The 98,971-nt window shown below is 69.8% G+C and carries 97 protein-coding genes and 2 pseudogenes (1 of these 99 only partly in view); 52 read left to right on the top strand and 47 right to left on the bottom strand.

All coding sequences use genetic code 11. The annotated features are described in order from the left end of the window. The coding region (locus ENE75_RS25295; RefSeq protein ID WP_233259010.1) for a hypothetical protein at nucleotides 1–184 on the top strand (184 nt) is incomplete at its 5' end. 252 nt (nucleotides 185–436) lie between these two features. Here ENE75_RS25295 and ENE75_RS10530 read toward each other — a convergent pair. Both ENE75_RS10530 and ENE75_RS10525 read right to left on the bottom strand, forming a co-directional pair. Then, nucleotides 437–1,249 (bottom strand): annotated as a pseudogene (locus tag ENE75_RS10530) (GTP-binding protein); the annotation flags it as partial. A 143-nt stretch (nucleotides 1,250–1,392) separates the two neighbouring features. Next, entirely contained in the window at nucleotides 1,393–1,911 is a 519-nt protein-coding gene (locus ENE75_RS10525; RefSeq protein ID WP_128198202.1) for a hypothetical protein, read from the bottom strand. 477 nt (nucleotides 1,912–2,388) lie between these two features. On the opposite strand from ENE75_RS10525, the gene ENE75_RS10520 reads away from it, so the two are divergent. Continuing rightward, complete coding sequence (locus ENE75_RS10520; protein ID WP_128198201.1) at nucleotides 2,389–3,621, top strand: molybdopterin molybdotransferase MoeA; 1,233 nt, start codon at nucleotides 2,389–2,391, stop codon at nucleotides 3,619–3,621. A 126-nt stretch (nucleotides 3,622–3,747) separates the two neighbouring features. Here ENE75_RS10520 and modD read toward each other — a convergent pair whose 3' ends face one another. Continuing rightward, complete coding sequence (gene modD / locus ENE75_RS10515) at nucleotides 3,748–4,638, bottom strand: ModD protein (protein ID WP_233259009.1); 891 nt, start codon at nucleotides 4,636–4,638, stop codon at nucleotides 3,748–3,750. Nucleotides 4,639–4,720: 82 nt separating this feature from the next. Here modD and ENE75_RS10510 point away from each other — a divergent pair, with 82 nt between their 5' ends. Beyond that, nucleotides 4,721–5,227, top strand: a complete 507-nt coding sequence (locus tag ENE75_RS10510; protein WP_128198200.1) for a hypothetical protein — start codon at nucleotides 4,721–4,723, stop codon at nucleotides 5,225–5,227. A gap of 9 nt (nucleotides 5,228–5,236) precedes the next feature. On the opposite strand, the pseudogene ENE75_RS25800 reads toward ENE75_RS10510, so the two are convergent. Beyond that, a pseudogene (locus tag ENE75_RS25800) lies at nucleotides 5,237–5,632 on the bottom strand (TOBE domain-containing protein); the annotation flags it as partial. A 12-nt stretch (nucleotides 5,633–5,644) separates the two neighbouring features. Next, a complete protein-coding gene (locus tag ENE75_RS25690) occupies nucleotides 5,645–5,998 on the bottom strand; it encodes a winged helix-turn-helix domain-containing protein (protein ID WP_233259007.1) in 354 nt (117 codons plus the stop codon). A gap of 67 nt (nucleotides 5,999–6,065) precedes the next feature. Here ENE75_RS25690 and ENE75_RS10500 point away from each other — a divergent pair, with 67 nt between their 5' ends. The 8 genes from ENE75_RS10500 to ENE75_RS10465 all read left to right on the top strand — a co-directional run bounded on the left by ENE75_RS10500 (nucleotide 6,066) and on the right by ENE75_RS10465 (nucleotide 12,804). After that, nucleotides 6,066–6,317, top strand: coding sequence for a type II toxin-antitoxin system ParD family antitoxin (locus ENE75_RS10500; protein ID WP_011804706.1), 252 nt, complete (start codon nucleotides 6,066–6,068; stop codon nucleotides 6,315–6,317). After that, nucleotides 6,314–6,640, top strand: coding sequence for a type II toxin-antitoxin system RelE/ParE family toxin (locus ENE75_RS10495; RefSeq protein ID WP_128198199.1), 327 nt, complete (start codon nucleotides 6,314–6,316; stop codon nucleotides 6,638–6,640). Before ENE75_RS10500 ends, ENE75_RS10495 begins: the two co-directional genes overlap by 4 nt. A gap of 272 nt (nucleotides 6,641–6,912) precedes the next feature. Continuing rightward, nucleotides 6,913–8,412 carry a transposase gene (locus ENE75_RS10490; protein ID WP_199232261.1) on the top strand — a complete coding sequence of 500 codons (1,500 nt, stop codon included), beginning with the start codon at nucleotides 6,913–6,915 and terminating at the stop codon, nucleotides 8,410–8,412. Nucleotides 8,413–8,695: 283 nt separating this feature from the next. Beyond that, nucleotides 8,696–9,895: an IS256 family transposase gene (locus ENE75_RS10485; RefSeq protein WP_128198198.1), complete on the top strand. Its 1,200-nt coding sequence runs from the start codon at nucleotides 8,696–8,698 to the stop codon at nucleotides 9,893–9,895. Nucleotides 9,896–10,061: 166 nt separating this feature from the next. Continuing rightward, the gene (locus ENE75_RS10480; RefSeq protein WP_128198197.1) at nucleotides 10,062–10,250 is read left to right on the top strand and encodes a hypothetical protein; all 189 of its coding nucleotides are present in this window, start codon (nucleotides 10,062–10,064) and stop codon (nucleotides 10,248–10,250) included. Beyond that, nucleotides 10,247–10,594 (top strand): IS66 family insertion sequence element accessory protein TnpB, encoded by a 348-nt coding sequence (gene tnpB, locus ENE75_RS10475; RefSeq protein WP_128198196.1) that lies wholly within the window; start codon nucleotides 10,247–10,249, stop codon nucleotides 10,592–10,594. Before ENE75_RS10480 ends, tnpB begins: the two co-directional genes overlap by 4 nt. A gap of 87 nt (nucleotides 10,595–10,681) precedes the next feature. Then, the gene (gene tnpC / locus ENE75_RS10470; protein WP_128198276.1) at nucleotides 10,682–12,292 is read left to right on the top strand and encodes an IS66 family transposase; all 1,611 of its coding nucleotides are present in this window, start codon (nucleotides 10,682–10,684) and stop codon (nucleotides 12,290–12,292) included. Next, nucleotides 12,289–12,804 carry a hypothetical protein gene (locus ENE75_RS10465; protein ID WP_128198195.1) on the top strand — a complete coding sequence of 172 codons (516 nt, stop codon included), beginning with the start codon at nucleotides 12,289–12,291 and terminating at the stop codon, nucleotides 12,802–12,804. The genes tnpC and ENE75_RS10465 overlap by 4 nt, the downstream gene beginning before the upstream one ends. A gap of 511 nt (nucleotides 12,805–13,315) precedes the next feature. Here ENE75_RS10465 and ENE75_RS10460 read toward each other — a convergent pair. Beyond that, a complete protein-coding gene (locus ENE75_RS10460) occupies nucleotides 13,316–13,930 on the bottom strand; it encodes a TetR/AcrR family transcriptional regulator (RefSeq protein WP_128198194.1) in 615 nt (204 codons plus the stop codon). Between the two features lie 43 nt (nucleotides 13,931–13,973). On the opposite strand from ENE75_RS10460, the gene ENE75_RS25795 reads away from it, so the two are divergent. The 3 genes from ENE75_RS25795 to ENE75_RS10445 all read left to right on the top strand — a co-directional run bounded on the left by ENE75_RS25795 (nucleotide 13,974) and on the right by ENE75_RS10445 (nucleotide 16,015). Further along, the gene (locus ENE75_RS25795; protein WP_375138476.1) at nucleotides 13,974–14,333 is read left to right on the top strand and encodes a 4Fe-4S dicluster domain-containing protein; all 360 of its coding nucleotides are present in this window, start codon (nucleotides 13,974–13,976) and stop codon (nucleotides 14,331–14,333) included. Further along, nucleotides 14,330–14,659 (top strand): DUF962 domain-containing protein, encoded by a 330-nt coding sequence (locus ENE75_RS10450; RefSeq protein ID WP_158288910.1) that lies wholly within the window; start codon nucleotides 14,330–14,332, stop codon nucleotides 14,657–14,659. The genes ENE75_RS25795 and ENE75_RS10450 overlap by 4 nt, the downstream gene beginning before the upstream one ends. A 156-nt stretch (nucleotides 14,660–14,815) precedes the next feature. Further along, nucleotides 14,816–16,015 carry an IS256 family transposase gene (locus ENE75_RS10445; RefSeq protein WP_128198191.1) on the top strand — a complete coding sequence of 400 codons (1,200 nt, stop codon included), beginning with the start codon at nucleotides 14,816–14,818 and terminating at the stop codon, nucleotides 16,013–16,015. 129 nt (nucleotides 16,016–16,144) lie between these two features. Here the strand turns inward: ENE75_RS10445 and ENE75_RS10440 are convergent, their stop codons facing one another. Together ENE75_RS10440 and ENE75_RS10435 are read right to left on the bottom strand one after the other, a co-directional pair. Continuing rightward, the gene (locus ENE75_RS10440) at nucleotides 16,145–17,899 is read right to left on the bottom strand and encodes a methyl-accepting chemotaxis protein (RefSeq protein ID WP_128198190.1); all 1,755 of its coding nucleotides are present in this window, start codon (nucleotides 17,897–17,899) and stop codon (nucleotides 16,145–16,147) included. A 61-nt stretch (nucleotides 17,900–17,960) separates the two neighbouring features. Next, nucleotides 17,961–19,862 carry a methyl-accepting chemotaxis protein gene (locus ENE75_RS10435; protein WP_128198189.1) on the bottom strand — a complete coding sequence of 634 codons (1,902 nt, stop codon included), beginning with the start codon at nucleotides 19,860–19,862 and terminating at the stop codon, nucleotides 17,961–17,963. Between the two features lie 707 nt (nucleotides 19,863–20,569). Between ENE75_RS10435 and ENE75_RS10430 the strand changes: the two genes are divergently transcribed. From ENE75_RS10430 to ENE75_RS10405, 6 genes are all read left to right on the top strand, one after another. Beyond that, entirely contained in the window at nucleotides 20,570–22,147 is a 1,578-nt protein-coding gene (locus ENE75_RS10430; RefSeq protein ID WP_128198188.1) for an ABC transporter substrate-binding protein, read from the top strand. Between the two features lie 98 nt (nucleotides 22,148–22,245). Next, complete coding sequence (locus ENE75_RS10425; protein WP_128198187.1) at nucleotides 22,246–23,223, top strand: ABC transporter permease; 978 nt, start codon at nucleotides 22,246–22,248, stop codon at nucleotides 23,221–23,223. A 15-nt stretch (nucleotides 23,224–23,238) separates the two neighbouring features. Next, the gene (locus tag ENE75_RS10420) at nucleotides 23,239–24,165 is read left to right on the top strand and encodes an ABC transporter permease (protein ID WP_128198186.1); all 927 of its coding nucleotides are present in this window, start codon (nucleotides 23,239–23,241) and stop codon (nucleotides 24,163–24,165) included. Beyond that, a complete protein-coding gene (locus ENE75_RS10415; RefSeq protein ID WP_128198185.1) occupies nucleotides 24,162–25,157 on the top strand; it encodes an ABC transporter ATP-binding protein in 996 nt (331 codons plus the stop codon). The genes ENE75_RS10420 and ENE75_RS10415 overlap by 4 nt, the downstream gene beginning before the upstream one ends. Continuing rightward, nucleotides 25,154–26,164: an ABC transporter ATP-binding protein gene (locus ENE75_RS10410; RefSeq protein WP_128198184.1), complete on the top strand. Its 1,011-nt coding sequence runs from the start codon at nucleotides 25,154–25,156 to the stop codon at nucleotides 26,162–26,164. The genes ENE75_RS10415 and ENE75_RS10410 overlap by 4 nt, the downstream gene beginning before the upstream one ends. A 62-nt stretch (nucleotides 26,165–26,226) precedes the next feature. After that, nucleotides 26,227–27,180, top strand: a complete 954-nt coding sequence (locus ENE75_RS10405) for a M14 family metallopeptidase (protein WP_128198183.1) — start codon at nucleotides 26,227–26,229, stop codon at nucleotides 27,178–27,180. Between the two features lie 48 nt (nucleotides 27,181–27,228). Here the strand turns inward: ENE75_RS10405 and ENE75_RS10400 are convergent, their stop codons facing one another. Next, nucleotides 27,229–28,623, bottom strand: a complete 1,395-nt coding sequence (locus tag ENE75_RS10400; RefSeq protein WP_199232260.1) for a TonB C-terminal domain-containing protein — start codon at nucleotides 28,621–28,623, stop codon at nucleotides 27,229–27,231. Nucleotides 28,624–29,546: 923 nt separating this feature from the next. On the opposite strand from ENE75_RS10400, the gene ENE75_RS10395 reads away from it, so the two are divergent. Continuing rightward, a complete protein-coding gene (locus tag ENE75_RS10395; protein WP_128198181.1) occupies nucleotides 29,547–31,511 on the top strand; it encodes a DUF7800 domain-containing protein in 1,965 nt (654 codons plus the stop codon). A 71-nt stretch (nucleotides 31,512–31,582) separates the two neighbouring features. Then, the gene (locus tag ENE75_RS10390; RefSeq protein WP_128198180.1) at nucleotides 31,583–31,861 is read left to right on the top strand and encodes a hypothetical protein; all 279 of its coding nucleotides are present in this window, start codon (nucleotides 31,583–31,585) and stop codon (nucleotides 31,859–31,861) included. 30 nt (nucleotides 31,862–31,891) lie between these two features. Here ENE75_RS10390 and ENE75_RS10385 read toward each other — a convergent pair whose 3' ends face one another. After that, the gene (locus ENE75_RS10385; RefSeq protein WP_128198275.1) at nucleotides 31,892–32,782 is read right to left on the bottom strand and encodes a LysR family transcriptional regulator; all 891 of its coding nucleotides are present in this window, start codon (nucleotides 32,780–32,782) and stop codon (nucleotides 31,892–31,894) included. A 97-nt stretch (nucleotides 32,783–32,879) separates the two neighbouring features. Between ENE75_RS10385 and ENE75_RS10380 the strand changes: the two genes are divergently transcribed. The 8 genes from ENE75_RS10380 to ENE75_RS10345 all read left to right on the top strand — a co-directional run bounded on the left by ENE75_RS10380 (nucleotide 32,880) and on the right by ENE75_RS10345 (nucleotide 42,517). Beyond that, the gene (locus tag ENE75_RS10380) at nucleotides 32,880–33,218 is read left to right on the top strand and encodes an HPF/RaiA family ribosome-associated protein (protein WP_128198179.1); all 339 of its coding nucleotides are present in this window, start codon (nucleotides 32,880–32,882) and stop codon (nucleotides 33,216–33,218) included. A gap of 10 nt (nucleotides 33,219–33,228) precedes the next feature. After that, nucleotides 33,229–33,654, top strand: coding sequence for a TerB family tellurite resistance protein (locus ENE75_RS10375; RefSeq protein ID WP_128198178.1), 426 nt, complete (start codon nucleotides 33,229–33,231; stop codon nucleotides 33,652–33,654). 114 nt (nucleotides 33,655–33,768) lie between these two features. Continuing rightward, nucleotides 33,769–35,382: an AmpG family muropeptide MFS transporter gene (locus ENE75_RS10370; protein ID WP_199232259.1), complete on the top strand. Its 1,614-nt coding sequence runs from the start codon at nucleotides 33,769–33,771 to the stop codon at nucleotides 35,380–35,382. Between the two features lie 48 nt (nucleotides 35,383–35,430). After that, complete coding sequence (locus tag ENE75_RS10365) at nucleotides 35,431–36,354, top strand: M48 family metallopeptidase (RefSeq protein WP_128198177.1); 924 nt, start codon at nucleotides 35,431–35,433, stop codon at nucleotides 36,352–36,354. Nucleotides 36,355–36,621: 267 nt separating this feature from the next. Then, the gene (locus ENE75_RS10360) at nucleotides 36,622–38,802 is read left to right on the top strand and encodes a carboxypeptidase-like regulatory domain-containing protein (RefSeq protein ID WP_128198176.1); all 2,181 of its coding nucleotides are present in this window, start codon (nucleotides 36,622–36,624) and stop codon (nucleotides 38,800–38,802) included. A gap of 206 nt (nucleotides 38,803–39,008) precedes the next feature. Beyond that, nucleotides 39,009–40,700, top strand: coding sequence for an adenylate/guanylate cyclase domain-containing protein (locus ENE75_RS10355; RefSeq protein WP_158288909.1), 1,692 nt, complete (start codon nucleotides 39,009–39,011; stop codon nucleotides 40,698–40,700). Nucleotides 40,701–40,727: 27 nt separating this feature from the next. Continuing rightward, the gene (locus ENE75_RS10350; protein ID WP_158288908.1) at nucleotides 40,728–41,660 is read left to right on the top strand and encodes a phosphatase PAP2 family protein; all 933 of its coding nucleotides are present in this window, start codon (nucleotides 40,728–40,730) and stop codon (nucleotides 41,658–41,660) included. A 38-nt stretch (nucleotides 41,661–41,698) separates the two neighbouring features. Continuing rightward, the gene (locus ENE75_RS10345; protein WP_128198173.1) at nucleotides 41,699–42,517 is read left to right on the top strand and encodes a hypothetical protein; all 819 of its coding nucleotides are present in this window, start codon (nucleotides 41,699–41,701) and stop codon (nucleotides 42,515–42,517) included. Nucleotides 42,518–42,535: 18 nt separating this feature from the next. On the opposite strand, the gene ENE75_RS10340 is transcribed toward ENE75_RS10345, so the two are convergent. Further along, on the bottom strand, nucleotides 42,536–43,168 hold the full coding sequence (locus ENE75_RS10340; protein ID WP_128198172.1) for a Crp/Fnr family transcriptional regulator: 633 nt from the start codon (nucleotides 43,166–43,168) through the stop codon (nucleotides 42,536–42,538). Nucleotides 43,169–43,291: 123 nt separating this feature from the next. Here ENE75_RS10340 and ENE75_RS10335 point away from each other — a divergent pair, with 123 nt between their 5' ends. Beyond that, complete coding sequence (locus tag ENE75_RS10335) at nucleotides 43,292–43,579, top strand: hypothetical protein (RefSeq protein WP_128198171.1); 288 nt, start codon at nucleotides 43,292–43,294, stop codon at nucleotides 43,577–43,579. Nucleotides 43,580–43,657: 78 nt separating this feature from the next. Here ENE75_RS10335 and ENE75_RS10330 read toward each other — a convergent pair whose 3' ends face one another. Together ENE75_RS10330 and ENE75_RS10325 are read right to left on the bottom strand one after the other, a co-directional pair. Further along, nucleotides 43,658–44,020 carry a hypothetical protein gene (locus ENE75_RS10330; protein ID WP_128198170.1) on the bottom strand — a complete coding sequence of 121 codons (363 nt, stop codon included), beginning with the start codon at nucleotides 44,018–44,020 and terminating at the stop codon, nucleotides 43,658–43,660. Nucleotides 44,021–44,171: 151 nt separating this feature from the next. Beyond that, the gene (locus ENE75_RS10325) at nucleotides 44,172–44,843 is read right to left on the bottom strand and encodes a helix-turn-helix transcriptional regulator (protein WP_128198169.1); all 672 of its coding nucleotides are present in this window, start codon (nucleotides 44,841–44,843) and stop codon (nucleotides 44,172–44,174) included. A 171-nt stretch (nucleotides 44,844–45,014) separates the two neighbouring features. Here ENE75_RS10325 and ENE75_RS10320 point away from each other — a divergent pair, with 171 nt between their 5' ends. Beyond that, entirely contained in the window at nucleotides 45,015–45,635 is a 621-nt protein-coding gene (locus ENE75_RS10320) for a histidine phosphatase family protein (protein WP_128198168.1), read from the top strand. 36 nt (nucleotides 45,636–45,671) lie between these two features. Here ENE75_RS10320 and ENE75_RS10315 read toward each other — a convergent pair whose 3' ends face one another. The 3 genes from ENE75_RS10315 to ENE75_RS10305 form a co-directional block, all read right to left on the bottom strand. Then, the gene (locus ENE75_RS10315; protein WP_128198167.1) at nucleotides 45,672–45,869 is read right to left on the bottom strand and encodes a YgaP family membrane protein; all 198 of its coding nucleotides are present in this window, start codon (nucleotides 45,867–45,869) and stop codon (nucleotides 45,672–45,674) included. 146 nt (nucleotides 45,870–46,015) lie between these two features. Then, complete coding sequence (locus ENE75_RS10310; protein ID WP_128198166.1) at nucleotides 46,016–46,696, bottom strand: Crp/Fnr family transcriptional regulator; 681 nt, start codon at nucleotides 46,694–46,696, stop codon at nucleotides 46,016–46,018. Continuing rightward, the gene (locus tag ENE75_RS10305; protein WP_128198165.1) at nucleotides 46,693–46,929 is read right to left on the bottom strand and encodes a YkgJ family cysteine cluster protein; all 237 of its coding nucleotides are present in this window, start codon (nucleotides 46,927–46,929) and stop codon (nucleotides 46,693–46,695) included. The genes ENE75_RS10310 and ENE75_RS10305 overlap by 4 nt, the downstream gene beginning before the upstream one ends. 111 nt (nucleotides 46,930–47,040) lie before the next feature. Here ENE75_RS10305 and ENE75_RS10300 point away from each other — a divergent pair, with 111 nt between their 5' ends. The 6 genes from ENE75_RS10300 to ENE75_RS10275 are packed head-to-tail and all read left to right on the top strand — an operon-like array spanning nucleotide 47,041 to nucleotide 52,101. Then, nucleotides 47,041–47,274, top strand: coding sequence for a DUF2061 domain-containing protein (locus tag ENE75_RS10300; RefSeq protein WP_128198164.1), 234 nt, complete (start codon nucleotides 47,041–47,043; stop codon nucleotides 47,272–47,274). Nucleotides 47,275–47,319: 45 nt separating this feature from the next. Beyond that, complete coding sequence (gene mnmG / locus ENE75_RS10295) at nucleotides 47,320–49,290, top strand: tRNA uridine-5-carboxymethylaminomethyl(34) synthesis enzyme MnmG (protein ID WP_128198163.1); 1,971 nt, start codon at nucleotides 47,320–47,322, stop codon at nucleotides 49,288–49,290. Beyond that, a complete protein-coding gene (gene rsmG / locus ENE75_RS10290) occupies nucleotides 49,271–49,918 on the top strand; it encodes a 16S rRNA (guanine(527)-N(7))-methyltransferase RsmG (RefSeq protein WP_128198162.1) in 648 nt (215 codons plus the stop codon). Before mnmG ends, rsmG begins: the two co-directional genes overlap by 20 nt. A 16-nt stretch (nucleotides 49,919–49,934) precedes the next feature. Beyond that, the gene (locus ENE75_RS10285) at nucleotides 49,935–50,546 is read left to right on the top strand and encodes a LysE family transporter (RefSeq protein WP_128198161.1); all 612 of its coding nucleotides are present in this window, start codon (nucleotides 49,935–49,937) and stop codon (nucleotides 50,544–50,546) included. Then, complete coding sequence (locus ENE75_RS10280; RefSeq protein WP_128198160.1) at nucleotides 50,546–51,340, top strand: ParA family protein; 795 nt, start codon at nucleotides 50,546–50,548, stop codon at nucleotides 51,338–51,340. The genes ENE75_RS10285 and ENE75_RS10280 overlap by 1 nt, the downstream gene beginning before the upstream one ends. Then, nucleotides 51,337–52,101 (top strand): GNAT family N-acetyltransferase, encoded by a 765-nt coding sequence (locus ENE75_RS10275; RefSeq protein WP_128198159.1) that lies wholly within the window; start codon nucleotides 51,337–51,339, stop codon nucleotides 52,099–52,101. The genes ENE75_RS10280 and ENE75_RS10275 overlap by 4 nt, the downstream gene beginning before the upstream one ends. A 55-nt stretch (nucleotides 52,102–52,156) precedes the next feature. Here the strand turns inward: ENE75_RS10275 and argC are convergent, their stop codons facing one another. After that, nucleotides 52,157–53,098, bottom strand: coding sequence for an N-acetyl-gamma-glutamyl-phosphate reductase (gene argC, locus ENE75_RS10270; protein WP_128198158.1), 942 nt, complete (start codon nucleotides 53,096–53,098; stop codon nucleotides 52,157–52,159). 40 nt (nucleotides 53,099–53,138) lie between these two features. Here argC and ENE75_RS10265 point away from each other — a divergent pair, with 40 nt between their 5' ends. Both ENE75_RS10265 and ENE75_RS10260 read left to right on the top strand, forming a co-directional pair. Continuing rightward, nucleotides 53,139–53,705, top strand: coding sequence for an RBBP9/YdeN family alpha/beta hydrolase (locus ENE75_RS10265; protein WP_128198157.1), 567 nt, complete (start codon nucleotides 53,139–53,141; stop codon nucleotides 53,703–53,705). A gap of 14 nt (nucleotides 53,706–53,719) precedes the next feature. After that, on the top strand, nucleotides 53,720–54,610 hold the full coding sequence (locus ENE75_RS10260) for a ParB/RepB/Spo0J family partition protein (protein WP_128198156.1): 891 nt from the start codon (nucleotides 53,720–53,722) through the stop codon (nucleotides 54,608–54,610). Nucleotides 54,611–54,643: 33 nt separating this feature from the next. Here ENE75_RS10260 and ENE75_RS10255 read toward each other — a convergent pair whose 3' ends face one another. The 4 genes from ENE75_RS10255 to otsB all read right to left on the bottom strand — a co-directional run bounded on the left by ENE75_RS10255 (nucleotide 54,644) and on the right by otsB (nucleotide 59,804). After that, the gene (locus tag ENE75_RS10255; RefSeq protein ID WP_128198155.1) at nucleotides 54,644–55,819 is read right to left on the bottom strand and encodes an MFS transporter; all 1,176 of its coding nucleotides are present in this window, start codon (nucleotides 55,817–55,819) and stop codon (nucleotides 54,644–54,646) included. Between the two features lie 64 nt (nucleotides 55,820–55,883). Continuing rightward, the gene (gene otsA, locus ENE75_RS10250; RefSeq protein WP_128198154.1) at nucleotides 55,884–57,248 is read right to left on the bottom strand and encodes an alpha,alpha-trehalose-phosphate synthase (UDP-forming); all 1,365 of its coding nucleotides are present in this window, start codon (nucleotides 57,246–57,248) and stop codon (nucleotides 55,884–55,886) included. Nucleotides 57,249–57,261: 13 nt separating this feature from the next. Further along, nucleotides 57,262–59,073, bottom strand: a complete 1,812-nt coding sequence (locus ENE75_RS10245) for a glycoside hydrolase family 15 protein (RefSeq protein WP_128198153.1) — start codon at nucleotides 59,071–59,073, stop codon at nucleotides 57,262–57,264. Beyond that, complete coding sequence (gene otsB, locus ENE75_RS10240; RefSeq protein WP_128198152.1) at nucleotides 59,070–59,804, bottom strand: trehalose-phosphatase; 735 nt, start codon at nucleotides 59,802–59,804, stop codon at nucleotides 59,070–59,072. Before otsB ends, ENE75_RS10245 begins: the two co-directional genes overlap by 4 nt. A 339-nt stretch (nucleotides 59,805–60,143) precedes the next feature. On the opposite strand from otsB, the gene ENE75_RS10235 reads away from it, so the two are divergent. The 3 genes from ENE75_RS10235 to ENE75_RS10225 are packed head-to-tail and all read left to right on the top strand — an operon-like array spanning nucleotide 60,144 to nucleotide 64,862. Beyond that, nucleotides 60,144–62,066 carry a PrkA family serine protein kinase gene (locus ENE75_RS10235; protein WP_128198151.1) on the top strand — a complete coding sequence of 641 codons (1,923 nt, stop codon included), beginning with the start codon at nucleotides 60,144–60,146 and terminating at the stop codon, nucleotides 62,064–62,066. A gap of 13 nt (nucleotides 62,067–62,079) precedes the next feature. Beyond that, the gene (locus ENE75_RS10230) at nucleotides 62,080–63,348 is read left to right on the top strand and encodes a YeaH/YhbH family protein (RefSeq protein ID WP_199232258.1); all 1,269 of its coding nucleotides are present in this window, start codon (nucleotides 62,080–62,082) and stop codon (nucleotides 63,346–63,348) included. Beyond that, nucleotides 63,345–64,862, top strand: coding sequence for a SpoVR family protein (locus ENE75_RS10225; protein ID WP_128198150.1), 1,518 nt, complete (start codon nucleotides 63,345–63,347; stop codon nucleotides 64,860–64,862). Before ENE75_RS10230 ends, ENE75_RS10225 begins: the two co-directional genes overlap by 4 nt. Before the next feature lie 21 nt (nucleotides 64,863–64,883). Here ENE75_RS10225 and ENE75_RS10220 read toward each other — a convergent pair whose 3' ends face one another. After that, nucleotides 64,884–65,915: a hypothetical protein gene (locus ENE75_RS10220; protein ID WP_128198149.1), complete on the bottom strand. Its 1,032-nt coding sequence runs from the start codon at nucleotides 65,913–65,915 to the stop codon at nucleotides 64,884–64,886. Nucleotides 65,916–66,049: 134 nt separating this feature from the next. On the opposite strand from ENE75_RS10220, the gene ENE75_RS10215 reads away from it, so the two are divergent. Next, nucleotides 66,050–67,057 carry an NAD-dependent epimerase gene (locus ENE75_RS10215; protein ID WP_128198148.1) on the top strand — a complete coding sequence of 336 codons (1,008 nt, stop codon included), beginning with the start codon at nucleotides 66,050–66,052 and terminating at the stop codon, nucleotides 67,055–67,057. 102 nt (nucleotides 67,058–67,159) lie between these two features. Here the strand turns inward: ENE75_RS10215 and ENE75_RS10210 are convergent, their stop codons facing one another. The 3 genes from ENE75_RS10210 to ENE75_RS10200 all read right to left on the bottom strand — a co-directional run bounded on the left by ENE75_RS10210 (nucleotide 67,160) and on the right by ENE75_RS10200 (nucleotide 70,254). Further along, entirely contained in the window at nucleotides 67,160–67,870 is a 711-nt protein-coding gene (locus ENE75_RS10210; protein WP_128198147.1) for a PEP-CTERM sorting domain-containing protein, read from the bottom strand. Between the two features lie 194 nt (nucleotides 67,871–68,064). Then, nucleotides 68,065–68,820 carry a S1 family peptidase gene (locus ENE75_RS10205; RefSeq protein WP_128198146.1) on the bottom strand — a complete coding sequence of 252 codons (756 nt, stop codon included), beginning with the start codon at nucleotides 68,818–68,820 and terminating at the stop codon, nucleotides 68,065–68,067. Between the two features lie 12 nt (nucleotides 68,821–68,832). Further along, nucleotides 68,833–70,254 carry an FAD-binding oxidoreductase gene (locus ENE75_RS10200; protein WP_128198145.1) on the bottom strand — a complete coding sequence of 474 codons (1,422 nt, stop codon included), beginning with the start codon at nucleotides 70,252–70,254 and terminating at the stop codon, nucleotides 68,833–68,835. A gap of 63 nt (nucleotides 70,255–70,317) precedes the next feature. Here ENE75_RS10200 and ENE75_RS10195 point away from each other — a divergent pair, with 63 nt between their 5' ends. Further along, nucleotides 70,318–70,884, top strand: coding sequence for a cob(I)yrinic acid a,c-diamide adenosyltransferase (locus tag ENE75_RS10195; protein WP_128198144.1), 567 nt, complete (start codon nucleotides 70,318–70,320; stop codon nucleotides 70,882–70,884). Between the two features lie 13 nt (nucleotides 70,885–70,897). On the opposite strand, the gene ENE75_RS10190 is transcribed toward ENE75_RS10195, so the two are convergent. The 6 genes from ENE75_RS10190 to ENE75_RS10165 form a co-directional block, all read right to left on the bottom strand. Beyond that, complete coding sequence (locus tag ENE75_RS10190; RefSeq protein WP_128198143.1) at nucleotides 70,898–71,542, bottom strand: glutathione S-transferase family protein; 645 nt, start codon at nucleotides 71,540–71,542, stop codon at nucleotides 70,898–70,900. Continuing rightward, a complete protein-coding gene (locus ENE75_RS10185; protein ID WP_128198142.1) occupies nucleotides 71,535–73,223 on the bottom strand; it encodes an AMP-binding protein in 1,689 nt (562 codons plus the stop codon). The genes ENE75_RS10190 and ENE75_RS10185 overlap by 8 nt, the downstream gene beginning before the upstream one ends. Before the next feature lie 98 nt (nucleotides 73,224–73,321). Continuing rightward, nucleotides 73,322–74,146, bottom strand: coding sequence for an HDOD domain-containing protein (locus ENE75_RS10180; RefSeq protein WP_128198141.1), 825 nt, complete (start codon nucleotides 74,144–74,146; stop codon nucleotides 73,322–73,324). A 293-nt stretch (nucleotides 74,147–74,439) separates the two neighbouring features. Continuing rightward, nucleotides 74,440–76,059, bottom strand: coding sequence for a GMC family oxidoreductase (locus ENE75_RS10175; RefSeq protein WP_128198140.1), 1,620 nt, complete (start codon nucleotides 76,057–76,059; stop codon nucleotides 74,440–74,442). Nucleotides 76,060–76,062: 3 nt separating this feature from the next. Beyond that, nucleotides 76,063–77,100, bottom strand: coding sequence for an NAD(P)H-dependent flavin oxidoreductase (locus ENE75_RS10170; RefSeq protein WP_128198139.1), 1,038 nt, complete (start codon nucleotides 77,098–77,100; stop codon nucleotides 76,063–76,065). After that, entirely contained in the window at nucleotides 77,097–77,738 is a 642-nt protein-coding gene (locus ENE75_RS10165) for a MarC family protein (RefSeq protein WP_128198138.1), read from the bottom strand. The genes ENE75_RS10170 and ENE75_RS10165 overlap by 4 nt, the downstream gene beginning before the upstream one ends. 281 nt (nucleotides 77,739–78,019) lie before the next feature. Between ENE75_RS10165 and rbp the strand changes: the two genes are divergently transcribed. Then, entirely contained in the window at nucleotides 78,020–78,550 is a 531-nt protein-coding gene (gene rbp / locus ENE75_RS10160; protein WP_128198137.1) for an RNA-binding regulator, read from the top strand. A 75-nt stretch (nucleotides 78,551–78,625) separates the two neighbouring features. Here rbp and ENE75_RS10155 read toward each other — a convergent pair whose 3' ends face one another. The 4 genes from ENE75_RS10155 to ENE75_RS10140 are packed head-to-tail and all read right to left on the bottom strand — an operon-like array spanning nucleotide 78,626 to nucleotide 81,668. Further along, on the bottom strand, nucleotides 78,626–79,417 hold the full coding sequence (locus ENE75_RS10155) for an SDR family oxidoreductase (RefSeq protein ID WP_128198136.1): 792 nt from the start codon (nucleotides 79,415–79,417) through the stop codon (nucleotides 78,626–78,628). Between the two features lie 4 nt (nucleotides 79,418–79,421). Then, the gene (lptC, locus tag ENE75_RS10150; protein WP_128198135.1) at nucleotides 79,422–80,090 is read right to left on the bottom strand and encodes an LPS export ABC transporter periplasmic protein LptC; all 669 of its coding nucleotides are present in this window, start codon (nucleotides 80,088–80,090) and stop codon (nucleotides 79,422–79,424) included. Nucleotides 80,091–80,103: 13 nt separating this feature from the next. After that, nucleotides 80,104–80,682, bottom strand: coding sequence for a KdsC family phosphatase (locus ENE75_RS10145; protein WP_128198134.1), 579 nt, complete (start codon nucleotides 80,680–80,682; stop codon nucleotides 80,104–80,106). Further along, on the bottom strand, nucleotides 80,682–81,668 hold the full coding sequence (locus ENE75_RS10140) for a KpsF/GutQ family sugar-phosphate isomerase (protein WP_128198133.1): 987 nt from the start codon (nucleotides 81,666–81,668) through the stop codon (nucleotides 80,682–80,684). The genes ENE75_RS10145 and ENE75_RS10140 overlap by 1 nt, the downstream gene beginning before the upstream one ends. A 19-nt stretch (nucleotides 81,669–81,687) precedes the next feature. Between ENE75_RS10140 and ENE75_RS10135 the strand changes: the two genes are divergently transcribed. The 3 genes from ENE75_RS10135 (at nucleotide 81,688) to ENE75_RS10125 (ending at nucleotide 84,946) form a co-directional block, all read left to right on the top strand. Further along, nucleotides 81,688–83,688, top strand: a complete 2,001-nt coding sequence (locus ENE75_RS10135) for a monovalent cation:proton antiporter family protein (RefSeq protein ID WP_128198132.1) — start codon at nucleotides 81,688–81,690, stop codon at nucleotides 83,686–83,688. Nucleotides 83,689–83,794: 106 nt separating this feature from the next. After that, complete coding sequence (locus ENE75_RS10130; RefSeq protein WP_128198131.1) at nucleotides 83,795–84,352, top strand: histidine phosphatase family protein; 558 nt, start codon at nucleotides 83,795–83,797, stop codon at nucleotides 84,350–84,352. Nucleotides 84,353–84,376: 24 nt separating this feature from the next. Then, nucleotides 84,377–84,946 (top strand): adenine phosphoribosyltransferase, encoded by a 570-nt coding sequence (locus tag ENE75_RS10125; protein ID WP_128198130.1) that lies wholly within the window; start codon nucleotides 84,377–84,379, stop codon nucleotides 84,944–84,946. On the opposite strand, the gene ENE75_RS10120 is transcribed toward ENE75_RS10125, so the two are convergent. Continuing rightward, nucleotides 84,927–85,382, bottom strand: a complete 456-nt coding sequence (locus tag ENE75_RS10120; RefSeq protein WP_128198129.1) for a VOC family protein — start codon at nucleotides 85,380–85,382, stop codon at nucleotides 84,927–84,929. The two genes, ENE75_RS10125 and ENE75_RS10120, sit on opposite strands and share 20 nt — an antisense overlap. A gap of 88 nt (nucleotides 85,383–85,470) precedes the next feature. Here ENE75_RS10120 and soxR point away from each other — a divergent pair, with 88 nt between their 5' ends. Further along, nucleotides 85,471–85,935, top strand: coding sequence for a redox-sensitive transcriptional activator SoxR (gene soxR, locus ENE75_RS10115; protein WP_128198128.1), 465 nt, complete (start codon nucleotides 85,471–85,473; stop codon nucleotides 85,933–85,935). 54 nt (nucleotides 85,936–85,989) lie between these two features. Then, nucleotides 85,990–86,145 carry a hypothetical protein gene (locus tag ENE75_RS25085; protein WP_199232257.1) on the top strand — a complete coding sequence of 52 codons (156 nt, stop codon included), beginning with the start codon at nucleotides 85,990–85,992 and terminating at the stop codon, nucleotides 86,143–86,145. A gap of 138 nt (nucleotides 86,146–86,283) precedes the next feature. Here ENE75_RS25085 and ENE75_RS10110 read toward each other — a convergent pair whose 3' ends face one another. From ENE75_RS10110 to ENE75_RS10065, 10 genes are all read right to left on the bottom strand, one after another. After that, nucleotides 86,284–86,853 (bottom strand): hypothetical protein, encoded by a 570-nt coding sequence (locus ENE75_RS10110; protein ID WP_233259006.1) that lies wholly within the window; start codon nucleotides 86,851–86,853, stop codon nucleotides 86,284–86,286. 102 nt (nucleotides 86,854–86,955) lie between these two features. After that, nucleotides 86,956–87,399 (bottom strand): hypothetical protein, encoded by a 444-nt coding sequence (locus ENE75_RS10105; RefSeq protein WP_128198126.1) that lies wholly within the window; start codon nucleotides 87,397–87,399, stop codon nucleotides 86,956–86,958. Nucleotides 87,400–87,422: 23 nt separating this feature from the next. Continuing rightward, a complete protein-coding gene (locus tag ENE75_RS10100) occupies nucleotides 87,423–87,914 on the bottom strand; it encodes a hypothetical protein (protein ID WP_128198125.1) in 492 nt (163 codons plus the stop codon). 41 nt (nucleotides 87,915–87,955) lie between these two features. After that, nucleotides 87,956–89,860: an AICE element replication initiation protein gene (locus ENE75_RS10095; RefSeq protein WP_128198124.1), complete on the bottom strand. Its 1,905-nt coding sequence runs from the start codon at nucleotides 89,858–89,860 to the stop codon at nucleotides 87,956–87,958. Beyond that, complete coding sequence (locus ENE75_RS10090; protein ID WP_128198123.1) at nucleotides 89,857–90,822, bottom strand: toprim domain-containing protein; 966 nt, start codon at nucleotides 90,820–90,822, stop codon at nucleotides 89,857–89,859. The genes ENE75_RS10095 and ENE75_RS10090 overlap by 4 nt, the downstream gene beginning before the upstream one ends. Beyond that, nucleotides 90,815–91,090, bottom strand: a complete 276-nt coding sequence (locus ENE75_RS10085; protein ID WP_128198122.1) for a hypothetical protein — start codon at nucleotides 91,088–91,090, stop codon at nucleotides 90,815–90,817. The genes ENE75_RS10090 and ENE75_RS10085 overlap by 8 nt, the downstream gene beginning before the upstream one ends. After that, nucleotides 91,087–91,326 (bottom strand): helix-turn-helix transcriptional regulator, encoded by a 240-nt coding sequence (locus ENE75_RS10080; protein ID WP_233259005.1) that lies wholly within the window; start codon nucleotides 91,324–91,326, stop codon nucleotides 91,087–91,089. Before ENE75_RS10080 ends, ENE75_RS10085 begins: the two co-directional genes overlap by 4 nt. Nucleotides 91,327–91,449: 123 nt before the next feature. Further along, on the bottom strand, nucleotides 91,450–92,748 hold the full coding sequence (locus tag ENE75_RS10075) for a hypothetical protein (RefSeq protein ID WP_128198120.1): 1,299 nt from the start codon (nucleotides 92,746–92,748) through the stop codon (nucleotides 91,450–91,452). A gap of 53 nt (nucleotides 92,749–92,801) precedes the next feature. Continuing rightward, nucleotides 92,802–95,600, bottom strand: coding sequence for a phospholipase D-like domain-containing anti-phage protein (locus tag ENE75_RS10070; protein ID WP_128198272.1), 2,799 nt, complete (start codon nucleotides 95,598–95,600; stop codon nucleotides 92,802–92,804). A gap of 13 nt (nucleotides 95,601–95,613) precedes the next feature. Next, complete coding sequence (locus ENE75_RS10065) at nucleotides 95,614–97,092, bottom strand: hypothetical protein (protein ID WP_128198119.1); 1,479 nt, start codon at nucleotides 97,090–97,092, stop codon at nucleotides 95,614–95,616. Between the two features lie 2 nt (nucleotides 97,093–97,094). Between ENE75_RS10065 and ENE75_RS10060 the strand changes: the two genes are divergently transcribed. Next, nucleotides 97,095–98,366: an IS256 family transposase gene (locus ENE75_RS10060; protein ID WP_128198118.1), complete on the top strand. Its 1,272-nt coding sequence runs from the start codon at nucleotides 97,095–97,097 to the stop codon at nucleotides 98,364–98,366. Nucleotides 98,367–98,442: 76 nt separating this feature from the next. Here ENE75_RS10060 and ENE75_RS10055 read toward each other — a convergent pair whose 3' ends face one another. Further along, on the bottom strand, nucleotides 98,443–98,971 hold the final stretch of the coding sequence (locus ENE75_RS10055; protein WP_128198117.1) for a DUF1156 domain-containing protein. Its footprint extends 932 nt past the window's final position; the window shows 529 of its 1,461 coding nt (coding positions 933–1,461); the start codon falls outside the window, past its right edge — the gene reads right to left on this strand; the stop codon is at nucleotides 98,443–98,445.

The raw sequence follows: 98,971 nt of genomic DNA, 5'->3' as shown, positions 1-98,971 counted from the left end.
CGCGCTGCTCGGCCGCTTCGGGCTACGCCCTGCGCGTCCGAGCAGCGCGATCCATCGTGCCTGGGTGGGTCAGATTTACTTCGGCGACAACCCGGCAAAGTGGGTCAGATTTACTTCGGCGTTGACAGCCAGTCAGTTGCCTGTGGGCCAACACGCCATGGTCGTGCCCCAGCGCGTGGTGTAAGACCGTGAGCCCCTGGGCTGCAACGCCAAACCGCAGCCGGGGCGGCGTCGCGCGACCCGTCAGCGCGGCACTATCGGAAGTGGGGCCAACCCTGAGAACGAGATCGCCCGCGAGCGACATGAGCGCTCGTGTGCGCTGACGGGCCTACCAAAGCAGCCTTGCGCGACGTCATGGTCGCCAAATCCGAGCACCTCAGACCAGCGCAGGACCGCCTAAGGCCGACCTCGAAGGCGTTTGAAAGCACTATGCGCCCACCAGCGCGTCCAGCACCTCTTGCACGCCAAAGTTGTTGACGGCCGAGCCAAAGAACATGGGCGTCTGCTTGCCGGCCAAAAAGTCGTCCAGGTTGAACTCGGGCGCGGCCTCGCGCCTCAGTTCGATCTCGCCTTGGGTTTGCTCAAACTGCATGCCAAAGCGCTGGGCGTATTCGGGGTGGTCCAGGCCGTCCAGCACTTCTTCGTCACCGGCCACGCGGTCCTCGCCGGGGCTGAAGACGCGCATTTGCTGCTTGCGCAGGTCCATCACGCCGTGGAAGTGCTTGCCCATGCCCACGGGCCAGGTGAAGGGCACCACCGTCATGCCCAGCTCGCGCTCGATCTCGTCCATCAGGGCCAGCGGGTCTTGCACCTCGCGGTCCATCTTGTTCACAAAGGTCAGGATGGGCGTGTTGCGGGCCCGGCAGACCTGCAGCAGACGGCGGGTTTGCGGCTCCACGCCATTGGCCGCGTCAATCACCATCAGCGCGGCGTCCACCGCGGTCAGCACGCGATAGGTGTCTTCCGAGAAGTCTTGGTGGCCCGGAGTGTCCAGCAGGTTGATGGTGCAGTCGCGGTACTCCATCTGCATCACCGAGGAGGCCACCGAGATGCCCCGCTGCTTTTCAATCTCCATCCAGTCCGACGTGGCATGGCGGCTGGCCTTGCGCGCCTTGACGGACCCGGCGATCTGGATCGCGCCCGAGAACAGCAGCAGCTTTTCCGTCAGCGTGGTTTTACCAGCGTCAGGGTGGGAAATGATGGCAAAGGTGCGGCGGCGGCGCACCTGATCGGCGAGTTCGGCGGACATGGGCAAGAAGCGGCCCGGGCGGGCGGCTTGGGCAAAAGTAGCGCACCCGGCCGCAAGCCAAAGTGGCCGCTGGCGCGGGTGCTGGAGCCGCCATTATCGGTGCCCCGGCCGGGCGCGGCCCCACAGGCTGCGCCTACGGCCGATTACTGCGCTTTCTGGCGCTTGAAGACCGAGTGATAGGTGAAGATGGGGCACTGGTCGTCAGAGTTGCACACCTGGTTGAAGCTGTAGCGATAGCCCTGGCGTGCGGCCACCACCACGCGGGTGAAGGGGTCGGCTTGCTGAATGACGGAGCCTGGGTAGAGGGCCTGCACCTGCTCTGGCGTCATGCCGTCCACCACACCGGCCGTGGTGGGCCAAGAGATCGCTCCGCCCTGGATGATGTTGATGTCGGTGACCTTGTTCTTCTTATTGAAGAAGAGGGTGATCACCGGTGCCTCCACGTTGTCTTGCCCACGGAAGCTGCATTGGGTGACCTTGCCTCTGCAGTTGCCATTGGTGGTGCGGGTGTTGGCCTCTTTGCGGCTCATGCCGAGGTAAACATAGTTGTCGGTCAGGCCTTTGCCTTCAATGATCTGCCATTGCTCAATGGGGGTGGACTGGGCTTGGGCCAGGCCGCTGACTGACAGCAATGCCATACCCATCAGGGAGATAAATTTCATGGTGTCCTCGCTCGGTGTATAGGGGGTGAATGGCCCAACATAGCCGTTGGGGTACGCAGAGCCTAGCGGAGGCCCTGCGTGGAAGGTTCACATTTTTATAACGTCTATATCAAGTGAAACCTAGCTGTGTTGAGCTGAGATAACTCACCCCGTACGTGAGAAGAATCTTGCATCAGCGCCTGAACTTCCTGGGCGGTCATGGTGTCTCCTGATGAATAGGGGTGAACGGCAGCCCCTTGTGAGGCAGCCGCCCTTCTGAGTACCGCACAGGGTGTGCCAAGTTGCAAAAGCGGTGGCCTGGTCCACAGGGCCGTTCGACGATGCGGCGCGCGCGCGGCTGCGGGCTTGGTACGACGCGGATTCAGCGCGCGCGGCGGACGGGCGGTCGCCGATCCGCTGGGCCTTCGTCAGCTCGGACGTGGCGCCACCGTGACGCCGGCTGCCACACCTCGCCAGGCAGTCGCAAGCGATGTCTCCGTGGCCGAAGCGCTCGTGATCATCTCGGCGACGCTGCGCGACCTCTGCGCCCAGGACCCTGGCCATGAACGCGTGCCGCTGTCCGCGGCGCAGGGCCGGGTGCTGGCGGCCGAGCTTCGCGCGCCCCTGGCGCTGCCGCCCCACGACAACGCGGCGATGGATGGCTATGCGCTGCGATCGACGGACCTGGCGCCCGGGGATTCCACGGCGTGGCCCGTCATGGCGGGCACCGTCCTGGCCGGGGTCTCGCCGTCGCGTGCCGTGCCGCCAGGCCATTGCGTGCGGATCATGACCGGCGCCGCCATGCCCGACGGCTTGGACACGGTGGTGCCGCTGGAGAGCTGCGACCTGATCGACGGCTACCTCCACGTCACCCGCGGCCCGGTAATGCCTGGTGCGAACTGCCGCCGCCGCGGCGAGGACGTGGCGCAGGGCGCGGTGGCACTGCCTGCGGGCCGTCGCCTGCGTGCGGCGGATCTGGGTGTTCTGGCGTCGCTGTCCTGCGCCCATGTGGAGGTGCTGCCACGGCCTCGCGTGGCCTTGTTGTCCACCGGTGACGAACTGCGCCAGCCCGGGCAGCCGCTGGACGCCGGCTGCATCTACGACAGCAACCGTTTCGCGCTGCGGGCCGTGCTGGAGGGCTGCGGGGCCGATGTCGTCGACCTCGGCTGCGTCGGGGATGACGCCCAGGCGCTGTGGCAGGGGCTCGCCGACGGCGTGATGGGTGCCGATGCGATCGTCGCCAGCGCCTCGGCCAGCCATGGAGATGCAGATCACCTTGCGGCTGCCGTGTCCGGCATGGGCGGGCTTCTCCTGCAAGGGGTGCGCATGCGACCCGGCAAGCCCTTCTGCTTTGGCACCGTGCACGGCAATGGACCGGTCGTACCGATCTTCGGGCTGCCCGGCAATCCGGTGGCCGCGCTGGTCTGTCTGCAGGTGCTGGCGGGGCCGGCTCTTGCGGCACTGGCCAGCGATCGATTCTGGTCGCGCCGCAGCCTGCGCGTCCGCCTGGCGGAACCGGTCAGCAAGCGATCCGGACGTACCGAGTTCCCGCGTGCGCGCCTGCTGCAGGCCGCCGACGGCACCTACGTCGCCAAGCTCCTTGCCGAGCAGGGGTCAGCGTCGCTGCGCAGCCTGGCCGAGGCTGATGCGCTGGTGTGCCTGCCCGAATCGACTTCGCTCATCGACACCCGACAATGGGTGGACGCGTACCCGATCCTGGGCGCTGGCTGAGGGCGCCGCCGCACCCACTGGCAAGGGGCTTCCCACTGCTCAGTGGCCAAGGCCGCCGGGCCTGGTCATCAGGGCGAGCGCACCTCGAAGCCGCCGATGCCAGCCGAGCGCCGGCGCAGGCCGCCCTCAGCCCGCAGCCGGGCCCAATGACACACGGATGTCGGCGGGCGGCGCGAAGTAGGGTGCGGAGGTGACCAGGAAATCGGCGCCTGCGCTGGCAAAGGCCGCTGCGTTGGCCACCGTGACGCCCCCCGCGGGAGCGAGCTGGGCCTGCAGGCCCTGCGTGCGCAGCGTCTGCCGCAGCGCCGCCAGCCGGTCCGGGGTGAAGCGTTCGAGCTGCAGCACGTCGGCCCCGGCTAGCGCCATCGCGAGCGCGTCGTCTTCGCTGCCGACCTCGACCACGAGCCGCTTCTCTGGCTGGCTGCGCCTGAGCGCCGCGAGCGTCGCGGCACGATCGTCGTGCCCGACGAAGGCCAGGTGCTCCGGAAACACGAGCAGGGTCTCTGACAGGCCCAGCCGGTGCATCACGCCACCGCCGGCGCGCACTGCCAGCGCGCTCCAGCGCCGCGTGCCAGGGAAGTTCTTGCGGGTGCAGGCCACGGGGATGGCGAAGCCCGCTTCACGCACGGTCTGCACGATGGCGTCCGTCGCCGTCGCGATGCCCGACAGGGCCTCGGCCAGTGTCTGGGCCATCTTCCAGGCGGTGTGGAGGGCTCCTGCGGGGCCTTGCGCACGCAGCAGCAACTGCCCAGGTGCGGCCCTGTCGCCGCTGGCGCAACACAGCTCTGCGGTCGCGCCGGCGAGCTTGAACATCCGTGCGGCAGCTTCGGTGCCGCACACCACCATCGTGCCGCGCGCGTGGAAGCTGGCTTCGGCCGGCCGGTCCGCGATGCCCAGCCTGTCGTCAAGTCGCCAAACGGAACATCCTCGCGGAGCAATTCCGACAGAGCATGGTCGTCGATTCCAGTGCCGGTCATGGTTGTGCCTCGTGGAAGGAGTCAGTTCGCTGGGTGGCATCGCCTTTGCATTGCCACCTTCACATGATGTACCTGACTACATCATCCATCAGCCACCGCCTCGTGCCCCCAGGAGAACCCCCATGAGCGACCTCGTGATCGAACAGGAATCGTCCCGCGTCACGCGCCTGCGCGCCGCGTGCACCCCGGTGCCTCGATTGGAGCTCGGCGGCTGGGTGCGCCGCCCATTGCGACTGGAGCCGAGCCAGCTCGACGCCATGGAGTGGCTCCAGGTGGACGACTTCGATGTGGTCTGCACCCTCGACGGATCGCACGGCGTCCTGCCGCCGCTCCGGGCGGTGCGCCTGTGCGACCTGATCGACCTCGCGCAACCGGCCTTCGAGCGGCGGACCGATTTCAAGCGCGTGGCCATCGTCGCCGAAGGCCACGAAGGCTACCGTGCGCTGTTCTCGTGGGCCGAGGTGTTCAACTCGCCGCTTGGCCGCGGGATCGTCGTGGCCTTCGCCGGTCCCTGCAGCGCGCTGCCGGGGAATGCAGGGTCCTTCGCGCTGCTCGCCCGCCACGATCTCGCAACGGGGCCGCGCTACGTGCGAGGCCTTCGCAGCGTCGAGCTTCACAAGCTGTGGTGAACGCAATCCTCAGCCCGTGGCCACCGCGAGCATCACGGCATAGGCCTTGAAGACGGCGGTGGCCGGCTGGCCCACGGCGAGGCCCAAGGCATCGACTGCGTCGTTCGTGACACTGGCGGTGAGGATCGTGCCGCCTGGCAGCGTCAGGCCGATCAGCGAAGAGACGGCCCCTTTGTCGACACGCGAGATCGTGCCTGCCAGCTGGTTGCGGGCTGACAAGGTGAAGCCGGCGAAGTCGGTCACGAGCACGACGGCCGAAGCCTTGATCAAGGCGATCGCATCGACGCCCTGCTTCAGCTTCAGCTTCTTCGCGGCCGCAGCCGTCATCGTTGCGGTGATCTCGAACCCCGCGGGCGTCGTCAGCGTGGCCTGCGCCGTCACCGGGCCGATCTCGACTTCGGTGACCTTGCCGGGGAACTAATTGCGTGCCGTGGTCTTCATGGCGTACCTCCTGAGCAGTTGAGCAATGTCGGGTTGTTCGAGCAGCCACGCCTCCTGTTCGTCCAGGAAGCCTCCGAGCCGCTCCTTCAGCGCATCGTAGGCATTGAGCAAGACGCGGGCCTCCTCGGTGAGGCGCGTGCCGGAAGAGCGGGAGCCACCCGCCGAGGACTCGATCAGGGGTCCCCTGGCCCAGTCGCTGCCAGCGTCAAGTACTGTCCATGCGCCCTTGTAGCTGTAGCCGGCGGTCTGCGCGCCCTTGCGCAGCGAGCCAGTGGCCTCGATCGCGCGAAGCAGCAGGAAGAAACGGGAGTCCGAGGCATGCGGCAGCACTTGTCGAACGAAAAGAGTACCGGCCGGCAAAATTGACAACCGTTGTCAAACCGGCCAAGATGCCTGGATGAGCCGCCAAACCATGAGCTTTGCGTTGCCCGAGTCGATGCGCGAGTACATCGACAACCGCGTCGCTGCCGGCAACTACGGCAACACCAGCGAGTACATCCGCGACCTGGTCCGCCGGGATCAGGAAGAGCAGGCCAAGAAGCGGCTTCGAGACCTCATCGAAGAAGGGCTGGCATCCGGGCCCGGCCGTCGTCGCACCAAGGCGGACGAGAAGGAACTGTTGGCGATCGCTCGCGGCGAGATCGATTGAAGCCGGCGGTTCTGCGCCCGCAGGCGCTACGCGATCAGCAAGGCGAGGTCCGGTACTACCGCAAGGAGGGCGGCACCCGCCTGGCGGTGAAGGTGGCCAAGGCTACCAACGAGGCGCTCGACCAAGTCGAAATCGAACCGGGCATCGGCTCGCCGAGGCTCGGGAAGTTGCTGGGCATCCCAGGGTTGCGGACCTGGCGGGTGGGGAAGTTTCCGCTGTTGTGGTGCTACTTTGAGCGAGGGGACCATCTGGACGTGGTCCGACTGCTCGGTGAGCGTCAGGACGTCCTTGCGATTCTGGGCGAGGAGTTCGGTTCGAACTGAGACCGCCGCCCGCACCGTGCCAGTGCCCGGCCAACGGTCAGTCAGCGACCGGTCTACGGCAGTGCGATCGCCGAGACGGTCGGCAGGAGTCGACCCTGAAGAGACATGGGCCGTCCCGATCTCGCCGCCCTGAAGCTGCAGGTCGGGCAACCTCGCTGTCACCCGAAGTAGGCCCCGCGACGGAGGGCACACGTCGGCGGGCAGCCATCAAGGCGATTGAGGCACGGAGCACGGCTTGAGACCGTGCGGGCTCACACCACCGGGAGCCCAACGTGCGAGCCACGGCGCAGCAACCCCAGCGGGCGCCGGATGGCGCGCCGCTGCACTACGAGCGCCACCGCCCCGAGCAGACCACGCTGTACCGCCTGGTGCAGCAGCACGCGGCCAGCTTCATCGCGCACACCGAGGCCAGCACAGGCGCCGAGTTGCCGAGGTTCATCAAGGACGAGTTCGACGCGTTCCTCGAGTGCGGCATCCTGGCCCACGGCTTCTTGCGCCTGCGCTGCTGCGAGTGCGGCCACGACAAGCTGCTGGCGTTCAGCTGCAAGCGGCGGGGGTTCTGCCCGTCATGCGGTGCGCGGCGGATGTCGCAGACCGCGGCGCACCTGGTCGACCACGTCATCCCCCATGTGCCGGTGCGGCAGTGGGTGCTGTCGCTGCCGATCCCGCTGCGCGTGCTGATGGCCGCACAGCCCGAACTGGTCACGCCGGTGCTGCAGGTGGTGCAGCGCGTGCTCACGCGACATCTGCTGGACGCTGCCGGGCTCCAGGCCGACGAAGGCTATGGCGGCGCGGTCACGCTGATACAACGCTTTGGGTCGGCCGCCAACCTGAACATCCACCTCCACTGCCTGGTCCTGGACGGGGTGTACCGCTGCGACGCCGATGGCGTGCCCGGTTTCATCGAGGCGGGTGCGCCGACCGACGACGAGCTCAGTGCACTGCTGCACACCATCATTGCCCGGCTCATGAAGATGCTCACGCGCCGGGGCGTGCTGGTCGTGGACATGGGCCAGACCTACCTGGCCGAGCCGGATGCCGACGGGGAGGAGGCGCGCACGCTGCGGCCGTTGCAGGCCGCGGCTGTAACCTACAGGATCGCCTTCGGCCCGCGCGCCGGGCAGAAGGTGCTGACCTTGCGTGGAGCGTTGCCACGCGAGGACTGGGCGCGTCAGCCGCTGTGCGCCGACATCGACGGCTTCAGCCTGCATGCCGCGGTGCGTGTGGAAGCGCACGACCGCAAGCGGCTGGAGCAGTTGTGCCGCTACATCACCCGCCCCGCGCTATCGGACCAGCGCGTGCAGCTCAACGCCGCGGGGCAGGTCGAGCTCAAGCTGAAGACACCCTGGCGCGATGGAACGACGCACCTGGTCATGAGCCCGCTGGAGTTCATGCAGCGGCTGGCCGCGCTGGTGCCGCGGCCAAGGTTGCACCTCATACGCTTTCACGGCGTGTTGGCCCCGAACGCCAAGCTGCGCGCGCGGGTGGTGCCGCAGGGGCCGCAGGTGCAAGAGCCGGCCAGCGAAGGCGCGGCGCCCGCCGAGTGCGAGGTCCAGACGGTCCCGACCGGGCCTCACCGCATCGGCTGGGCGCGGCTTCTCAAGCGCATCTTCGACATCGACATGCATCACTGCCCAAACTGCGGCGTCGGGGAACTGAAGATCATCGCGGCCATTCTCGAGCGGCATGTCATCGAGAAGATCCTCACCCACCTGGGGCTGGATCCGCAGCCGCCGCCCAGGGGCCGAGCGCGCGAGGCGGGGCAAGACTGAAGCCACCTGAGCCGCGCCGGCCGTCACAAACACCTCCCCTGGGCTGCAACGCCAAACCGCAGCCGGGGCGGCGTCGCGCGACCCGTCAGCGCGGCACTAGCTCGTGTCCCAAGAAGTGGTGTAAGTCCTTCGCGCGCGGCAAGCCGCGGAGGGTGAGGCCCGTAGGGCCGAACCCGTAGCGGCTTGCCGCGCGCGGCGCCGGCCGTCCCGCCATCGGGGTGGCCATCGTGGCCCCGGATAAGGTTGAGGTGCGACCCACCAACCTGTCCAAAGGAAACCCACGATGACCGCACCCATGATGACACTGGCCGAACTGGCCGAGAAGGGACCCGATGTCGACGTGCTGCGCCAGATGGTGCAGTTCATGGCCCAGCGCCTGATGGAGATCGACGTCGAGGGGCGCTGCGGCGCCCCCTACGACGAGAAGGCCCCTGGTGCCCGGCTGAACAGCCGCAACGGCTACCGCGACCGCACCTGGGAGACCCGCGCCGGCAGCGTCGAGTTGCAGATCCCCAAGCTGCGTCGCGGCAGCTACTTCCCGGAGTTCCTGGAGCCCCGGCGCACCGCCGAGAAGGCCCTGGCGGCCGTCATCCAGGAGGCCTATGTGCACGGTGTGTCCACGCGCTCGGTGGACGACCTGGTCAAGGCCCTGGGCATGAGCGGCGTGTCCAAGAGCGAGGTCAGCCGGCTGTGCGGCGAACTCGACGAGCGCGTGAGTGCCTTCCTGGAGCGCCCCATCGAAGGCGACTGGCCCTACCTGTGGATCGACGCGACCTACGTCAAGACGCGCGAGGCCGGTCGCATCGTGAGCGTGGCGGTGATAGTGGCGGTGGCGGTCAACACCGACGGCCAGCGCCAGGTGCTGGGGATGAAGGTCGGCGCCAGCGAGGCCGAGCCGTTCTGGACCGAGTTCCTGCGCAGCCTCACGCGGCGCGGCCTGCGCGGCGTCAAGCTCGTGATCAGCGACAGCCACGAGGGCATCAAGGCCGCCGTGGCCAAGGTGCTCAAGGCCACCTGGCAGCGTTGCCGCGTGCACTTCATGCGCAACGCCCTGGCCCACGCCGGCAAGACGCAGCGGCGCATGGTCAGCGCTGCGATCGCAACCGTCTTCGCCCAGGACACCGCCAAGGGTGCGCACGAGCAGTGGCGGGTGGTCGCCGACCAGTTGCGCGGCAAGTTCGAGAAGATCGGCAAGCTCATGGACGGCGCCGAGCACGAGGTGCTGGCTTACATGGACTTCCCCAAGGCGCACTGGCTGCAGATCCACAGCACCAACCCGCTGGAACGGCTGAACGCCGAGATCAAGCGGCGCACAAACGTGGTGGGCATCTTCCCCAACGACCGCGCCATCACGCGACTGGTCGGTGCGATGCTGCTGGAGCAGAGCGACGAGTGGGCACTGCAGCGCCGCTACATGCAGCTTGAAGGCCTGCAAACCCTCAGCGATACTGCTCCGGCTCGCCTGCCAGCAGTGCAGCGTTGAGCACCGCGTGCATCTCAGCCTGTCCGGGCTGTGGAGTTACACCACGCGATGGGACACGACCCGGCACTATCGGAAGTGGGGCCAACCCTGAGAACGAGATCGCCCGCGAGCGACATGAGCGCTCGTGTGCGCTGACGGGCCTACCAAAGCAGCCTTGCGCGACGTCATGGTCGCCAAATCCGAGCACCTCAGACCAGCCAGCATCGTGGCCCAGGCTTGTGTCCCGGCGGCCACCCGTGAGTCGATCGCAGCCGTCGAGATCGAACTTGGCGGCGCCATCGTGCGCGTGCGCGACGGCACCGCTGCTGCGACGCTGCGCATGGTGCTGGCCTGCGTGCGCGAGACGGCGCCATGATCGGCCTGCCCGCAAACACGCGGGTGTGGATCGTCGCCGGCCACACCGACATGAGGAAGGGCTTCGACGGCCTGGCCGCAGTTGCGCAAAGCGCACTGGCGGCCAACCCCTTCTGCGGCCACGTCTTCGTCTTCCGTGGCCGGCGCGGCGACATCCTCAAGGTGCTGTGGTTCGACGGCCAGGGCCTGATGCTGCTGGCCAAGCGCCTGGAGCGCGGCCGCTTCGTGTGGCCACAAGCGACATCGGGCGGCGTGGCGCTGACGCCGGCGCAGTTGTCGATGCTGCTGGAGGGCATCGACTGGCGCATGCCGCTGCGCACGCACGTCCCCAACCTGGCGGCCTGAGTAAGCACTCGAGTACGCGGCCGGTACTGGATGAACTCGCCTCGGGGAACCCCCGGGTGCCCAGCGTGCATGCCGCTGGGCACAGTGATGCCAGTGCAGCACGACGCCACCCCACCCACCGAAGCCGCCGACAGCGTCGATGCGCTGCGCCTGGTGGTGCAGGCGCGCGATGCCGAGATCCACATGCTCAAGCTGCTGGTGCAGAAGTTGAAGCTGCAGGTAGCCCGGCGCAACCGCATGCTGTTCGGCAGCGCCAGCGAACGCTTCGCAGACGGCGAGTGGGGCCCGCAAGGCACCTTGCTGGAAGCTGCAGTACTGGATGGAAATGCGCCGCAGAAGCCGGCTGCAGCGCCCGTGTCGCCTGCGGCCAACAACCTCCCCGCGGACCGCAGCCTGCCCGTGCATCTGCCGCGCGAGCCCCACACGCACCGCCCCGAGGCGACCGCCGAGCATCACGACGCGGCAGGCCAGCCCTGTGGCTGCGCCGAGTGCGGCGGGCGGCTGCGCGAGATCGGCCGGGACGTGTCCGAGCAACTGGAGTACGTGCCCGGCCACTTCAAGGTCCTGCGGCACATCCGACCGAAGCTGGCCTGCGTGAGCTGCCAGCGCGTGTTCCAGGCCGCAGCCCCCAGCCGGCCGATCGCCCGGGGGCTGCCGGGGCCGGCGTTGATGGCGCACGTGATGGTCGCCAAGTACTGCGACCATCAACCCCTGTACCGGCAAAGCGGCATCTACGCCCGCGAGCGCGTCGAGCTCGACCGCTCCACGCTGGCCGGCTGGGTGGACAAGGGCGACGAGCTGATCGACCCGCTGGTGGAAGCTGTGCGACGCTACGTGCTGTCCAACGACAAGATCCACGGCGACGACACGCCGGTGAAGGTGCTGGCGCCGGGCACCGGCAAGACGCGCACCGGCCGGCTGTGGGTGTACGTGCGCGACGATCGCCCGGCCGGCGACACCGCCCCGCGGGCCGCCTGGTTCGCCTACTCGCCCGACCGCGGCGGCGAGCATCCGCAAGCGCACCTGCGCGGCTTCAAGGGCGCGCTGCAAGCCGACGCCTACAGCGGCTGGCCGCGCTTGTATGCGACCGGCGACGTTCAGGAGGTGGCGTGCTGGGCGCATGCCCGCCGGCCGTGGTGGGAGCTGTTCCTGAGCACGGGCCGGGATCCGCTCAGCCTGGCGGGGCAGGCACTGCAGCGCATCCGCGAGCTCTACGAGATCGAGGACGACATCAGAGGCCAGGCACCGGAGTTACGCAAGGCGCAGCGCCAGGCGCGCGCCGGACCGTTGCTGCAACAGATGCGCCAGTGGCTCGAAGAGCTGCTCACGCGCGTGTCGGCCAAGTCGGACATCGCCCAGGCCATCGGCTACAGCCTTGGGCGCTGGAAGGCGCTGACGCGCTACGTCGATGACGGGCGGCTGGAGATCGACAACAACGCGGCCGAACGCGCGCTGCGCGGCGTGAGCCTGGGACGCAAGAACTACCTGTTCATGGGCTCGGACGCCGGCGGTGAACGCGCGGCAGCCTTCTACAGCCTGGTGGAGACGGCCAAGCTCAACGGCCTGGATCCCGAGGACTACCTGCGCCAGGTGTTCGAGCGCATCGCAGAGCATCCGATCAACCGCATCGACGAACTGCTGCCGTGGAACATCGGCCGGCCGCTGCATCGACAAGAGCGCGGCAAGATGGCGGCATGAACGATCCGGGCGTCGACCCGCGGCTGCTGGAGGTGCTGCAGCACGCCAGCAACCTGCAACTGTTCCAGCTGAACTCGGTGATCGAGCGCATGCTGGCCGATCCCAGGCGCATCGTGCAGGTGCGTAAGGATCTGCACATGGGCCAGACCGTGCGCTTCATGGACTGGCGCGATGGCCGCATGCGGGTGGGCAAGATCATCGCGATGAAGGACACGCAGCTGAGCGTGCACGAGGATGGCACGCGCAGTTCGTGGACGGTGCCCTACACCGCGGTGGAGCCGCCAGCGCAGGGAACCGCGAAGCCAGCTACCGCGCCCGAGCCGCCGCCGGCTCCCCGTGCCGGCCGCAACGACTTCCGCTGCGGCGAGAAAGTGGCCTTCGAGGACAAGCACCTGAACACCGTCGTCGGCACCATCGTGCGCATCAACCAGCGCACGGCCACGATCGACCCCGGCGATGGCATGACCTGGCGCGTGGGGTTCGCGCTGCTGCGGCACGTGGTGGACATCTGACCTGACCTCGGTCGCGTCAAGAGGGCCTTGGGGTCACGCTTACGGCACTGCAGCGCCGCTACATGCAGCTTGAAGGCCTGCAAACCCTCAGCGATACTGCTCCGGCTCGCCTGCCAGCAGTGCAGCGTTGAGCACCGCGTGCATCTCAGCCTGTCCGGGCTGTGGACCTACACCACGCGCTGGACACGACCCGGCACTATCGGAAGTGGGGCCAACCCTGAGAACGAGATCGCCCGCGAGCGACATGAGCGCTCGTGTGCGCTGACGGGCCTACCAAAGCAGCCTTGCGCGACGTCATGGTCGCCAAATCCGAGCACCTCAGACCAGCGCAGGACCGCCTAAGGCCGACCTCGAAGGCGTTTGAAAGCACTATGCGCGGTGACGGGCCGCTCCTGGGGAGGTCGCTCCTCCAGTTTGTAGCTCTTGCCGCAGAGTCGGCGCTCGGCGTCAACGATCCGGGTCAAGCGGAGATCTGCCGGTAGGCCCGTAAAGCCTATGCGAGAAGGTCGGGCTAGGGAGTCATCAAGTAGCCCATCAACGCCCGCACCAATCGAACCTCCAGGTCTGCCGGCGGCTTCGTCGCGACCTGCGCATCGGCTTCAACGAGCGCACGGGTGATGAGCAGCAAGTCCTTCGCTGAGTCGCCGGCCACACGTTCAGGAGGCAGCACCGAGCGGTGCATCACAAGGAAGGCCATGACGGCTGCCCCCAGGCGCTGATCGTGACTGCGCATGCGGGCGCCGATGGGTAGGCGGCGCTCCTCGTGGTCCAGCGCGGCAGCGAAGATCGGGTCGCTGTACTGCTGCTCGATCGCCAGACGTGCCAGCGCCAGCAGCCCATCACGCAGGCTTTGGCCTGCACACGACTGAACCGCCGCTTCGAGTGACGAGGCCAACTTCTCTTGCTCACGCGTGATGAGCGCGACGACGAGCGCGTCCTTGTTGGGAAAGTACTGGTACAGCGATCCGACGCTGACCCCCGCGACCTCGGCCACCCGGTTGGTATTGAAGCCAGCCAACGACCGCTCGGCCAAAACGCGAGCCGCCGCGGCGAGGATCGCTTCGACGGTCGCTTGCGAGCGTGCCTGACTGGGCAGCTTGCGGGCGCGAAGTTGAACGCGGGGCATTGAAGACTCGAAACGCGAGTAGCTAAAGCGAGCAATTGCTCGCATGATGCCACACATGACGAACGCAGCACTACACCCCTCGCACTGCCGCCAAGCGCCAGGGCTGTTCATCCCGCGGATCAACCGCAACCGATGTGAAGGCAAGGGCCCCTGTGTCGAAGCCTGTCCACTCGACGTCCTGGCCATGGGCCTGCTCGGCCCGGCGGAGCGCTCGGGCCTCAGTTGGGTCGGGCGGATCAAGGCGCTGGCACATGGCCATCGCCAGGCTTTCGTCGTGCGCCCAGAGGCCTGCGCCGCTTGTGGCGACTGCATCCGCGCGTGCCCCAAACACGCGATCACGTTGACCCGCAGCTCAACCGCTGCGCCGTCTGAATCTGCCCAAGACTGGAGTGATCCCCAATGAGCTCAACCCGCGTCCCCTTCGAAACCTTTTACAGAGAGGTCTTTCTGCCGGAACACCGTCACCCCGTGAACGTCGCACTGCACATCGGCGGGACCTTGGCCGGGCTTGCCTGGATTCCGCTGGCGTTGTCGGCGCCAGGGATGTGGAAGCTGGCCGTGCTGCTGTTTCCGGTCGTGCACGGTGCCCCGGGCATCCTGGGCCACCGACTGCTGGAACGAAGTGCTGATGTGGGCGATGCTCGCTGGCGGCGTAAGGACCACTCGCCATGGCTATTCATCGCGGCGAACCACCGACTGACGTTCGAGCGCCTTCTTGGAGTCAAGTGACTCACTTTGTTGATGTCCCAGGAAGTGGTGTAAGTCCAACCACTGCGTAGCGGCTTGCCGCGAAGCTGTGGCGGCCATCCCGTCAGGGGTGGCCATCGTGATTCCGGATAGGGTTGAGGTGCGAAATCCAACCTTGTCCATGCAAAGGAAACCACGATGACCACCGCCACTATGGCATTGACCGAGCTCGCCGAGAAGGGAGCCGACATCGACGTGCTGCGCCAGATGGTGCAGTTCATGGCCCAGCGCCTGATGGAGATCGACGTCGAGGGGCGCTGCGGCGCCCCCTACGACGAGAAGGCCCCTGGTGCCCGGCTGAACAGCCGCAACGGCTACCGCGACCGCACCTGGGAGACCCGCGCCGGCAGCGTCGAGTTGCAGATCCCCAAGCTGCGTCGCGGCAGCTACTTCCCGGAGTTCCTGGAGCCCCGGCGCACGGCCGAGAAGGCGCTGACAGCCGTCATCCAGGAGGCCTACGTGCACGGGATCTCGACCCGCTCGGTGGACGACCTGGTCAAGGCCCTGGGCATGAGCGGCGTCTCCAAGAGCCAGGTCAGCCGGCTGTGCGGCGAACTCGACGAGCAGGTCGGCGCGTTCCTCAACCGGCAGATCGAGGGCGACTGGCCCTACCTGTGGATCGACGCGACCTACGTGAAGACGCGTGAGGCCGGGCGCATCGTGAGTGTGGCGGTGATAGTCGCTGTGGGCGTCAACACCGATGGCCAGCGCGAGGTGCTGGGCCTGAAGGTCGGCGCCAGCGAGGCCGAGCCGTTCTGGACCGAGTTCCTGCGCAGCCTGAACCGCCGCGGCCTGCGGGGCGTCAAGCTCGTGATCAGCGACAGCCACGAGGGCATCAAGGCCGCCGCGGCCAAGGTGCTCAAGGCCACCTGGCAGCGCTGCCGCGTGCACTTCATGCGCAACGCCCTGGCCCACGCCGGCAAGACCCAGCGGCGCATGGTCAGCGCGGCCATCGGCACGGTGTTCGTGCAGGACTCGGCCGAGGCGGCACGAGCGCAGTGGCGAACCGTCGCCGACCAGCTGCGCGGCAAGTTCCCCAAGCTCGGTGCGCTGATGGACGAGGCCGAGAACGATGTGCTGGCCTTCATGACCTTCCCACGCGCGCACTGGACGCAGATCTACTCCACGAACCCGCTGGAGCGGCTCAACGCCGAGATCAAGCGACGAACGAACGTCGTGGGCATCTTCCCCAACGACGCAGCCCTCGTGCGCCTGGTCGGCGCCATGATGCTCGAGCAGAACGACGAGTGGAGCCTGAATCGTCGCTACATGCAGCTTGAGGGCCTGCAGACCGTCAGCGATACTGTGCCGACTCGGCTGTCCGCTGTGGCTCGCTGAGTAGCGCGCATCCAGCACGTCCGGGCTGTGGACCTACACCACGCGCTGGGACACGAGCATCGGGTGCCATGCGGGTGTGCGGTGTGCGGGGTTGGTGCCGCCGCGGCACGACCGGCCCAGGCGGGCTACTCAGAAGGCCGTCCACTCCGTTTCATCGGCCGACGCCGGGGCCGGGGCGGGCGCGGCGGCAGGTTTGCCCGCCGATCGCGGCCCAGGCGCCGTTGCGGCCTTCGGGCCGGCCTTGGCGTTCACGGGCAACGCTGCGTCAGCCGCACTGGCCTTGGCACTGCGACGCAGGTCCACCGCGTCGCTGTCGCAGATCGTGCTGTCGGTCTTGCTCAGCCGGAACAGGCGCATCGCCTGCGTCAGGGTGACCACCTGCTGCTGCAGCGAACCCGTGGCGGCCGCGAGTTGCTCGACCATCGCCGCGTTCTGCTGGGTGACACCGTCCAGGTGCGTCACGGCCTCGGTGACCTGCCCCACACCCGCGAGCTGCTCCGATGTCGCCGCATTGATCGACTCCAGCGTCGCGGAGACTTCGCCGACCGTGCCCAGGGCCTCGCTCATTGCGCGCTGGGCAGTCTCGGTGTGCTGCACCCCGGCATCGACGCGCTCCGACGAGGTCGCGATCAGGCTGCGCACCTCCTTGGCCGACTGACTCGTCCGCTGTGCCAGCGCGCGCACCTCGGACGCCACCACCGCGAAACCGCGGCCGGCTTCACCCGCGCGGGCCGCCTCCACCGCCGCGTTCAGCGCGAGGATGTTGGTCTGGAACGCAATGCCTTCGATGACCTGGATGATGTCGCTGATGCGCTGGGACGACTCGCGGATCGCGCCCATGGACGTCACGACCTCCTGCACCGCGCGTTCGCTGCGCTGCGCGACCTCGCCCATGCTGCCGGCCAGCAAGGCGCCGGTTGACGCATGCTGTGCCGTGCCGCGGACGGTGCCGTTGATCTGCTCCATCGAGGCCGCCGTCTGCTCCAGGCTGCTGGCTTGTGCCTCGGTGCGCGCCGACAGGTCCTGCCCGCCGGCCGCGATCTCCTCGGCGGCATGGCGCACGTTGTCGATCTCGGCGCGCACGTCGCCGATCGTCGTCCGCAGGTTCACGCCCACCTGGGACAACGCGAGTTGGGCCAGGCCCAACTGCCCCGGCGCGCCCGTCCTCACACCATGGGCCAGGTCGCCGGCAGCCAGCTGCAGTGCGTCCTGCACCAGCGACCCGAGCTCGCGCTGGCTGCGCCCATAGCTCAGCACCCACGCCGCTGCCGCCATGGCCAGCGCGCCCGGCACCCACAGGGCCGCCGGCAGCGCCTGTGCGGCTAGCGCCGAGAGGAACACGGCGCCCAGCGTGGCAGCGCCGCCGACGCCCCAGCGGCGCACCTGGGCGCTGACCGCATGCAGCGTCCGCCCGATCAGGCCGAGGGGCACGACCTGACCGCGCCGGATCCCGGTCTTCAGGCGGCCACTGTCTGCCTCCTGCTGCATGCGGGCATACAGCGCCTCCGCGGCCTGAACGGCGGCGCGGTCGGGCACCGTGCGAACGGAGAGGTAACCCGTGATCTGCTCACCGGCCTTGATGGGCGTGGCATTGGCCAGCACCCAGTAGAAGTCGCCATTCTTGCGGCGATTCTTGACCAGGCCCTGCCAGGGCAGACCGCCGGCGATGGTGTCCCACATGTCCCGGAAGGCCTCCTCGGGCATGTCCGGATGGCGCACCAGGTTGTGCGGCTGGCCGAGCAGTTCCGCCGCGCTGAAGCCGCTGGCTTCGGCGAAAGCCTGGTTGCAGTGGATGATCCGTCCCTTGAGGTCGGTCACGGACACCAGCGTCTGGCCGTTCCGGAGTGGGTATTCCTGCTGGGTGACGGGCAGGTTCTTGCGCATGGGGGCTTCCTCGATTGGTCCGCCGCGGTGGGCGTGGGCGTACCGGTGGGTGGCGGGTGGATCAAGCGGTCTTGAAGAACGCCATCGCCTGGTTCATGCGTTCGGCGCTGTCCTTTAACGACGCTGCGGCGGCGGCGGTCTCCTCGACGAGGGCCGCGTTCTGCTGGGTCATGGCATCGAGCTGCTCGACCGACTGGCTGACGTCGGCGATCCCGCTGGTCTGTTCCCTGGCGCCGATGCTGATCTCGGCGATCAGCTGCTTGACGCCGTTGGCGTTGTCGACAATCTGGCGCATCGTCTGCCCGGCCTGGCCGATCACCGAGGCACCGGACTCCACCTGGTCCACGCTGACACCGATCAGCGACTTGATCTCCCGCGCCGCGCCGGCGGAGCGCTGGGCCAGCGCCCGCACCTCGCTGGCGACGACGGCGAAGCCGCGGCCCTGCTCGCCGGCGCGTGCTGCCTCGACCGCGGCATTGAGCGCCAGGATGTTGGTCTGGAATGCGATGCCGTCGATGGTGCCGATGATCTCCCCGATCCTGGCCGACGACTCGCGGATCCTGTCCATCGTGGCCACGGCCCGTTCCACCTCGTCACCGCCCTTGGAGGCCACATCGGCATTGTTGGCCACCAGGCTGGACGCGCCCTGCGCGGTGTGCGCTGTCTGCTGCACGGTGGTCCCGATCTGCGTCATCGCCGCCGACGTGCGCTGCAGGTGGCTGGCGGTCTCCTCGGTCCGGCGAGACAGGTCCAGCGAGGCCGATGCGACTTCCTGGCTCGCGGTCTGGATCTCGCCGGCACCGGCGCGCACCTGGCCGACGATCTGCCGCAGGGCCTCCAGGGTGCTTGCCAGCGTGTTCATCAGCCGGGCGACTTCGTCCGACCCCCACGGGCGCGGCTGCAGCGTGAGGTTGCCCTTGGCGATCTCATCGAGCTGGCGCGCCACTTCGCTGATGCCCCCCTGGGTCACGCGATAGAAGGCCACCAGCATGTAGACGGCCACGGCCACGCCGAACAGCGAGATCCCGAGCTGCAGGTACAGGGTGCGGTTCAGGCCGAACAGGCGTGCCGCCAGACGCTTATCCAGTGCGTCAAAGACACGGCCGACGCTTGCGTAGTGCTCTCCGATCGCCAGGTTGCCTGCGGCCACGAAGGCCTTTGCATCGCCGGTTGGTACGTCACCCATCACGTTGGCCTGGACCAGGGCCAGGAAGTCCCGGCTCGCCGCCACCGCCTTGGCGGTGCGGATCTCGTCGCTGATCGACGCATCGGCAGCGACGGCCCGCGCCAGCGAGGCCTCGATCCCGGCCTGATGGGCCAGGGCAAAGGCCTGCGCACGGGTCACCAGGTCGTGCTGGGCCTGCGTCTTGGTACCGGCACGGATCAGCGCGTTGCCCATGCCGCGCATCTGGCCGAGCTGCTCGATGAGCTGCGGCTGCTTGAACAGCGCCGCGTCCATCAGGTAGTAGGTGTCGACGTCCGGGTCCAGCGTCAGGTTGGAGTTGTAGGCCACGTCGTCGAGGAGCGCGAAGACGGCATCGATGAAGGCCGTGTGGGCGGCGAAGGTGGCCGAGGCGTCGCTGCGCACCGGCTGGCCCACCACGTCGGCTTGCAGTCGTTGGACCAGAGCCCAGGCCTCGTCGGTCGCCAGTTCTTTGCCATGCCGTGCCTGCACCCCGGCCACAGCCTCCAGGGCCTTGGCCACGCGTTGCTGCGCTTCCGGCAGGTCGGCCGCGTTGGCGGCCGACGCCCGGCGGCGGTTCTGCGCCGCGTCCAACAGCGGCATCAGCTCACGCGCATAGGTGACGCCGACGCGCTCCTTGGAAGAGAAGGCGATGTTCTGCGACGCGGTCAGCCACAGCGACACCGTCAGCATCACGATCGGCAGCAGGAAAGCCAGCGACACCCAGGCCGATTTGGCCGGAAAGCCGATGCGGCGGAACGCGCGGATGCCCGGCGCCATGAACCCATGGTGACGGAAGAAGGCGGGGGTATCGGCAGCGGATGGACCCGGTCGCGTTCCGGGGGCGGGGGTCGACAGCGTGACCATGTCTGGGCTCCAGCAAGGCAGGTGCGCGGTTTATCGACGCACCCATGGTGGATCTGAGGGGCGCCGGAACGATCAGCGCACGGGGAGAAGGCGGCGGCCTGCACCGAAACCGAGCGTCCAACGTCTCAGTGCGCGAAGTTCTGAGCCGCAAGCTGCGAATTGATGGATGGGGTTCGACATGACGCTGCGCTCGAGGCTCCCGCTGTCCGCGGCGCGCACCACTTTGGTGCATTCAGGCAGGCTGAGTGGCTGCGCATGAACTGGGTGTGACCGTGGACTACCGCACGAACTCGCCCGGGCAGGGGCAGGCATGACGGCGTTCCGCCGGCGGCTGCCAGTGGCCGTTCGGCCCCCGGTCAGCCGGCCGCAACGGGCCCAGGGACCTCCTGGCGCCGCCCAGTCTGGTGGGTGTCGGCGGCTCCGACACCCTCGCTGCGGACCTCGGGGCCACGATCCCGCCGTCCAAGCCGGCAGACCAGGCGGCGCCAGCCCAGCGGGTTTCCACCGGGACGTGCCGTCCGGGCCATCGCATAGCCTGCGCGCCTCGGCGATCCAGGGTTGGCCGCTGTGCTAGGCACGCGGCAGTGACTGGTCCCGCCACTTCACCAGGAGCGAGTTTCATGTCCGGATCGAACGTCGTGCGCAGGGCCGCGGTGCCGCTGCTGTTGTCGCTGCCCCTGCTGGCCATGGCCCAGGACCTGCGCGTGGGCCTGGCGGCCGAGCCCAGTTCGCTCGACCCGCACTATCACAACCTCAGCCCCAACAACATGACGTCGCGCCACGTCTACGACACCCTGGTGTCGCAGGACGCGAAGCAGACCCTCGGCCCGGGCCTGGCCGAGAGCTGGAAGGCGGTGGACCCGACGACGTGGGAATTCAAGCTCCGCCGCAACGTGAAGTTCTTCGACGGCAGCCCCTTCACGGTGGACGACGTGCTGGCCACCGTCAAGCGCCTGCCCAACGTGCCGCGCTCGCCGTCGAGCTTCGCGCCCTTCGTGGCCGGCATGACGTTCGAGAAGGTCGACAGCCACACGCTGCGCGTGAAGACCGCCGCGCCGGCGCCGCTGGTGCCCACCAACCTGTCGACCTTCGGCATCGTCTCCAAGGCCTGCGCCGAGGGTGTGAGCACCGAGGACTTCAACGCCCTGAAGTGCCAGGGCGGCACCGGCCCGTTCAAGTTCACCGAGTACAAGCCGGGCGACCGCATCGGCCTGGCGCGCAACGACGCCTACTGGGGCAACAAGCCGGCGTGGGCCACGGTGAGCTTCCGCTTCCTGACCGCCGCGCCCACGCGCGTGGCCGCGCTGCTGGCCGGCGACGTCGATGTCATCGAGGGCGTGCCACCCACCGACATCCCGCGCCTGAAGGCCGACGCCAACATCGACATCGCCGAGACGCTGTCCAACCGCGTCATCTACTTCCACATGGACCAGTTCCGCGAGAACTCGCCCTTCATCACCGCGAAGGACGGCTCGCCGATCAAGAACCCGCTGCTGGACCGCCGCGTGCGCCAGGCGCTGTCGATGGCCATCAACCGCCCGGCCATCGTCGAGCGCCTGATGGACGGCGCCGCCGTGCCGGCCGAGCAGGTGCTGGCCAAGAGCTTCTTCGGCACCTCGCCCAAGCTGCAGCCCACCGCCTTCGACCTGGCCGGCGCGAAGAAGCTGCTGGCCGAGGCCGGCTTCCCCAACGGCTTCAAGATGAAAATGCACGGCCCGGCCGGCCGCTACACCAACGACACCAAGATCATCGAGGCGGTGGCGCAGATGTTCACCCGGCTGGGCATCGACACCGAGATCGAGACCATCCCGCCGGCCAACTTCTTCAGCCGCGCGTCCACCGGCGCGGGCGGGCTGCCGGAGTTCTCGTTCATCCTGGTGGGCTGGGGCGCCAGCACCGGCGAGACCTCGGGCTCGCTGAAGTCGCTGATGGGCACCTTCGACAAGGCCAAGGGCTCGGGCGCGGCCAACCGCGGCCGCTACAGCAACCCGGCCCTGGACGCCAAGCTGCAGGAGGCCCTGGCCACGGTGGACGACGCCCAGCGCGCCGCGTTGCTGGCCGAGGCCTCGGAGATCGCCTTCAACGACGTGGGCATCATCCCGTCGCACTACCAGACCAACGTCTGGGCCTCGCGCAAGGGCTTCAAGGTGCAGGCGCGTTCCGACGAGTACACGCTGGCCACCGGCATCTCACGCTGAACCCTGCGCTGAAACCCGAAGCGACCACTCTGAACGACATGCCCGTGCCGCCGGCCCGCCCCTGCGCCGGCATGGGCAGCGTCGTGAGCGCCTGAACCATGCTCTCCTTCTTCCTGCGCAGGCTGGGCCAGGCGGCGCTGGTGATCTTCGTCATGGTGGTGGTCGTCTTCTTTGGCGTGAACGTCATCGGCGACCCGATCTGGATGCTGGTCTCGCCGGAGATGGACCAGCAGGCCATCGCCGCCACCGCCGCGTCGCTGGGCCTGGACAAGCCGATCTGGGAGCAGTTCCTCTACTTCCTGCGCGGCGCCGTCACGGGCGACCTGGGGCGCTCCTTCGTGCACGGCGAGCCGGCCATCCAGCTCATCCTCAGCCGCATGCCGGCAACGATGGAACTGGCGCTTGTGGCACTGCTGATGGCCGTGGTGCTGGGCATCCCGCTGGGCCTGTACGCCGGGCTGCGGCCCGACGGCTTCCTCTCGCGCGGCATCATGGCCGGCTCCATCCTCGGCTTCTCGCTGCCCACCTTCTGGGTCGGCCTGATGCTGATCATGGCCTTCTCGGTGATGCTGGGCTGGCTGCCGGCCACCGGCCGCGGCGACACGACGGACATCCTCGGCGTGCAGACCAGCCTGCTGAGCCTGGAGGGCTGGAAGTACATCGCGCTGCCGGCGCTGAACCTGGCGCTGCTGAAGATCAGCCTGGTGATCCGCCTCACGCGCGCCGGCACGCGGGAGGTGGTGCTGATGGACTACGTGAGGTTCGCGCGCGCCAAGGGGCTGAGCCCGACGCGCATCGTCGGCGTGCACGTGCTGAAGAACATCCTCATCCCCATCGTCACCGTGCTGGGGCTGGAGTTCGGCTCGCTGGTGGCGTTCTCGGTGGTCACCGAGACCATCTTCGCCTGGCCCGGCATGGGCAAGCTGCTGCTGGAGGCCATCCAGCGCCTGGACCGCCCGGTGATCGTGGCCTACATCATGGTGGTGGTGGTGGTGTTCGTGGTCATCAACCTGGTGGTGGACCTGCTGTACTCGGTGCTCGACCCGCGCGTGCGGCTGGTCGAGGCCAAGGCCTGAGGAAGAGGAACCCACGTGTCCGCCACGCCGCACCCCGAAACGCCCGTGAACCCGGCCACCGCACCTGCGGCCGACACCCCCTGGCGCAGCTTCTGGCGCGATTTCTTCAAGGACCGCGTGGCCACGGTCGGCCTGGGCCTGTTCGTGCTCATCGTGGCGCTGGCACTGGCCGCGCCGCTGATCACGCCGCAGAACCCGTACGACCTGTCCACCGTCGACCTGATGGACTCGCGCCTGCCGCCGGGCGAGGCCACCGGCGAAGGCTTCACCGCCTGGCTGGGCACCGACGGCGTGGGGCGCGACCTCTACTCCGGCATCCTCTACGGGCTGCGCATCTCGCTGATGGTGGGCGCGCTGTCGGGGCTGATCGCGGCCACCGTGGGCATGGCCGTGGGGCTCCTGGCGGCCTACGCCGGCGGCCGCACCGACGCCGTCATCATGCGCATCGTCGATCTGCAGCTGTCGATGCCGGCGGTGCTGGTGGCGCTGATCCTGGTGGCGGCGCTGGGCAAGGGGGTGGACAAGATCATCATCGCGCTCGTCGTCGTGCAGTGGGCCTACTACGCGCGCACGGTGCGCGGCAGTGCGCTGGTGGAGCGGCGGCGCGAGTACGTGGAGGCGGCGCAGTCGCTGGGCCTGTCGCCGCTGCGCGTGATGTTCCGCCACATCATGCCCAACTGCCTGGCGCCGGTGATCGTCATCGTCACCGTGCAGTCGGCGCATGCCATCTCGCTGGAGGCCACGCTGTCGTTCCTCGGCGTGGGCCTGCCACAGACCGAGCCGTCGCTGGGCGTGCTCATTGCCAACGGCTTCCAGTACATGCTCAGCGGCAAGTACTGGATCAGCTTCTTCCCCGGCGTGGCGCTGCTGCTGACCATCGTCTCCATCAACCTGATGGGCGACCGCATCCGCGACGTGCTCAACCCGCGGCTGGAGAAATGACGGTGGCCTCGGCACAACCGCTGCTGCAGGTGCGCGACCTGGCCACCCACTTCCCCACCGGCGCGGGCCTGGTGAAGGCGGTGGACGGCGTGTCCTTCGACGTGCACCGCGGCGAGGTGCTGGGGCTGGTGGGTGAATCCGGTTCCGGCAAGTCGGTCACCGGCTTCTCGATCATGGGCCTGATCGACCCGCCCGGGCGCGTGGTGGCCGGCTCGATCCGGCTGGAGGGCGAGGAACTGGTCGGCCTGGAAGACGAGGCGATGCGGCGCGTGCGCGGCAAGCGCATCGCGATGATCTTCCAGGACCCGATGATGACGCTCAACCCGGTGCTGCGCATCGACACGCAGATGATCGAGGCCATCACCGCGCACGAGAAGGTCTCCACACAGGCCGCGCGTGCCCGGGCCCGCGACGCGCTGGCGCAGGTGGGCATCCCGTCGCCCGACGAGCGGCTGAGCGCCTACCCGCACCAGTTCTCCGGCGGCATGCGCCAGCGTGTGGCGATTGCCACCGCGCTGCTGAACCGGCCCGCATTGATCATCGCCGACGAGCCGACGACGGCGCTGGACGTCACCATCCAGAGCCAGATCCTGGCCGAGATGCAGCAGCTGTGCGCCGACACCGGCACCGCACTGGTCTGGATCACGCACGACCTGACGGTGGTGGCCGGGCTGGCCCAGCGCATCGCCGTGATGTACGCCGGCCGGGTCGTGGAGACCGGCCCGGTGGACGACGTGCTGGACCACCCCATCCACCCCTACACGCAGGGCCTGCTGGGCTCGCTGCCGTCGGCCGGCACGCCGGGGCAGCCGCTGGCTCAGATCCCGGGCTCGACGCCTTCGCTGGGCCGCCTGCCGCCAGGCTGCGCCTTTGCGCCGCGCTGCGGCCACGCCAGCGATCGCTGCACCCGCGAGGCGCCGGCCGTCCAACCGTTCGGCGGCGGGCGCGAGGCGCGCTGCCACCATCCTTTGCAGCCGGTGAGTGCATCGTGAACGACGCCCCGCTGCTCGAGCTGACCCAGGTCTCCAAGCGCTTCAGCAAGCCGCTGGGCACGGCCGAACGCGTGGCCAACTGGCTGGGCGCGCGCCACCGCGAGCAGGTGGTGCACGCGGTGGACGAGGTCAGCCTCACGGTGCAGGCCGGCGAGGTGGTGGGGCTGGTGGGCGAGTCGGGCTGCGGCAAGAGCACGCTGGGCCGCATGGTGGCCGGCATCCACGCGCCCAGCGGCGGCACCATGCGCTGGCAGGGCCGCACCGCGGCCGAGATGACACCGGCGCAGCGCCGCGAGGCCACGCTGGCGGTGCAGATGATCTTCCAGGACCCGATGTCGTCGCTGAACCCGCGTCTGCGCGTGGCCGACATCGTGGGCGAAGCGCCGGTGGTGCACGGCCTGGTGCCCAAGGCGGGCATGGCCGACTACGTGGCGCAGGTGCTCGAGCGCGTGGGGCTGGACCCGGTGTACATGCGCCGCTATCCGCACCAGTTCTCCGGCGGCCAGCGCGCGCGCATCGGCATCGCGCGGGCGCTGGCGGTGCGGCCCACCTTCCTGGTTTGCGACGAGAGCGTGGCGGCGCTGGACGTGTCCATCCAGGCCCAGGTGCTGAACCTGTTCATGGCCCTGCGCGCCGACCTGAACCTGACCTACCTGTTCATCAGCCACGACCTGGGCGTGGTGCGCCACCTGTCGGACCGCGTGGTCATCATGTACCTGGGCCGCATGGTGGAGGCCGCACCGGCAGCCGAGCTCTTCCGGCAGCCGCGCCACCCCTACACGCAGGCGCTGCTGGCCAACGTGCCCTCGCTGGCCAGCCGCCACAAGCGCTTTGCGCCGCTGAAGGGCGAGATCCCCTCGCCGCTGGACCCGCCGCCCGGCTGCCACTTCCACCCGCGCTGCCCGCACGCCGGCCCGGGTTGCCGCCAGGAACGCCCGGTGCTGGTCGAAACCGCGCCCGGGCACCTGAGCGCCTGCCACCTGGACAGCGGTGGCACGGGTGCCTGAGCACCGCGGGTTCCGGCCCGCACCGTTGCATCGCCTCTCCCATCCCTGACGCCCGCCCGACCATGACCGATACCCTGCCCATCGAGATCCAGGCCCCCGACATCCGCCGCTGGCGCCAGGGCAACACCGGCGTCGACTTCGTGCACGAGTTCGACAGCGGCATGCCCGGGCCGACGGTGCACGTGCAGGCGCTCACGCACGGCAACGAGATCTGCGGCGCCGTTGCGCTGGACGCGCTGCTGGCCGAAGGCTTCCAGCCGACACGCGGCCGACTCAGCCTGGCCTTCGGCAACGTGGCCGCCTTCGAGCGCTGGGACCCGGCCAAGCCCTTCGAGTCGCGCTACGTCGACGAGGACTTCAACCGCGTGTGGGCCGACGACGCCATGCACAACGGCGACACCGTGGAGCGGCGCCGCGCACGCGAGCTGCAGCCCTTCGTGGACGCCGCCGACCTGATGCTCGACATCCACTCGATGAACGAGCCCTGCGCGCCGCTGATGGTGTGCGGCACGCTCGACAAGCACGCGCGCCTGGCCCAGGAACTCGGTACGCCGGCCGACCTGCTGCTGGACACCGGCCACCCGGCCGGGCTGCGCATGGTCGAGCGCGGCGGCTTCGGCGACCCGGCCAACCCCCGGCGCGCGCTGCTCGTCGAGTGCGGCCAGCACTGGGAGGCCGGCGCCGCCGCCGTCGCGCACGACACGCTGGCGCGCTTCCTGGGCCTGGCCGGCATGGCGCCGGCCGACTGGGTGCAGGCCCACGTGCGCGCACCGCTGCCGGCGGCGCAGCGGCTGGTGCGCGTCACCGAACCGGTGGTGGCGCGCAGCTCGGCCTTCCGGTTCCGGGTGCCGGTGGTGGCCATGAGCGTGATCCCCAAGGCCGGGACGCCCATCGCCGAGGACGGCGAGCATGTCTGGACGACGCCCTACGACGACTGCGTGCTGGTCATGCCCAGCCAGCGCCGCTTCAAGCCCGGGCAGACGATGGTGCGGCTGGGGCGCTACGTCACGCTCTGAGCGCCGCGGGATCGGCCACGCCCGCGGCTGCGGCCGCTGCGTCGGCGGCTACTGCAGCCGCACCGCGGTGTCGAACACCCAGGTGCGGCGGATCTCCACCACGTCGAACTCGGCCGCCAGCGCCGGCGGGAACGGCGGATGCGGCGCCAGTTCGCGCAGGATGCGGCGCACCATCTCGTCCACCACCGGCGAGCCGCTGCCCAGCACGAAGCGCACCGACTCCACGCTGCCGTCGGCGCGCAGCGCCACCGTGACGAGCGGCGGCGTGTGCCGCTGGCTCGCGGCCTCGGCCACCATGGCCGGTGTGGGGTGCAGCTGGATGCGGCGCGCCCAGGCCTCGGCGTAGGCCACCAGTTCGGCATTGGTGTCGATGCGGCCGAACAGCCGCGCCCGGCGCAGGCTGCTGGCCGCCGGCGGCAGGGGCGGGCGGCCGTCGGCGTCGGCGGGCGTGGCCAGGGCGCGCTGGCGGGCCGCCTCGCGCTGCGCGTCGCGGGCATCGGCTTCGGCGTCGAGCTGACGGCCCATGGCACGCCGGATGCGCTCGCGGCGGGCTTCAGCCTCGTCGCGAGCGGCGGCTTCGCGGGCGGCGGCTTCGCGGGCGGCGGCTTCGCGGGCGGCGGCTTCACGAGCTGCGGCTTCACGAGCGGCAGCTTCACGAGCGGCAGCTTCACGAGCGGCAGCTTCACGAGCTGCGGCTTCGCGGGCGGCAGTGGCAGCTGCCGCTGCAGCGGCGGCCTCGGCTTCACGCCGGGCCAGCGCCTGGCGATCTGCCTCTGCGCGCTCGGCGGCCACCTGTTCAGCGGCCAGGCGTTCGGCCTCGGCCCGCTCGGCAGCCTCCCTTGCGGCCCTTTCACGCTCGCGTTCGGCAGCGGCCTGCTGTTCGGCCTCCCGCTGCTGCGCGGCGCGTTGCTCGGCCAGTCGTTGCTCGGCCAGTCGCTGTTCTGCCTGCAGAGCTTCGGCGCGTTGCTGCTCCGCCGCTTGCAGGGCTGCTGCTTCCTGGCGCTGTCGCGCCGCGGCCTCCTGCGCCTGCAGCGCGGCGGCGCGCTCCGCGGCTTCGCGCTCGACCTGGGCGGCTCTGGCGGCCTCGGCGGCCTCGGCAGCCTGTCGACGGGCAGCCTCCAGGCGCGCGGCCTCTTCACGTGCGGCCTGCTCTCGCGCCGTCTGCAGGGCCTGCGCAGCACGGGCGGCGGCCGCGCGCTCTTCGGCCAGGCGCGCTTCGGCCAGCCGCGCCGACTCCTGCTCCGCCAGGCGTGCACGTTCGATCCGTTCGCGGTCCTCCGCCGCGTCTCGGTCCAGCGCCTCGGCATCGGCGCGTGCCGAGGCGACGCCGCCATCGGCCATGCGCGGCGCCGATGCCGCCGCCTCGACGACCGGCGCGGACGCCGGCAGCTGGACACGATCCGCCGCTTCGGGCGTGACCACGTCGGGCGGCACGGCGGCCACGACGCGTGGCTCGGCCGGCGGCGGGTCTGCAACCGGGCGGGGCGGAGGCGACGGAACTGGCGGTGGCGGCTCGGCCACAGGCAGCGGTGCGGGCGGTAGCTCGGGCGCGACCGGCGGCGGCGCAGGGGCCGCTTCCATCGACGGCGTCGGGTTCGGCGCCACGGCCTCTGCGATCACGGGATCCGGGCGCGGCGGCGCCGGTGCCTCGGTCGCCGCGGCGACGGGTTCCGGCGCAGGCAAGGGCGTCACCTCCGGCACAGGGGCTGGGGCTGGGGCTGGGGCTGGGGCTGGGGCTGGGGCTGGGGCTGGGGCCGGGGCCGGGGCCGGGGCTGGGGCCGGGGCCGGGGCCGGGGCCGGGGCCGGGGCTGGCACTGGCACTGGCACTGGCACTGGCACTGGCACTGGTGCCGGTAAGGGTGCAGGGGCGGGCTCGGAGATGAGCTCAGGGGCAGGCAAGCGCGCAGGCGCAGGCCGCGGCGCCACGACGACCACGGTCGGCGTGGCGACCTCGGCGCGACGGGGCTGCCACGGAAAGCCCAGGCCGGGCGCGCCCGCGACGGCGCCGCTGAGGACCCAGGTCAGCACCCCGGCGTGCAGCAACACAGACGCCAGCAGGGCACCCAGCAGGCGGCGGTCGTGCCGGCTGCGGCGTGGTCGACGCCGCCGACGCGGCGACGTCTCTACGCGCGCGCGTGTCACGCTGAGCGCCCCCACGCCTGCGTCCAGACCCTCCCCGGCCACGGCACGCCATGACGGCGCGCGCGGCCCGCATCGCGCCACTGCATGGGCACGATTGTGGTGCCGGCGCGCGGCTTCGCCGGTGGCGGCGGCGGTTCAAGCCTAGACTCTTGCCGCATGCGGGCACCGAACCGGCCTTCCTCCTCGTCCCCGGCGGCTGGCTCGTTGGCCGGCGCGCGGTCCGGGTGAACACGGCGCTGCTGGCCGGCCCGCTGCTGCGCCGGGTGCAGGCCCGGCAGGTGGCGCTGTGGCTGGCCACCGACGGGCCGGCGCGGGTGCGCATCATGCTGCACGACGATCACGGCGCCGAGCGGCCCTCCCGCACCACGGTGCGCACGCTGCGCGCCGGCACCGGGCTGGCGCTGCACCTGGTCACCGTGGCGCCGGACGCCGACCTGCCCGCGGACACCTGGACGGCCTACCGCGTCTGGCTGGCCCCTGCCGACGACACCGCCACGGCGGACGGCCCCTGGGCCGACGCCACCGACGCGGCCCTGTGCTACCCCGGCCACGACACCCCGGGCTTCGTCTTCGCACCCCGCGTGCGTGCGCTGCTGCACGGGTCCTGCCGCAAGCCGCACCACGGCGGGGACGGGGACGGGCTGGTGCGCGCCGATGGCCATCTCGCGCACCTGCTCGCGTCACCCGAAGCGGCCGATGCCGACCCCTGGCCGTCGGCCCTGGTGCTCACCGGCGACCAGCTCTACTGCGACGACGTGGCCGCGCCGATGCTGCGCGCCATCCACGCGCTGGGCCAGCGCCTGGGCCTGCCCGACGAGGACCTCGCCTGCGCCGAGAGCACCGACCTGCCCGACGCCCTCGCGCTGCGCGCCCACCCGGCCACCTACTGCGAGCGCATGCGGCTGCTGCCGAAGACCGTGGGCAGCCGCCGCCTGGCCGACCTGGTCTTCGGCGGCGTGCGCAAGCCGGTGTTCACCAGCGACAACGCGCACAACCACCTGATCACGCTGGCCGAGGTGCTGGCCATGGTGATGCTGGTGTGGTCGCCGCTGCCCTGGGCCGGCCTGGACACCGCCCCGCCGGCCACGCTGCCCGAGCGCCACCGCGCCCGCTGGGCGCGCGAGCAGGCGGCGCTGGACGAGTTCGTGCGCGGCCTGCCCGCCGTGCGCCGCGTGCTGGCCCACCTGCCCACGGCCATGGTCTTCGACGACCACGACGTGTCCGACGACTGGAACCTCAGCCACGAATGGGAACAGGCGGCCTACGGCCACCCGTTCTCGCGCCGCGTGATCGGCAATGCGCTGATCGGCTACCTGCTGGGCCAGGGCTGGGGCAACGCGCCCGAAGCCTTCGACGACGCGCTGCTGGACCGCGTGCAGGCGGTGCTGGACGCCCCGGGCGCGCCGGGCCACGACGACCTGATCGACGAGCTGCTCCACCACCGCCACTGGCACTACCGCTGGGACACCACGCCGCCGCTGATCGTGCTGGACAGCCGCACGCAGCGCTGGCGTTCCGAGGTCTCGCCGCGCCAGCCCTCGGGCCTGCTGGACTGGGAGGGCCTGACCGACCTGCAGCAGACGCTGCGCGGCCTGCCGGCCGTGCTGCTGGTGGCCTCGGCGCCGGTGTTCGGCGTCAAGCTGATCGAGGCGGTGCAGCGGTTGTTCACCTTCTTCGGCCGGCCGCTGATGGTGGACGCCGAGAACTGGATGGCCCACCCGGGCGCGGCCAGTGCGGTGCTCAACGTGTTCCGCCACCCGCAGACGCCACGCACCTTCGTCATCCTGTCGGGCGACGTGCACTACAGCTTCGTCTACGACGTGGAGCTGCGCCCGCGCGCGCGGCTGGGCCAGGCCGACCCCACGCAGCCCGGGCCACACATCTGGCAGGTCTGCAGCAGCGGGCTGCGCAACCGCTTCCCGCGCCGGCTGCTGGCGGTGCTGGACCACGGCAACCGCTGGCTGTATTCGCCGCGCTCGCCGCTGAACCGGTTCACGCGCAGGCGGCTGATGCGCGTGACGCCACGCAAGCCCGAGGGCACGCCGCACGGCCGCCGGCTGCTGGACGGCTGCGGCATCGGGCTGCTGGTGCTCGACGACGAGGGCCGGCCCACCCAGCTGCGCCAGCTGATGGCCGACGGGCGCGACGTGGCCTTCGTGCCGAGGGAAGGCGAGGCACACGACGCCTGAAGGCCGGGGCACACCGGCCGGGTCGAAGGGGCCAGAACCCGGCCCGCATCGCCTGCCCCGACAATCGGGCGATGAGTTCTCCACTGAATGCCGCCGTCTACGAATGTCCCGAGCGCCGGGCCCAGGGCCCGCTGCTGCTGCAGGCCAGCGGGCCGAAGGGCCATTTCGTCGCGCAGCGCGCCGCCAATGGCACCTGGTCGCGCCTGGGCGAGATGCCCAGCACGCTGGCGCCTGCCTGGGCCGAGGTGAAGGACGACCTTGCACGCGAGGTGCTCTACATCGGCGCGGTGGCCGCGCTCTGGCCGGGCCTGGACCCCTGGCCCTTCGCCGCAACGCCCCCGGCCCGCTGACGCCGCCGGCCCGACCCGACCCGGTTCGGCTCACCCGCCTGGCGCGGCGTCCAACAGGCGCCGCACCAGCGGGTGCTGCACCTTGCGCTCGGTGCCGATGGCCCAGAACTGCTCCTCCACGCCGTCGCAGTCGCCCACGCGCTGCACCGCGTAGCGGGCCAGCATCGCCGGCTCCACCACCACCGGGCCTGGGAACAACCCCAGGCCGGTGGCGCCGAAGGCCTTCATCAGCGCGCCGTCGTCGAACTCGCCGGCCACCTGCGGATGCAGGCCGTGGCGCTCGAACCACTGCTCCAGCGCCGGCCGCAGCGCGGAGTGCGCACTGGGCAGCAGCACCGGCAGCGTGCCCAGCGACTGCGGGAAGCCCGAGCGTGCCGCTTCGGCCAGCGCAGGCGGTCCGTACCAGGCCACGGCGCTGCGGCCCAGGGCGTGGCCGTAGAGGCGCAGGTTGGGGTTGGGCGGGGCGGGGCGGTCGGCGAGCACCAGGTCCAGCCGGTGCTGCGCCAGTTCGGCCAGCAGCCGGTCCTGCGGGCCTTCGCTGCACAGCAGGCGCAGGCCCGGTTCGGCGAGCACCGGCGCCAGCAGGCGCTGCACCACCAGCTTGGCCAGCCCGTCGGAGACACCCACCGCCAGCCGAACGGCGCGCGAGCCCGCGGCCACGCGCACCTGCTCTGGCAGCGCGGCGCCGAGCGCGAAGATGCGATCGGCCAGCGTGCGCGCCGCCTCGCCGGCCTCGGTGAGCACCAGGCCGCGGCCCGCCGGGCGCAGCAGCGCCACGCCCAGGTCGCGCTCGAGGGCCTGCAGCTGCGCACTGACGGTCTGCACCGCCACGCCCAGCCGTGCCGCGGCGCGCGAGACGCCGCCTTCCTGCGCCACGACCCAGAAGTAGTGCAGGTGGCGGTAGTTGAAGCCGGGCTCGATCATCAGGTTTCCTCGCAGTGACGTTTCGGTCGCGGCTGCTTTTTCCGCAGGGTCCGTACCGCCAGCATTGGGGTTCTTCGTCATCCGGAGGTTCCCCATGCAGCTGATCTTCGAGACCCGCGACCCGCAGGCCGCGCGCTGGCGCGACATGGCCGAACGCCGCCTGCGCTTCGTCATCCGCCGCCTGCAGTGGCTGGTGCCGCAGGCGCGCATCCGGCTGAGCGACCTGAACGGCCCCCGCGGCGGCGTGGACAAGCGCTGCCAGGTGGAACTGCACACCGCCGGCGCCGGCACCGTGGTGGTGACGGCCGTGGCTGCCCACTGGCCGGCCGCGCTGGACCGCGCCCTGGCCCGTGCCGGCCGCGCCCTGCTGCGCGCCTGGCGCCGCACCCGCCAGCAACGGGCGGCCGCCACGGCCCTGCCCCTGCCCACGTGAGGAGACCATGATGCGCTGCTACCCCACCGACAGCCCGCAGGCCGCCGCCCGCATCGTGGCCCTGGCGGCCCTGGCCGACGGCCAACTGAGCCGCGACGAACTGGACCACCTGGAGCGGCTGGGCGTGCACGACCAGCTCGGCCTGACCCGCGCCGACTGGCACGACGTGCTGCATGCCCTGTGCGAGGACCTGCTGGCCTGCACGCGCCTGACCTGGGGCGACGCCTGCAGCGTGGACCCGCTGACGCTGCAGCACCTGCTGGCCGAGGTGCACGACCCGGCCCTGCGCGAGCGCGTGCTGGCGCTGAGCCTGGCCGCAGCGGAGGCCGACGAACAGGTCACCGACGGCGAGGCCCTGGTGCTGGCCGCCGCGGTGGAGCGCTGGGGCCTGCAGCACCGCATGTTCGAGCGCACGCCGCTGCCGGCCGCGGCTTGAGCGCATGAACCCCGGTGCCGCCCTGCCGACCACAGGGCGGTCCGGGGCGTTGGCGGGAGACTGGGCAGAATCGGGCCTGCTCACCCGCCATCCGGCGCTCGCCCGGAACCCCCCTTGCCGCCCGACACCGACGCCGCCCGTCCCCCGCCCACGCTGACCCAGCGCGCCGCCGCGCTGCACCGCCTGCTCGTCGTCACCGTGCTCGGCTTCGCGTCGGGCCTGCCGCTGGCGCTCACCGGCCAGGCGCTGCAGGCCTGGCTGACGCTGGAGGGCATCGACATCGCCACCATCGGCTTCCTGAGCCTGGTGGGGCTGCCCTACACCTTCAAGTTCCTGTGGGCGCCGCTGATGGACCGCTTCGACCTGCCCTGGCTGGGCCGGCGGCGCGGCTGGCTGGTGCTCACGCAGCTGACGCTGGCCGGTGCGCTGGCGGCGCTGGCGGCCACGTCGCCGGCGGACTCGATCCGCGTCTTCGCGCTGCTGGCGGTGGCGGTGGCCTTCATGTCGGCCAGCCAGGACGTCGTCATCGACGCCTACCGCACCGACCTGCTGCCGCCGGCCGAACGCGGCCTGGGCGCGTCGCTGAACGTGATGGGCTATCGCCTGGCGATGATCGTCTCCGGCGGCGTGGCGCTGATCTGGACCGACCCCGCGCAACTGGCGGCGGGCGGGGGTGGCTGGACCTGGCCCGAGGTCTACCGCTTCATGGCCGGGCTGATGGTGGCCGCGGCGGTGCTGTCGGCCACCGTGCTGCCGCGCGTGGCAGCACCGGCCGGCCCGCGGCCGGCCGCGCGGCAGGACCTGCTGGGCTTTGCCGCCGTGCTCGCCGCAGTGGCCCTGGGCTATGTGCTGGCCGACCGCTTCGCCCAGCCGGTGGCCCAGGCCCTGGTGGGCCCGCTGGTGGAAGGCAGCACGCTGCCGGCGCGCCTGCAGCAACGCTGGGTGGAGCTGGCGGCGCTGCTGCTGGGCATCGGCATCACGCTGCCGCTGGCGGCCTGGGCGGCACGGCGCGCGCGCTTCGAGACCCTGCTGGGCGGCCTGCGCAGCTACTTCACGCAACCGGGTGCAGCCGCCTTCCTGGGCCTCATCGTGCTCTACAAGCTGGGCGACGCCTTCGCCGGCAGCCTGATGACGCCCTTCCTGCTCAAGAGCATGGCCTTCAGCGCCGCCGAGGTGGGCGTGGTCAACAAGATCATCGGCCTGTGGCTGACCATTGGCGGCGCGCTGCTGGGCGGGCTGCTGATGCTGAAGCTGGGGCTGTGGCGCGCGCTGCTGATCTTCGGCGTGCTGCAGGCCGCCAGCAACCTGGGCTTCTGGTGGCTGGCCGTGCACGGCGCCGGCGCCATGCCCGGGCTCACGCTGCCGGCCTTCGACTGGGGTTTCGTCAAGCTGGCCACCGCCACGCCGGTGGACGGCGGTCTTCTGATGGTGGTGGCGGCGGAGAACCTCTCCGGCGGCATGGGCACGGCCGCCTTCGTGGCCTTCCTGATGAGCCTGTGCAACCAGCGTTTCACGGCCACGCAGTTCGCGCTGCTGAGCGCCTTCGCGTCGGTGGGCCGGGTGTGGGTGGGGCCGCTGGCTGGCGTGCTGGCCGAGAGCATCGGCTGGCCCACGTTCTTCATCCTCAGCACCGTGCTGGCGCTGCCGGCGCTGGCGATGCTGTGGTGGCTGCGGCGGCCGATCCGGGCGCTCGAGGCCGACCCGCAGGCGCGCGACGAGGCTGCCTAGAATGGGCCGTCACGGAACCCGCACCGGCGCCGGCCGGTCCGAGACGCCATGACCGATTTCCGCACCGACGCCCGCGTGGCCACCCCTGCACTGGCCCACACGCCCGGCTGCAGCTGCCCGCTGCACCAGCGGCGGCTGTTCACCGGCCTGATCGCCGCTGGCAGCCTGGCCCCCGGCGCCGTGCTGGCGCAGGACGGCGAGGGCGTGCGCGGCGACGTCGGCAAGACCTCGCGCTTCGCCAAGCTGGTGCCGGCCGAGCAGGTGGAGCAGGCCGCAGCGGCGCAGTACAGCCAGATGCAGCGCGAGGCGGCGCAGCAGCGCGCGCTGGCCCCGGCCGACCACCCGCAGGTGGTGCGCCTGCGCGCCATCGCACAGCGGCTGATCCCGTACACCCTGCCGTGGAACCCGCGTGCGCGCGGCTGGAAGTGGGAGGTCAACCTCATCGGCAGCAAGCAGCTCAACGCCTTCTGCATGCCGGGCGGCAAGATCGCCTTCTATTACGGCATCCTGCAGCAGCTTCAGCTCACGGACGCCGAGGTGGCCACCATCATGGGCCACGAGATGGCGCATGCGCTGCGCGAGCACGCGCGCGAGCGCATGGGCAAGACCGCGGCCACGCGCATCGGCGCCAACCTGCTGAGTTCGCTGTTCGGCCTGGGCAGCGCCGGCGACGCGCTGCTGGGCATGGGCGCGCAGCTGCTGACGCTGCGCTTCAGCCGCGAGGACGAGTCCGAGGCCGACATCGTCGGCATGGAGCTGGCCGCCCGCGCCGGCTACGACCCGGCTGCTGGCGTCACGCTGTGGCAGAAGATGCTGGAGGCCAGCAAGGGCGCGCCGCCGGAGTTCATGTCCACCCACCCGCCGGGCGAGAAGCGCATCCGCGAGATCGAGGGCAAGCTGCCCAAGGTGGAAGGCCTGTACGCGAGGGCCGACAAGCCGCCCCGCAACTACGGGCCGCCGAAGAAGGGCTGAGGCTGGACTGAAAACAGTCCCTGCGGACTGTTTTCAGCCTGCCGAAGCGGCTGAGCTCTGCGAAGCCGTGGGAGGATCTGGACTGAACACGGTCCCTGCGGACTGTTTCAGCCTGCCGAAGCGGCCGAGCTCTGCGAAGCCGCGGGCGGGTCTCTCCCCCCGGTTGACGACGCCGCGGCCGCCCGTCGTCCCGACGGTGGATGGCAGGTGGAGCACCGGCGCGCATGGTGTCGCTCCGCGGCAAACGTGCCGCGTCAGGAGAACACCATGCCGATTTCGCGCCATCACCGCACGCCCCTTGCCCTGTCGCTGATCGCCGCCGCCACGTTGGCGGCCTGCGGCGGCAGCGGCAAGGACACCCCGCCGCCGCCGGCGGCCACCCTGCTGCAGGGCACGGCCGCGATCGGCGCGCCGATGGCCGGCGCCAGCATCACCGTCGTCGACAGCGACCCCGCCACCGCGGACCCCGCCGCCGTGACGGCCGATGCCGACGGCCGCTTCAGCATTGACGTCTCCGGCCTGGTCGCCCCGCTGCTGCTGCGCGCCAGTGGCACGGTGGACGGTGAACCGGTGCAGCACAGCGCCGTCGTGCCCAGCGTCACGGCGAACCAGACCGGCACCGCCAACGTCACGCCGCTGACCACGGCCATCGCCGCGCTGGCGGCGCCGGGCGCCGACCCGGCGGCGCTGGCCGACCCGGCCACGCTGGCCGGCGCCGCCGAAGCCGCCACGGCCGCCACCACGATGCTGCTGGCCACGCTGGCCACCGACAGCGGCACCGCCGCGCTGCTGCCGGCCGGCTTCGACCCGCTGAGCACCGCCTTCGCCGCCGACGGCACGGGCGCCGACGCACTGCTGCACCGCATTGCCGTGGCCGTGGGCGACGGCGGCGTGACGCTGCGCAACCTGGCCGCGGCGGCCGGTGATGGCGGCGCAGCGCCGCCCGTGGTGCTGACCGCCGACACCACCGAGGCGCCCACGCTGCCGGCCTCCGTGCCCGCCGACAACCTGCCCAGCGCCGCCGACCTGGCCACCCTGGGCGCACGCTGGGAAACCTGCCTGGCGCTGCCGGTGGCCGAACGCGTGACGCTGGACGCCGAGGGCCAGGTGACGGCCGTGGCCGAGACCTGCCGCATCACGGTGGCCGACTGGCGATCCCAGGGCCGCAGCTACGCGGCCGACGTGGGCCAGAACGTCCTGGCCGAGGGCCTGCTGACCGGTGCCCGCGTGGGGGCCGGCAGCGTGGTGCTGGCGCTGCCGCCGCTGGCCATCACCGACCCGAAGGTGTTCAAGCACCCCTACTGCAACGACAGCCCCTGCGTGATCGCGCGCTGGCCGATGGTGACTGCCAGTGGCCAGCCCACGAGCAGCGAGTGGGTACTGGGCAAGGTGGACGGCCAGTGGGCCTTCGTCGGCAACCAGCGGCCATACAACGCCTACGTGCAGACGCGGCTGAAGCGCAAGCTCAACGTCAACCGTGCCGGGGCCGAAGCGCCGGACGCGTCGTACTTCCTGCAGGACCGCTACGAGACCGTGCTGCGCCTGATCTTCGACCTGAGCACGGGCGACACCAGCGACGTGCGCGCCGTGCGCTGGACCGGCCCGGGCCTGCCGGCCGCTGGCGTGACGATGTTCCGTTCGCAGCGCTGCGGCACCGACGACCGCATGGCCATGGGCTACCAGAACGGCAGCACGCGCGTGATCGGCGGGCCGGACGACGGCCTGCGGCAGTGGTGGACGACCGGCTCGGCGTCGGAATTCGTGCTCGGCGCCGCGCGGCTGGACGGCACGGCGCTGGCGCTGCCGGTGCCGCAGGCCGACGCCACCGCGGTGCGCAACCAGGACTTCTCGCCGACCGCCTTCGGCGACCTGACCACCACAGTGCCGGACTGGGCGCAGTACCAACTCGAGATCTTCCGCTACAGCAGCGCCAGCGACGAGCCCGACGAGGTGCTGCTGCTGCGCACCGGCCCCGGCGCGGAGAACCCGTCGGCCGGCGTGCAGGCAGTCTGGCCGGACCTCGACCCCACGATCGCCGAAGCGATGCTGAAGCCGGGTGCGCCCGAGGTGATGGACACCGACAGCGTGCTGCGCTGGACGATCCCCGCGGGTCACTACGTGAGCAGCGGCTACCTCTTCGGCCAGGACTTCGCGACGCTGAGCAATGGCCAGGACGCCGCCGCGTCGTACAGCCTGCGCGGCCGCGTGGACTACGAACCGGCGGCCTATGGCGACACCAGCGCCCCGGCCTGGCGCCTGGCCAGCCCGGTGGCGGGCACGGCGCTGTCGCCCAACACCGAAAACAGCGGCAGCAACCCCAACCCGCGCTGCGACGTGGCCAAGGTGCCGGCGCTGACGGAGCGCACCAGCGACTACCGGGAGATCGGGCTGATGGTGCGGGCGGGGGATCGAAAGGTGCGGCAGGGGGTTTGGTTCTGGGACAACTGAGCGTGGCCGAACGACCAAATGCCACAAGCACCCCCGCCGCCGGCTCGACTTGTTGGACGGAGCACAAGCCATGAGAATCGATCCAGTTCATGGGTCGAACTTCATCGGTGGCCATGCCAACGTTGCCCACAACAGTGCGAGAGGCTCCGGGGGTACGCACCCGCCGGGCCATCGTCGTCGTGGATCTCGTGGAGTCGGTACGACTGATGCACGAGGACGAGGACGGCGTGGTTTCGCGCTGGATCGCCTTCACGTCGGAACTGCGCGCGGGGGCGATGACCCGCCATGGGGGGCGCATCGTGAAGAGCTTGGGCGATGGGGTGCTGATCACCTTCCCGGGCGCTGCCGAAGCCACGCGGGCCGCCGGGCAACTGCATCGCATGATCGGCCGCTTCAACCGCGGTGCCGACTCCGACAGCAGGCTCGAACTGCGGATTGGCATCCATATCGCGGAAATCTTGGAGACCGAGTTCGACATCTATGGCGCCGGCGTCAACCTGGCCGCCCGAGTCGCCACTCTGGCACGGCCGCGGCAGACGGTGGTGACCGCCGACATTCACGACGAACTCTTGCCTGGACTCGACCTGCCGACGGAAGACATGGGCGAGTGCTTCCTCAAGCATCTGTCCGAGCCGGTCCGGGCCTATCGGTTGTTGCACCGCCACCCCAGTGCCCGGCCGGGCCGGCCCGGGCCCTCGGAGGGCATCCGGCCCTGCGTCGCCGTCTGTCCGTTCGACGGAGACGCCGGACATGCCGAGGCGAGCTTGCTGGGCGGAGTGCTGGCCCACGAACTGGTGATGGACCTGGCCAACGAACCGGCGGTGCGGGTGATTGCGCCACTGTCGACGATGCGCGCAGCTGGCCGGGCCCGCGATCTGGCCAGCACTCGGATCGCCACCCACCTGGTGCGGGGAAAGGTGATGAGGCATGGGGGCCAGGGCTACGTGGTCACGGTCGAGGTCGTGGATGCACGGTCCGCTGAGGTGGTCTGGCAGCGAACGCAGGCGACCACCGCGACCGCAGCGCTGCATGGTCCCACACGCCCCAGTGGCGAGTGGGCACGCGAAATCGCTGCCTCGATCTGCTTCGTTCAACCCAGCGCACTCCGGGCGGCGCCGGTCCTGCCTCAGATGCCGTCCTACGCCCTGCTGCTGGTCGCCATCGTCCAGATGCACCGCCTTTCGCGGCCGATGTTCGATCAGGCGTGTTCGGCACTCGATCACCTCATCGACCGCCACCCTTCCGCAGCCGAATTGCGCGCATGGCGCGCCAAATGCTTCATGCTGCAGATCCTGCAGAACTGGACCGATTCGCCAGAGCGCAGTGCTGAACGTGCGTACGACCAGATTCGCCGGGCCGTCGACATCGAGCCGACACATGCAATGGCCAGCGCTCTGAAATCACACCTGCAGCTGCTAATGGGGGAGGACCCGGGCGTCGTCGCCAGTGATCTGCGAGCAGTGACCAGCCGACAGCCCAACGAGCCCTTGGGCTGGTTGTTCCTGGGCAACGCGTTGAGTGGCTTGGAGGGACACGAAGCCGAATCCGCCACGGCGTGTGAACAGGCGCTCGCCCTGTCACCACTTGACCCACTGCGCTACTTCTTCGACACATTCGCCGCCGCGGCGTTCGGCGCCCTGGGCCGTCACGAGCTCGCGTTTCGGCACGCCCAGCGGTCGGTGCGGGACAACGCGTCCCACTTAGCAGGTTTGCTGCAATTGATCATCGCAGCCGGCCGGGCTGGCAGGCCGGGCACCGCGCGGCGCGCGGCGCGGCGCTACCTTCATTTTCGCCCCCGCGCCACGGTGTCGCGCTACCGCGAATTGAATGCACAGCTGCCGGACGCATGCCTCGACGCTGAAGCGGCAGCGCTGCTGGCCGCCGGGATCCCCGCCTGATGACCATCAACCGAGGAGGAAGTGACCGTGGACCAAGTTTTCTTGGATTGTGGAGGCGTGGAAATCAAGACGCCGCGCCGGCCACCCTACCGGCCCCCGCTGCGCCGCTTGCTGCTGGAGATCGAAACCCGTTCGGAGTGCCGGTCACGGTACACCGAACCCTCTCCCGGATCCATCGGCCAAACGCAACGCGCTGCCTGCTTGGTCCTCCCTGCCGCCGTCCAGGCGGACCTGGAACGGTTCAACGCGCATCACCCGGAGATCAACGTCCTGCTGGCAAGTCAGGATCTCATCCGAAACATGGACGTCGGCCCGCAAGGCGAAGTGTCGATGCCGGCCCCTGCTGGCGGGCGCGTCGTGGTCACGCCCCCCGATCTGAGCGACCCCAACAAGATCGACGAGGCCATCGCCCACATGTGGGACAACGTCTACGTGCCAAACCCGTCCGATCAGTTGCGCGACGAGATTCAGCTCCAGGCGGTCGACCTTGAGCTCTGGATGGTGGCAGCCCTGACGGAGATGTCGACCCAGGACCATTCGCATACCCTGGACCTGCTGGATGCACTGTCGATGGCGCTAGGTTGGCCCATCTTCTTGACCAAGTACCAGCTCAACGTGCGTCGCCCCGACACACGACTGCCCGCCGGGGTCGAGCCTTGGCTCACCACTCCACCGCATGCCAGCTTTCCCAGCGGCCATGCCTGCATTGCTCAGGCCGTCGCGGTCGTGCTGGCAGACCTGACTGGATACCGAGGCTCGCTCCTGCAGGAACAGGCGACACGCATCGCTCGGAACCGCGAGGTCGCCGGGGTGCATACAGCCTTGGACAGCGACTTTGGCGGCCGTCTGGGCACACTGCTGGGGCAGTACGCGATCGACGCCGCAGTGCGCGACGCCGAGCGGAACCCCAGATGGGCCATGCTGTATGCGAGGGCTGCCGCAGAGTGGGTCGAGCCATGAATAATGACGCAAGGCGATACACATGGCGCAAGCGGGTCATGGGTTCGCTGGTGTCGGGCGCCTTCCTGCTCGGGATCGCACTGCCCGCCCTGGCCCTGGACTTGTCCCGATCCGGTGGCGACGGGTTGCGCTTGCAAGCGCTCAATCTCACCCCCCGCGCGTCCGTCCCAGGCGCGGAGGTGGAAAAGGCGGCGGCGGGCACGACGCCTTTCACGCTTTCCGGTGAAGTCGGATTGACCGCGTCGCGTATGCGCGTCGGCACGACGGTGCGGACGACACCTGTCGTCCTCGATGTGGCTATCCCCGATGGTGACGACTCGATGTGGCGGTTCGGGGCCGGAACGGATGGGTGGACTCGGGTCTCCGACGGGGAAGGCGCTTCGGGCTTGGGTGACCTTCAACTGTCGGTCACGCGGACCGTTACATTCGGCCGGGAGATCGAGTCCTATGCATCGGTCTTTGCCGTGGTTCCTGGATCCAGCACGGTGGGAAGCCCCGGCTCCGGGTGGGGAGTCGCCGCCGGGGTGGCCTCGCCACTTTCGAGCGGGCGCCACTGGCTGCTGGCAGACGTCTCGTGGAGTCAGCTCCGGCTTGACCCGTCAGTGGCAGCACGCACGGGCGTCGGTCTCGCCGAAGTCGGGCTGAAGTTGAACCTCTGGTCGGATCACATCACGGCCTTCACCTTGGGGGCGGAGCGCGGAGGCGGCGTCTCCACCCGCCTGGTCCGCGCCACCCATGTTGTGCCAGTGCCGCTTTCTCCTGCCGTGCGGCCAGACCTGGGGTTCACTTGGGCCGGCAGCCACCAAAACGGCCATCTTGACAGCGCCTTCGCGGTGGACTTTCGCCTCGCCTTTTGAGCCCGCCCGGGCATCGGTCTACCAGCGTACGGGCAACGCCCCCAACAGGCGGAGGCCCGTACCGCTGCGAGTTATATAGCCCGCGCGTTCAAGGTCGTTCAGCAAGCGCGTGATCATGGCGCGGGTGCAACCGATCTGCTGCGACAGCTTCAAGTGAGTCGCCGGCCTGCGAATCATGCGCCAACCTTCCGCTGTTGGTTCAGCCTGACTCTCGAGGAGCGCCCGCAGTCGTCCATAACAATCATTCAGCGCCATCTGCCGCGCCGAAACCGTCGCCGCCCGCGCCCGCGCGATCACCTTGCCTAGCAGCTCGAGGGCAAACGTCGGCTGCTCTGCAATGAAGTCCAGCAGTGTCACTCGCGACACGAGCGCGCACTCACTGCGCTGCTCGGCCTCGACGCTTGCCGAACGCACGCCGCCATCCAGGCTCATCTCGCCCACGTACTCCCCTGGGCCGTAGGTGCCGTACGTGATCTCGCGGTCCTTGACCGCGTCTACCGAGAACGCGCGCAAGCGGCCACTCAGGATGATGTAGATCGCATCGCCGGGCTCGCCTTCGGCGATCAGCAGCCGGCCCTTGCGATAGGTGTAGCGCACGCCGCGTGCAGCCAGTTCGCAGAGCAGCGGGCTGGCACCAGGTAGCTCGATCATCGCCGTCCTCCCTGCTGATGATTCGCCGCTTCATCGTAGCGGCAAGTCGGTCGACCTGTGGATGTGGTGTGCGGCCTGCAGCGCGAAGCTCCTTGTCGTCTTCACCGCTACAGGAGCACCCCCATGTCCACGCGCTTCACGTCCTCATCCGCCATGCCTGGACGTTCGCCAGCCGCACGCGCCATCGGCGCCGCCAGTGCGCTGGCGGCCAGCGGCCTCACGCTGGGCCTGATGCTGGTGATGTTCCACCAGGCCGGTCCGTTCCGCTGGTTTCCGGCGGATGCCGAGGTCCTGGCCGCCGAGGCCCAGTGCCGCGCCACCAGCGGGCGCGCCGCCGACTATCGCTGCATCGATGCCGTGCTGGCCCAACGCGCCTCGGCGGTGCGGCTGGCACAGTCCGATGGTCGCTGAGCGCGACCAGGTCGCGCACGGAAAGGCAAGGGGCCCGCAGTGATGCGGGCCCTCTCGTTTTGGCGCGGGGTCGGCGGCCTACGCGCTCTCGGCGGGCAGGGTCAGCTGGACACGTCCGATCCTGCCCTGCCCGTTGAGCTCGAAGCCCAGGCGGATCCGGCCGTCTCTCGACACGAACCGCCCGGGACCCTCGGCCTTGAGCTGCTGGCGCAGGTGACGGCCATAGCGGATCTGCACCGTGTCCGGCCCGGCGAACGACACGATCATCGTCCGGCCATTGGACATCTCGAACCGGTTGTCGGCGTCCAGCTGATCCAGCATCAAGGCATGGGCACCGGCGCGTGGTGCGGTCACATACACCTGCGGCACGGACTGTGCCACGCTCGGCGTCAGCGTGGCACAGAGAAGGGCGGCAACGAGGAGAGGGCGGATGGGCGTCATGAATGGCTCCTGCGGTGGGTGAGGCACGCCGCTCCGCGCGGCGTGCCTTCATTGGGCCGGGGGCAATCGCAGGCCGCGTCCTCCCACCGGTGGAACGCAACAGCAGCGCTCCATCAGCGAGATGACAGCGGGCATGCGTGACAGCGCCGCATCAGTGCCGCAGTGCGCCGACGATCGGCGGCAGCGCCGCCACCATGCGCAGCAGCTCGCGGATGCTGGCCGCGCCTGTCTTGCCACGAATGGCGCCGATCTGCGTCCGCACGGTAGACAGCGCCACACCGTGCGTGCGCGCGATCTGCGCCGGGGCCTCGCCGCGCCCCAGCGCGGCGAGGACGCGCGCCTCGGCGTCCGAGAGGGCATGCGCCCGCGCAAAGCCTTGCAGGGAGAGGTCTTCGCACAGGTGCGAACGGCCCAGCATCAGTGCGGCCACACCAAGCTGCACGGGCACGACCGCAGCGCTGCGGCGCGCATCGGCGCGGCCGATGTGGATCAGGCGTCGCAGGCCGCGCTCGGCCGCGTCGCGCAGTGCCCTGGCGACGGCCAGGGCGTCCTCGCCATGCGGCGCGGCGATGCGCCCGTCCCGCAGCGTCAGCACCGTGCCATCGGCCAGGCACTCTTGTGCACGGTGGTTCAGGTGCAGGGCCCGCGCATCGGGGTCGACCAGCGCGAGGCCCACATCGACCTCGTCCAGTGCGGCCGCCAGCAGCGGTCCGATCGCCAGGGGCGCGAATCGGGTCGGGCCGTACGGCGTGGGTACGGGAACGTCCTTGGGAGTCGCGACTGGCAGGGTGGCAGCGGACCGGGTGAGCGTTGTCGTGTTCATTCATCCTCCTGGGCTCGCCTTGCGGCGCCGGCAACCGGCTTGAAACCGGTCTTCACCGTGGTTCCCAGCGTAGGCAGCAGGGGGGATGGCAGGGCGTGCGCCACTGACCACAGAACATGTGCGCGATTTACATCGTGTCGCGCGAATGCAGCCCGATACTCGGCATCTGCCATGCCCACCGCCCCCACCGAACTCCTGCTCATCCGCCACGGCGAGACCGACCACAACCGCCAGGGTCGATTCCAGGGTCAGGTGGACGTGCCGCTGAACGCCACCGGCCTGGCGCAGGCCGAGCGTCTGGCGCAGCGGCTGCGACACGAGCCGCTGGACGTGCTGGTCAGCAGCGATCTCTCACGCGCGCGCGGCACGGCCGAGCCGCTGCGGGCGCTGCGGGGCGGGTTCGACCTGGCCACGGACGCGGCATGGCGCGAGCAGGCCTTCGGCGTGCTGGAAGGGCTGGTGGTGGCCGAGGCGCGGCTGTCGCACCCCGAGGCCTTCGCGGCATGGTGGGCGCACACGCCCGACAGCGCGCCACCGGGCGGAGAAAGCCCGGCGGCCTTTCACGCACGCGTGGTGGCGGCCCTAGAGGCGCTCGCGCACGCACATGCCGGCGCGCGCGTGGCCGTGTTCACGCACGGCGGCGTGCTCGACATGGTGTGGCGCACCGTGCACGGCCTGCCGTTGGCAGGGCCGCGCGAATGCGTGATCCCGAACACCGGGATCAACCGACTGCGCTGGGTGGACGGCCGGCTGGAACTGGTGCAGTGGGCCGACGCGGCCCATCTGGACTGATGCTGTTGCAGCCCGCGGGGTGGGCCGCGGACCCGCTCAGGTCCGCTTCATCGGGCAGGTGCTGAAGCCCAGCACCGTGTAGAGCGGGCAGGTGGACAGCAGGCCGGTCAGCACCGGCACCACGCCGATCCAGCCCCAGGCGCCGATCGTGCCCGTGAGCGTGAGGCCGATCAGGGCCAGGCCGACGATGATGCGCAGCACGCGGTCGATGCCGCCAACGTTGGTCTTGAACATGTGGAACTCCTGGGGGGTGGTTGAACGACGACGCCAGTGTCCCGCCGGCGGGTCCCGACGTCGGTGACCACGGTCACACAGCGTTCGCGCCGTCTGCAGGCCGCGACGCCGGGGCCTTCGAGCGCCGACGGCGCGGGCGTTGAGCCCTACGCGTCCGCCTGCCCAGCCGCCACCGCGCGCAGCCCCGCCGCATCGCGCAGCTGGATGCGCTCGCGCCCCAGCGCCACCCAGCCGCGCTGCTCGAAGCGCTTGAGCAGGCGCGTGATGATCTCGCGCGCCGTGCCCAGCTCGTCGGCCAGCGCCTGGTGGGTCAGCCGCAGCGTGGTGCCGTGGCCCAGCAGCGCAGCGGCCAGCCGCTGGTCCAGCCGCTGGAAGGCGACGGCTTCGGCCAGCGCCATCAGGTCGGCCAGGCGGTCGGCAAAGATGCCGAACACGTAGCGCCGGAAGGGCTCGTGCGCGGCCCAGCGCTCGAAGCCGGCAGGGCTGAGCAGCACCAGTTCGGTGGGCTCCACGGTGTCGCCATGCGCCGTCAGCGCCTGCTGGCCGAACAGGCAGGAGGTGGACACCACGCACAGCTCGCCCGGCGTCACCCGGTACAGCTCCAGCGAGCGCCCGTTGGCCGCGCCGCGCGCCACGCGCACCGCCCCACGCAGCACCAGCGGGAAGCCCTGACAGGGCGCGCCTTCGTCAAACAGCCGTGCGCCAGCCGGCACCTGTGCTTGCCGGGCCTGGGTGGCCAGCACGGCATCACGCTCGGCCGGCGGGATCTGCGCCAGCGCCGGGTACAGCGGCTGCAATGCGGCGGCCAGTTCCGTGGGGGACGTCATGGCGTGGTCAGGCGCTCCAGATCGGTCAGCCAGCGCAGGGCGTGGGCGGTGTCGGGGCCGCACATGGTGGGCGAGGGCTGCAGCGATGCGCACACGGCCGGCCGCTCCGGGCGGCCGAACAGCCGGCAGCGCCGCGCGGCATCCAGGTGCGCACAGGGCACGCCAGCCGGCTTGCCCAGCGACGAGATCGACGGTGCGATGCAACAGGCCCCACAGCCCGGGCGGCAGTCCATGGTGTGATTATCGGTGTTGCGAATGACTATCACTGCACTTGCGACGATTGATGATGTATATGCTTTCTGTCGGCCATCATCGTGGTCACGGATCAATCAGGAGTGCTTCTCATGGCGAAGTCGGCCACCTTTGGCGTCATGCACCTGGGCATTGCGTTCGGTGTCAGCTATGCGCTGACGGGCAGCATCACCATCGCCGGCGCCATCACGCTCGTCGAACCTCTGGTGAACACCGTGGCGCACTACTTCTTCGACCGCTGGTGGGGCCACCCGGCGCTGACCGCACGGCTGAAGGCCATCCAGGCACGCTGGGCTCGGCGTGCACCGGAAGCGGCCCCCGCCTAAAATCGCGGGTTTGCCCGCGCCGTGCGGGCCAGGGGCAGAGCACCCATGCTGCATCCGCAGGAATTCGACGTCATCGTGGTCGGTGGCGGCCATGCCGGCACCGAAGCCGCGCTGGCCGCGGCCCGCATGGGCTGCGCCACGCTGCTGCTGACGCACAACATCGAGACGCTGGGGCAGATGAGCTGCAACCCCAGCATCGGCGGCATCGGCAAGGGCCACCTGGTCAAGGAGGTGGATGCGCTGGGCGGCGCGATGGCCGAGGCCACGGACGAAGCCGGGATCCAGTTCCGCATCCTCAACGGCAGCAAGGGCCCTGCCGTGCGCGCCACCCGCGCGCAGGCCGACCGCATCCTCTACAAGGCCGCCATTCGCCGCCGGCTGGAGAACCAGCCCAACCTGTGGCTGTTCCAGCAGGCGGTGGACGACCTGATGCTGGACGGCGACCGGGTGGCCGGCGCCATCACGCAGACCGGCATCCGCTTCCGCGGCCGCACCGTAGTGCTGACGGCCGGCACCTTCCTGGATGGCCGCATCCACGTCGGCCTGCAGAACCATGCTGCCGGCCGCGCCGGCGACCCCCCGGCCGTCAGCCTGTCGGCGCGCCTCAAGGAACTGAAGCTGCCGCAGGGCCGGCTGAAGACCGGCACGCCGCCGCGGATCGACGGGCGCAGCATCGACTTCACGAAGTGCCAGGAACAGCCCGGCGACCTGGATCCGGTGCCGGTGTTCAGCTTCCTCGGCCATGCCAGCCAGCACCCGCGCCAGGTGCCGTGCTGGATCACCCACACCAACGCCCGCACGCACGAGATCATCCGCAGCGGCTTCGACCGCAGCCCGATGTTCACCGGCGTGATCGAAGGCGTCGGGCCGCGCTACTGCCCGAGCATCGAGGACAAGGTCAACCGCTTCGCCGGCAAGGACAGCCACCAGATCTTTCTCGAGCCCGAAGGCTTGACCACGCACGAGTTCTATCCGAACGGCATCTCCACCTCGCTGCCCTTCGACGTGCAGATCGCGGCCGTGCAGTCGATCCCCGGGCTGGAGCAGGCGCACATCCTGCGCCCCGGCTACGCCATCGAGTACGACTACTTCGACCCCCGCGCGCTGAAGCCCAGCTTCGAGACACAGCAGATCGGCGGCCTGTTCTTCGCCGGCCAGATCAACGGCACCACCGGCTACGAGGAGGCGGCGGCGCAAGGCCTGTTCGCCGGCCTGAACGCGGCGCTGCAGGCCCAGGGCCGCGAGCCCTGGCTGCCTCGGCGCGACCAGGCCTACCTGGGCGTGCTGGTGGACGACCTGATCACCAAGGGCGTGACCGAGCCCTACCGCATGTTCACCAGCCGCGCCGAATACCGGCTGCAGCTGCGCGAGGACAACGCCGATCTGCGCCTGACCGAAGCCGGCCGCCAGCTGGGCTTGGTGGATGATCGCCGCTGGGCCGCCTTCGAGCGCAAGCGCGAGGCCATCGAGCGGGAGCTTCAGCGGCTGCGTGCCACCTGGGTGCGCCCGGCCACGGTGCCGGACGACGTGGCCGAGCGGGTGCTGGGCAAGGCGCTGGAGCACGAGTACCGGCTGGCCGACCTGCTGCGCCGGCCCGGTGTGGGCTGGGACGCAGTGGCCGGTCTGGCCGGCGGTGTTTCACGTGAAACACTGGCTGCGGAGCTGGGCGAGGGCGCATTGGCCGACGCCGTGATCGAGCAGGCCGAGATCGGCATCAAGTACGCCGGCTACATCGCGCGCCAGAACGAGGAGGTGGAACGCGCCGCCCACTACGAGCAGCTGAAGCTGCCGGCGGAGCTGGACTACGCCCAGGTGCAGGCGCTGTCGATCGAGGTGCGGCAGAAGCTCGCCGCCCACCGGCCTGCAACCCTGGGGCAGGCCTCGCGCATTTCCGGGGTGACGCCCGCCGCGATCTCGCTGCTGCTCATCCACCTGAAGAAGCGCCGCTTCCCTGGTTTCGTGCGTGACCCCGCTGGCGCCACGGCCGCCAACACCGATGCCGACGCCGCCGCCTGAGCGCAGCGCCGCGGAACGGCAGGCCCTGCTGGACCGCTACCTGGACCTGCTGGCCCGCTGGAACAAGGTCTACAACCTCACCGCGGTGCGCGACCTGGCTCAGATGCGCACCCACCATCTGGCGGACAGCGAAAGCATCGTCGCACCCCTGGAACGCCACGCCGCAGGGCAACCGCTGAAGATCCTCGACGTGGGCAGCGGCGGCGGGCTGCCGGGCGTGGTGCTGGCCATCCACCACGCCGACTGGGATGTGACCTGTGTGGACACCGTGGCCAAGAAGGCCGGCTTCATCCGCCAGGTGGCCCTTGAACTGGGTCTGCAGAACCTTCGCGCCGAACACGCGCGGGTGGAGCAGCTGCCGTCAGCCCAGGCCGATGTCGTGACCTCGCGCGCTTTCGCCAGCCTGCCGGACTTCTGCGCATGGACGCATCACCATCTGGCGCCCACGGGCGTCTGGCTGGCGATGAAGGGCAAGCAGCCCGCCGACGAGATCGCGGCTCTGCCCTCCGGTGTGTCGGTGTTTCACGTGGAACATCTGCAGGTGCCTGGCCTCGACGCCGAGCGATGCGCCATCTGGCTGCGCTCAGACCCTCCCGACAAGGCCGTCATCGCGTCACAATCGACGTGACTTCGGGAGCCCCTTCATGCTCGGCATTGCCGACTACGGCGCCTTCTGCGCCGCCATCCTCGTCTTCCTGGCGCTGCCAGGCCCAGGCACGTTCGCACTGCTGACCTCCACCGCCAAGGGCGGCTTCCGTGCCGGCGCCGCAGCCACCGCCGGCCTGATCCTGGGCGACCAGATCCTGCTCTGGCTGGCCGTGGCCGGGGTCGCGGCCCTGCTGGCGGCCAACCCCGCGGTGTTCCATGCGGTGCAATACGCCGGCGCGGCCTACCTGGCCTGGATCGGCCTGAAGCTGCTTTTCGCAAGGCCCGGCAGCGCCAGCCCCATCCGCATCGAGCCCCGGCACTACCTGCGCCAGGCCCTGCTGATCACCGTGCTCAACCCCAAGGCCATCGTCTTCTACATGGCCTTCTTCCCGCTGTTCATCGACCCGGCCACGCACCGCGGCGGCGTCACCTTTGCCGCGATGGCGGCCACCATCGCCGTCATCACGGCCGCGTACTGCCTGTTGCTCTGCGCCTTCGCCAATGCGGTGAGCGCTCAAGTCAAGGCACACCAGCGCCTGGCCCAGGCCCTGCAGAAGCTGGCCGGCATCTTCCTCGTCGGCTTCGGCATCCGGCTGGGGACGTCCTGATGGCCGCCCGAATCTTCTGCATCGCCAACCAGAAAGGCGGGGTCGGCAAGACCACGACCACGGTCAACCTCGCCGCCGGGCTGGCGCAGATCGGCCGCAAGGTCCTGGTGGTCGACCTCGACCCGCAGGGCAACGCCACCATGGGCTCGGGCGTCGACAAGCGGGCGCTGGAAACCAGCGTCTACGACGTGCTGCTGGAATCGGCCACGCTGGCCGAAGCCATGCGGCCCAGCCCGCAGGGCGGCTACGACGTGCTCGGCGCCAACCGCGAACTCGCCGGCGCCGAGGTGGAGCTGGTGGAGCTGGAGCGCCGCGAACGCCGGCTGCGCGGCGCGCTGGCCGACGCACCCTACGACTTCGTGCTCGTCGACTGCCCGCCATCGCTGAGCCTGCTCACGCTCAACGGGCTGTGTGCCGCCCACGGCGTCATCGTGCCGATGCAGTGCGAATATTTCGCGCTGGAGGGCCTGTCGGACCTGGTCAACACCATCAAGCAGGTGCACGCCAACCTCAACCGTGATCTGGAGATCATCGGCCTGCTGCGGGTGATGTTCGACCCCCGCATCACGCTGCAGCAGCAGGTCAGCGAACAGCTCAAGGCGCACTTTGGCGACAAGGTGTTCGAGACCGTGATCCCGCGCAACGTGCGCCTGGCCGAGGCCCCGAGCTACGGGCTGCCGGGTGTGGTGTTCGACCCGGCGTCCAAGGGCGCCCAGGCCTTCGTCGATTTCGCGCGCGAGATGGCGGCCCGGCTGGGCCGCCCTGCGCCCCAGCCGGAGACGTCACCGCCATGACCGACGACCCGCTCCTGTCCCGCATCGAGGATGCCGGCCTGAACGCCAGCGCCCCGCCCGAGCAGCGCTGGCTGGACGGTTGGCTGCTGCGCTTCAACCCAGGCAAGGCCAAACGCGCGCGCTGCATCAACGCGGTGGCCGACGGGCGCCTGCCGCTGGACGAGCGCCTTTCGCTGGCCGAAGCCGCCTACGCCGAACATGGCCTGCCGTTGCACCTGCGCATCACGCCCTTCACCCGGCCCGCAGACCTGGACGACCTGCTGGCCGCCCGCGGTTGGCGCCGCTTCGACGACACCCGCGTGATGCTGCGGCGCGACCTGCCGCCACCCGACCCCTCGCGCCGCAACCTCAAGCCCCAGGCCGTGCCGCTGGACGAGTTCGCCGACCTGATCGGCGCGATGCGCGGCTCCCCGGCGGCCCAGCGCGACGCGCATGCCAGCCGCCTGCTGAGTTCGCCCGTGCCCTACCAGGCCTTTGCAGTGCGCGACGGCGAGGTCATCGTCGCCTGTGGCCAGTTCGCTCGCGAAGGGGACCTCGTCGGCCTGTACGACGTGTTCACCGCCATCCCGTCACGCGGCCAGGGCATCGGGCGCGAACTGTGCGCCTGGATGCTGGACCGCGCGGTGGAGCAGGGCGCGCGCCACGCCTACCTGCAGGTGGACGCCGACAACGCGGAAGCGCGTGCGCTGTACCACCGGCTGGGCTTTGCCGACGTCTACGCCTACCACTACCGCACCAACGCCCCGATCGAGGGGGACTGAGCCCGGCGCGCCGGCACTTGGCCAAGCAGCCTGCCGAGCACCCGACCGTGGACGGCTAGAGGCCCAGGCCTTCGTCGACCCCCAGGTGCACGTTCATGCACTGCACAGCAGCGCCGCTGGCGCCCTTGCCCAGGTTGTCCAGCCGGCAAGCCAGCAGCACCTGGGTGGCGTTGGCGAAGACGAAGACGTCCGCCCGGTTGGTGTCGTTGCAGGCGGTCACGTCGAAGAAGCCGCCGGCCAGCGTGTCCGGGTCGGCCAGCGGCATCACGCGCACGAAGCGCTCGCCCTCGTAGTGCGCCGCCAGCGCCGCGTGCAGCTGCTGCGGCGTGGTGCCCGGGGCCAGTTGCGACAGGTGCAACGGCACCGTCACCGCCAGGCCCTTGTAGAAGTTGGCCACCACGGGCGTGAACAGCGGGGCGTTGTCCAGCCCGGTGTGGGCCGCCATCTCCGGCAGGTGCTTGTGGGCCAGCGTCAGGCCATAGGGGCGCGGCGCGTCCAGCTTCGGGTCGCCACCCGCCTGGTACTGGGCGATCATGCTCTTGCCACCACCGGAGTAACCCGTAATGGAGTGTGCACTCACTGGCAGATTCTTCGGCACCAGGCGAGCATCCACCAGCGGACGCAGCAGCAGGATGAAGGCCGTCGCATGGCAGCCCGGGTTGGCGATGCGCTTGCTGTGACGCAAGGCGGCGCGCTGGCCATGGGCAAGTTCCGGCAGCCCGTAGGCCCAGCCCGCCTGCGTGCGGTGCGCCGTGCTGGCGTCGATCAGGCAGGTGCGTTCGCTGGTGACCAGGAAGGCCGCCTCGCGCGCGGCCACGTCGGGCAGGCAGAGGAAGGCCACGTCGGCCGCGTTCAGCAGCTTGGCCCGCTCGGCCGGGTCCTTGCGGCGCTCGGGGTCGATCTTCAGCAGTTCGATGTCAGGCCGGCCGGCCAGCACCTCGTGGATGCGCAGGCCGGTCGTGCCTTCCTGACCGTCGACGAACACCTTGTAAGCCATGGGCCTCACCCGCAGGGAAAATCAACGTCGAGGATACGTCATGCCACCGATCTACCTGCTGCCGGGCTGGCTCGATTCCGGCCCCGACCACTGGCAAAGCCGCTGGGAACGGCTGCATGGCGACCAGCGTGTCGTGCAGGACGACTGGCAATGGCCCCGGCGCGGCGACTGGATGGCGCGGTTGGACGAGACCCTGATCGACGCACCGGCCACCCCGGTGCTGTTGGCCGCCCACAGCCTGGGCTGCCTCCTGGTGGCCGCCTGGGCCGCGCACAGCCGCCACACGGCGCAGGTCGCCGGGGCGCTGCTGGTGGCGCCGCCCGACACCGGGCGGGAGGACATGCCGCCCCAGTTGCACGGCTGGCGGCCCATCGTGCGCACCCGCCTGCCGTTCCCCGCCATTGCCGTCATCAGCCGCGACGACCCGTATGGCGACGCCGACCGCATGCGCGACATCGCCCAAGGCTGGGGCGCCGAGATCGTCGACGCCGGCCCCCGCGGCCACCTGAACGACCAGTCCGGTCTCGGCGACTGGCCCGAGGGACGCGCACTGCTGGCCCGCCTGGCGCCCCCGCCTGACGACCCTCCTGACGCCGGCGCCCTCTGACACACAATCCCGCCATGGCAACCAAGAAACCCAAGGGCCTGGGGCTGGGCCTCGAGGCCCTGCTCGGCCCCAAGGTCAGCGACGCGCCGGTGCCCGCCGGTGCCCCGCAGACCCTGCCGCTGTCGGCCCTGCAGGCCGGCAAGTACCAGCCGCGCACGCGCATGGACGAAGGCGCGCTGTACGAGCTGGCCGAGAGCATCCGCGGCCAGGGCGTGATGCAGCCCATCCTGGTCCGCCCTGTGGACGGGGGCCGCTACGAGATCATCGCCGGCGAACGCCGCTTCCGCGCCGCCAGGCTGGCCGGGCTGAACGAGGTGCCGGTGCTGGTCAAGCCCGTGGCCGACGAGGCCGCGGCCGTGATGGCGCTGATCGAGAACATCCAGCGCGAGGACCTGAACCCGCTGGAAGAGGCCCAGGGCCTCAAGCGCCTGGTGGACGAGTTCGGCCTCACGCACGAGCAAGCGGCACAGGCCGTGGGCCGCAGCCGCAGCGCGGCGAGCAACCTGCTGCGCCTGCTGAACCTGGCCGAGCCGGTGCAGCAGATGCTGATGGCCGGCGACCTGGACATGGGCCACGCGCGCGCGCTGCTGGCGCTGGGCGGCGCCGGGCAGATCACCGCGGCCACCGAGATCTCGGCGAAGAAGCTCAGCGTCCGCGACGCCGAAAAGCTGGTGGCCCGCGTGGCCGCCGGCGGCCGTCAGAGCCCGCTGCTGCGCGTGAAGGCGGAGAAGCCGCGCGACATCGTACGGCTCGAATCGCAGCTGGCCGACCGCCTGACCGCGGCAGTGGAGATCCGCGTGCTCAAGCGCACCAAGCGCGGCGAACAGGGCGAGATCGCGATCCGCTTCGACTCGCTGGACGAGCTCAACGGACTGCTGGAGAAGCTGGGCCTGACTGGCGAATGACGGAGCTGGCGGCCAGGCGTGCACGCCTCGCCGTCACGCCGCCGCAGCCGGCTGCCGCTGGCGCAGCATCAACCAGCCCAACGCCCCCGCCACCAGTACCAGCGGCACCAGCGAGCCCAGGTTCAGCAGCTGCCAGCCCTGGGTGGTGACCAGCGCACCGCTGGCGAACGACGTGACCGCCATGGTGGCGAACACGCAGGTGTCCATTGCACCCTGGGCCCGGTTCTTCTCCTCCGGGCGGTAGGTGGTGGTCAGCAGCGTGGTCGCGCCGGTGAACAGGAAGTTCCAGCCCACGCCCAGCAGCAGCAGCGCCACCAGGAACTGCATCAGGTCCACGCCCGACAGCGCGATGGCCACGCAGGCGAAATTCAGCAGCGCCCCCACCGCCATCACCGGCAGCACGCCGAAACGCTTGATCAGGTGGCCGGTGAAGAAGCCGGGCACGAACATGCCCAGCACGTGCCACTCCAGCACCAGCGCGGCGTCGCTGAACGGCAGGCCGCACTGCTGCATGGCCAGCGGCGTGGCCGCCATCAGCAGGTTCATCACGCCATAGGCCAGTGCGCCGGCCGCCACCGCCACCACGAAGGCCGGCTGGCGCGCGATCTCCGCCAGCGGGCGGCCGCGGTCGTCACCCGGCTGCGGGGCGCGGTGTTCCGGGAAGCGGATCAGCGACATCAGCAGCAGGCCCAGCAGCGCCACGCCGACCAGCGCCACGTAGGCCCCGGCAAAGGGCACGTCCAGCCAGTCCTTGGTGGCACTGGCCAGGTTGGGGCCGATGAAGGCGCCAGCCACGCCGCCGGCCATGACCAGCGAGATCGCCTTCTCCTTGTAGTCCGGCCGCGCCAGTTCCAGCCCGGCGAAGCGGTAAAGCTGGGCGTTGGCGTTGTAGAAGCCGGCCACCACCGTGGCGGCCACCACACCCCAGAAGCTGCCGCTCCAGACCGCGAACGCCCCACCCACGGCCGACAGCGCCGCCACCACGAGGCCGATCTGGAACGAGCGCTTGCGGCCCAGCCGCGCCTGCGTGCGCGCCACCCAGGGCGCGGACAAGGCGCCGCCCACCACGTAGCCCATCACCGGGAGCGTGGCCATCCAGCCCAGCGGCGCCAGCTGCAGCCCGACCAGCCCGTTGATGGCGATGAAGGTGACGTTGTTCGTGAGGAACAGCGCCTGGCACAGCGCCAGCAGGAAAAGGGGGCGGTTCATGCCGGCATCATCGCATGCGGCCAAGGGTATGCCGCGGCGGCGCAGCCTGCGGCGGCCAGGACGCTCAGTGCTGCAGAGCCGCCAGGAACTCGCGCGCCCACCAGTGCACGTCGCGCGCGCGCAGCCCGGCCATCAGCCGCTCGTGGCGCGCCCGGCGCTCCTCCAGCGGCATGCGCAGCGCCTGCTGGATCACCTCGGCCGTGCCGTCGGTGTCGTAGGGGTTCACGATCAGCGCGTCGGTCATCGCCTCGGCCGCGCCGGCGAAGCGCGACAGCACCAGCACGCCGGGGTTCACCGGGTCCTGCGCCGCCACGTACTCCTTGGCCACCAGGTTCATGCCGTCGCGCAGCGGCGTGACCAGCGCCACGCTACTGGCCGCGTACAGGCCGGGCAGGCGGCGCCGGGGCACGGCACGGCGCATGTAGCGCACCGGCATCCAGTCAAGCTCGCCGTAGTCGCCGTTGACGGCGCCGCACAGCGTTTCCATCTCGAGTCGCAGGTCGGCGTAGGCCTCCACGTCCTCGCGCGACGGCGCGGCCACCTGGATCAGCGTGGCCACACGCCGGTTCTCGGGGTAGTGCTCCAGCAGCCGCCGGAAGGCGCGGATGCGCTGCGGCATGCCCTTGGAGTAGTCCAGCCGGTCGACCCCCACGAGCAGCTGGCGCTGCGCATACTGCTCCTTCATCGTGCGGAAGGTCTCGCGCGCCTCGGGCTCCCGGCCCAGGGCCTGGAACTCGTCGACGTCGATACCGATGGGGAAGTCGCGCGCGCGCACGCTGCGCCCGTGCACGCGGAACTCGTGGTCGTCGCAGCGCTCGCCGCTGTCCTCGTGCACCACATAGGCGCTGAAGTGCTCGACGTCCAGCCGCGTCTGGAAGCCCACGAGGTCGTACATCATCAGGCTGCGCATCAGCCAGTGGTGCTGCGGGATGGCCGCCAGGATGGTGCGCGGCGGCAGCGGGATGTGCAGGAAGAAGCCCATGCGCTGCGTGCAGCCCATGGCGCGCAGTTCCGCGGCCAGCGGGATCAGGTGGTAGTCGTGCACCCAGATGACGTCGTCGGGCTTCAGCAGCGGCTGCAGCTTGTGCGCAAACAGGCGGTTCACGCGCCGGTAGCCGTCGATGTCGCCGGCGTCGAAGTCCGCCAGGTCGAGCCGGTAGTGGAACACCGGCCACAGCACGCCGTTGCTGTAGCCCAGGTAGTAGGCGTCGTGGTCGGCGCGGGCCAGGTCCACGGTGGCCAGCGTCACCGGGCCGGCACGCTGCGTGCGCAACTGGCCGCCGGAGCCCTCGTCGACGACCTTGCCGCTCCAGCCGAACCACAGCCCGCCGCTGGACTGCAGCGCGTCGGCCAATGCCACGGCCAGGCCGCCGGCGCCGGGCTTGCGCGGGTCGGCCACGCGGTTGGACACGACGACCAGGCGCCCCATCAGTGTTCCTCCTTCAGATCACGGTCTCCCAGGGTTCGGACAGGCGCACTGCGCCGTTGATCAGGCCCACCATCGAGTAGGTCTGCGGGAAGTTGCCCCACATCTCGCGCGTGGCCGGGTGCGTGTCCTCGCTCATCAGGCCCAGGTGGTTGCGCGAGGCCAGCATGGCCTCGTAGATGGCCAGCGCTTCGTCGCGCCGGCCGATGCGCGCCAGCGCGTCCAGGCGCCAGAAGCTGCAGATGTTGAAGGCGGTCTCGGGCAGGCCGAAGTCGTCGGCCGCCTCGTAGCGGCGCATGTAGGGTCCGTCGCACAGCGTGCGTTCCAGCGCGTCGACGGTGGCCACGAAGCGAGGATCGCGCGGGTCGATGATGCCCACCTCGGCCATCAGCAGCACGCTGGCGTCCAGGTGCTCGCCGCCCAGGCTCTCGACGAAGGCCTGGCGCTTGTCGCTCCAGGCCTCCGTCAGCAGGCGGTCGCGCATGCGCTGGGCATGGCCGGCCCAGTAGGTGGCACGGTCGGCCAGGCCCAGCCGCTGCGCGATCTTGGCCAGCCGGTCGCAGGCGGCCCAGCACATCAGCATCGACGAAGTGTGTACGCGCGCGCGGGTGCGCAGTTCCCACATGCCGGCGTCGGGCTGGTCGTGCACGCGCACCGCCTGTTCGCCCACGGCCTCGAGCTGGCGGAAGTCGGCCTCGCCGGCCGGGGCCAGCAGGCGACGGTCGTGGAAGGCCTGTGCGGCACCGAGCACGATGTTGCCGTAGACGTCGTGCTGGAAGTGTTCGTAGGCCTGGTTGCCGCGCCGCACCGGGCCGTGGCCGCGGTAGCCGGGCAGCTGCGGCACCAGTTCCTCGACCAGGCGGTCCTCCATGCCCACGCCATACAGCGGCTGCACGTGGTTGCCACCGGCGCGCGCCACGATGTTGCGCAGCCAGCGCAGGTACTCCTCCATCGTGCCCACTTCGCTGAGGCTGTTGAGCGCGCGCACGACGAAGAAGGCGTCGCGCAGCCAGCAGTAGCGGTAGTCCCAGTTGCGCTGCGTCCCCGGGGCCTCGGGGATGCTGGTGGTCAGCGCGGCGACGATGGCGCCGGTGTCCTCGTGCACGCACATCTTCAGCGTGATGGCGCTGCGGATCACCACGTCCTGCCACTGCAGCGGCAGCGCCAGGCGCCGCGTCCAGGTGCGCCAGTAGTCGATGGTGTCGCGCTCGTAGGCCGCGGCCAGGGCGTCGGGGCCGTGGTCGGGCGACTCGTCGGGGCCCAGCACCAGGCTCACCGTGTCGGTGAGCACGAAGGGCGACTCCTGCAGCACGTAGGCCAGCGGCACCGAGGTGGTGAGCCGCAGCACCTCGTCGGGGCCGACGTAGCGGATGTGGTGGCTGCCCTGCGTGAGCCGGGGCTCGACACGGCCCCAGTCGAAGCGCGGCCGCAGCCGGATGCGCACGCGCGGCGCGCCGGCCAGCACGCTGATGCGACGCACCAGCATCAGCGGCCGGTACATGCGACCGCGGGCGATGAAGCGGGGCGCGAAGTCCGTGATCTCGATGCCCTGGCCGTGCGCATCCCACAGGCGGGTGCGCAGCACCGCGGTGTTCTCCACGTAGGCCTGCTCGCTGCGCGCGAAGTCCTCGAGCTCGACCGCGAAGGCCCCGTCGCCCGGCTGACCGGCGCCCAGCAGGGCGTGGAACACCGGGTCGCCGTCCACCCGCGGCTGGCAGCTCCAGACGATGCCGCCTTCGCGGTCGACGAGGGCGCTGACGGCGCAGTTGCCGATGACGCCCAGCGACAGCGTGGGTGTGGTGGTGAGCGAGGAACACACGGGGTTCATGCGCGCGCCTCCACCGCCTGCGTCTCCAGCCAGCCGCGCACCGCCGCCGGATCGGGCAGGCGCCAGCGCGCGACGGTGTCGCCGTCGCCCACCTTCACGGCCACGCCGCCGAGCGCTTGGACGGCGGCGAAGCCGGCCTCGTCGGTGACATCGTCGCCGAAGAACCAGGGGGTGCGCCCGGCGAAGGGCGGCTCCGCCATGAAGGCCTGCAGCGCGCGGCCCTTGTCGGCCGCCGCGGGTTTCAGCTCCAGCACCATCTTGCCCTCCATCAAGGCCATGCCCGGCAGTGCGGCCTGTGCCGTCTGCATCGCGGCGCGGCAGGCCGCGGCCAGCGCGGGATCCCCCCGCCAGTGCAAGGCCAGCGCGGCGGTCTTGACCTCCAGCACCAGCGCCGGGTGCACCTGCACCAGCGCCTGCAGCGGCGGCAGCACCGACGCCAGCGCCGGGGGTGGCACGCGGTGCCAGGCACCCAGTGCATCGCGGCGCTCGGCGCCGTGCTGGCCGGCGGCCGGCAAATGCAGAGGTTGCAGGTGGCGATCGATGTCCGCCACCGGCCGGCCGCTGAGCACGGCCAGCGCACCGCACAGACGATGCTGCATCACCCCCAGCGCGCGCTGCACCACCGGCTGCACGCGGACGGCGTCGGGTCTCGGGGCAATGTCGGCCAGGGTGCCGTCGAAGTCGAAGAAAAGCGCAGCGTCGGCCGCGATCAGCGGCGGCAGGTCGGGCATGTGCTGACCTTAGCGCAATTCCCGATGCCCCTTCGGCAGCGGGCGGTCAGCGTGAAGGATCACCGCTGCGTTGACGGCTCAGGCGCCTTCGTGGCGCAGAGATTGCTAGCTTCCCGGACGGCAATAGCCATTCACTTTGATCGGACAGAACTGCGATGTGAACATGGTGCTTGTCTCCCTTTGACAGGGCGCCGCATGATGCAAGGTATGCACATGCGAGCCTGAGACGGAAAGCTCTGATGGCGCCCGGGCCAGTGAAGCCGGGACGTCACCAGAACTTCCCTGGCCCGGTGCCACGCCGCAAGGCGGGTGCCGGCCGCTGTCACCGCAGGAGATCGCATGGACGTCATCAGCAGCTTCGCCGCGCGCTACGAGCGCACCCGGGAAGAAGAGCTCTCGCTCGAGGACTACCTCGCCGAGTGCAAGCGCAACCCGCTGGCCTACGCCACCGCCGCCGAACGCATGCTGCAGGCCATCGGCGAGCCGACGACGATCGACACCCGAAACGACCCGCGGCTGTCGCGCATCTTCCAGAACAAGGTGATCAAGGTCTACCCGGCCTTCGCCGAGTTCTATGGCATGGAGGACGCCATCGAGCAGGTGGTCTCCTACTTCCGGCACGCCGCACAGGGCCTGGAGGAGAAGAAGCAGATCCTCTACCTGCTGGGCCCGGTGGGCGGCGGCAAGAGCAGCATCGCCGAACGGCTCAAGCAGCTGATGGAGCAGGTGCCGTTCTATGCGCTCAAGGGCAGCCCGGTGAACGAAAGCCCGCTCGGCCTGTTCGACCCGGTGGAGGACGGCCCCATCCTGGAGCAGGAGTACGGCATCCCCAGCCGCTACCTCAACCGCATCATGAGCCCCTGGGCCGTCAAGCGGCTGGAGGAGTTCGGCGGCGACATCCGCCAGTTCAAGGTCATCAAGCGCCACCCCAGCATCCTCAAGCAGGTGGGCATCAGCAAGACCGAGCCGGGCGACGAGAACAACCAGGACATTTCCAGCCTGGTGGGCAAGGTCGACATCCGCAAGCTCGAGAGCTACGCGCAGGACGACCCGGACGCCTACAGCTACAGCGGCGGCCTGTGCCTGAGCAACCAGGGCCTGCTGGAGTTCGTGGAGATGTTCAAGGCGCCGATCAAGGTGCTGCACCCGCTGCTCACCGCCACGCAGGAAGGCAACTTCAAGGGCACCGAGGGCTTCGGAGCGATGCCCTTCGACGGCGTGGTGCTGGCGCACAGCAACGAGAGCGAGTGGAAGGCCTTCCGCAACAACAAGAACAACGAGGCCTTCCTCGACCGCATCTACATCGTCAAGGTGCCGTACTGCCTGCGCGTGAGCGAAGAGGTGAAGATCTACGAGAAGCTGCTCAAGCACAGCAGCCTGGCCCAGGCCACCTGCGCGCCGGGCACGCTGAAGATGATGGCGCAGTTCGCCATCCTCACGCGGCTGAAGGAGCCGGAGAACAGCAGCCTGTTCTCCAAGATGCTGGTCTACGACGGCGAGAACCTCAAGGACACCGACCCGCGCGCCAAGAGCATCCAGGAGTACCGCGACTACGCCGGCGTCGACGAGGGCATGGCCGGCATCAGCACGCGCTTTGCCTACAAGATCATCTCCAAGGTCTTCAACTTCGACAGCACCGAGGTCGCCGCCAACCCGGTGCACCTGATGTACGTGCTGGAGCAGCAGATCGAGCGCGAGCAGTTTCCGGCCGAGGTGGAGCAGAAGTACGTGGGCTTCATCAAGGAGCAGCTGGCGCCGCGTTATGCCGAATTCATCGGCAAGGAGATCCAGACCGCCTACCTGGAGAGCTACAGCGAGTACGGCCAGAACATCTTCGACCGCTACGTCACCTACGCCGACTACTGGATCCAGGACCACGAGTACCGCGACACCGACACCGGCGAGGTCTTCGACCGTGCGGCGCTCAACGCCGAGCTGGAGAAGATCGAAAAGCCCGCCGGCATTGCCAACCCGAAGGACTTCCGCAACGAGATCGTCAACTTCGTGCTGCGCGCGCGGGCCAACAACCAGGGCAACAACCCGGTGTGGACCAGCTACGAGAAGCTGCGCACGGTGATCGAGAAGAAGATGTTCTCCAACACCGAGGAGCTGCTGCCGGTGATCAGCTTCAACGCCAAGGCCAGCGCCGACGAGGCCAAGAAGCACGACGACTTCGTCACCCGCATGGAGGCCAAGGGCTACACCTCCAAGCAGGTGCGGCTGCTGTGCGAGTGGTACCTGCGCGTGCGCAAGTCGTCCTGACCACGGAGATTCGATGGCCCTGCAAAGCATCATCGACCGGCGGCTGGCGGGCAAGAACAAGTCCATCGGCAACCGCGAGCGTTTCCTGCGCCGCTACAAGGACCAGGTCAAGGAAGCCGTCAAGCGCGCCATCGACGGTCGCGGCATCCGCGACATCGAACGCGGCGAGGAGATCCACATCCCCAAGCGGGACCTCTCCGAGCCGGTGTTCGGCCACGGCCAGGGCGGCGTGCGCGAGGTGGTGCACCCGGGCAACCGCGACTTCATCAAGGGCGACCGCATCAAGCGCCCGGAAGGCGGCGGTGGCGGCGGCTCGGGTAAGGGCCAGGCCAGCGACTCCGGCGAAGGCGAGGACGACTTCGCCTTCGCGCTGAGCAAGGAAGAGTTCATGCAGGTCTTCTTCGAGGACCTGGCCCTGCCGCACCTGGTGCGCACCCAGCTGGCCGAGGTGCCGGAATGGAAGCACCAGCGCGCCGGCTTCAGCAGCGACGGCACGCCCAACAACCTGCACGTGGTGCGCAGCCTGCGCGGCGCCATCGGGCGGCGCATCGCCATCGGCGCCGGCTCGCGGCGCGAGCTGCGCGAGATGGAGGAGCGGCTCGAGGCGCTGGGGCCGGACCACCCCGAGGCGCCGGCGCTGCGAGAGGAGATCGCCGCGCTGAAGCGGCGGCTGGAGCGCATCCCCTACCTGGACCCGATCGACCTGCGCTTCCGCAACCGCGTGCGCGTGCCGGTGCCCACCAGCAAGGCGGTGATGTTCTGCCTGATGGACGTCTCCGGCTCGATGGACGAGCAGCGCAAGGAGCTCAGCAAGCGCTTCTTCATCCTGCTGTACCTGTTCCTGACGCGCCACTACGAGAAGATCGAACTCGTCTTCATCCGCCACCACACGCAGGCGCAGGAGGTGGACGAGGAGAACTTCTTCCACGCCCGCGAGACCGGCGGCACCGTGGTCAGCAGCGCGCTGGTGCTGATGGAGGAGATCATCCGCGCGCGCTACGACCCGGCGCAGTGGAACATCTACGGCGCACAGGCCAGCGACGGCGACAACTGGCACCACGACAGCGGCCGCTGCCGCGAGATCCTGGCCGAGAAGATCCTGCCGCTGGTGCGCTACTACGCCTACGTGCAGGTGGCCGAGGAGGAGCAGAACCTCTGGGAGGAATACACCCAGCTGCTCGAAGGCCAGAAGCACTTCGCGATGCGCAAGGCCGTCAGCGCCGACCAGATCTACCCGGTGTTCCGCGACCTGTTCAGGAAGGAAGGGGCCAAGGCAGCATGAGCCGAGACTTTCCCAGCAAGCCGCTTCCCGGCCCCAGCGACTGGTCCTTCGACCTGATCGAGGACTACCACGCGGTGATCCGCGCCACCGCGGAATCGTTCCGGCTGGACACCTACCCCAACCAGCTGGAGATCATCACCGCGGAGCAGATGATGGACGCCTACGCCAGCGTGGGCATGCCGGTGAACTACCGCCACTGGAGCTACGGCAAGGAGTTCATCGCCACCGAGAAGAACTACAAGCGCGGCCACATGGGCCTGGCCTACGAGATCGTCATCAACAGCAATCCCTGCATCAGCTACCTGATGGAGGAGAACACGATGGCGATGCAGGCGCTCGTCATCGCCCACGCCGCCTACGGCCACAACAGCTTCTTCAAGGGCAACTACCTGTTCCGCATGTGGACCGACGCGTCGGCCATCATCGACTACCTGGTCTACGCCAAGGACTACGTGGCCAAGTGCGAGGAGAAGCACGGCCTGGACGCGGTGGAGGCCTTCCTGGACAGCTGCCACGCGCTGGCCAACCACGGCGTGGACCGCTACCGCCGCCCCACGCGCAAGACCCTGGCGCAGGAACTGGCCGAGCAGCGCGACCGCGAGGCCTACGCGCAGCAGCAGGTCAACGACCTCTGGCGCACGCTGCCGCGGCGCGCGGATGCCGACAGCAGCGCCCCGGAGCTCAAGCGCTTCCCGGAGGAACCGCAGGAGAACCTGCTGTACTTCATCGAGAAGAACGCGCCGCTGCTGGAACCCTGGCAGCGAGAGATCGTGCGCATCGTGCGCAAGGTGTCGCAGTACTTCTACCCGCAGCGCCAGACGCAGGTGATGAACGAGGGCTGGGCCACCTTCTGGCACCACCGGCTGCTCAACACCATGTACGACGACGGCTGGCTGAGCGACGGCGTGATGATCGAGTGGCTCAAGAGCCACACCAACGTCATCTACCAGCCGCCGGTCGGCCACAAGGCCTACAGCGGCATCAACCCCTACGCGCTGGGCTTTGCGATGTACACCGACATCGAGCGCATCTGCCGGAAGCCCACCGACGAGGACCGCGCCTGGTTCCCCGACATCGCCGGCAGCGACTGGCTGACGACGCTGGACCACGCGATGCGCAATTTCAAGGACGAGAGCTTCATCGGCCAGTACCTGAGCCCGAAGCTGATGCGCGAGTTGCGTCTGTTCGCCATCGTCGACGACGAGCGCCAGAGCGAACTGGAAGTCTCCGCCATCCACGACGACGCCGGCTACCGCGCCGTGCGCGAGAGCCTGAGCCGACAGTACGACCTCGGCTCGCGCGAGCCCAACATCCAGGTCTGGAACGTCAACCTGCGCGGCGACCGCAGCCTCACGCTGCGCCACTTCCAGCACCGCGACCGGCCGCTGCACGACACGGCGCAGGAGGTGCTCAAGCACGTCGCCCGGCTCTGGGGCTTCGGCGTGCAGCTGGAAAGCGTCAATGGCGCCGGCGACGTGTCCCAGCGCTGGAGCGTGCCGGCGCCGGCGGCCTGAGCCACCGGCGCCGCGAAGACATCAGTCCGTGTAGTCGTCCCAGAGGAGATCGTCCAGCACCAGCGCCGGCTGTGCTGCGCCGGCAGGCCAGTACTCGAGGTCGAAGCTCAGCGCGCTGCGCGGGAGCAGGCGCACCTCGTCACCTCCGGCATCGCGCAGGCGCAGTTCACCACTGGACGGCGAGGCATCCACCGCGTAGCCCAGGCGCGTGACCGTGGCGATGGCGTAGGTCTGGCCGCCCAGGCCGAAGCCGCCGCCGAGCTCGAAGCTGCCGGTGGCCACGTTGGCCAGGCCGTCGACATCGAAGTCGTACACGGCCGCGCCCGTGGGCTCGCTCACCTGGGTGCCGAGGTAGCTGATGCGCAGACGCGCGCTGGCCGCCGTCTCCTGCCGCGCCCACAGGCGGAACGCGCCGTTGAGCGTGCCGTAGCCTGCCAGCGTGAAGTCCTGGAAGCTGGCCGACACGTCCAGCGCCGTCGGTTCGCCGTCGCTGGCCAGCGTCGCGGCGTTGACCGTCATCGTGAACCCGCCGTTGATCGCCGGCAGTGCGGGGTCCTCTACGCAGGCCGTGGCAAGGAAGGCGATGACGTCGCCGGCACTGATGGCCTGATCGCCGTCGGCATCGTCGAAGCTGACCTGCAGCGTGCCCGAGACCGTGCAGGGCAGGACCTCGGTCTGCACCGCCAGCGCCTGGCGGCGACTGCCGGCGACAGTCTGGCCCGCCTGCAGATGTCCCAGCCAATGCATCAGCGTTGCGCCCACCAGCGTGGGCGTTGCGGCCGCCATCGCCGGACGGCCTGCAGCCGCGCTGGGGCTTGCGGTGGTGCCACCGGTCGGGTCCAGCAGGTCACCGCTGGCACCGGTGAGCACCGCCCGCGCCAGCGGGCCGGCAAAGCTGGCCGCGTTGCCGGCGTTGATGTCGGCGCCGGCCGTGGCCACGCCGCTGCGCACACCGTTCGGGATGTCCACGGTGGGTGCCGTGCCGCCGCCACCACCGCAGGCGGTCAGCGCCGCTGCCGCGACGATCAGGGTCGGAAATCGGGACAGGTTCATGCGTCGACTCCCCACGGGCGGCTTGGTGCGCCCAATTCATCACGGGGCCACCGGGCCGCGACGCATCCCTCGGCGCCCCGCTGACTATCATGCCCTGTTCCCATCCGCGCAGCCCGGGCCCGGGCGCTCCATCCATGAAGATCCTCGTCACCGGCGCCGCCGGCTTCATCGGCATGACCACGTCGCTGCGCCTGCTGGCGCGTGGCGACGAGGTGGTCGGCCTGGACAACCTGAACGACTACTACGAGGTGCAGCTGAAGCTGGACCGCCTGGCGCGGCTGCAGGCGCACGCCAACTTTCGCTTCGTGAAGCTGGACGTGGCCGACCGCGAGGGCATGGCCGCGCTGTTCGCCGCCGAGAAGTTCGACCGCGTGATCCACCTGGCCGCGCAGGCCGGCGTGCGCTATTCGCTGCAGAACCCGCACGCCTACGTGGACAGCAACCTCGTGGGCTTCACCAACATCCTCGAAGGCTGCCGCCACACCCAGGTGCAGCACCTGACCTACGCGTCGAGCTCCAGCGTCTACGGTGGCAACACGCGCATGCCGTTCTCGGTGCACGACAGCGTGGACCACCCGGTGAGCCTGTACGCCGCCACCAAGAAGGCCAACGAGTTGATGGCGCACACCTACAGCCACCTGTTCGGCCTGCCCACCACCGGCCTGCGCTTCTTCACCGTCTACGGCCCCTGGGGCCGGCCGGACATGGCGCTGTTCCTGTTCACCAAGGCCATCCTGGAAGGCCGGCCAATCGACGTGTTCAACCACGGCAACATGCAGCGCGACTTCACCTACATCGACGACATCGTCGAAGGCGTGATCCGCGTCAGCGACCGCCCGGCCACGCCGAACCCCGACTACACGGCGGACACGCCCGACCCCGGCACCAGCAACGCCCCGTACCGCGTCTTCAACATCGGCAACCACAACCCGGTGCCGCTGATGGACTACATCGGCGCCATCGAGACCGCCCTGGGCACCACGGCGCAGAAGAACATGCTGCCGATGCAGCCGGGCGACGTGCCGGCGACCTATGCCGACGTCGAGGCGCTGACCGACTGGACCGGGTTTGCGCCGAAGACCACGATCCAGGAAGGCGTGGCCCGGTTCATCGCCTGGTATCGCGACTACTACAAGGTCTGAGTTCAGACTGAGAACGCCCCTGCGGCCGCCCCCTCACATGAGGCGGCCGCCCAGCATGCTTGCTGAGCCCGAAAACGGTGCAGGCACGCCCGGGCGCCGTGGTCAACGACGACGGCGCAGCGAGGCTCCCACGAGCGCCAACCCCACCAGCGCGAGAGTCCCGGGCTCGGGAATCTGGCGAATGCTCAGATTGTCGATGCCGGCAGCGGCGCTGGCATCTCCGTTGAACTCCTCGAGCTCAAAGCTCAGGTAGACATCACTGGCGGCCGCCAGTGTGAAGCTACCGAGCCAGCTAAAGCCCACCTCACGAAACGCAGCGCTATTGGGAGCGATGTCGCTGGCCTGAAGCACGGTCGCCAACGCGCTGGCAGCTCCCGGCGCGGTCTCGAAGAGAACGCTGAAGTCATCCGGGTTCGGCGCAGGACTCCGCGAGTCTGCGACGTAGTCGAAACTGACCGCAAACGTGTAGGTACCCGCATCGAGGTTGCCCAGACCAAACGAAGCCCGGGACAACGCGCCGTTCGTCTGCCCGTTCGGCTCTCCCGCCATGTTGCCGGAATCGTCTCCGATCACCAAGAAGCGCGATCCAAAGAAGCCGTCGAAGCCGTCGTTGACGGACGTGTTGATCGTGTTGTTGGCCTGACGCAGGTTCACCGAAGCGGCCGACGCGTCACCTGCAAAGGTGACCGACGCGCCACAGGCCGCGACATTGGCGCAGGTTTCGAAGTCCTGAGTGATGACGATCGGCGCGGCGTTGACGCCCAAGGCAGCGAGGCAAAGCAGGCCGGACGCAGCAAACGAGGGGCTCTTCATGGTGTCAAATCCTGCCGACAAATGCGAAACGGCGGGCAAGTCAGCAAGAAGCGCGCCTGCCTAGGGAGCGTGACCGCAGCGCCAGAAAAGTCTTCTGATTCAACACCTTGGAGAGGGCCCTCGGCGCCCCTCTCCAACGGAGTGCCGCATGGGGCAACAAGATGTAAAGCCAGCCGACAGCGCCACCGATCGCGTCAGCGTTGTGCCACCAGCGCCCGCACCCAGCGCCCCGGGATCGCATAGCTGATCCCGCTGGGCGACGACAGCGCCGCCTCGCGGCTGCCGCGCACCAGCACCATGTTCACCACCGCCACCACCTGACCGGTGGCGGCGTCGAGCACCGGGCCGCCGCTGTTGCCCGGGTAGGCCGTGGCGTCCAGCTGCGCGATGTCGAAGCTGCCCCGGCGCAGCGTGGCCAGGGCCTGGTCGCGCAGCTGGCGCGCGTTGGCCGCCGGCAGCGCGATGGGCGCGATCGACGACACCATGCCGCGGTGCGTCACCGGCTGGAAGCCCAGGATGCCACCGATGGGGAAGCCCATCAGCAGCACCGCCAGGCCTTCGCGCAGCACCGCGTCGTCGGCCAGCACCAGCGGCGGCAGGGGGTCGCCGTCCTGCAGGCGCAGCAGCACCAGGTCGTGCTCGCGGTCGCGGCTGACCACCTCAACCCGGCGCCAGGCGCTGGCGCCGTCGGGCAGGGGTTGCTGCACCACCCACTGCGCCAGCGCGTCTTCGGCGTCACCCACCACGTGCTGGTTGGTCACCAGGTGACGCCCGTCGCCCACGGCGAAGGCCGTGCCGCGAAAGCCGAAACGCGGGCTAGCCAGGGGGTCGAAGCGGCCGATGGGCAGCACCGATGCGCGTGTCGCGGCAATCACGCCCGGCACGTCGGCCAGCGCCTGCCGCGCCATGCCCAGCGCGGCCGCCGCCAGCAACAGGGAACGGCGCTGCATCCGGCCGTGCCGTCAGAGCACGAAGATCTTGCCCGGGTTCATGATGTTCTTCGGGTCCAGCGCACGCTTGATCTCGCGCATCAGCGCGATGCTGCCGGCGCCGGCCTCGTCCACCAGGAAGCCCATCTTGTGCAGGCCGATGCCGTGCTCGCCTGTGCAGGTGCCTTCCATCGCGATCGCGCGCTGCACCATCTCCATCGACAGCCGCTCGGCGGTGGCACGCTCGTCGGCATCGCCGTCCTTGACGAGGTAGGCCAGGTGGAAGTTGCCGTCGCCCACGTGGCCGACGATGTAGTACGGCAGCCCGCTGGCATCCGCATCGGCCACCGAGGCCTCGATGATCTCGGCCAGCCGGGAGATCGGCACGCAGGTGTCGGTGGTCACGGTGCGGCAGCCGGGGTTCATCGCCATGCCGGCGAAGTAGGCCTTGTGCCGCGCCGTCCACAGCCGGGTGCGTTCTTCCGGCGTGCTGGCCCACTCGAAGTCGGCGCCGCCGAACTCTGCGGTGATAGCCTGCACCGTCTCGGCCTGTTCCTTCACGCCGGCGTCGCTGCCGTGGAACTCCATCAGCAGCATCGGCCGTTCCTTCAGGCCCAGCTTGCTCTGCGCGTTGACCGCACGCACGGCGTTGGCGTCCAGCAGTTCGCAGCGCGCGATCGGCACGCCCATCTGGATGATCTGGATGGTGGCGTTGACCGCCGCGGCGATGTCCGTGAACTGGCAGATCGCCGCACTCACCGCCTCGGGCAGCGGGTAGAGCTTGAGCGTGACCTCGGTCATCACGCCCAGCGTGCCCTCGCTGCCGACGAACAGCCGCGTCAGGTCGTAGCCGGCGCTGCTCTTCCTGGCGCGCGTGCCCGTGTGGATGATCTCGCCACTGGCGGTGACCACCGTCAGCCCCAGCACGTTCTCGCGCATGGTGCCGTAGCGCACGGCGTTCGTGCCGCTGGCGCGGGTGGCGGCCATGCCGCCCAGGCTGGCGTTGGCGCCGGGGTCGATGGGGAAGAACAGGCCCTGGTCCCGGACCTCGCGGTTGAGCTGCTCTCGCGTGACGCCGGCCTCCACCGTCACCGTCAGATCCTCCGGGTTGACGCGCACGATGCGCGTCATGCGCGACAGGTCCACGCTGACGCCGCCCTGCACCGCCAGCAGGTGACCTTCCAGCGAGGAGCCGACCCCGAACGGGATCACCGGCACACCGTGCGCCGCCGCCTGCGTCACCACGAAGGCCACCTCGTCGGTGCTCTCGCAGAACACCACCGCATCGGGCGGCGTGACCGGGAACGGGCTCTCGTCGCGGCCATGCTGCTCGCGCACCGCGGCCACCGTGGAGCAGCGGTCGCCGAAGCGCTCGCGCAGCGCCGCCAGCATCACGTCGGGCACGGGCCGGCGGTCGTAGGCGGGCAGGACCTCGTTGGGCAGCGGGGCATTCATCGGCGTCTCCAGAAGGGCACGTGCATTCTAGGGACACCCCCCGCCGCTGGCATGATCACCCCCATGGCCAACCGACTCACGCAGATCGCCACCCGCACCGGCGACGACGGCACCACCGGGCTCGGCGACGGCACGCGCACGCGCAAGGACGCGCTGCGCGTGGCCGCAATGGGCGACGTCGACGAACTCAACTCCAGCCTCGGCGTGCTGCTGTGCGAAGCGCTGCCCGACGACGTGCGCCAGCTCCTGGTGGAGGTGCAGCACGAGCTGTTCAACCTGGGTGGCGAACTGTCCATCCCCGGCTTCGTGCTGTTGAAGGACGACGCGGTGGCCGCGCTCGACGCGGCGCTGGAACGCCATAACGCCACGCTGCCGCGGCTGCAGGAGTTCATCCTGCCGGCCGGCAGCCGTGCCGCCGCGCTGGCGCACGTGAGCCGCACCATCGCCCGCCGCGCGGAACGCGCCGTGGTGGCGCTGGCCGCCGCCGAGCCGGTGAACGCCGCGCCGCGCCAGTACCTGAACCGCTTGTCGGACCTGCTGTTCGTGCTCGCCCGCGTGCTCAACCGCATGGACGGCGGCGACGACGTTTACTGGCGCAGCGAGAAGCTGCGCCGCGGCGAGGCCGGTTGATTCGACGGCTGAATCAGCCGCCGAAGTTGCGCGCCATCACCGGGGCCACGGCCGGCAGCGCGGCCGCCGCATCGGCCGCGGCCAGCAACTTCGGCGCATGGGCGGCAAACCAGTCGCGCCGCGGCCGCCACTTCGTCATCACCGCCAGGTAGACATCCAGCGCCGAGAAGCGCTGACCCAGGAACCAGGGCCCGACGGCCGCCGCCTCCACATGGCCCCACAGGCGCTGCGCGTAGGCGTCCACCTCGGCGCGGAAGGCCTTCTGCACGGCCACGTCGGCCTTGACGAAGCGCGCCGGATCGTCGGCGTAGGTGAAGGTCGGGTAGACATTGGCCACCAGGAACACCAGCCAGCGCAGGAAGGCCGCGCGTTCGGCGGCCGGCGGGCCCGGCACCAGGTCGTCGCGGCCCGTCAGGTCGGCCAGGTGCAGCGTGATGGCCGCGCTCTCCGTCATCACCGTGCCGTCGGGCAGCACCAGGACCGGCACCTGGGCCAGGGGGTTCAAAGGGCGCAGGCGCTCGCGCGCCTCGGCAGCATCGAACAGGTCGCCGGTGGCCTCGAAGCGGAAGGGCAGGCCGTAGAACGCCAGCTGAGCCTCGACGATGGCCGAACCCCAGCCGGCCTGCCCGTGCAGGACGAGGCCGCCAGGCTCAGCCATGCCAGACCACGGGCTTGCGCATGCCCACCCAGCGGTCGTAGTTCTTCGCGAACATGTCCTCGATGCGGTTGCGCTTGACCTTGAACGTTGGCGTGATGAGGTCGTTGTCCACCGTCCAGGCCTCGGAGGTGATGACCAGGCAGTCGAGCTGCTCGTGCGGGTCGAGCGTCTCGTTGATGTGCTTGAGGTGTTCGGCCAGCGACGCTTCCAGTTCGGCCTTGCCGCCGTTCTTCACCACCGCCGTGGCCTCGGCGTTGATCATCAGCAGTGCCAGCGGCTGGCCCAGGTTGGCACCCGTCACGCAGCAGGCCTCCACCGCGTTGTGCATGACCAGCTTGTCCTCGATGGGCGCCGGGGCCACGTACTTGCCCTTGCTGGTCTTGAACAGGTCCTTCACGCGGCCGGTGATCTTCAGCCGGCCCTGGGCATCGGTGCTGCCCTTGTCGCCGGTCTTGAGCCAGCCGTCGTCGGTGAACATCTCCGCGCTCAGCTCCGGCTGCTTGTAGTAGCCCAGCATGTTCCACGGCGCCTTGACCTGGATCTCGCCGTTGTCTGGCGCGATGCGGCACTGCACCGGCGCGTAGGGCCGGCCCACGGTGCCGAAGCTGTCGGGGTCGCCGGTGGTGATGTGGCTGGCGCCGATGTTCTCGGTCATGCCGTAGCCCTCGGCGATGTTCAGGCCCAGCTTGCTGTACCAGGCCAGCAGTTCGGCCGGCATCGGCGCCGCGCCGCCGGCGGCGAAGATGCACTGGTCCAGGCCCAGCGTGGAGAGGATCTTCTTCTTCACGATGCCCGACAGGATGGGGATCTTGAGGAAGGTGTCCAGCTTCTTCTGCGGCATCTTGTGGTTGACCGCCTGCTGGAACTTCACCCACAGCCGCGGCACCGAGAAGAACACCGTCGGCCGCGCGCGCTGCATGTCGGTGGTGAAGGTGTCCAGGCTTTCCGCGAAGTACACGTGCATGCCGGTCTGAAGCTGGCCGTGCTCCACCAGCGCGCGCTCGACCACGTGCGACAGCGGCAGGTACGACAGCATGCGCGATCCCTCGTTCTGCGGGATGCGCTCCAGGCCGGCGGCCACCGCGGCCATGAAGTTGGCGAAGGTGTGCATCACGCCCTTGGGCGCGCCGGTGGTGCCCGAGGTGTACATGATGGTCGACAGGTCGTCGGCCGGGCGCACCGGCTCGCCGGCCAGGGGCGCGGTCTTGGCGACGATGTCGTCCCAGCCCGGGTAGCTCTTCTTCGCGTCGGCCTCGGCCAGCGGGTGGTGGATGCAGGGCAGCCCCTCGGGGATGCCCGGCTTCATGCCCAGCCAGCCGTCGAGCTTGCCGACGAACAGCAGCTTGGCCTCGCTGTGCTCGAGGATCTGGCGGATCGTGCCGGCAGCCAGCGTCGGGTACAGCGGCACCGAGATCGCGCCGGCCATCCAGATGGCGTAGTCGGTCATCATCCAGTGCGCCGTGTTCTTCGACAGCATGGCCACCTTGTCGCCGGCGCCGATGCCCTGCGCCTGCAGGTGGGCGGCCATGCGGCGGGCCTGGTCGACCACCTGCTTCCAGGTGTAGTCCACGGTCTGGCCGCCGCCCACCGGCTGCGTGAAGGCCACGCGGTTGGGTGCGGTGCGCTCCCAGTGGTACAGGCGCTGCAGCGGCAGCTGGTCGGGGGAAACGGTTGCGGACATGGTGGCGGTGTCAGGTGGGAACAAACCACCTAGCGTAGCCGAGCGCCCTGCCCCAGTGCCAGAGGGGTCGCACGCCCCCCTTTCGGGGGAAACCCGGGTCAGCGGCCGTGCGCCGCCGCCTCGTCCAGCTGTTCCTTGATCTGGCGCACGCCGCGCAGCAGCAGCGTCGCGTCCAGGTCGGCCTGTGGGGCCAGGGTGGCCACCGCGTCGTCCAGCGTCTCCGGGGCCGTCAACATCGCCTGCACCACGGCCGACAGGGCCAGCAGCGTGCGCCGGCCGTTGGCCACGGCAGGCGGCAGATGGTGGTCGGCCTGCACCGCCACATGGTGGCGCACGCTGGCCACGGCCGAGGCGGCCAGCCCCCAGCTTTCGCACAGAGCCGCGCCCAGGGCGTCGTGGCTGACGCCGAACCCGGCGTGTTCCAGCTGCGCCAGCTCGACGTCGCCCCCGGCGGCCCGCAGCATGGCGCGGTAGTGGTCGGGCGCGTGGCGGAACAGCACGGCCTTGCCGCATTCCTCGAACAGGCCGGCAGAGTGCGCCGCCCAGGCGTCGAGTGACATCTTCTGTGCCAGCCGGCCCATCAGCAGGCCGCGCAGGCCGGCGCGCTGCCACAGCGGCTCCAGTTCGGGCGCAGGGGGAAAGGCCGCACGCAGGCCCATCTCGAAGGTGATGGCCGCCACCTCGCGCATGCCCAGGTAGGTGATGGCCTGCATCACGCTCTGCACCCGGCCCTTGAGGCCGTAGAGCGACGAGTTCACCGCCTTCATCACCGCGGCGGCCAGCGCCATGTCGGCCTCGATCAGCTCGGCCGCGGCGGTGAGGTTGATGTCCTCTTCCGCCAGCAGCAGCGAGAGTTTCACCAGCGCCTCGGGCTGGGCGGGGATGTCGATGTCGAGGCTGCGCAGTTCGGGGTTCACGGACATGATGCAGCGATCCTAGGCCGGCCGCCGCCGACGGATCGCACCATCAGCACGCGCTTTGCCGGCCAGACCCGACGATCCCCACCCCACAACGACGAAGGGCGCCTCGCAAGGCGCCCCTCGTGCATCTTCTGGTGATGAATGCCGGCTTCGGCCGGGCGTGTGGTGTGTCTCCTCAGGCCCCCGTCCAACCGGGCCCCGGGGGGCGCACAGTTGCGAGTGGGCGGACTGTAGGCGCGTCGCGGCGCGCACCGCATCGGGGATTTCCCGCCGGCAGGTGCACCCGAGGCAGTCCATCAAGTGGCCGACCCGGACCGGATCAGCGCTGCCGCCCGCTCGGCGATCATCAGCGTCGGCGCGTTCGTGTTGCCGCTGGTGATGGTGGGCATCACGCTGGCGTCGGCCACACGCAGCCCGGCCAGGCCGCGCACGCGCAGCTGCGGGTCCACCACCGCCAGTGGGTCGTCGGCCCGGCCCATGCGGCAGGTGCCCACGGGGTGGAAGATGGTGGTGCCGATGTCGCCGGCCAGGCGCGCGAGTTCTTCGTCGCTCTGGAACTGCTCGCCGGGCTTGACCTCGCGCGGCCGGTACGGCGCCAGCGCGGGCATGTCGGCGATGCGCCGGGTCAGGCGCAGGCTGTCGGCCGCCACCTGCCGGTCCTCGGGCGTGGAGAGGTAGTTGGCCTGGATGGCCGGCGCCTCGTCCGGCCGCGGGCTGCGGATCCGCACGTGGCCGCGCGCCGTCGGGTTCAGGTTGCAGACGCTGGCGGTGAAGGCGTCGAAGCCATGCAGCGGCTCGCCGAAGGCGTCCAGCGACAGCGGCTGCACGTGGTACTCGACGTTCGGCCAGCGCTGGTCGGGCGACGAACGCGTGAAGCAGCCCAGCTGCGACGGCGCCATGCTCATCGGACCACTGCGTGTGAGCGCATACTCCGTCGCGATCCGCAGCTTGCCGAGCCAGGAGTTGGCCAGCGTGTTGAGCGTGCGCACGCCCTCGACGGCGAACACGGCGCGGATCTGCAGGTGGTCCTGCAGGTTCTCGCCCACGCCGGGCAGGTCGTGCACCACCGGCAGGCCCTGGGCCTGCAGCCAGGCCCCGGCCCCGATGCCCGAGCGCTGCAGCAGGGCCGGCGTGTTGACCGCGCCGGCCGTCAGCACCAGCTCGCGCCGGGCGCGCAGCGTGCGCTGCTGCCCGCCCTCGATCACGCTCAAGGCGGTGGCGCGGCCCTGCTCGACGAGCACACGGTCGGCCAGCACGCCGGTGCGCACGACCAGGTTCGCCCGCCCGGCCGCCGGGCGCAGGAAGCCCTTGGACGCGTTCCAGCGCACGCCGCGCCGCTGGTTGACCTCGAAGTAGCCCACGCCCTCGTTGTCGCCGCGGTTGAAGTCATCGCTGGCCGGGATGCCCGATTCGCGTGCCGCGGCGGCAAAGGCGTCCAGGATGTCCCAGCGCAGCCGCTGGCGTTCGACCCGCCACTCGCCGCCGGCGCCGTGCAGGTCGTCGGCGCCTCGCCAATGGTCCTCGTGCTGGCGGAACAGTGGCAGCACCGCGTCCCAGGCCCAGGCCGCATCGCCCGTGACGGCCGCCCAGTGGTCGTAGTCGCGCGCCTGACCGCGCATGTAGATCATGCCGTTGATGCTGGAACAGCCGCCCAGCACCTTGCCACGCGGGTAGCGCAGCGTGCGCCCGTTGAGGCCGGGGTCGGGCTCGGTCTGGTAGAGCCAGTCGGTGCGCGGGTTGCCGATGCAATAGAGGTAGCCCACCGGGATGTGGATCCAGTGGTAGTCGTCGCGCCCACCGGCTTCCAGCAGCAGCACGCGGCAGGCCGGGTCAGCCGACAGCCGGTTGGCCAGCAGGCAGCCGGCGGTGCCGGCGCCGACGATGATGAAGTCGAAGGTCTCGCTCGCGTCGCTCATCGCTCAGCCGTTCTCCTTCCAGCCGGCGGCCAGCCGGCGCACGATGTCGGCGGCCGGCGCGCGGCGCGCCAGTGTCAGCGCCTGACCGGCCCACAGCGACAGCGCTCCGGCGTCGCCGGCCTGGCCGGCGGCCTGGCGCAATGGCCGTGTCATGGCATTGGGAATCGGAAAGTCGGGCAGCTCGCCGCGCGCGACCATCGCATCGGTGGCCTGGGTGAACCGGTTGGCCAGACCGCGAGCCCAGCGGCCGGAGAAGGCGGCGGTCAGCACCGTCTCGTGGCCTTGGCCGGCTTCCAGCGCCGCCCGATAGGCCGGCGAGATCGGGCACTCGTCGGCCAGCAGGAAGGCCGTGCCGGCGGCCGCAGCGCTGGCGCCCAGTGCCTGCGCCGCGGCCACGCCGCGCGCGTCGGCGATGCCGCCGGCCGCCACCACCGGCACCGTCACGGCGTCCACCACCTGCGGCACCAGGGCCAGCGTGCCGAGCAGCCCGGCGTCGCGCGGGCCGAGAAAGCTGCCGCGGTGCGCACCGGCCTCGGCCCCTTGGGCCACGATCGCGTCGCAGCCGCTGGCGGTGAGCCGCACCGCCTCGGGCACGTTCGTGGCCGTGCCCACAACGCTCGCGCCCACTGCGTGGAGGGCCGCCACGTGCGCAGCGCCGGGGTCGCCGAAGGTGAAGCCGACCCAGGGCACCCGGCGCTCCAGCAGCACGGCCAGCTGGGCCTCGAAGTCCTCCTCGCACTGCGCCGGCACCGCTGGCGGCGCCAGGCCCAGCACCGCATGGAAGGGTGCCAATGCGGCGGCAAACGCAGCCTCGCGCACGGCGTCACGCGCCCAGGGCTGCGGGCAGAACAGGTTGACGCCGAAGGGCAGCGGCGTCAGCGTCCGGATGGCATCGACCGTCTGCGCCAGCTTCGCCGGCGCCATGTAGGCCCCGCCCAACCAGCCCAGGCCGCCCGCGTTGCACACCGCGGCCACCAGCGGCGCGCAGGCCGCCTCGCCGCCCATGGGCGCGAGCCAGATCCGCGGCCACGGCGCGGTCATCGCACCAGCCTCGTCTGCAGCACCGGGAACAGCTGGCTCAGGCCGTCGGCCATGATCTCCACCGCCAGCGCCGCCAGGATCAGGCCCATCAGCCGCGTCATCACGTTGATGCCGGTACGGCCGATGAAGCGCGCGATGCGGCCTGACAGCGTGAACACCGCAAAGGTCACCAGCGCCACCACCAGCCCGTAGCCCACCAGCACCGCCTGTTCCCACCAGTGGCGGGTGCGCTCGGCGTAGATCACCATCGTCGAGATCGTCGCCGGCCCGGTGAGCAGCGGAATGGTCAGCGGCACCACGGCGATGCTGGCGCCGGCCTCGGCCTTCTCGCGGCCCTCGGTGGCGTCGCTGGGCTTGGATTCGGCCGGCTGGGCGTTGAGCATCTGCAGCGCACTGATCAGCAGCAGCGTGCCGCCACCGACCTGGAACGACGCGATGGAGATGCCGAAGAAGGCGATGATCTTGGTACCGGCCAGCGCGCTGACGGCCACCACCAAGCCCGCGGCCAGCGCACTCACCCGGATGGTCTGGCGGCGTTGCGCCGGCGAGAAGGCCTGCGTGAAATGGATGAAAAAGGGGAGCACGCCGACCGGGTTGACAATCGCGAGCAAGGCGATCAGCGGCTTGAGCAGGTCCATGGCGCGATGCTAAGCGCACGCCTGCGGGGCGCACCGGCGACCCGGTGCGCACTGCATCGGTGCCCGGCCCGCCTTCGGGCCACGCGCCCCGGGAAACTCCTCGGGCGCAAAAACGACAGTTCCCGCTTGACACCTTTGCCAGATGCGCATAGGCGGTCCCATAATGGAATTTCCTGTGTCCGTATGCCGCACCTGATCGCTCCCGAATCGACCGCGAGTCTGTTCACGCCGGGTTGAAGCACGACATTGGTTTTCTTGTTTCTTGAGTTAAGGGCTTCCCCGTGGGCAACAAACTGTACGTCGGCAACCTCGCATATTCGGTGCGCGACGATTCCCTCCAGCAGGCGTTCGCGCAATTCGGTACCGTGACGTCGGCCAAGGTCATGATGGACCGCGACACCGGCCGCTCGAAGGGCTTCGGCTTCGTCGAGATGGGTTCCGATGCCGAGGCGCAGGCCGCCATCAACGGCATGAACGGCCAGGCCCTCGAGGGCCGCGCCATCGTCGTCAACGAAGCGCGCCCGCGTGAGCCGCGGGCCGGCGGCTTCGGCGGCGGCGGCGGCGGTGGTGGTGGCTACGGCGGCGGCGGCGGTGGCCGTGGCGGCTACGGTGGTGGCGGTGGCTACGGCGGTGGCGGTGGCGGCGGTGACCGCGGCGGCTACGGCGGTGGTGGTGGCGGCCGCAGCCCCTACGGCGGCGGCGGCGGTGGTCGTGGCGGCTACGGCGGTGGTGGTGGCGGCGGTGGCCGTGGCGGTTACGGCGGTGGCGACCGCGGTGGCCGTGGCGGCTACGGCGGCGACAACGGCTACTGATGCCGCACTGGCGCCACGCGCGCCAGCGATGAGAAGAGGAAGAGGCCCTGCTGTGCAGGGCCTTTTTTCTTGGCGCTAAGTCGCCGTCGACGACCGGCGCGGCTTGCGGCCACGGCCGGCAAAGGCCCGATCGAACAACGGATTCGGCAGCAGCCGAAGCAACTTGGCCACCACCGCCATCGGCCACGGGATCACACGGTAGCTGGCGCCAGCACCGATGGCACGAAAGGCCTGGTCTGCAAAGTCCTCCGGCGCCATCAGGAACGGCATCGGGTAAGGGTTCTTGGCCGTCAGCGGCGTGGCGATGTAGCCCGGCAGCAGCGTCACCACCTTCATGCCGAACGGCCGGCACTCGCCGCGCAGGCTCTCGCAGTAGGCCACCACCGCGGCTTTGCTGGCGCAGTACGCGGCGTGGCCGGGAAGGCCCCGGATGGCCGCCACACTGGCGATGCCCACCAGCGTGCCCCGGCGCTGCGCGCGCATCGGCGCCATGAACGGGTGGAAGGTGGCCGCCATGCCGGTGTTGTTGGTGGCGAAGGTCTCCCGCATCACGTCCAGGTCGTCACGCTCGGCGGTGTCCATGCCGACGCTGATGCCAGCGTTGGCGATCACGACGTCGGGCAGGCCCTGAGTCGAAAGGCAGGCCTGGCCGGCGGCCACGATGCGGCCGACGTCGGCCACGTCGGCGGCGTAGACGCCGCAGCGCTCGGGTCCCAGGCCCTGGGCCTGCGCCCAGTCCCGCAGCGCCGCTTCGCGGCGGGCCACCAGGGCCAGCCGCCAGCCGGCCTGGGCGTAGCGCTGCGCGAGCGCCTGGCCGATGCCGCTGGAGGCACCGGTGATGAAGACGAGGGGGGCGCGGTCGTTCATGGGATCACCTCGGCGTAGACAGCGACGCCCGCACCGGCCCGTCGAACTGCAGGACGCGCTTCTGGCCGTCGTAGCGCAGGCCACCGGCGCGCAGCTGGTTCGCGCCCTGCTTCACGGTGACCGGCAGGTGGGTCTGCACCACCTCGGTCTGGATGAAGGCGTGCAGGAACTCGCTGCGAATCTCCACCGGCTGGCCGCCGCTGTCGGTGCCTAGCACCTCGGCGCCACCCTGCAGCTGCAGCTCGGTGGCGCCGTCGTTGCTGACGGCGCGGCGGGCGGTGGCGGTGATCACCCGGCCGTCGGGCAGGAAGGCGCGCAGCAGCAGCGCATCGATCTCGATGCGGCCGTCACCCGGGTAGTGGCGCAACTCGCGGCCCTCCAGCCGCGCGGTCTCGCGACCATCCGGCGCGTAGCGTTGCAGCACGAAACTGCGCATCGTGTAATCGGGCTCGCCGGTCTCGGCCACCGCCTCGCGCGGTGCCGGCGGCACGGGCGTGTTCTTGACCAGCCACCAGGTGGCCAGCGCCAGCGCGCCCATCAGCAGCAGCGGCAGGTAGCTGACGAGCGCATCGCGCCAGCGCAGGTGCCACGGCTGGCGGTGGTGGGCTGGCCCGCGGTGATCGCCGCCGATGGCGATCTCCGGCAGGTCCGGCAGCTGGATCTCGACGGCCATGCGGGTGCCGCCGTCAGCGTGCGTCCAGCGTGCCGGTCACGTCGGCCAGCAGCGCGGCGTAGCGGCCGGCGGCCATCAGCAGCAGGTCGCAGAACTCGCGCGCCGCGCCATGGCCGCCGGACGCCCGGGTGACGTAGGCGGCGCGCGCCTGCACCTCGCCATGGGCGTTGGCCGGTGCGCAGGCAAACGCGGCGCGGGCGAACAACGGCAGGTCGGGCCAGTCGTCGCCGATCACGCCCACCTCGCCCCACGCGATGCCCAGCGGCGCCAGCAGCGCCTCGGCCGCGGCCACCTTGTCGTGGGCACCGAAGGCAGCATGCTGCAGGCCCAGGTCCGCCAGGCGCCGGCGCACGGCGGGTGAATCGCGCCCGGTCACCACCATCGGCACGATGCCGGCCATCGCCAGCAGCTTCATGCCGTGACCGTCCAACGTGGAGAAGGCCTTGACCGTCTCGCCGCCCTCGCCGATGTAGAGCCGGCCGTCGGTGAGCACACCGTCGACGTCGAAGATCGCGGCCCGCAGGCCGATGCGCCCCGCGCCCGCACCCTGGGCCGCCAGCAGCACCCCCGGTGGAAAGCTGGGCGCAGCCATCAGATCACCTTCGCCCGCATCAGGTCGTTGGAGTTCAGCGCGCCCACCAGCTGGCCGGCGGCGTCCACCACCAGCACGCTGGTGATGCGGTGCTGTTCCATCACGGCCGCGGCGTCCACCGCCAACGCATCGTCGCGCACCAGCTTCGGCGCGGTGTGCATCACCTCGGCGGCGAGCAGCGCCCGCAGGTCGGCACCGCGCTCGATCAGGCGGCGCAGGTCGCCATCGGTGAAGATGCCAGCCGGCCGGCGCTGGGCGTCGACCACCGCCGCGAAGCCCAGCCCCTTGCCCGTCATCTCGCGCAGCAGTGCGTGAAAGCTGGCCTCGGGCGCCACCTGCGGCACGGCGTCGCCTTGCCGCATCAGGTCGCGCACATGCATCAGCAGCTTGCGGCCCAGCGCGCCGCCCGGGTGGGAACGTGCGAAATCGTCCTCGCGAAAGCCGCGGGCGTCGAGCAGCGCCACGGCCAGTGCGTCGCCCAGCGCCATCTGCGCGGCGGTGCTGGCCGTGGGGGCCAGGTTCAGCGGGCAGGCCTCCTGGTCGACCGCGCTGACCACCACGTGGTCGGCATGGCGGGCCAGCGTGGACTCGGCCCGGCCGGTCATCGCCACCAGCACCACGCCCAGTCGCCGCATCGCGGGCACGATGGCGCCGAGTTCGTCGCTCTCGCCGCTGTGGCTGATGGCCAGCACCACGTCGCCCGGCTGCACCATGCCCAGGTCGCCGTGGCTGGCCTCGGCCGGGTGCACGAAGAAGGCCGGCGTGCCGGTGGACGCCAGCGTGGCCGCGATCTTGCGGCCCACGTGGCCGCTCTTGCCCATGCCCATCACGATCACCCGCCCGCGGCAGGCGAACATGGCCTGCACCGCGCCGACGAAGCCGTCGCCCTGGCGCGCGGCCAGGCCCTGCAGGGCCCTGGCCTCGATCTCGAAGGTCTGGGCGGCGAGCGCGCGCACGCGGTCGGCGTCGATGCCGTGACTTAGCATCGGCGCATTCTAGGAAACCATGGCCAGCACGCTCGAACTCGTCCTGCTGTACCTCGTCGCCGCGGTGCTCGCGGTGGTGTACTTCCGCACGCTCAAGCTGCCGCCGGTGCTGGGCTACCTGGTGGTGGGCGTGCTGATCGGCCCCAACGCACTGGCCCTGGCGCAGGACAGCGCCAGCGTGCGCTACCTGGCGGAGTTCGGCGTCGTGTTCCTGATGTTCGTCATCGGGCTGGAATTCAACCTGCCCAAGCTCAAGAGCATGCGCACCCTGGTGTTTGGCCTCGGGATGTCGCAGGTGGTGCTGACCATGCTGGGCACGCTGGCCGGTCACGTGATGCTGGTGTTCGCCTGGCAGGCCATCACCGGGCAGAGCTGGGAGATGTCCTGGCGCGGTGCGGTGGTGCTGGGCGCGGCGATCGCGATGTCCTCCACCGCCATCGTGGGCAAGCTGATGGCCGAGCGGCTGGAACTGGAGAGCGAGCACGGCCGCCGCGTGATGGGCATCCTGCTGTTCCAGGACCTGGCGGTGGTGCCGCTGCTGGTGCTGGTGCCGGCGCTGCACGCCAGCGGCACCGACCTGGCCATGGCCATCGGCCTGGCCATGGTCAAGGCCGTGGTGCTGCTGGGCATCCTGCTCACCGGCGGCCAGCGCGTGATGCGCTGGTGGCTCACCCTGGTGGCCCGGCGCAAGAGCGACGAGCTCTTCGTGCTCAACCTGCTGCTGATCACGCTGGGCCTGGCCTACCTGACCGAGCATGCCGGGTTGTCGCTGGCCCTGGGCGCCTTCATCGCCGGCATGCTGATCGCCGAGACGGAATACAAGCACCAGGTGGAGACCGACATCCGGCCCTTCCACGACGTGCTGCTCGGCCTGTTCTTCATCACCATCGGCATGAAGCTGGACTGGCGGCCGGTGCTCGACCAGTGGGTGCTGGTGCTGCTGCTGACCACCATCCCGGTGGTGGCCAAGGGCGCGCTGATCGCGGCGCTGGCCTACGCCTTCCGCGCCGCGCCGGGGGTGGCGGTGCGCACCGGGCTGTACCTGGCGCAGGCCGGCGAGTTCGGCTTCGTGCTGCTGACGCTGGGCGCCGATGGCGGCCTGGTGGCGCCGGAGTGGATGAGCCCGGTGCTGGCCAGCATGGTGCTGTCGATGCTCGCCACGCCGTTCCTGATCATGAACGCCAACCGCGTGGTCTCGCGCCTGGTGGCCAGCGACTGGCTGATGCAGTCGGTGGCGCTGACCACCATCGCCAAGAAGGCCATCCGCACCGAGAAGCACGTGATCATCTGCGGCTACGGCCGCAGCGGCCAGAACCTGGCGCGCCTGCTGGAGACGCAGCAGATCCCCTACATGGCGCTGGACCTGGACCCGGACCGGGTGCGCCAGGCCGCCGCCGCCGGCCAGAGCGTTGTCTACGGCGACGCGGCCCGGCTGCAGAGCCTGATGGCCGCCGGCCTCGCGCGCGCCAACGCGGTGGTGGTCAGCTACCCCGACACGCCGTCGGCGCTGAAGATCCTGCGCCTGGTGCGCGAGCACGCGCCGGCGGTGCCGGTGCTGGTGCGCACCATCGACGACAGCGACATGGAACGCCTGCGCGCCGCCGGCGCCATGGCCGTGGTGCCCGAGGCCATCGAAGGCAGCCTGATGCTGGCCAGCCACGCGCTGGCCCTGGTGGGCGTGCCGATGCGCAAGGTGATCCGCGTGGTGCAGGAGGCGCGCGACGCCCGCTACACCCTGCTGCGCGGCTGGTTCCATGGCCGCGACGACGACACGGTGGACGAGCTGCAGCAGGTCCGCCTGTCCAGCGTGACGCTGCCGCCGGCGGCGGTGAGCGTCGGCCAGCCGCTGGGCGACCTGCTGCTCACGCCGATGGGCGTGAGCGTGGCCAAGCTTCGCCGCGCCAGCGGTGAGGTCTTGCCGCCCGAGGACGGCCACGTGCTGGCCGCCGGCGATACGCTGGTGCTGTCCGGATTGCCAGAACCGCTGGCGCTGGCCGAAGCCAAGCTGCTGAAGGGCTGAACCTGGGTGCTGGGGCGTCCCTGCGGACGTGCCTGCGCCTCGGGGACGTGGCCGGGCATGAAGCGCCCGGCCGTGGGCGCGCCCCTCGAGACACACGGAACCGTTCATGCATCGCCGCACCCTGCTCGCCGCCACCCTGGCCGCCCCGCCCCTCGTTCGGGCCCGGTCGGAACCCGACGTCGCCGCGCTGCTGGCCGCCGGCGGCTGCGTCATCGCCTTCCGCCACGCGCTGGCCCCGGGTACCTTCGACCCGCCCGATTTCCGTGTCGACGACTGCCGCACCCAACGCAACCTCAGCGACGAAGGCCGAGCCCAGGCCCGTCGGATCGGCGAGTGGTTCCGCGCGTGCCGGCTGACCCCGGCCCGCGTGCGCAGCAGCCCCTGGTGCCGCTGCGTGGACACCGCGGAGCTCGCCTTCGGCCAGGCCGAGCGCTGGGACCTGCTGGGCTCGCCACGGGGCAGCAGCGACGCCGTCAATGCCCGCCGCCTCCCGGGCCTGCGGGCCGCGCTGGCCGCGGTGCCGCCCGGACAGTTCCAGGCCTGGGTGACGCACAACTTCGTGCTGCAGGACTTCACCGGCAGCGGTGGCAGCAGTGGGGAAGGTTTCGTGCTGCGCGCCGGGCCCGACAACGCCGTGCAGGTGATCGCCCGACTGCCCACCTGACCCGCAGCGGCCGACAATCGCGGCATGGCCGCCGACATCCCCGCCGAACACCAGGTTGCACCCGCGGACTACATCCGCGCCCACATCCGCACCGTGCCCGACTGGCCGGCACCGGGCGTGATGTTCCGCGACATCACCACGCTGCTGGCCAACCCGCGCGTCTTCCGGGTCCTGATCGACCAGTTCGTGCACCGCTACTTCGACGCCAGGCCCGCCGCCATCGCCGGGCTGGACGCGCGCGGTTTCATCATCGGCTCGGTGGTCGCCTACGAACTGGGCATCGGCTTCGTGCCCATCCGCAAGAAGGGCAAGCTGCCGTTCGCCACCTTCGAGGAGACCTACGAACTGGAGTACGGCAGCGCCACGGTGGAGGTGCACACCGACGCGGTGAAACCCGGCGAGCGCGTGGTGCTGATCGACGACCTCATCGCCACCGGCGGCACCATGCTCGCTGGCCACAAGCTGCTGCAGCGCCTGGGCGCCGAGGTGGTGGAGGTGGCCGCCATCGTCGACCTGCCGGAGCTCGGCGGCTCGGCGCGGTTGAAGGCGGCCGGTGTGCCGGTGTTCTCGCTGGTCAGCTTCGAGGGCCACTGACCGGCCCGGGGCGGGCGTCGCCGTAGTCGTGGCGGCGGCGGGGGTCGTCGCTGAGGTACTGCACGAACTCCCAGTCGTTGCCATCCGGGTCCAGGAAGTACACGCGCCGCCGCGCCGGGTGGTGGTTGGCCACCGTGCTGTCGCGGTAGCCGGCAGCGGCCAGCCGCTGGCGCACGGCCTCGGCGTCGTCGACCACGAAGGCCAGGTGGTTCACGCCCGGGGCGCCGGCATAGGGCACCCAGCGTTCGGCGCTGTCGTGGCTGGCGGGGTAGAGCGCCAGGTAGGCCTCGTTGGTGCCCACGTGCACCCAGCGCCGGCCCTGGTCGTCGAGGCCGTCGAAGCGCAGCCGGAAGTCGGGCAAGGCCGTGGTCAGGAAACGCAGCGTGGCGTCGATGTCGCGCACGGCGAGGTTCGCATGTTCCAGTCGGGGGGTCATCTCGGGCTCCTTGATTCGGGAGCAGGCAGTGTCAAACTTCAAGTCCACTTGAAGTCAAGCCCTGCCGGCCGCCGGTGGGCACACGCCGATGGCCGAGACCCCGACCCTCACGATCGCCGAGCTGGCCACGCGCAGCGGTGTGGCCACGTCAGCGCTGCGCTACTACGAAGCCCAGGGCCTGCTGCCGGCCGCACGCACCGGCGGCAACCAGCGCCGCTACCCCCGCAGCGCACTGAGACGCGTGGCCGTCATCCGCGCCGCGCGCACGATGGGCGTGCCGCTGGCCGACGTGGCCGCAGCCTTCGCCGCCCTGCCGGCCGGGCGCACGCCCACGGCAGCCGACTGGGCGCGCCTGTCACGCCGCTGGCGCGCATCGCTGGACGAACGCATCGCCGTGCTGACCCGGCTGCGCGACGACCTCGACGGCTGCATCGGCTGCGGCTGCCTGTCACTGCAGCGCTGCCGGCTGTTCAACCCCGGCGACCGGGCCGCGCTCGGCGGCGACGGCCCTCGCTACCTGTTGCCGGACCGGCATGAGGCCCCGCCCCGCTGACGGCCGGGCTGTGGCCTAATTGCGGGTTCCGCCAACCTCAGCCTGAAGCACACCATGGGCAACAAGATCAAGACCGAAGCTGACCGCCGCGCCACCCCGCCGCTGCCCGGCGAGCGCATCAAGATGAACGCCGGCCAGCGCCGCAGCCTGGAGCGTGGCTCGCACACGCGCAGCAAGAAGAACCCGGGCAAGCGGCCGCACAGCGGCTGAGCGGTCACCGCGCCGGGGAGGCTTTCGATGCAGGATGTAGCGATCCGCCGAAAACCCGCATGGATGCTGGGCTTGTGACCTTCGCGTAGCACGCTTGGACACAAACTTGGACACACAGCCGACGCGTGTCCGACTCGATCAGGGCGGTCTCAGCGCCTCAGTGAGTTTGCTGAGCAGCCCCAGCCGCCCTGCCATGCCGGCCAGCGCAACGCCGACGTGCTCGTCGTGCTCGGCTTGCAGCCGCTCGAACGTCCGCCAGTGCATGCCCTTCGGCTTCAGCCCGTTGCCGTTCAGGATGCCGGGCTCCCAGCCCAACCGGCGCCGGATCGAGTCGGCCCGCCGCGCCGCGCGGTCGTCGTCGGTTTCGCGCTGGACCCGATAGGCCAGGCGGTGGCAGTGGCGACACGCGAACACCGTGCCGCCGTACAGCACGGCCACGCGCCGGCCACAGCCCAAAGCAGGGCACAGCCACCACGCGCGCCTGCCACCGTAGTTGCAGGCGGTCCAGGTCATCTGCACCGGATACCGCATCGGCCGCCAGTCCCCGCCGCGCTCGCGCGTACGGTAGTTCAACGTCACCCGGTCAAAGCCCACCAGCAGGTTGATCGCGGCGCAGGTCTCGCCGTTGACTGACCAGCTCCACGTCAACGAGTTGCCGAGAGTCAGTAACCGTTGACGTTGCAGCTTGCGCACATCCAGGGCCTGCATGTCGTCAGTGCAGTCCTTCCCGCATCGCCGCCCGCTGCCGATGCCTCCCATGCGTTGCCCCTCCAGGATTCTCCGAAAACATTAGTCAGATGCAGCAGCGGGTCAGTCGCCCGATTCGTCGGGAAGCCGCGCTACTGCTGGGTTTTCGATGGTTTCCACTGCCCGCACCTTGTCGGCCAGCTCAGCGGCTACCAGCGCCCGAATCTGCGCCTCCCAGCCGTCGTTCGCGTGCATGCCGGGGTACTTCTGGCGGTGGATTGCAGGCGCAGCTAGCCGATCCACCAACGGATCAGCACCATTGAGTTGCTGCACGACGATGTTGAGCGGGGTGGGCGCCTTGCCGCCGGGGCGGCCCATCAGGTACTGCGCCAGCCAAGCCCGCGCCTGGGGATCACCGGCCTTCGCCGCCGCCTTGGCGCCGTTCACTACGTCGCGCCAGTCTTCAAGGGTCACAGCACCAAGCAGCACACCCACGTAGTCCCCCTCAGTACGGCGGTGCTCGGCCCGGCCCCGGATCAGCTCGGCGTCCTTTCTCTTGCGTGCCATGTCTTTCCTCGGAGTTGATCGGATCAGGTCAGGCCAGGGGCCAGCGTGAACCCCTCGCACCGCTGAAGGATGGTCTGGACCGGCTCAAGCCGCCGGGAAACGCCAGGCAGACGCCCGCGCGCAGCCAAATGGCAGCGTCCACCCTCGGTCAGCGCCGAGCACTCCAGGCACAGCCGCCGGTCGTCGAGCTGGCGGTCGCGCAGCGTCAGCCGTTCGGCCAAGTGTTCGGCGTCGGCGGCCCTGCCCATACGGGTGAACCTGACCTCACGTCGCTGGAAGGTATCGATCTCGGCATCGTTCCAGCCGCCTGCGTGGCATTCGTCACCCTGGTCGGGCGTCATCAGCGGGTTGCCGCTGCGCCGCGGTGGTGGTGCGGTCGGTGGTGGTTCGGCCTCGGCCTGCAGCGCCAGCACAAGCGCATCCCGTTCGGCCCGGATCAACGCACGGTGGTCGTCGGTCAGGACGCTGCGTGGCGCGACGTGCAGTGCACCGCCTGGCGTCAGCGTCAGCACCAAGCCGGCGCCGCGCAGGTAGTGCAAGAGCTCGGGGGCGCCCATCAGAAGACCTCGCCGCCGTCGTCGGCCACCGCTGCGACTTGAGGCAGCGGCACAACTTTCCCGCGAGCCTGACTCTCAGGTCCATGTCCTGGATGTCTTGCATGTCCTGCTACGGGGCCCGATCCTGCCGGCTTGGGCGTGGCGGACTCCGGGCCGGCAGGACTTGCAGGACTTGCAGGACATGGTTCTGCCGGCTGGGGCCTGGAAAGAATGTGCCACCGGATCACGCCGCCGGTCTTGGGCAGGCTCTTGCACTCGAAACCGATCAGCCGCAGCGCAGGTGCCAACCGCCGCAGCGCATCGCCCAGCCCCTTCGCCGTACGCGGCCAGGCTTCGCCATGCGGGCGATAGCGGTCCAGGCGGTCGAGCAGTTCGGACAACGTGCCGTTGAAGCCGCCGGGCACGTCGGCCAGATACGCGGCCAGCGCAGCGCCCACAGGTGACGCATCAATGGTCCGCCTCACGCCGTCCTCGCGCATCGCGTTGTACCGGGCCAGGAAGGCGCCGGCCGGTTCGCCGTGAACCCTGAACACCGCTTCGCCCAACGCCGCGAAGTCGGCCATGCGCGGCCGCTGCTCGGGCGGAATCTGCACGCTGGGCAACATCGCCAGAACCTTGACGAACAGGTCGAGCAGCGCGCCCAGCAGCGCCGGCTGCGCGGCCTCGAACCGCGCCTCCATGGCGCCGGCGAGCTCGCGCTGCTGGATGGTCGGCAGGTCGAGATGCAGGCACCGGTCCAACAGGTCTTGCGCCGTCACGATCACGCTGATCCCGTTCAGCACGATGGGCTTGCGCAGTTCGAGGATGGTTTCCTCGGCGTTGGTGTAGAGCGTGCGCGCCGAGTAGCCACCGCCGGTGGCCAGCACGCACAGCGCGTCCTGATACTGCGGATGCAGATGGCTCAAGTTTTCCAGGCTCACCATGTGCGAGTTGCGCGCCGCGATCCACACGTCCTCCACGGACTTCGGCGCGGCCCGCAGGTCAGCCTGATTCGGGTCGATCAGCCGCCGCAGCGCCCGCTGTGTCGAACTCTTGGCGCTGCCCTGCTCGCCCACGAGTTCCAGCACCACATGCGGGGTGTCTGAGCGCAGGCATTCCAGCATCCAGGCCAGTACCATCAGGCGGTCGGCTGCCGGGACGTTGACCAGCGGCCACAGCGCATCCAGCGTGCCGCCGCGCTCGGGCACCGGCAACGGTCGCATGGATGCGCTGCGGGTGAACAGCGGGGCGCCAGCGCCAGCGACAACGGCCCAGCCAGTCGCCGTCACCTGCACGCACTGCCAAGCGTCATTGCACAGATCCAGCCAGTAGCCCGACTCGGTCTTGGCAATGCGGGTGAACACCTCGCAGGCTTCGCCCTCGAACTGGGCTTGCCCACGCAGCGTTGCCAGCGCCACCTTCAGGGACTGCTCGGTCGGCGCGCGGTCGTGCTGGGTGTAGTAGGCGTGGCTCAGGTAGTCGCTGAAGCCACTGGACAACACCCCATGCACCTGACGTGCGCCGGACGCCTCGAACACGGCATAGGGTTCACGCTGCGCGTCATGCATGAACCCGCACTGACTGCGCGCCAGTGCGATCAACCGGTCAGCCACAGACTCGTCTTCATCCGGCGGTGCGCCGTCGCCGTGACGCAGTTGCCTGTCCAGCTCGGTGACGCCCACACCGGCTCGCTTCAGCCGCTCTCGCAGCCGCACCCAACCCGCGAGGTCTTGCGCCTTCAGACTGCGCAGCGTCGCCAATGCCACGGACTCAAACGGCGCGCCGATGTCGCCGGCTTCGGCCTTCACAACCACAGCGTCGGCAGCGGCGGTGGTCCTTTCGGCATCCTGCTCTTGCACCGCGTCCAACACTGCCGGGTCGGCTGCTGTCGCGATCAGCGTCAGGTCGTTCAACAGCGCATTCATGCTGCGGCCTCCGAGGCCGCGACAGTGACCGCGCCGCGCTGTGCCCACACGTCACACCAATCAGCGCCGTCGTCGGTCGGCGTCAGCACCGCGCAACGCAGGCCGGCGGCCAGGACACGGGCTTTCAGTGTGTCCGCCGCTTCCCGGCCGGCACGGTCGTTGTCCGCGAAGATCACCACGCGCTGCACGCCAGCCGGCCACTGCCACGCCGCGAGGTTGCCCGCCGAGTAGGCGGCCACCGTCGGCACGCCCGATGCCAGCCACGCGGCCAGCGCGGTTTCGATGCCCTCGGCCATGCCGATCACACCGCGCTGCGGTGCGTGCAAGGGGATGAAGGCGCCGGCCAGCGGCCCCGCCGTTGCGGTCAGCTTCTTGACGGTCGGCACGTCCGCCTTGCGGCCGTCAGCCGTCAGATACGTGCGGTGCAGCGCGACGACTCGGCCACCCGTCGTTACCAACGGCGCCACCATCGCCGGGAACGTACCCAGCTTTTCGCCTTCTTCGGTCCAGTAGGGCAGCGCGCGATGCAGGCGCAGGGATGCCGGCAGCGGCCACACCCCGCCGAAGCCCCGGCGCTTCAGGTACAGCGTCACCGGGTCACCTGGCACCAGAGGAACCAGTTCGGCCTGCAGCTTGGCAATGCGCCGGCCGTTGCCGGCCCACTGCTGGCGCTGCTGGCGTTCGCGCTCGACCGTTGCGTCGGCAATCTGCCGCGCCAACTCGGCGCGCTGCTGGCGCGTCATTGGTCGATCGCGGTCGGCACGCCAAGTCTCCGACATCCCGGCCCGGTAGCAGCCAAACACGCCGCCACGGCAGTCGGCGAAGAGCTTGCACCATCCCGCGTTGTCGCCACGCTTGTCCGAGGTGGGAAAGCGATGCAATTTGCCGGGCTCGATCGCCTCTGGCGCATTGCCCAGCGTTGCCAGGATCGCCGCCTTGAAGGCTTGCGCGGGGTCATGCATGGTTGACCCCCAGCGCCTTGGCCAGCACGCGGCAGAAGCCCCGAAGTGCCGCACCGTAGAGCATGGCAACGATCAGCGCCAGCTCGTCGGGGTCGGCTTGGCTGGCCTGCAACCGCGCCAGGTACTCGTGGGCCTTGCGCTCGCCTTCGATCACGCGCAGCGCGTGCGCAGAGCCGCGCACCTTGGCAGAATGCAGGTCGTCCGCATTGCTCTGTTCCCGCGTCAGCCCGGCCCCCACCGGGCTTTCGCCTTTGTGGAGCGCCGTCATGGCATAGCCCCGTCGCAGCGCGACGCGTGCAATCGCTGCACCAGCTTGCGGATGTCGTCGTCGGACTTGCCGGCAATCCGCGCCGCGTTGATCGCGGCCACCTCGCGCGCCGGCCAACCCACTGCCCGCGCGCCGAGCTTGACCGGCCTAGGAAACAGGCCCTGCTCGATGCGCAGGTAGATCGTCGAACGGCTGCCGCAGCCGGCGGCCTCGACTTGCTTGCGCCGCAGGATCATTGCGGCTTCCAGTTCGTGTGCCATGTATCGCCTTGGTAAGGCGTCCCCGGCCCGTCCGGGAACACATGGCTTCGCACTGTTTGGCAGAACTCGGCAGGTAGGCGCCTGCCGTTTGCCTGCCGACTACCTGCCGTTCAGTCGGCGTATGTGGGCCTTCACGTCCTCAGAGAACGCCTGCCGCGTGATGCCTTCCTGTTTAGCCAAGGCACTGATACCGCGCGGCAGACTCGCGTAGTCGTTCGTTGGCATAACCAGGCCAGCATCGACGCACATCTGATACCGCCGCGCCTGTCGCTGCGCTTGGCTTGTCTCCTCTGCTGGCACCCCTCTTGTGGGGCACGGCAGCGAGTCACCCCTCGCCGCGATGTAGTGCTCGATCCACGGGTCGTACCGCCATCCCCTGCTCTTGGCGCATTGCAGCCACTCGGTCAACGATCGTTTGCCGCCCTCGTCGTCAAAGCCGCGCAACAGCTCGCGCTTCGCCTCCGGGTTCAAGTGCTCAGTCGTCGTCTCGAGCCAGTTCGCGGAATCTGGGTCGTGCGGGTTCTCGCAAGACAGGAGTTGTGCCGCTTCGACCGCAGTGACACTCGAAATCCCGAACCAGTAGTCGGCTCTCACGGTCGCGTCGTACCAGCCGATCAACTCTTCCCGCTTTTCTTCCGGCGAAGGATCGGGCGCATGTCCGGCGAGCCAGGCGGATGCCTGCTCCAGCTTCAGCAGGGCCTGCCACTCGTCACGCGAGTATTTTCTGTCGCCCGCGCCCAGCAGCCACAAGACCATCCTGCTGCGCCAAGCCTTGTGGTCCTCGTGCTGGGCGGTTTGAGCTTGCCTCAGAGCAGCCTTCGCGGAATCCGTCATCGCGTTGCGTCGCTGCACGCGCGCGTCACGCTCCTGCTCGCTGATGCCCTTCGCGCGCCAGTCGTGCAGTTTCTCGGCTTTGGCGTTTAGTGCGTCAAACGTACTCGCTGCGACCTTCTCTGCCTTGGCCAATTCGGCGTCCGGCTCGCCGACGAAATGGCGCGCCTGCACCAGAGCGGCGAGCGCCGCTTCGATCGCCTCGCGTGGCTTCGCATCGCGAACACCTCCCAGCAGCGCTTGCGCCGTCTCGACATCCAGCAGCCCGTCGTCGCCGACAAATCTTTGGTGCAGAAACCAGCCCCAGCCGTCCAGCATGAATGCCGCAAGCTGCCGCGCGGTGAAGGGAAACGGCAGTGCTGGCGTGGTCAGGGGATCTGGGCCGTCATGGGCAGCCGCCACGTCGCAGGCGGGCGTCCAGTTGAACGAGTCCTCAACGTCGTTCGCGCGCAGCCACGCGCCATCATCCCGAAGTTCGTAGTTCGGCTTGATGTAGCCGTCATCGCCCGCGACGACTGAGTCCCCCCGAAACTGCACGTCGAGAGTTTCTCGAAGCCGCTCGAACACGGCCCGCGAGTACGGAGGTTCCGCTTTGGCGTTCGGCCCACGCCGACCCGAAGTCACGACCAACCTCGGGACAGTTGCTCCTTGACTGCGATCGGGTCGAGCACCAGTGAACAGGTCTCCCAGTCCGCGTCCTCGACCTTGCTGTACTTCGCATCGAACGGATTGCGCGTGGCCGTCGTGCGGTCGATCAACCGCATCGCCTCCTGCTCGCCGTCCAACGCGATGCGCACCCAAACATCCTCCAGCGTGTCCGGAATTTGTCCGAACACTTGGTGGATGGCTTCAAGGCGTTCCGCCAGCACCTGGTGCACCCGGTCCTCCACGGAGCCGCGGTAGCGCAGGTTGGCGATCCAGACCTCACTGCGCGCCTGGCCGATGCGCTGGATGCGTCCCTTGCGCTGCTCCAGTCGCGTCGGGTTCCACGGCAGGTCGATGTTGATCAAGGTGCCCAGGCGCTGCAGGTTCAGGCCCTCCGATGCCGCATCGGTGCCCAGCAGCACCTTCAGCTCACCGGCACGCACGCGCGCCTTCAGCAACTCCCGGTCGCATCGCTGGAAACGACCGCCGCTCCAAAGCCCCGACCGGCCACTGCCGGCATACAAGCCAATCTCGAGCCCAGACATATCCGGACGCTGCGCGAGTTCGTCGCCCACCCAGCGAACGGTGTCGTAGTACTGCGAGAAGAGGATGCAACCGCGATCGATCCAGCGTTCGCCACCGCTTTCCCGGCCGCCGAACAGGTAGCCCAGCACGGCGTCGAGCTTCGGGTCGCGGTTGCCACCCTGTCGCAGCAGTTCCAGGCAACGGCTCAGCGAGGCAACTTCCGCCTTCGTGAAGTCCTTGAAGTCCGACGGTGCGCGATGCGCGGCGGGGTTGTCGCCATCGTCGGCCGCGTCGTCGTCGATGTCGTCATCGTCCTCGTCGCTCGGCTCGTCCGGCGCCGCCCCCAGCAGCTTCGTCACCGTGACGCGCCCGGCCTCCATCGAGCTGCCCAGGCGCCGCAGCAGCAGCGTCTTGAAGAAGCCTGCCCCCCGCACCCGCTGCTGCAACAGCCGGCAGAAGACTTCGGCCTCCTCATAGGCGTCACGCAGATACCCACCCAGCGTCACCGCATCGTCCGCATCCTCGCCGAACAGCCGCACCGTCACCTTGGGCAGGAAATAGCCGCCTGTTGCCGGATTGATGGTCGACTCCAGATAGCCGCGAGTGCGCCGCACAATGCAGCGCAGCAGGGGATTGAACTGCTCACCGTAGCCGGGCAGCGCGCCGTTCTGTAACTGCACGCGGCGGATGGCCGGAGAGAGCTTGTCGAGTGTCTCGGGCGTGAACTGCCAGTCTCGGTCGTCGGCGTCGATGCTGCGGCGGATGCGGTCGAACGGCGTGCCCTCGGCTCGCGCTGGCAGCGGGTCGCGCACGTACTCCCAGCCGCTCCGCGCCTCGGTCGGCACCTGAGCCACCCCGGTGGCAACATCCAGGCAGTGGGCAGCCCGAAACCAGGGGCTGGATCGTGTCCACCCGCCGAGCACGCCGTCGTTACCCTGGGAAAGGATGTCCAGCAGATCCCAAGCCTCCACCGGATGCAACTGCACCGGCGTCGCGGTGGCCAGCAGCATGCTCTTCGTGCGCGGGCCGATCTCCTTCAGGAACGCCATCAGCTTGTTCGGGTCGGCCCGCTCGTCAACCTCGTCAGGCCCGGCGTCGACCTTGGGGATGTTGCGGCGGCGGGCACGATGCGACTCGTCGACGATCACGCAGGTGTAGCGCCGCTCCAGCAAGCGTTGCAGCACCTCGTGCTGGCCACGCACCACGAGTCCCTGCGACACAAGGCCAATGCGCCGCGGGCACTTGCCGAGCGAGCGAACTCCGTCCGACGGGTACTCCAAGTCGTTCTCGTCCACCCAGGTGCGGCCATTCCAGCGGGCCGAAGGCAGCCGCAGCAGCTCCATCAACTCGCCCTGCCACTGCTGCAGCAGCGGCTTGGGCGCCAGCACCAGCACAGGGCCGCCGTCCGGATCGTCCAGCGCCATGAGCAGCGCGGCCATCGCCAGTTGCACTGTCTTGCCTAGGCCCACCTGGTCGGCCAGCACAAGCCGCGCGCCGCCAAGGCGGTGACGCTGCAACGCCAGTTGCGCGAAGTACTTCTGGTGCGGCCACAGCCCCTGCTCGCGACGGTACACCGGCGTTTCGACCGCGGCAGCCGCGGCGGCGGTCTGCTCGTTACCCCCAGCCTTCCACTCGGGTGGCTCGATCACGCGCCGTGTGGCGATGCGTTGCACGTCCTGCGCGATGAACGGGCACACGGCCAGGTCCATCGCGCGCGGGTCGTTCCACAGCGCGTCGAACTCCTCCTGCACCCAGGCCACCGTCTCGGGCGAGTCGTCCTCCCACAGCAGCTCGTAGTTGAGCTTCCAGGCCGAGGCGCTCTCGTTCACGCTGCCCAGGAACGCTGTCGCCGTGCCGTCGGCGCGCCTGACGACACCGGCCTTGCCGTGGATCAGCCCGAACGCCTCGTCGGGCAGCACACGCACCTCAATGCGCTTGGACGTGAGCGCCTCGAACAGGGCCTGGTAGCGCGGCAGCGCCGAAGGTGGAGCGGCTTCGGGCTGGCCGGCGCACCAACTCCGGCGCAGCGCGGCCTGCGCAGCCGCAGCGGTCACCAGGTCTTGCGGGTCGAGGTCGGAGTTGCAGACGATGCGCACCGGCCCCTTCACCTGCTGCAGCGCCTCGCCCGCCACCTCGAACAGGCTGCTGCGGAAGTAGCCGGCGATGCGGTCGTAGCTCACCGCCCCCACCAGTCGCTGGGCGAGCACCGAACGGTCCAGGCTCTGTCGGCGGCTCGAATGGCGCAGCATCGCTTGCGGCCGCTCAAGCGTGGTCGTTGCGCAAACGGCCGGCGAGGATGCGCGCCGCCTGCGAGTCTTCCGCCCATTCGGCCATGCCCGCCGCGTTGCCGAGCGCGGACAGCCAGTCGAGCAGGCCGACGAAGCGCTCGCGCAGCGCCCAGTAGCCCTGGCCGAAGGTGTCGCGCAGATACTGGCGCCCGAGCTCAGGATCCAGGTCGGCCACGGCCGTTTCACGCACCGCGAACAACAGTTGGCGCAGTGGAGCGGTAGCGAACGGATGCGGGCCGGCGGCAGCCGCGCGGCCGCGGCGCGCCGGTAGCGCTGCGTTGCCGCCAACCGTCCCGCCGGCTGCTGCGCCTAGCGTGGAAGCGCCAAAGCCGCTGGCCGTGTGCATGCGCGCGCCGTTGGCCTTGTCGCTCATCAGCAGCGGCTTGATGTCGGTGACGCCAAAGCCGCGGGCCAGTTCCTCGTACATGCCCTGCCGGCGTTCGCCGCGGCTTTCGATGTCCAGCGCGCGCAGGTAGTAGCGCTCGGCCAGCGTCAGTTCGCGCCAGACGGCTTCCAGCCCGCGGGGCACCAGTGCGTCGCAGGCGATCACCAGCGCGCGCTCGATCACGGTCTGGAAGTCGCTCTTGTCACCCTTGGCGCGCACCGCAAACACTTCGTGCTCGACATCGCGGCCGTCGAGGTTGCCGTACTGCGTCAGCACCTTCAGCGCTGCGGCGTAGGCGGCAAGCTGGTAGTCGGCGTCGTTGAAGTTGGGTTCGCCCCCTTCGTCCAGTGACTGCATGCTGGCGATCTGGCGCTTGACCTCGTCTTCGACCAGCGGGTAGACCTCGTCGAGGAAGCCGGGCTCATTGCCGATGCGCTTGCGGAGGACCAAGCACACCGTGCCCTGCACGTAGTTGCCCTTCTTGATTCCCCCGGCCTCGGTCTCTGTGCTGATGGTCCAAGCGGCCGTGGCCTTCAAACCGGCGGCCCATAGGATCATGCCCAGGTCAGCCCAAACAGATGGATTCTGGTGAGTGAACATCACCAGTTGGAGCCCGTTGTCGGGCATGTGTTGGGTCAAGTTTCTGTAGACGTCGACCATCGAGCGCCGGAAATCATCACCGCTGCCACGCACTGCAAGTTCAGCGCGGGCGTCGGGCGCCCAGTCGGGGAATACGCTAGCGAGCTGCGTCTCGTGCCACGTAAGGAAGTAGTCGCCCAGCTCGTGGTAGTTAACGGCATCAGCATAGGGCGGGTCGGTGATCCAGAGATCGCAGACGTCTCGGACGTCACGCGCATCGCCTGCCCGCGCAGTTCGTTCAATGGACGGAAACGCCGCGTCCGTCCGAAGCACGACCGGCCAAGACGTGTCGTACTTGGGTAAGGGCCGAACGCTGAAGTTGAACAGCGTGTTCAGGGCTTGGTTGGTGAATGTGTTGGCTCCAATCTCCATCGACGCGAGCCTGTCCGGAAATTTGTGTGCGAGGCATAGCATGAGCAGACGGAGCATGTATGCCAAGCAGGAAGACGACGAAGGCGGCCGAGGCCGCGGCGGCGAAGTTGCCGACCATCCCCAAGGAACTTATTGACCAGTTCGTGACCGGGCCGATGAGCCCCGAGGCGGTCCAAGCCGCGTCGATGGCCTTCAAGAAGGCGTTGATCGAGCGCGCGCTTGGCGCCGAGCTCTCGCACCACCTGGGCTACCCGCCCGGCGCGGCCAAGCCCGAGGACGTTGCCAATCACCGCAATGGCAGCACCGGCAAGACGGTGCTGACCGAGGACGGCCCGGTGCGCATCGAGGTGCCGCGCGACCGCGAGGGCTCCTTCGAGCCGCTGCTCATCCCCAAGCACGAGCGGCGCTTCACCGGGTTCGACGACAAGATCGTGGCCATGTACGCGCGTGGCATGACCGTGCGCGAGATCCAGGCCTTCCTGGCCGAGCAGTACGGCACCGAGGTCAGCCCCGAGTTCATCAGCTCGGTCACCGACGCCGTCATGGCCGAGGTTGGTGCCTGGCAGGCACGGCCACTGGAGCCGATGTACCCGGTGGTCTTCTTCGACGCGCTGCGCGTGAAAATCCGCGAGGACGCCGTTGTGCGCAACAAGGCGATCTACCTGGCGCTGGGCGTGCTGCCTGACGGCACGCGCGACATCCTGGGGCTGTGGATCGAGAACACGGAAGGGGCCAAGTTCTGGATGAAGGTCTTCAACGACCTGAAGACCCGCGGCGTGGCCGACATCCTGATTGCCGTCACCGACGGGCTGAAGGGCATCGGCGAGGCGCTGGGCGCGGTGTTCCCGGCCACGACGCTGCAGACCTGCATCGTGCACCTGATCCGCAACAGCCTGGACTATGCGAGCTGGAAGGACCGCAAGCTGCTGGCCGCGGCACTCCGGCCGGTCTACACGGCTGTCAACGCCGAGGCTGCGGCCCAGGCCCTGGATGAGTTCGAGCGCGGCGTCTGGGGCCAGAAATACCCCACGGTGACAGCCTCCTGGCGACGGGCCTGGGACCGCGTGATCCCGTTCTTCGCCTTCCCGCCGGCAGTGCGGCGCGTGGTCTACACCACCAACGCCATCGAGAGCATCCACAGCCAGCTGCGCAAGATCATCAAGACGCGCGGGCACTTCCCCAGCGACGACGCGGCCACCAAGCTGATCTGGCTGGCCCTGCGCAACATCACGGCCGACTGGGGCCGCGCGGCCAAGGAATGGCGCGAGGCGATGAACCAGTTCGCGATACTGTATGAAGAGCGGTTCACGGCGGCCCACGCCGGCCGCTGAGGGGTTGAACCATGAGTACATGGCTCAACCGGGGCGCCTCCGGCGGCCTGGCAGGGGCCTGAAGACAGAAGAAAAATCAGCCAACAGCCAATTTACCCAACCGCCTCACACACAGAAATCCTGACGGCCCCATCGACGCATCTGAAACCCAGCGCGTAAGACGCGAATCCCAGTCCGCCATTCGTCCGATGCAGAGCATGCTGGCACACCGGCTAGTAGTGTTGCTCGCCATTTCACTGCAAAACTTCGCAAGCAACCCGTGCACCAAGAGCTGCCGCGGCGTGAATAGGTGGTGCCAATGAGTCCACCCGCGCTCGCGAATAGGCTGCTCAGTGTTGTAGCCGGACACGATGGCGCGCGATGGAATGAACCCCTGCCGCTGCCAGTGATCGAAGCGCTCGCGCAACAGCTCAAGCACCTGTGACTCACGCCGCAAGTCGTCGTCATCGGGCACTGCGTAGCGGCGGTTACCAGCGGCATCGATCCAACGGATGCAGTACAAGCGCTCCTGGAACACATCGCCCGGCCGAGGCACCACGTCGTCTCTGGTCCAGCGCCGCAGACCGTCCGGCCCGCGAAGCGCTGCCACGCTCCAGGTCCGGTCC

This window comes from Rubrivivax albus, from assembly GCF_004016515.1.
Lineage (GTDB): Bacteria > Pseudomonadota > Gammaproteobacteria > Burkholderiales > Burkholderiaceae_C > Rubrivivax > Rubrivivax albus.
Note: the sequence above shows the minus strand (reverse complement) of the source record. Positions and strands in the feature narration are given on the sequence as shown.

Bases quoted from the DNA above. Each gene is read 5' to 3' on its own strand.
- ENE75_RS10525 (WP_128198202.1), bottom strand. From the start codon at position 1,911: ATGAAATTTATCTCCCTGATGGGTATGGCATTGCTGTCAGTCAGCGGC.
- modD (WP_233259009.1), bottom strand. From the start codon at position 4,638: ATGCCACCCAGCGAACTGACTCCTTCCACGAGGCACAACCATGACCGG.
- ENE75_RS10510 (WP_128198200.1), top strand. From the start codon at position 4,721: ATGAGCGACCTCGTGATCGAACAGGAATCGTCCCGCGTCACGCGCCTG.
- ENE75_RS10500 (WP_011804706.1), top strand. From the start codon at position 6,066: ATGAGCCGCCAAACCATGAGCTTTGCGTTGCCCGAGTCGATGCGCGAG.
- ENE75_RS10485 (WP_128198198.1), top strand. From the start codon at position 8,696: ATGACCGCACCCATGATGACACTGGCCGAACTGGCCGAGAAGGGACCC.
- ENE75_RS10480 (WP_128198197.1), top strand. From the start codon at position 10,062: ATGGTCGCCAAATCCGAGCACCTCAGACCAGCCAGCATCGTGGCCCAG.
- tnpB (WP_128198196.1), top strand. From the start codon at position 10,247: ATGATCGGCCTGCCCGCAAACACGCGGGTGTGGATCGTCGCCGGCCAC.
- tnpC (WP_128198276.1), top strand. From the start codon at position 10,682: ATGCCAGTGCAGCACGACGCCACCCCACCCACCGAAGCCGCCGACAGC.
- ENE75_RS10465 (WP_128198195.1), top strand. From the start codon at position 12,289: ATGAACGATCCGGGCGTCGACCCGCGGCTGCTGGAGGTGCTGCAGCAC.
- ENE75_RS10460 (WP_128198194.1), bottom strand. From the start codon at position 13,930: ATGCCCCGCGTTCAACTTCGCGCCCGCAAGCTGCCCAGTCAGGCACGC.
- ENE75_RS25795 (WP_375138476.1), top strand. From the start codon at position 13,974: ATGATGCCACACATGACGAACGCAGCACTACACCCCTCGCACTGCCGC.
- ENE75_RS10450 (WP_158288910.1), top strand. From the start codon at position 14,330: ATGAGCTCAACCCGCGTCCCCTTCGAAACCTTTTACAGAGAGGTCTTT.
- ENE75_RS10445 (WP_128198191.1), top strand. From the start codon at position 14,816: ATGACCACCGCCACTATGGCATTGACCGAGCTCGCCGAGAAGGGAGCC.
- ENE75_RS10440 (WP_128198190.1), bottom strand. From the start codon at position 17,899: ATGCGCAAGAACCTGCCCGTCACCCAGCAGGAATACCCACTCCGGAAC.
- ENE75_RS10435 (WP_128198189.1), bottom strand. From the start codon at position 19,862: ATGGCGCCGGGCATCCGCGCGTTCCGCCGCATCGGCTTTCCGGCCAAA.
- ENE75_RS10430 (WP_128198188.1), top strand. From the start codon at position 20,570: ATGTCCGGATCGAACGTCGTGCGCAGGGCCGCGGTGCCGCTGCTGTTG.
- ENE75_RS10425 (WP_128198187.1), top strand. From the start codon at position 22,246: ATGCTCTCCTTCTTCCTGCGCAGGCTGGGCCAGGCGGCGCTGGTGATC.
- ENE75_RS10415 (WP_128198185.1), top strand. From the start codon at position 24,162: ATGACGGTGGCCTCGGCACAACCGCTGCTGCAGGTGCGCGACCTGGCC.
- ENE75_RS10405 (WP_128198183.1), top strand. From the start codon at position 26,227: ATGACCGATACCCTGCCCATCGAGATCCAGGCCCCCGACATCCGCCGC.
- ENE75_RS10390 (WP_128198180.1), top strand. From the start codon at position 31,583: ATGAGTTCTCCACTGAATGCCGCCGTCTACGAATGTCCCGAGCGCCGG.
- ENE75_RS10380 (WP_128198179.1), top strand. From the start codon at position 32,880: ATGCAGCTGATCTTCGAGACCCGCGACCCGCAGGCCGCGCGCTGGCGC.
- ENE75_RS10375 (WP_128198178.1), top strand. From the start codon at position 33,229: ATGCGCTGCTACCCCACCGACAGCCCGCAGGCCGCCGCCCGCATCGTG.
- ENE75_RS10365 (WP_128198177.1), top strand. From the start codon at position 35,431: ATGACCGATTTCCGCACCGACGCCCGCGTGGCCACCCCTGCACTGGCC.
- ENE75_RS10360 (WP_128198176.1), top strand. From the start codon at position 36,622: ATGCCGATTTCGCGCCATCACCGCACGCCCCTTGCCCTGTCGCTGATC.
- ENE75_RS10355 (WP_158288909.1), top strand. From the start codon at position 39,009: ATGCACGAGGACGAGGACGGCGTGGTTTCGCGCTGGATCGCCTTCACG.
- ENE75_RS10345 (WP_128198173.1), top strand. From the start codon at position 41,699: ATGGGTTCGCTGGTGTCGGGCGCCTTCCTGCTCGGGATCGCACTGCCC.
- ENE75_RS10340 (WP_128198172.1), bottom strand. From the start codon at position 43,168: ATGATCGAGCTACCTGGTGCCAGCCCGCTGCTCTGCGAACTGGCTGCA.
- ENE75_RS10335 (WP_128198171.1), top strand. From the start codon at position 43,292: ATGTCCACGCGCTTCACGTCCTCATCCGCCATGCCTGGACGTTCGCCA.
- ENE75_RS10330 (WP_128198170.1), bottom strand. From the start codon at position 44,020: ATGACGCCCATCCGCCCTCTCCTCGTTGCCGCCCTTCTCTGTGCCACG.
- ENE75_RS10325 (WP_128198169.1), bottom strand. From the start codon at position 44,843: ATGAACACGACAACGCTCACCCGGTCCGCTGCCACCCTGCCAGTCGCG.
- ENE75_RS10320 (WP_128198168.1), top strand. From the start codon at position 45,015: ATGCCCACCGCCCCCACCGAACTCCTGCTCATCCGCCACGGCGAGACC.
- ENE75_RS10315 (WP_128198167.1), bottom strand. From the start codon at position 45,869: ATGTTCAAGACCAACGTTGGCGGCATCGACCGCGTGCTGCGCATCATC.
- ENE75_RS10310 (WP_128198166.1), bottom strand. From the start codon at position 46,696: ATGACGTCCCCCACGGAACTGGCCGCCGCATTGCAGCCGCTGTACCCG.
- ENE75_RS10305 (WP_128198165.1), bottom strand. From the start codon at position 46,929: ATGGACTGCCGCCCGGGCTGTGGGGCCTGTTGCATCGCACCGTCGATC.
- ENE75_RS10300 (WP_128198164.1), top strand. From the start codon at position 47,041: ATGGCGAAGTCGGCCACCTTTGGCGTCATGCACCTGGGCATTGCGTTC.
- mnmG (WP_128198163.1), top strand. From the start codon at position 47,320: ATGCTGCATCCGCAGGAATTCGACGTCATCGTGGTCGGTGGCGGCCAT.
- rsmG (WP_128198162.1), top strand. From the start codon at position 49,271: ATGCCGACGCCGCCGCCTGAGCGCAGCGCCGCGGAACGGCAGGCCCTG.
- ENE75_RS10285 (WP_128198161.1), top strand. From the start codon at position 49,935: ATGCTCGGCATTGCCGACTACGGCGCCTTCTGCGCCGCCATCCTCGTC.
- ENE75_RS10280 (WP_128198160.1), top strand. From the start codon at position 50,546: ATGGCCGCCCGAATCTTCTGCATCGCCAACCAGAAAGGCGGGGTCGGC.
- ENE75_RS10275 (WP_128198159.1), top strand. From the start codon at position 51,337: ATGACCGACGACCCGCTCCTGTCCCGCATCGAGGATGCCGGCCTGAAC.
- argC (WP_128198158.1), bottom strand. From the start codon at position 53,098: ATGGCTTACAAGGTGTTCGTCGACGGTCAGGAAGGCACGACCGGCCTG.
- ENE75_RS10265 (WP_128198157.1), top strand. From the start codon at position 53,139: ATGCCACCGATCTACCTGCTGCCGGGCTGGCTCGATTCCGGCCCCGAC.
- ENE75_RS10260 (WP_128198156.1), top strand. From the start codon at position 53,720: ATGGCAACCAAGAAACCCAAGGGCCTGGGGCTGGGCCTCGAGGCCCTG.
- ENE75_RS10255 (WP_128198155.1), bottom strand. From the start codon at position 55,819: ATGAACCGCCCCCTTTTCCTGCTGGCGCTGTGCCAGGCGCTGTTCCTC.
- otsA (WP_128198154.1), bottom strand. From the start codon at position 57,248: ATGGGGCGCCTGGTCGTCGTGTCCAACCGCGTGGCCGACCCGCGCAAG.
- ENE75_RS10245 (WP_128198153.1), bottom strand. From the start codon at position 59,073: ATGAACCCCGTGTGTTCCTCGCTCACCACCACACCCACGCTGTCGCTG.
- otsB (WP_128198152.1), bottom strand. From the start codon at position 59,804: ATGCCCGACCTGCCGCCGCTGATCGCGGCCGACGCTGCGCTTTTCTTC.
- ENE75_RS10235 (WP_128198151.1), top strand. From the start codon at position 60,144: ATGGACGTCATCAGCAGCTTCGCCGCGCGCTACGAGCGCACCCGGGAA.
- ENE75_RS10230 (WP_199232258.1), top strand. From the start codon at position 62,080: ATGGCCCTGCAAAGCATCATCGACCGGCGGCTGGCGGGCAAGAACAAG.
- ENE75_RS10225 (WP_128198150.1), top strand. From the start codon at position 63,345: ATGAGCCGAGACTTTCCCAGCAAGCCGCTTCCCGGCCCCAGCGACTGG.
- ENE75_RS10220 (WP_128198149.1), bottom strand. From the start codon at position 65,915: ATGAACCTGTCCCGATTTCCGACCCTGATCGTCGCGGCAGCGGCGCTG.
- ENE75_RS10215 (WP_128198148.1), top strand. From the start codon at position 66,050: ATGAAGATCCTCGTCACCGGCGCCGCCGGCTTCATCGGCATGACCACG.
- ENE75_RS10210 (WP_128198147.1), bottom strand. From the start codon at position 67,870: ATGAAGAGCCCCTCGTTTGCTGCGTCCGGCCTGCTTTGCCTCGCTGCC.
- ENE75_RS10205 (WP_128198146.1), bottom strand. From the start codon at position 68,820: ATGCAGCGCCGTTCCCTGTTGCTGGCGGCGGCCGCGCTGGGCATGGCG.
- ENE75_RS10200 (WP_128198145.1), bottom strand. From the start codon at position 70,254: ATGAATGCCCCGCTGCCCAACGAGGTCCTGCCCGCCTACGACCGCCGG.
- ENE75_RS10195 (WP_128198144.1), top strand. From the start codon at position 70,318: ATGGCCAACCGACTCACGCAGATCGCCACCCGCACCGGCGACGACGGC.
- ENE75_RS10190 (WP_128198143.1), bottom strand. From the start codon at position 71,542: ATGGCTGAGCCTGGCGGCCTCGTCCTGCACGGGCAGGCCGGCTGGGGT.
- ENE75_RS10185 (WP_128198142.1), bottom strand. From the start codon at position 73,223: ATGTCCGCAACCGTTTCCCCCGACCAGCTGCCGCTGCAGCGCCTGTAC.
- ENE75_RS10180 (WP_128198141.1), bottom strand. From the start codon at position 74,146: ATGTCCGTGAACCCCGAACTGCGCAGCCTCGACATCGACATCCCCGCC.
- ENE75_RS10175 (WP_128198140.1), bottom strand. From the start codon at position 76,059: ATGAGCGACGCGAGCGAGACCTTCGACTTCATCATCGTCGGCGCCGGC.
- ENE75_RS10170 (WP_128198139.1), bottom strand. From the start codon at position 77,100: ATGACCGCGCCGTGGCCGCGGATCTGGCTCGCGCCCATGGGCGGCGAG.
- ENE75_RS10165 (WP_128198138.1), bottom strand. From the start codon at position 77,738: ATGGACCTGCTCAAGCCGCTGATCGCCTTGCTCGCGATTGTCAACCCG.
- ENE75_RS10155 (WP_128198136.1), bottom strand. From the start codon at position 79,417: ATGAACGACCGCGCCCCCCTCGTCTTCATCACCGGTGCCTCCAGCGGC.
- lptC (WP_128198135.1), bottom strand. From the start codon at position 80,090: ATGGCCGTCGAGATCCAGCTGCCGGACCTGCCGGAGATCGCCATCGGC.
- ENE75_RS10145 (WP_128198134.1), bottom strand. From the start codon at position 80,682: ATGGCTGCGCCCAGCTTTCCACCGGGGGTGCTGCTGGCGGCCCAGGGT.
- ENE75_RS10140 (WP_128198133.1), bottom strand. From the start codon at position 81,668: ATGCTAAGTCACGGCATCGACGCCGACCGCGTGCGCGCGCTCGCCGCC.
- ENE75_RS10135 (WP_128198132.1), top strand. From the start codon at position 81,688: ATGGCCAGCACGCTCGAACTCGTCCTGCTGTACCTCGTCGCCGCGGTG.
- ENE75_RS10130 (WP_128198131.1), top strand. From the start codon at position 83,795: ATGCATCGCCGCACCCTGCTCGCCGCCACCCTGGCCGCCCCGCCCCTC.
- ENE75_RS10125 (WP_128198130.1), top strand. From the start codon at position 84,377: ATGGCCGCCGACATCCCCGCCGAACACCAGGTTGCACCCGCGGACTAC.
- ENE75_RS10120 (WP_128198129.1), bottom strand. From the start codon at position 85,382: ATGACCCCCCGACTGGAACATGCGAACCTCGCCGTGCGCGACATCGAC.
- soxR (WP_128198128.1), top strand. From the start codon at position 85,471: ATGGCCGAGACCCCGACCCTCACGATCGCCGAGCTGGCCACGCGCAGC.
- ENE75_RS25085 (WP_199232257.1), top strand. From the start codon at position 85,990: ATGGGCAACAAGATCAAGACCGAAGCTGACCGCCGCGCCACCCCGCCG.
- ENE75_RS10110 (WP_233259006.1), bottom strand. From the start codon at position 86,853: ATGCAGGCCCTGGATGTGCGCAAGCTGCAACGTCAACGGTTACTGACT.
- ENE75_RS10105 (WP_128198126.1), bottom strand. From the start codon at position 87,399: ATGGCACGCAAGAGAAAGGACGCCGAGCTGATCCGGGGCCGGGCCGAG.
- ENE75_RS10095 (WP_128198124.1), bottom strand. From the start codon at position 89,860: ATGAATGCGCTGTTGAACGACCTGACGCTGATCGCGACAGCAGCCGAC.
- ENE75_RS10090 (WP_128198123.1), bottom strand. From the start codon at position 90,822: ATGCATGACCCCGCGCAAGCCTTCAAGGCGGCGATCCTGGCAACGCTG.
- ENE75_RS10085 (WP_128198122.1), bottom strand. From the start codon at position 91,090: ATGACGGCGCTCCACAAAGGCGAAAGCCCGGTGGGGGCCGGGCTGACG.
- ENE75_RS10080 (WP_233259005.1), bottom strand. From the start codon at position 91,326: ATGATCCTGCGGCGCAAGCAAGTCGAGGCCGCCGGCTGCGGCAGCCGT.
- ENE75_RS10070 (WP_128198272.1), bottom strand. From the start codon at position 95,600: ATGCTGCGCCATTCGAGCCGCCGACAGAGCCTGGACCGTTCGGTGCTC.
- ENE75_RS10065 (WP_128198119.1), bottom strand. From the start codon at position 97,092: ATGCTCCGTCTGCTCATGCTATGCCTCGCACACAAATTTCCGGACAGG.
- ENE75_RS10060 (WP_128198118.1), top strand. From the start codon at position 97,095: ATGCCAAGCAGGAAGACGACGAAGGCGGCCGAGGCCGCGGCGGCGAAG.